We start from the raw sequence: 115,343 nt of genomic DNA, 5'->3' as shown, positions 1-115,343 counted from the left end.
TCAGAGACGATTTTAAACCCTTATTTCGGCGAATTCGGCGGAATGTATGTGCCGGAAATTCTCGTACCGGTGCTTCAACAACTTGAAAAAGCATTCGTGGAAGCCAAAGACGATCCGGAATTTCAACGTGAATTCCAAGATTTGTTAAAAAATTATGCCGGCAGACCGACCGCACTTACCCTTTGCCGTAACTTAACCAAAGGCACAAAAGCCAAAATCTACTTAAAACGCGAAGATTTATTACACGGCGGAGCCCATAAAACGAACCAAGTATTAGGTCAAATTTTATTGGCAAAACGCATGGGCAAAACGCGCATTATCGCGGAAACCGGTGCTGGGCAACACGGCGTGGCGACAGCCCTTGCCTGCGCGATGTTGGATATGCCTTGTCGCGTTTACATGGGCGCAAAAGACGTAGAACGTCAATCACCCAATGTCTTCCGTATGCGTTTAATGGGGGCGGAAGTCATTCCGGTGCAAAAGGGATCTTGCTCACTTAAAGATGCCTGTTGCGAAGCGATGCGTGATTGGTCAGCAAACTATGAAACCACGCACTATTTGCTTGGTACAGCAGCAGGCCCACATCCTTTCCCAACAATTGTGCGCGAATTCCAAAAAATGATTGGCATCGAGACCAAACGCCAAATGCTTGAACGCGAAGGTAGATTGCCTGATGCGGTAATTGCTGCTGTAGGCGGTGGCTCAAATGCGATTGGTATGTTTACGGATTTTATTGATGAACCAAACGTGTGTTTAATCGGTGTTGAGCCTGCCGGTAAAGGCATTGAAACCGGTGAACACGGCGCGCCGTTGGGGCATGCTAAAGTCGGCATTTATTTCGGTATGAAATCACCATTAATGCAAACGGAAGATGGTCAAGTGGAAGAATCCTACTCTATTTCCGCCGGTCTTGACTTCCCTTCCGTCGGCCCGCAACACGCTTATTTGCAAAGTATCGGACGCGCAGAATACCCGAGCATTACCGATGACGAAGCCCTAAATGCGTTCCAAGAACTGGCAAAACATGAAGGTATTATTCCTGCGCTGGAAAGCTCCCACGCCCTTGCGCAAGCATTGAAAATGATCCGTCAAGAACCGAACAAAGAACAAATTTTAGTGGTGAATTTATCCGGTCGTGGTGACAAAGACATTTTCACCGTCGATAAAATTTTAAATGAAAAAGGAATGCAATCATGAGCCGTTTTGAAACTACCTTTGCCCAATTAAGCGCGAAAAATGAAGGCGCATTCGTTCCTTTTGTGACCTTATGCGACCCGACTTTCGAGCGTTCTTTTGACATCATCAGCACCCTCGTGGATAACGGCGCGGACGCCTTGGAGCTCGGTTTCCCGTTTTCCGATCCGTTATTGGACGGTCCGGTCATTCAAGCCGCCAATAATCGCGCGTTAAATGCAGGACACAGCACGGAAGACAGCTTCAAATTGCTGGAAAAAGTGCGGTCGAAATATCCGGAGATTCCTATCAGCTTGTTACTTTGCGCCAATTTAATTTTTGCCAAAGGCTTGGATGAATTTTATGCCCGTTGCGCAAACGTGGGCGTGGATGCGGTGTTGGTCGCCGATATTCCGTTGTTGGCAAAAGACGATTACGTTGCCGCCGCCAAAAGACATGGCATTCAGCCCGTCTTTATTTGTCCGCCGAATGCGGATGAAAAAATCGTTCAAGGCGTGGCGCAAAGCAGCGAAGGTTATACTTATCTGGTTTCCCGCGCAGGCGTGACCAGTGCGGAAAACCAAAGCCATGCGGCAAATCTGGATAGCTTAGTGGAACAACTCAAAGCCAACAATGCCCCGCCTATTCTGCAAGGTTTCGGCATCGCTCAACCTGCGCAGGTGAAAGAAGCGTTACACCTTGGCGCAGCAGGCGCGATTTCCGGTTCGGCAACGGTGAAAATCATTGCGCGTAATTTGGATAATCACGCCCAATGTTTGAATGAACTGGGCGAATTCGTACGCAATATGAAAGCGGCGACGAAATAGCGCCAAAAACGACCGCGCTTTTGAAAATGTCACGAAAGTGCGGTCAAAATCCTGCCTGTTTTTCTTTAAATTCACATTTCACACAAACCCTGTCACTGGTCTGCTCTCTTGATCACCACTTCCGATATTTAGCGATAAAAAATACCACAAACACTAGATATTGTGGTTTCCTTTATTATCCCTCACTATTCGAAAGGAATAAAAATCCGGATTTTCATCACAATTAAATCCTGATACCATAAATGAGATTAATTCTTATTCATTTACAAGGTTATTATGTCTCACACCCAATTTCTTCCGATTACCGATCCTAACCGACCGGATTTTGCTTGGCTCAATGAAGACAGCAAATTATTTTTACAACGTGGTTATTTGTTAGAAGGCACTTCCGCCTTGGAACGCATCCGTTTTATCGCCGATTACGCCGAAAAAAAATTAGGCATTGAAGGCTATGCGGACAAATTCTATCACTACATGGCTCGTGGCTATTATTCTCTCTCCTCGCCCATTTGGTCGAATTTCGGCTTAAGTCGCGGCTTGAGCATCAGTTGTTTCGGCTCTTACATCGGCGATTCCATCAACAGCATTATGTCCACGGTGGCGGAAATCGGCGTGATGAGCAAACTGGGCGGCGGTACTTCCGGCTATTTCGGTGATATTCGTCCGCGCGGTTCCAACATCACCAACAACGGCAAATCCAACGGTTCTTTTGCCTTTACCAAACTGTTTGAAGCCACCATCGATACCATCAGCCAAGGCACCAGCCGCAAAGGCATGTTCGCCGGTTACATCGACATCGACCACGGCGACATTGAAGAATGGTTGGACATTCACACCGAAGGCAACCCGATTCAGTTAATGTATTACGGCGTGTGCGTCAGCCACGAATGGCTGGAAGCCATGAAAGCCGGCGATCCGTACAAACGTCAAATTTGGGCGAAATTATTACAACGTAAAACAGAAACCGGTATTCCGTATTTATTCTTTAAAGACAACGCCAACGCCGGTCGTCCGGACGTGTATAAAGATCGCAACATGATGATCCACGCTTCCAATTTATGTAGCGAAATTGCACTGCCGTCCAGCGAAGACGAAAGTTTTGTGTGCTGTTTGTCCTCTATGAATCTGCTCTATTTTGATGAGTGGAAAGACACCGACGCGCCGGAAGTGTTGACCTATTTCCTGGATACGGTCATGAGCGAATTCATTGAACAAAGCGCAAACATTCAATACATGGAAAAAGCCAACAAATTCGCCCGACGCCATCGCGCATTGGGTTTAGGTGTGTTGGGCTGGCACAGTTATTTACAATCGAAAAACATCGCTTTCGACAGCTTTGAAGCCATGCAACACAATAATATGATTTTCAAATTGTTACAGGAAAAAACCTTAAAAGCGTCGAAAGAACTGGCACACCGTTTCGGCGAACCGGAAATTCTGAAAGGCTACGGTCGTCGCAATACCACTTTAATGAGCGTGGCGCCGACAAAATCCAGCAGCTTTATTTTAGGCAGCGTATCGCCGTCCATCGAGCCGTTTAAGTCCAATTATTACGTGAAAGATTTGTCCAAAATTAAAGTGGTGTACAAAAATCCGTTCTTGGAGGCGTTGCTTAAACAAAAAGGCTTGGATCGTGAAGATATTTGGGAAAGCATTTTGCTCAATGATGGTTCCGTACAGCATTTAGCCGAGCTTACCGAGCAGGAAAAAGAGGTATTCAAAACTTTTTCGGAAATCAGCCAACTTTCCGTGATTCAACAAGCGGCACAACGTCAAAAATACATCGACCAAGGGCAAAGCGTGAACATCATGGTACACCCGGCAACGCCGGCAAAAGATTTGAATCAGCTTTACCTCACCGCTGAAGAATTAGGACTAAAATCCATTTACTACCAATACAGCATGAGTGCCGCGCAAGTGTTTAACCGTAACCTACTCAATTGCAGCAGTTGCGAAGGTTAAAAACACTAAAAAATTTAACCGCACTTTTTAAAACAACAATGGCGCGCGTTTTCTAACGCGTGCCAAATTTTACGGCACAAGCTCGGCTCACAGCACACGCTAGGAAGCGTGCGCTATCCAATCTGAGCCTTATTACATAAATCACGAGGATCACACAATGAACGCCACTGCCAAACGTAGCCTATTTACCCCACGCTTTGAAATTAAACCTTACGAATATCCCGAACTGTTGGAATTTAAAGATGCCATTCGTCACTCCTATTGGCTTCATACGGAATTTAATTTCACCGGCGACATTCAGGATTTCCGCACCCACATCAGCGATGTAGAACGTTCCGTAATCACCAAAACCATGCTTGCCATTTCGCAAATTGAAGTGAGCGTGAAGCGCTTCTGGGGCAACCTTTACAATTATTTCCCGAAACCGGAAATTGAAGATGTAGGCGGCAGTTTTCTGGAATCGGAAATTCGTCACAAAGACGCCTATTCTTTCCTGTTGGAAAAACTCGGCTTAAACGAAATGTTTCGCAATGTACGTCAATACAAAGCCATTATGGCGCGCATTGAATACATGGAAGCTTTTATGCGCAAAAAAGACGTGAGCCAGCAGGATTTCGTACTGTCTTTGGTGATGTTTTCCCTGTTTGTGGAACACATTTCCCTGTTCAGCCAATTCGTGATCATGATGAGCTTTAATAAGCATAAAAATCTATTCAAAGGGATTTCCAACGCCGTGGAAGCCACTTCTAAAGAAGAAGAAATTCACGGGCGTTTCGGCATTACGCTTTACCATCTTTTACGTGAAGAACAACCGGAATTATTTACAGATGCATTCTATACGGAATTAAAAGAACTTGCCGAGCAAGCCTTCCTAGCGGAAAAAGCCATTTTGGACTGGATTTTTGAAGACGGCGAATTGGATTTTTTAAGCAAAGCCACCGTTGAAAACTATATCGCCAATCGCTACAACAATTCCTTAACCGCGTTGGGCTTAGACCCGATTTACAACATTAATCCGGAACAGCTGAAAGAAACGGAATGGTTTGACATTGAAATTCTCTCCACCAAAGAAACGGATTTCTTCAATAAACGCTCCACGGATTACAGCAAAAAAATGAAGCAAATCACGGCGGATGATTTGTTCTAATCTTAAAGTGCGGTGGAAAATTTAATTGTTTTTTCAACCGCACTTTTTTCATGATGAAACCTAAGCGATTATGCTTTAACGCTTTTATCAAAACGGCGAAAATTGCAACGGTTTTTTCCTAAAATGTGATCTCGATCTAATTTTATTTTCGGCGTATAATACCGCCCAGTTTTTTGTGGGTAATTGTCAAATCACCGCTCACAGTAAAAAGTTTACAATACAATCAATTATGGAGAACTCTTAATGTCCAGAAGACTAAGAAGAACGAAAATTGTATGTACCATGGGACCTTCAACAGACCGTGGTAACAATTTAGAAAAAATTATTGCTGCCGGTGCTAATGTCGTACGCATGAATTTCTCACACGGCTCTCCGGAAGATCATATCGGTCGTGCGGAACGCGTGCGCGAAATTGCTAAAAAATTAGGTAAAACCGTGGCAATTTTAGGTGACTTACAAGGTCCTAAAATTCGCGTGTCCACTTTCAAAGATGGCAAAATTTTCTTAAATGTCGGCGATAAATTCATCTTAGACGCCGAATTGCCAAAAGGAGAAGGCACACAAGAAGTGGTCGGTTTAGACTACAAAACTCTTCCGCAAGACGTCGTACCGGGCGATATTTTGTTATTAGACGACGGTCGCGTGCAATTAAAAGTATTATCCACCGAAGGCGCGAAAGTCTTCACTGAAGTGACTGTGGGCGGTCCGTTATCCAACAACAAAGGGATTAACAAATTAGGTGGCGGTTTATCTGCTGACGCATTAACCGAAAAAGACAAAGCGGACATTATCACCGCAGCACGTATTGGCGTTGACTACCTTGCCGTATCCTTCCCGCGCTCCAGCGCAGACTTAAATTATGCCCGTCAATTAGCCAAAGAAGCCGGCTTAAATGCAAAAATCGTTGCCAAAGTTGAACGTGCCGAAACCGTTGTTGATGACGCGGCAATGGACGACATTATTTTAGCTTCCGACGTCATCATGGTTGCCCGTGGTGACTTGGGTGTGGAAATCGGCGATCCGGAATTGGTCGGCGTACAGAAAAAATTAATCCGTCGTTCCCGTAAATTAAACCGCGTGGTGATTACCGCAACCCAAATGATGGAATCCATGATCAGCAACCCGATGCCAACCCGTGCGGAAGTCATGGACGTAGCGAATGCGGTGTTGGACGGTACTGATGCCGTAATGCTTTCCGCCGAAACCGCTGCGGGTCAATACCCTGCGGAAACCGTCGCTGCGATGGCGAAAGTGTGCTTGGGTGCGGAAAAAATGCCTAGCATCAACATTTCCCATCACCGTATGGATGTAGAATTTGATAGCGTTGAAGAAACTATTGCTATGTCCGCGATGTTCGCCGCAAACCACATGAAAGGTGTAAGCGCGATTATTGCTATGAGTAGCTCCGGTCGTACTCCGTTGTTAATGTCCCGCATTAGTTCCGGTTTACCGATCTTCGCCCTCTCCCGTAACCAAAACACATTAAATCTGTGCGCGTTATACCGTGGTGTCACACCGGTTTATTACGATGATGTCAGCCGTACCATCGAAGGCGCACAAAAAGCCATCAATCTTCTAAAAGAAAAAGGCTTCTTAATGTCAGGCGACACGGTGCTGTTAACCCAAGGCGCTGAAGTTGTCAACACCGGTGCCAACACCAACACCTGTCGTATTCTTACCGTTGAATAACCAATCCACGGCAAGCGAATAAATAAAAGGCTTAGAAGAAATTCTAAGCCTTTTTTCGTATAGGTAAAAAAACACTGAAAATTTCAACCGCACTTTTATGCATTATTCATCAATTAACAGTTTCCGGAAAAACCCATTCAAAGATTTTTTTGCTTCGATTACCGGTCATCAAGGGCTCCAACTCGGTAACGCAGCGATGATAATGTAGTGTTTTACGATGATCTTCCAAAGCAGCTTCGTTCACATACACTTCATAAGCGTAAAAACGGGTGCGAACTTCCGGATCACGCAATACGTCAAAACGCAAATTGCCCGGCTCCTGTCGCGTGCCAATATGGTTACGTTCAAAGACCTCCAAAAACTCCTGTTCTTTACCTTCCTTGATATTAATTTCTACCAACATTGCAAACATAACAAACTCCTTATTGCAAAAAATATCGGTTCAAATTATGCATTTTTTTCATGCAGATATAACTGATAGGCTTTTTCTGCATTTTCGCCGCCATGCACAATGGCATGTACCGCTTTCAACATGGCTATCGGCGCCTCGGATTGGAAAATATTACGCCCCATATCCACACCGGAAGCCCCCTGATCGATAGCTTTGTAACACATATCCAAAGCTTCCTGCTCCGGTAATTTTTTACCGCCTGCAATCACAATCGGCACAGGACAACCTGCGGTCACACGTTCAAAGCCTTTATCCACATAATAAGTTTTGACGATATGTGCCCCCATTTCCGCTGCGATACGGGTTGCCAGTGAGAAATAACGCTGATCCCGTGCCATATCCTTACCAACACCGGTCACCGCCATGGTCGGCATACCGTAACGGGTGCCTTGATCCACCAGTTGGATAATATTTTTAATAGATTGATGTTCATATTGCGAACCGATATACACCTGTGCCGCCATTGCCGACACATTTAAGCGTAATGCATCTTCCACGCATACCGCCACAGCTTCATTAGAGAGTTCGGTAAGAATGGAATTGGCACCGGAAGCACGTAATACGACCGGTTTACGGGTGGATGGCGGCACCACGCTACGCAAAATTCCACGGGTACACATCAGCACATCCGTATATTCAAATAACGGAGCAATATGTAGATCAATACGTTCCAACCCGGTAGTCGGCCCTTGGAAATAACCATGGTCGAACGCCAACATAATGGTTCTGCCGGTTTTCGGGTTAAATATATTCGCCAAGCGGGATTGCATGCCCCAATCCAATGCACCGGAGCCTTTTAAATAAAACGCCTGATTGGTTTGCGGTCGATCCAAACCGAAATCTTTGCCGTCTCTGATGTCATCTAAATCTGCCATTGAAATACTCCTCTCTTCATTAATCAGAAATTGTAGTTATCGATATTATCTTTGGTGAACACCACGCGTTCAGGCAATAAAATAATGCCGTTGCCGTCCGCTTCATATTCGTAGCCTTGTACTTTGTTCGGTGACACTTCGATAGTACCGATACCTTGTACGTTTAATTTATCGCCCACATTGAGTTTTTCACCTTTAAGCAAGGCATTGGCGGCTGCCACGGAAATCTTGCCTTGTTGCACCACATCCCATAAACCGAATTGTTTTACCGTGCCGCGTTTTACATAAGGACGCATTACATTCGGCGTACTAAAGCCGACGATAACCACGGAATTGACTTTCAGGTTTTCCGCCGCTTGGGCAGCTGCCGGTAAAGCGTTAGCATCCGGCGCTATAATCGCATCCAAATCCGGATAGGCTTTTAAAATACCTTCGGCGGTTTGCAGGGATTTAATCGCATCGTTATAACCGAATTGCGTTGTCACAATTTCCCATTCAGGATGATCTTTGGCAACTTTTGCTTTTGCTTCTTTCACCCATTGATTTTGGTCGGTTACTGTCGGGCTGGAATAGAAAAACGCCACTTTGGCTTTCGGTTTGCTGATTTGCCCAGCCGCCATCTCCACCAACATGGAACCCAACTGTTCCGGTGTGCCTTGGTCAATATAATGGCTACGACATTCCGGTTTAGTATCGGAATCCCAAGTCAACACTTTTACACCGCGTTTCATGGCACGTTGTAAAGTAGAACACAATCCGTCCGGTGATACTGCAGAGACCACAATGGCGTTGTAACCTTGGTTGACGAAGTTATTAATAAGCTGCACTTGATTGGAAACGCTTGGTTCAGTCGGTCCGTCGTAAGTCACATCAACCCCTAACGTTTTTCCCATTTCGGTAGCGCCTTGTCCGCCGCTGGTGAAAAAGCCAACCCCCACCAGTTTAGGAATAAAAGCGATGCGGTCGGCGGCTTGTGCCGTCGCCACAACAGATAGGCCAAGTAACACGGAAAGTGCGGTCATTTTTACACGCGTTTTCATATTCATTCTCCTTTGAGTTGGATTTTAATCTACTGCTGTCTGACGTTCGGTTCGCCGACGAACCCATTGCACAATAGCCCCATAATGCAAACTGACGGACTTGCCGATTAACACGATAATAAGTAATGCGCCGGATAACGCACTGGAAATTTCATTAGGAATACCGATCATTTGTAGCCCCTGTTGCAAATACCCGATAAGCATGGCGGCAATTGCCGTACCGATAATGGAACCAGCACCGCCGTAAATATTCGCACCGCCCAGCACGACGGCGGTTAATACCGGCATAAGTAACGAGCTGCCCAAATCGGAACGGGCGGAGCCGAAATAAGACACCAATAACACGGCGACAAAGGCGGCGATAATCCCGATGAAAGAATAAATCAACAACAATGTACGACGAATCGGCACGGCGCTGTAACGGGAGGTGCGTTCACTTTGTCCGATGAGGAATGTGCTTCTGCCGATAGTGGTTTTATGCATTAATAACCAGAAAATCAGCGTCATTAGCAGAAAATACAGAATCGGCGTCGGAATATCGAATAAGGTTTGATTGGCGAAGTCCAGCAATGTATCGGGAAATCCGCCGATGCCTTCATAGCCTGTCGCACCGGCGAAACCGGATAAAAGCAATGCACCACCACCGAACAAATACATGGTACCGAGCGTAATCACCAGAGGGTTTACTTTGGTATAAATAATCAAGCCCGCATTAATTAAGCCGCATAACACACCAACTACAAAGGTTAGTGGAATCGCCAACATCAAAGGCACATCTGCTTTAAACAATACACCCAGAGTAATGGCGCATAAACCAACGGTGGAACCAAAAGAAATATCCATTCCGCCACTGACGATAATCATGGTTAAGGGTAATGCAAGCATGCCGATATAAATAAAATCGCTAGTACTGTATAGTAAAACGTTCAAATCTAACATACGCGGGTTAAAAGCGCCGAAACCGAGAATTTCAACGATGACTAAACAAAATAACGTCAATTCCCAACCGTATTTTTTTAATGTCATAACAATTCTCCCTTTATTTCGACCGCACTTTTGTATCAATGCCGTTCACGTTTTCATCTTTCAGGAAACGGGCATAACGTTGTAATTTCAAATTATTGGCAATCATCACCCGAATCCGTCCGTCAAATACCAACACGGCAAGCAGCACAATCCCCGCAACAAAATTATTCCAATACGCCGGCACTTTAAGCAGCACCAAAATCGTATCAATTTGAATTAAGAAGTAGGCGCCGAGTACCGCGCCGATTAAATTCCCTGCACCGCCAAGCAAACTGATACCGCCCAGCACACAAGCGGCAATGGCTTTCATTTCCAAACCGTTACCGGTGGAATTCGGCACGAACCCAATTTGTGAGGCAAACACAATCCCGGCGATTGCCGCCATCATGCCGTTTATGGCAAAGGCAACGATTCTGACCTGATCAATTCGTACACCGAGTTGCATCGCCCCTTGCAGGTTGTCTCCCACCGCATAGAAATTGCGTCCGGCAGGTAATTTGGTTAAGAAATAAAAGGTGGCAAGAATCAGCAAAATCAGTAGCCAACCGATGGGTGAAATGTGTAAAAAAATGGGCTCGGACAAGTTTTTTAACTGTTGCGGCAAACCTTCAATCCATTTCCCACCGGTAATCAACAGCATGATGCCTTTGTATAGTCCGAGTGTTCCTAATGTGGCGACAATGGCAGGAATACGCAATGTGGTAACCAGCACACCGTTTAATAATCCCGCTGCCAAACCACAACATAAAGTCATCAGAAATGCGGAAGTCAAGCCATAACCGGCATTTAATAAACTACCGACAATCACCGCACAAAGCCCCATGGTGGAACCAACAGACACATCGATATTACGGGTCAAAATGACGAAAGTGGCACCGATCGCCAGTAAAATGACAATTTGTGCAGAATTAAAAATCATGCTTAAGGTTTGCAGATGAAAGCCGTTTCCCACAAATCCCAACAATAAAAATAATAAGCCGATGGCAATAAGAATGGTGAGTTCACGATTATCCTGAATTAGCTTCAACATTAATTTTCCCATAACCATTCTCCTTATGAATGTGCGCCGCCAAACGCCATTTGCATGATGTTATTGGTATTAATCGCCTCGCCCACCAATGAATCGCCGATTTGTCCGTCGTGCATAACCAGCACCCGATGAGACATTTGCTCAATTTCTTCCAAATCGGAAGAAATAAACAACACCGCTACATTCTGTTTGGCAATATTTTTAATCAGCTGATAGATATCCGCCCGCGCCCCCACGTCCACGCCGCGCGTCGGTTCGTCCACAATCAGCAACACCGGATCTGCTTCCAGACATTTGGCAATCAGTACCTTTTGTTGATTACCGCCGGATAGGGTTCTGACGGCTTGTTGTTCATCACTAAACTTAATCCCGATAGCACGATAATAGCGTTCCAAAATGGCACTTTCTTTTGCCGTATCCAGCCAAAATCCCATGTCGTTATAGGTCAGCCCGCACACATTCCAAGTCAACGGCGAATCCAGATACAATCCTGAAGCCTGACGATCTTCCGGCAAATAAACAATGCCTTGATGTAATCGGTCTTTAATATCACAAACGCTGATTTCCCGATTATCAAAGAAAATCTGACCGCACTTTTGTTTGCGTAGCCCGTACAGTGTTTCCGCCAATTCAGTTCGCCCTGCTCCAACAACGCCTGCCAATCCCAAAATTTCACCGGGATAAATGTCAAAAGACACATTTTTAAAGCCCTCACCGGTCAGATTATTTACCTGCAAAATCGGCTTATCAGTAGATTTCACTCGGTTATGTCCCGGTAGCTCCAACCATAATTTTTGACTTTCCGTCAATTGTGCATTCTTTGCTTTTGGCGTAATAGCGGTGATCACGTCATCCTTATTAAGTTCGGTTGTGTTGCCGGTTAAGGCAATATAACCGTCACGCATGACACTAATTCGATGAGAAATCTGCCATACTTCGGGCAATTTATGAGAAATGAACACAATACCGACACCTTTTTCTAATAAAGAATGAATTTTCTTAAACAGATTCTCCGTTTCTATCGGTGTCAATGAGGCGGTCGGTTCGTCCAAAATCAGAATGGAAGCATTACGCATCAGCCCACGCATAATCTCTACCAGCTGTTGATCGGCAACTTCCAATGAGCCTGCCAGCATATCCAGTTTTAAATGCGAGTTCAGTTCCTCTAAAAGTGCGGTCAGTTTTTCCGATGTTTTTTCGCTGCGAGCTAATCCGAATAAAATATTTTCTTTCACCGTCAAATTTGGAAATAACAACGGTTCTTGCGGTACTAAATAGATACCGAGCTGATGTGCTTTGTTTGGTGAAAGTTTGTTTTGTCGTACTCCATGGATTTCCAGTTCCCCGCTATCTTGCGGCTGAATCCCGGCGATAATTTTCATTAAGGTGGATTTACCGGCGCCATTACCGCCGAGCAAGGCATGCACTTCACCGGCATAGAGAGAAAAATCGATAGCTTTCAGCACTTCCACGCCGGAAAACGACTTACCGATGTTTCGGGCGGATATTAAGCATTTAGGCTCTGAAATTTGAGTTTGCATGTTTTACCTGCCACACTAGAGATGAACAAATGTATTTATCAAAAAACATTTTTTCAAAATACTAGATGGGAATTTATAAAAATTCTGCGAAGCAGATCACAAATCTTGACAACCACTATGAAAAACTCCCTTTTATTTTTAAAAAAGTGATCTCCATCATGCTTTTACAAAAAAAATGGAAGAACATTTGATAATAAATTAAAACAAATGAATAATACACCAAACTAATAGAAACAAATAAACAATATGAATGAGCTAATAACGGATAATCAGGAAACGGTACAAACTTTCGGCGAAGAAGAGTTGCTGGCGCGAATCGCTTGGTTTTATTATCACGATAACCTTACCCAAAGCGAAATCGGTGACAGATTAAAATTACCGCGTTTGAAAGTATCAAGATTGCTGGAAAAAGGGCGCCAATCGGGCATTATCAAAGTGCAAATTAATTCCCGCTTTACCGGTTGTCTGGAACTGGAAGAAGCGTTGCAACAACGTTTTCGGTTAAAACATATTCGTATCCTACCGATGCTGGAACAGCATGAAATCAATGAACGTTTAGGTATCGGCGCGGCACAAATGTTAATGTCCTTACTTAAACCCAATCAGATACTCGCTATAGGTTTCGGTGACACCATCATGAAAACGCTGAAGTATGCCAATGAGTTCATTACGCATAACGCCATTAAACTGATTACCTTATCAGGCGGTGTCGGACCTTATATGAAAGGAATCGGGCAATTAGACGGCTCCTGTTCAGTAAGTATCATTCCCGCCCCGTTGCGCGCCTCTTCCGTTGAGGCGGCCAAACTATTTAAACGGGAAGCCTGTGTACGTGACATTATGTTGGCGGCATGTAGTGCTAATGTCGCCATTGTCGGCATCGGCGCCACCCGTCAAAAAGGGCAGGCTACCCTGCTCCGTTCCGGCTACATCACCGAAGAAAAACAACAGATTATTCGTAATCAAGGGGCGGTGGGCGATATTCTCGGCTATTTCATGCGTAAAGACGGCAGCTTGCAACCGGATATGCCGTTGCATGAGGAATTGATCAGCGTGTCTTTAGAAAATCTGCAAAAAATACCGAATGTCATCGGTGTCGCCGGCGGTGAAGACAAAGTTGAGGCAATTTTAAGTGCATTACAGGGAAATCATATTAATTCATTGGTAACGGAAGAAAACACGGCTCGAATGATGTTGGCGCAGTTGGTTTAGCGATAGGTGTAGCGAGCTTATTTTCTTCCCATTCAGGAGGAGGAAATAATGAATAATCAAGCAACTTATCTGATGGCATTAGATGCCGGCACAGGAAGTATTCGGGCGGTCATTTTTGATTTGAAGGGCAATCAAGTAACCGCCGCTCAACGAGAATGGACACATTTATCCGATCCCAATATTCCCGGTTCAATGGAATTCGATTTAACCAATAACTGGCAATTGACCTGTAGCTGCATTCGCCAAGCATTGGATAAAGCGCAAATTCAGCCACAACAAATTGCGGCAATTTCCACCTGTTCCATGCGTGAAGGCATCGTGCTTTATGATGAACATAAAACACCAATTTGGGCGTGCGGCAACGTGGATGCTCGAGCCGTAGAGGAAGTTAGAGAACTTAAAACTCTGCACAATTATACTTTTGAACAACAGCTTTATTCCGTCTCCGGTCAAACCTTAGCCCTAAGCGCCGTTCCCCGTCTGTTATGGCTCGCCCACCATCGTCCCGACATTTATCGAAATACCAAAGCCATTTCTATGATTAGCGATTGGCTGGCATTTATGTTAAGCGGCGAACTGGCTGTGGAACCCTCTAATGCAGGTACTACCGGCATGTTGAGCCTAACGACACGTCAATGGTCGCCGGAATTACTGGATATGGCGGGGTTAAATGCGGATATTCTCACGCCGGTAAAAGAAACCGGCTCGCTTTTAGAAAATGTAACATCGGAGGTAGCAGAACAAACCGGTCTGGCGACAGGCACACCGGTGGTAGTCGGTGGTGGCGACGTTCAGTTAGGCTGTATCGGTTTAGGCGTAACAGAACCTGCACAGGCTGCAGTTATCGGCGGCACATTCTGGCAACAAGTCGTCAATTTGCCAAAAGCAGTCACTGATCCGGAAATGAATGTACGTATTAATCCTCACGTTATCGCACCGTTGGTACAAGCCGAATCCATTAGTTTTTTTACCGGTTTAACCATGCGTTGGTTCCGTGACGCTTTCTGTGAAGAAGAAAAAAGATTGGCAGAAAAATTAGGTACAGATGCTTATGCATTACTTGAACAAATGGCAGAACGCGTACCAGTAGGTGCCAATGATGTCATTCCGATTTTCTCCGATGCCATGCATTTTAAAGCCTGGTATCACGCTGCACCGTCTTTTATTAATTTGTCTATTGATCCCGAGAAATGCAACAAAGCCGTCTTATTCCGAGCTTTGGAAGAAAATGCGGCAATTGTGTCTTCCTGTAATTTGGATCAAGTCCAAAAATTCTCCGGTATAAAACTCACATCTATCGTATTTGCCGGTGGCGGTGCTAAGGGCAAATTATGGAGCCAAATCCTAGCCGATGTAACCGGATTAACCGTGAATATTCCTGTGGTAAAAGAAGCAACGGCTCTGGGTTGCGCCATTGCGGCGGGCGTTGGTGTCGGCATTTATCCTTCTTTAGCTGAGGCAGGCAAAAAGCTGGTGAAATTTGAACGGCAACATCAACCGAATTCGGATAACTATGCCCTCTATCAAGCCCACAAAAACCAGTGGGCGGATATTTATAAAAAGCAATTGCAACTGGTTGATAGCGGTTTAACCACGTCATTGTGGAAAGCGCCTGGATTGTAGTTTTTATGTTGCTAAAAAACACCGAAAAAACAAACCGCACTTTCATTGATGGGAAAGTGCGGTCGAAAATTTCTGTGTTTTTAAGAAAGCGAATTAGAAACTTGAGGTATCCTGGAACAAGCCCACTTTCAAATCCGTTGCGGTGTAGATAACGCGACCATCTACTTCCACTTCGCCGTCCGCCATGCCCATCACCAATTTACGATTGATGACGCGTTTCATGTTGATGCGATAAACCACTTTTTTCGCGGTCGGCAGAATTTGTCCGGTAAATTTTACTTCGCCGACGCCCAGCGCACGACCTTTGCCTTTGCCGCCGACCCAACCGAGAAAGAAGCCGACCAATTGCCACATGGCATCTAAGCCTAAACAGCCTGGCATCACAGGGTCGCCGATGAAGTGGCAGGCGAAAAACGGCAAATCAGGATGAATATCCAATTCGGCTTCAATGTAGCCTTTACCAAATGTACCGCCGTCTTCCGTCATTTTTACGATACGATCCATCATGAGCATGGTCGGCGCCGGCAATTGCGGGCCTTCTTTGCCAAACAATTCGCCACGACCTGAAGCCAATAAATCTTCGTAAGTGTAACTGTCTTTGATGTTTGGAGTACAAATGTTCATTATTAATCATCCTATAAAATATGTTTAAGCGATTCAAAATCGAATGCGGGTGGGATTCTAACAAAGCATCCCATTATTTAGAATAGCTAACACTTGTACGCCTAACTTGTCCGATCAGTTAATTTTCAATGGCAATTTGGATTTAACGATTTTTTCTGCCGAAGAGCAAATCCCAAAAACCGAACTTGTGGGATTGCTGTTCGGAATATTGTTCGATGCGCTGATGAATCAGGCGGGACAACGGCATTGTGTCGAAATCATAGGTTTTCTTTTCCTGTTCCACCAAATCGCGTTGCAATAAAATTTCACAGGCTTGATCCACGGTTTCAACAGGATAAATAAAAAATTCCTGATTTTTGACCGCACTTACCACCGCATCGGACAAACTTAGCTGATTCAGCACTGCACTTGGGATCATCACGCCCTGCTTGCCTGTTAAGCCACGGCGTTGACAAATAGTAAAGAAGCCTTCGATTTTGTCATTCACACCGCCCACGGAATGTACCAAACCGAATTGATCGATGGCCCCCGTAATAGCGATAGATTGCGGCAACGGCAAGGCGGACAAAGCACTCAGCAACACGCAGAAACCGGCAAGAGAAGCGCTGTCACCGTCAATTTCACCGTAAGATTGTTCAAACACCAAAGAGGCGGAAAACGGCAATTGTGACGGCAATTCAAGTACATTCGCCAAACAGGCTTCGGCAATCATAATGCCTTTGCTGTGAATATTGCCCGCCAGTTCGTTTTTGCGTTCCACATCCACAATTTCGCCATCGCCGAATTGCACGATACAGCTTATTCGGGAAGGTTCGCCAAAAGACAACGGCGTACCCGGGTATTCAATCACCGACAAGCCGTTAATTTGCCCCACCATTTCGCCTTCGGTCGCCACATAGATTTGCTCCTGCAAAATGCCGTCGTAGGTTTGCTCACGCAGGAAGCCGTATTGCGCGGTTTTATGTAAAAAATAACGCTCAAAATCCACCGCACTTAATGAATCGGATTGCGTTAAAAGTGCGGTCTCCGTGAGCATCATTTTTAATTTTAACGGCGACACATTAATCAAATGGCGATTTTCACTGTCGCGCACCAATAATTGATACAATTTATTGAAACCGCTTAAATCCGGCATTGGTAATTGATGTTGTTGCGCGACGAATTGCACATAATTCATCCATTGTTGCTGCTGTTCTGCGGTTTCTACGCTGCAATAGCTTTCAATTTCCGCATAATCCGCCAGATGATAAAGCCCCTCTTCCAACTCCTCTAAGGTTGCCAATTCCGTGCGATTACCCAACACAATGACTTTTAACTGCAAGGGATAACTTGGAATATCACAAGGCAAGGTTTTGAACGGATGGGCAGAATACCAATCAAACACGCCCGTGGTGAGAATTTGTTTCAGGCGTTGCCATAAATCAAATTGCGCCAACAACGCACCGACACTGACAATTAATACGCCTTTATTAAGCTGATGAACCAGCCCGGCGTGCAGTTGAATATCATGTGACGAGGCATGAATTTTAACGGAACCGAATAATTGAAATTGATCGAAATACAGTGCCGTTGCCACAGTTTTCTTCGCAGCAAAATTATCCTCAATGGATTGCGCCGGTTCCGTATAGACACGCGGAAAAGAAAAAGAATCCCCCTGCTCCACCACATATTGCACACCGCACACGTCAAGTTTCGGTTGGTGTTTTTCAATGAAACGTTCCAATAAAGGCGCGTATTCCGCTTGGTCATCGGCTTTGAGCACCAATAAAGTGCGGTGGGAATTTCGCATGAAATTGCGCACGGCTTCACCGGCACGGGGTTGCAAAGCGAAAAAGTCCTGAGGTTGTGAGGGAATGTCGGTCACGGCTAATTCCGGACGTAAGTCCTGCCAAGGCAATGTGTTATTGGATAAAGAAGATGAAGTCACGTTAATCTCTGCGTTATGTTTAATTTGCGCGCATTATCGCACATTTCTCCCCGGCTTTCTTCGCATCACATAAAAATTTGCTAGAAAATCCGTCACAAAAAGCGTATAGTGACACAGTTACCACGTCACTAAAATGGTTCGACAAAATGAAATATCAAAAGCTGGAAAATCAGGAAGCTCATTGGAAATGGGTTTATTTAACCAAGAAAGCCCGTGAAGGCGAGAATGTTACCCGTTACGAAGAAAAAAGTTTACAGGAAGACATCGTTAAGCAACTCATCGGTTGCCAAAATTATCCGCAAAAAATTGAAGAATGGATTAAAACCCATTTGGCGCCGGAATTGGTCATCAAACTCGACCAAGCCATTCGCGCCAGAAGAAAACGCTTTTTCAACGGTGAAAAGCAATCCACTAAGAAAAAATCCATTGATTTGGAATATGCCGTTTGGCTACGTTTATCCAAATATTCCCGCAAAATGAAAATGACCTTGTCGGAAACCATTTCCTACATGATCGATGAACGCGAGAAAAAAGCCCTATACGAAAATCAAATGTCGGCAATGAAAGCGGGCTTGAAGGATTTATTGAAATAAAAAAGACAAGTCCACAAAAGGGCTTGTCTTTGTCCATTGAATGACTAAATAGAGAATCTTGATTATTTATTCGACAACAGGAATGATTTTCGTCGCGTGAGAACCTTTGTCACCATGAATCACTTCAAACTGGACTTTCTGACCCGCTTTTAATGAACGATAACCTTCCATTTCAATGACTGAATAATGTGCAAAAATATCGGTATCACTGCCTTCAACAGAAATAAAGCCAAATCCTTTTGCATTATTAAACCATTTAACAACACCAACTTCCATAATTCAAACCTCTTATGGTTTTTAGTCCTTATAGAACTACGTTTACTTCAATAAGACAAAATGCCCTATCACCTTGATTTGCTGATGGTTATATTAAGTAAATTTGTCGGTTGCGCAATAAAAAAAGTTTCAAAATCAAACAGAGATCACAAAAATTCATAAAATTTCGCGGCAAAAACACTTCAGCTATTCATTTTCTTTTATTTTATTTGTGCGATTTTGTTCACGTAATTGTTTTGCTACCAAGGCGATGGCTTCCCCGCTTCCCATTCCCTGTGCCATTAATTCCTGAATTTTTTCCACGGCAAGTTGCTGCTGTTCATGGGTTAAATTTAATAAATCACTATCTAACATTTCTTTCCTCTTATTCTTTTCACGAAAAGTGCGGTTGTTTTTTTAGGTGTTTTTTACCACTGAAAAATCCGCATGACATTCCGCCATTGCTCATCTAAGCCAGCCTGAATCGTGATTGATTGTTGTGTCAACGGATGCACGAAACTTAATTTCTCCGCGTGCAACATTAAACGCGAACAACCGGTATGTGCCGTCAACGCACGATTTTGGTGTAAATCGCCATATTGCGTATCGCCCAAAATGGGATGAAAAATATGTTTCATATGACGGCGAAGTTGATGTTTTCGCCCGGTTTTCGGCGTTAAGCGAACCAAAGAATAACGCGAAGTGGCGTAACGCCCTACGCCATAAGGCATTTCTGCGGTTTTCAATCCGTCGTAAAAAGTGACCGCACTTTGCGGTGCTTTATCTTGTTGTGCAAATTTATCGGCAATTTTATCCAACTGCACTTTCAACGGATAATCAATTTCGCCCTGCCCTGTCACATAACCACGAACCACCGCCAAATACTGTTTTTCCGTTTGTTTTTGCTCAAATTGTTGACATAACAAATTCGCTGTTTCACTGCTTAACGCAAATAACAATACGCCTGATGTGGGTCTGTCCAGCCGATGTATGGGATAAACCAACTGCCCGATTTGATCACGCAGAGTTTGCATCACAAACTGGGTTTCATGGCGATCAAGCCAGCTACGATGTACCAACATTCCTGCCGGTTTATTCACCGCCACCAAATGGTCGTCTTGGTATAAAATCTCTAACGTCATTGTTGTTGCAGCAATTTTTCGATTTCAATGATCGGGAGCAATAATTCCGCCAAATAATCGTCCTCTTTCAAGGCTTCTTCCAAGTAAGGGCTAATGGCGATTTGGCTCGGCAACGGCGCCCGGCTTTCCAGCAAAGCATACATACGCGGAATAAAAATCCATTGCAGCCATTCCGTCGGGCTCATGGTGTCCAAGGCGAAAGGCTGTTCGCTTAAGAACGCCTCTTCCTGCGGCGGCATGGTTTGCCACAATGCCAAACGCTCCATAACCTGTTGCAAATTTTGCAAATGTAATCGGGTTTGTTGATACATAAAATACCTCATAAAAAACGGCTCATTGTAGAAGATTTCAGGTTTTTACGCCAGTAACGGGAAATTTGGTGTAAAATTCGCCCTTTCAAATTTAACGTGACCCACTATGTATTTAATCGAAGCCTTTTTCTCCTGCCGGAACGATGAATTTTCCTTGGAAAAACAAAGCCATTGCGTTAATCAAATTATTGAGCAATGGCGTTATAACGGGCAAATTATCGGTCGGGAAATCCCGCAATTTATTGCCGAACAGGAAAATCAACAAGGTTTGGCAGTGCGTGTGACCTGCCCCGAACAAACCTCGCTGTTGGCGGAATTTAACAATTCTCTAGTGAACGAAGCCGTTCAGACGGCAGAAAAGTGCGGTGTGTTTTTCGAGAGTTTTCAAATCGTGGCGGAAGATCTGAATTCGGAAATCACGGCAATGGAAACGCCTGCTTGGCAACTGCTCTACACCACGTATTTACAATCCTGCTCGCCCCTGCAAAGCGGCGATACCCTGCAACCGATTCCGTTATATAAACAGCTGAAAAACATACCGCACTTGGCGATGGACATCATTAAATGGCAGGAGAATTGGCAGGCGTGCGATCAATTGCAAATGAACGGTTCCGTGCTGGAGCAACAAGCCCTTGCACAAATTTCCGATACGCAAAGCACGCTGTTTAAACATGGGTATCATTTAGCGCAGGAAATCGAACGGCACAGCGCCATTCCAACTTACTATTATTTGTATCGTATCGGCGGCGAAAGCCGTGAATCGGAAGTGCAATCCTGCTGCCCGCTATGCAAGCGAAACTGGACGTTAAACCAACCGCTTTTTGACTTCCTCTATTTTAAATGTGATCATTGCCGCCTCGTTTCAAACCTCTCCTGGCATTGGCAATAAGGAAAACTATGCACTATCAAGATCCAAGCCTGAACGCCTTAAAACTCGGTCAGCAAACAAAATACGCGGAAAAATATGACCGCACTTTATTACAACCCGTACCACGCCGCCTCAATCGCGACACCTTGGGCATTACACAGGCCCAGCCTTTTTCCATCGGCGCCGATATTTGGACGGCATATGAAATCTCATGGCTCAATCCCAAAGGCGTGCCGCAAGTGGCGATCGCCGATATACAAATTGATTTTCATAGCGAAAATTTGATCGAATCGAAAAGTTTTAAACTCTATTTAAACAGCTTCAACCAAACCCAATTTGCCGATTTCGCCGAGGTTCAGCGCATTTTGCAGCAAGATTTACAAGATTGTGCGAAAGGTGAAGTGAAAGTGCGGTTAAATTCGTTGGCGGATTACACGGCACAGTCGATTGCCGCGCTGCAAGGCGAATGCATTGACGGGCTGGACATTGAAATTCGGGATTATGCTTTTGATGCCGACTTGCTGAAAAATTGCACGAACGACAACATTGTGGAAGAAACGCTGGTCAGCCATTTGCTCAAATCCAACTGCCTCATCACCCAACAACCGGATTGGGGTAGCCTGCAAATTCATTATGTGGGCAAGCAAATCAACCGCGAACAGTTGCTACGCTACATTATTTCTTTCCGTCAACACAACGAATTTCACGAACAATGCGTCGAGCGGATTTTCTGCGACCTGATGCACTACGCCAACCCGGAAAAACTCACCGTTTACGCACGCTACACCCGCCGCGGCGGTTTAGACATCAACCCTTACCGCTCAAACTTCGAGCCTTTACCACAGAATTTACGGTTAGCACGGCAGTAAAACAAAAAGTGCGGTTACAAAATCCAAAGGATTTTGAACGTTGGCTTTGCCAACGGCTCCAAAGGAACGAATAAATCACTTCGGTAATTTATGAGTAAAATTCGAAGAATTTTTTAACCGCACTTTTATGCTCACAATTTATAACTCTTTTTATCCAATCCATATTTTTTCATGCGTAAATACAATTTCTTTCTCGGAATATTAAGATAATTCACGACATCATTAATTTTTCCCTGGTAAAAAACTAACGCCTCTTCAATAACTTGTTTCTCGTATTGGTTTAATTTTTCATCTAAAGAATGTGTTTGTATATTATCAAATAGTGGAGAAGTTGCCGAAGGAATATGAGTAAGTAAACCGATAGCATACAATTCCGCAACGCTAATTAATTCTTTTACATTTCCACTCCATTCTTTATGCCGTAAACTTTGTAATAATTTTTTATCTGCTGTGATGATTTGTTTATTTAATCTGATACAGGATTTTTGTACATAATGATTAAAAATATCGGTTACATCAGTAATATGTTTTCGCAACGGAAGCATTTCAATTTGTGTATACGTAAATAAATAATAAAACGCTGAACTGATTTTTTGGTAACGTATTAATTCCATAAGAGAAATATCGCTCAATAAAATTAAGCGCATTTGGTTTCCTTCACTACTTATCTGATGAATTAAATATTGTTGTTCACTAACATTTAGATAATGAATATTTTTAATAATTAAAGTGCCCGATACTGATTTTTTGATTAATTCAACAATATTGGAAGGTTCATTTTCCACATACTCGTGAAAAATAGCAGGAAAATCTTTACGATCACTTAATTTATGTAAATAGGTTGCTGCCAAATGGCGTCCTGTACCGGTTTCTCCCCAAATAAAAACCGGTAAATTAGAATTTGCTAATTTTTGTAACTGTTTTCTTAATTCATTAATCCAATCACTACTACCAATAAAAACTTCACTAATTTTTTCTGCTTGCCATTGACGTTTTTCAATAATTTTTTTCCGTTGTTTTAAGGAATTATCTACCTGAGCAAGTAGCTTTTCGGGAGAAATCGGTTTTTCAAAGAAATTTGCTGCACCTTTTTGAACAGCCTCTACCGCCATAGGCACATCGCCATGCCCGGTCACCATGATTACCGGAATTTGACTATCGATTGCGATAATTTGTTCTAATACATCCAATCCGGAAATGTCGGGTAACAGCACATCACAAATGATGACACCACACCAATTTTCTGGGATATAACTGATAATTTTTTCGGGATTTGAAGTTGCAATTACAGAATATCCCTCTAGCTGTAATAAATCAGTATAGGATTCCAAAATATCTAAATCATCATCAATCAATAAAACATTATTTTGAGTATTAAACATTATTAATCACCTTGAATTTCAAAATAATAAGTGCGTTTTTTGCTAATGTAGAAGCAATAAGTAAATCGCCTTGACATTGTTGCATAATAGATAAACTTATTGATAATCCCAAGCCTAAGTTAATAGATTTACTGCTAGAAAAAGGTTGCAATAACTTATCCGTTAAAGGCCAGCCGGAACCATTATCAAAAATCCATAATTCCGTATTCAGTTCTGAGATATTTTGTATTTCTATTTTAATATCCGGTTTATCATCCTGAATTGCTTCCAGTGAATTAAGAAAGATATTAACAAATACTTGCTCTAATAAAATTTCGTCACCTAATACATGAGGCAAATTAGTTGGAATAAATAAATTTGGTTTCAAATGTTTATGTTTTGGCTCTAATAATTCCCAAGCATTATTAATACATTCAGATAAATTCACGGCTTGTAGTGTATTCGTCGTCTGGCGGGAAAAATGACGTAACCTTTTTACCACTAGTGCAGTACGATCAACTAAATATGCTATTTTTTCCAAATAACGATTTGCAGAAAAAACATCATTATTATTCACCGCTCTTTTTGCACTAAAAATATAAGCATTCATCGCATTCAACGGTTGAGTGATCTCATGATTAATTGAGGTCAAGGTTTGCCCTACCACGGCTAATTTTGCTGCTTGTATTAATTCCTGCTGCGTACTGATGAGTTTTTCCTGAATTTCTATACGTTCGCTAATTTCATTTAATAAAATTTGATTTCTGCTTTCTAACTCTTCACTTTTCATGTTGACTTCAAAGAGAAATAATCTTAACAATTTGGCAATACGCCCTAATTCATCATTACCACATACTGAAATCTTAACATTGTTTTCACCATTAATTAGTCTTTCAACAGATTGATTAAGGGACTGAAAACGCTGTATTAGTCTATGACGAATATAATAAAAATTGATACTCGCAATAAAGAGAAAAAGTAACAGCATGGCAGAAAAAATAATAAGACCATTTACCCTGGTATTTTTATTAATTAAAGAGTGAAATATTTTTAATTGCTTTTGATTGTCTCCTACCTGATCATTAATTTTCTGTCTTAAATTAAAAATAAGTGACTCGTATTTATTCATTAATTGCTGTTGGGTAATATCTATTTGCTTTCGCTCAATTAATAAAGAAGGTAGCGACTTAGAGTCCAATCCCATAGCCAGCAAAGCATCAATAATTTGTTTAATTGTATCATTTGAAGTATGTTTATCTAAAGATTCAAATTTTTGTTCAACTAAATTTTTTAAATAATTAAGAGCGTTTGTTAATGTGACTAATGAATAATCAGAATAATTACCGATATGCTGTTTTAATTCAATAACAATTTGCTCTTCATAAGTAAGAAAATCATAAAGCAATAATAATTCATGTTGAAGCCTTCTTAGTTGTTCAATTTTTTTTGAACCGCTTGAATTATCTGTAAGATGATTAGCTAATGTTGCTTGTTGCCAAACAATTTCTTGCAATAATGCGATAAATTCATCACGAAAATCATTATGCAACCAATCAATTTCCGAAAAGGTTTTATTGAATTTAGCACTCAATGCTAACTTATTATCGATATTTGATGAAATGTCTTGCAAAAGATTACTTTGTTCTATAACAATTTTAGGAATTTCACTATTTAAATCTTCATTTAATAATTCGGCGATCTCTTTTAGTTTATTAATTTCTTCTTGCGTACCATTAAACCATTTGATTTTATCTTCTGTATTTTTTATATCTTTTAAATTTAAAAATCTATTTTCCAATGAATTAATTTGCTCTTCTATACGAAAAGCCGATTGAAGTTTTGGAAAATTCTGATCAATAGCAAAATCAATTTCCACGCGCTGTTGTTGCCAAGTATATAAACCGACAATACCAATAAACAAACAAAACAATGCGCTGACAATAAGTGATAATTGCAAGCCTGTGCTGATGTCTAATTTTTTAAGCCACTTTCTCATAATTTTTCCACGGCATCGACAAATCGCATTTGCTGTGACATAAAAAACTGTTGCCAATGTAACAAGACTTCATTTGTATTAAATTTCTCCAAATAATTTTCATCATTGGCTTGCTCTTCCGTGATGGGAAGTGCGGTCAAAATTTCGCGTAATTTTGGCAATGTGTGCCCGACTTGTAGCTCCTTTTGATAAAGAATTTGCCAATTTTCCTGAATTTGCGTTAGCCGATGAATAATCTGGTGCTCAAACATTAATTTAACAATATCCTGACGCTTAAGCACGATTTGATAATCAAGGGGCGGTTGAGTAAATAAAAATTGCTGAGTTGTATATAACCGATGGGATTTTGCCAATGGAATGATCGGGTATTTCCCCATTTTGCTGTGGTATAACGTGCGTTGCCCCACATCACTTAATAAAAAGTAAATAAATGCCAATGCCTGTCGGCTGTTAGCGCTATTTGTCGTTACCGCAATAAAAGTCGGAGAGACGGGAAAATTAGGAAAGTATTTAAAGATTAAGGGTGAATGGGAATCCGCATTATAATGTGTGAGCAAATTTGCATAGTTATCAATCGTAATACCGGCCGCCCCCAAATTAGCCTGCACTTTATCAACCACACCAAAACTTCGGGAAGAAATCGTTCCGACATTTGCCATCATTTGGTGAATCAGCGCCCAACCTTGTTGCCATCCTTGTTTTTGCAATAAGGCTTCAATCATAATATGAGTCGTATCGGAACGACTCGGGCTACTCATAATAACCAACCCTTGCAAATTAGGAGAAATAAGCCCTTGCCAATCGCCGGGGATATCCACTTCTGCATTTTCCAACAGTGGTACGTTAGACAAAATACCATACCCGGACAAAGAAAATGCAACGGTGGTTTTTTGCAAAATATCCGGCACGAATTTTTTCCCCGCACTTAATTTATCCGGCAAAATCGCTAACTTTTGCTTTTTCTGCAAATGGTAAAACAATATAGGAGAGGAACTTAAAACAAGATCTATATTGTCATTTTTGTCATCATCAAAGAGTTTATTTAAGGAATGACTTGTTCTATTTATCATTCTTACCGGCATGGCATTCGGTTGTTTTTCCCATTCGGTAATCAAATAAGACAAAGACTCCGGCGAAAATGTCGTACCGATGACCAGTTCATTGCTATATGCCCGCCCAGCGCAAGCTAACGTAACCGTTAGAAATATCAGTAAAGTGCCGACATAACGTTCTTTTATCCTTAGCATGAGAATTACCTGTATAAACGATTAAATGCAATGATTCTAACCTTGAATTACGATGAATTTCTATAGAATAGAAATCCATTAATATTTTTTGTGATCCATTTCAAAGAATTAAAATTTTGTTGATTTCAACATTTTGAGTTATTTGTAGCCATTTACTTCGACTATGTTTCAGCCCGTTTCCATAAATGAGTCAAAACAGCCTAAATAAAACATCAGATTTGTGTCAAAATCACCCCATTTTCTCTCCAAAAGTCGGCTTTTCTTATTTCGCATTAGTGCTATCGTATTTTTGAATTTCACGCTCTGTTCAGTGAATCACTCGTCAAGCAGTACCATCCAAATACCCCATCTATAAAATAAGGAATTGATTATGAACAAAAAAATCATTTCAAGCCTAATTGCTCTCGGTTTAGGACTTTCCATCAGCAGTATGGCTGTAGCACAAGATAAACTCATCGTTTATACCTCTATGAAAGAATCCCTTATCGGCGCCTTAAAAGCCAAATTTAATGAAAAATATCCGGATATTGCCATGGACTATCAATCTGCCGGTGCAGGTAAATTAATGGCAAAAATTGCGACAGAAAAAGAATCTGGGCAGATTATGGCGGATGTTATCTGGACCAGTGAGGTACCTGATTTTTTCAATATGAAAGAAACCGGAATGCTGGAAACTTACATTTCTCCTGAAGTAGAGAATATCATTAATCCGATTCCTGATTTTGACGGTTCCTTTACGCCGATTCGGTTAGGAACATTAGGTATCGCCTATAACACCCGTTTTGTAAAAAAAGAGCCGCCTACACAATGGGCCGATGTGCTCACACCACAATTTAAGGGCGCATTTGGTATTGCTAATCCGGCGCTTTCCGGTACGTCGTATATGAGCGTGTCATTACTGAAATCCACTTTTGGTTGGGAATTTTTTGAGAAATTAAAAGAAAATAAAGCCAAGATTGGTAAAGGTGCCGGTCAGGTCGTGGATGACACCGCGTCAGGCGATTTGCTGGCATCACTCGCCGTAGACTACATCACCAACGATAAAATCAGAAAAGGCGCATCCTTAAAACTCGCTTATCCGAAAGAAATGCTGGTCATTCCAAGCCCTGCCGCCATCATCAAAGGCACAAAAAATCTTTCTGCCGCCCAAAAATTCATTGATTTCTTGCTTTCCGAAGATGCACAAAAAATTGTAGCTCACGAAGGCACATTACCGGTGAGAAAAGGTATTGAGCCAAATCCTGAATTCGGTTTACCTTCTGCCGAAGAAGCCATGAGTCGTGCGATTCCGATTGATTATAAGAGCGTCATCGCTACCAAAGAAGAAACCGTGAAAAAATTCACTCAAATTCTACAAGGTCGCAACTAACCCGCTTGAAGGATGTGCTTTATGGCAACAATTACATTTGAAAACATTTCTAAAGCGTTCGGTTCCCATCAAGTGTTAAAGAACTTGTCGTTAACGGTACAAGACGGTGAATGCTTTACCTTGCTGGGTCCTTCCGGTTGCGGAAAAACCGTCTTATTACGTCTGCTGGCAGGATTTGACGTGCCGGATACCGGACGTATTTTAATTGATGATACGGTTGTTAGCGATCCCGCTGAGCATATTGATATTCAGCCCGATCAGCGTGGTTTGGGCGTAGTTTTCCAGGACTACGCCGTATGGCCACACATGACGGTATTTGACAATATTGCCTATCCGTTGAAATTCAAAAACTTGGATAAAGAAACCATTCGGGCACAAGTCATGGATGTTGTAGAGTTAGTGAACTTAACCGGATTAGAGCAACGCCTCCCCTCCCAATTATCAGGCGGTCAACAACAACGGGTCGCCTTGGCGAGAGCATTAGTTGCCAAGCCGTCACTGATGTTATTGGATGAACCGTTGAACAATCTGGATGCCAATTTGCGTGAAGAAATGCGTTTCGAAATTAAAGAGTTACAGAAAAAACTCGGCATTACCATTATGTACGTTACCCATGATCAGGAAATTGCCTTGGCGATTTCCGATCGCCTGGCAATTATGGCAACCGACGGCACCATTGAACAAATCGGCACACCTTGGGAAATTTATGAAAAATCCGCCAACGAAACCGTATTTAAATTTATGGGTTTGGCGAATTTTATTCCGGTGCGTTATGAGCAAGGTCAACATCTTGTCGGACAAGGAAACCAAGTCATTCACTGGAATAACTTACCGCAAGAATCCGGCAAACTTGGCTGCCGCCCGTCGGATATTATACTCAGCAGACAAGGCGAAGGATTGCATGCCAAAGTGGTACGCGCCAGTTTTCTCGGTGCCGTCATGGATTATATGCTGGAAATCGACGGTGTCACACTACGTACAGAAGTGCCGACCAATAAAGCATTACAACAAGATTTAATGTTTACGGAGGGAGAAAACTGTTATGTGAATTTTCATGACTTGCTTTGGTTCCCGAATACAACGGATTCGGCAAGGGGGTAATTATGGCCGTAATAGCAAATAAAAGTCCGTTTAATATCGCCAATGTCATTCTTACGCTGTCCATTGGGATTTTAGTTATTGTAGTTGCCGTGCCGGTGTTGTTAATTTTCATCAACTCATTCTGGGTTGACGGACAATTTAACGTTACCGATGTAATAAAAATTCTGAAGCAACAGGAAACCTACGAGGCGTTACTGAACTCGCTGTTCATCGCTTCCGGCGTAACCATCATGAGTACTTGCGTGGGCACATTCTTCGCTTGGTTGGTCACCCGAACGGATCTGCCGTATAAAGGCTTTATGAAAGTTATGTTTTTGGTACCGTTCATGTTGCCGTCCTTTATCGGCGCACTTGCCTGGAAAATGTTACTTTCACCGCGTGCCGGTTATATAAACCAATTCTTCATGGATACATTGGGTTTTGAAGAACCGGTATTTAATATTTACAGCTACGCCGGCATTATGGCGGTGGAAACCATGTATTTGTTCCCGTTCGTATTTATTCAGGTATGCGGCGCATTGGAACGGATGGATCCAACCTTAGAAGAATCTGCCCGTATTTCCGGTGCCAGCCTATTTACCATCACCCGTAAAATCACGATCCCGTTGGTTATGCCGAGTATTGTTTCCGGTGCGTTATTGATTATGCTCTACTCCATGGCACACTTCGGTACAGTAGCCGTCCTAGGTATTGAGAACGGTATCTTTAATATCCCGACCTTAATTTACGAACGCATTCACCAAAGTGCAGGTAGTTTTGACGCCATTCGTACGGGCACGGTATTAGCAACCGTATTGGTATTCACCGCCGCCTTTATTATTTGGCTGCAAAATAAAGTGTTAAATCGAGGACGTTTCCAAATTATTGCCGGTAAAAGTTTCCGCCCGGTGGAAGTCAAACTCAGAGGCTTGCGCATGCCGTTATTGATTATCTGCCTGCTCTATATCGCTTTCACTATCGTTTTGCCGACTGCGACAATTTTCTTAGTCGGCGGATTAAAAACCTACGGCTTGCCGATCACCTGGGAAAATCTCACTATGGAAAACTACAAATTTATCCTATTTGAATGGCAACTCACTAAAGATGCCATTCGCAATAGTGTTTCCCTAGGTTTAGCCGCCGCTGTGATTACCATGTTCGCCGGGGTGATGATTTCTTATGTTATCGTCAAAATGCGCGTCAGAGGCAAAGCCATTTTGGAATTCCTCGGTATGCTACCGTTCTCCGTACCGGGTTCGGTTATCGCTTTAGGGGTAATTCTGGCATGGAGCGGCAAATTCGGTATTAACCTCTACAACACCGTCTGGATTATTCTCATCGCCTACATTGCCCGCTACATGGCGTTCTCGCTGAAGGCCAACTCTGCCGCTTTAGAACAAGTGCATGATTCCTTGGTAGAAGCGGCACGCGCTTGCGGAGCAAGTATGTGGCAATCGTTGAAAGACATTGTTATTCCGTTAGTCAGACCGGGGATGATTGCCGCCTTCTTCTTAATTTTCTTACCTGCACTGCGCGAATTAACGGTTTCCGTGATGTTATACGGACCTTCCACCCGCACCATCGGGGTTGCCATTTATACCTTAAATGAAGATGGTGAAACCGTTTATTCCGCTGCACTGGCAGGCATTGCGTTGATTATTATCGTGGTCGGTCAAACCGTGATTAAACGCTATGCCGAGAAAAAAACGCAGAAATAGCCGAATATTAAGGAGAATAAAATGAGTTATATTCAACTAAATAATGTAATGAAGAAATTCGGCGATGTGATAGCCATTCCGAACCTCAATCTATCCATCGAAAAAGGTGAATGCTTTTCCATGCTGGGCCCATCCGGTTGCGGAAAAACCACCACGTTACGTATGATTGCGGGTTTTGAAGATTTGGATGCCGGCGAAATTAAAGTAGGTGATAAAGTACTTTCTTCAAAAGCGACCAACTTCTATTTACCACCGGAAAAACGCCATTTCGGCATGGTATTCCAAGCCTTTGCTGTCTGGCCACACATGACGGTGTACGATAATGTGGCATTTCCGCTAACCTTAAAGAAATTATCCAAACAGGACATCGAAAAGCGCACCAATGACGCGTTACGTCATACCAATTTGCTAAATGTAGCGCAAAAAAGCCCCGATGATTTATCCGGTGGCGGTAAACAACGGGTGGCACTGGCTCGCGCCTTGGCGTTAAACCCCGATGTGATGTTGCTGGATGAGCCGTTATCCAGTTTGGACCCTCATTTAAGAGAAGAAATGCGTTTTGAAATCAAAGCATTACAGCGGAAATTTGGATTCAGCATTATCTATGTAACACACGACCAGTCGGAAGCCATGGCGTTATCCGATCGGATTATGGTGATGAAAAAAGGCGTGATCGAACAAATTGATACACCGCTTAATATTTACAACAATCCGATCAATAAATTTGTGTTTAATTTTATTGGGTTATCCAATCAGTTAAACGTCAATTTATCTGCTCAAGGCGTTAGTATTGATCATTGTGAAGGCATATTTGACATTCAACCTACACCGCCCGCCGAATTACTGGCGCAAGGCAAAGCCTTACTGGCAAGCCGCCCGTCAGAAATTGAATTCGTCAATCAAGGAGGCATTCCCGGCATAGTGAAACGTCGTTCTTATTTAGGAGAAGTGATTGATTACAGTATTCACATTGGAAATCAAGAACTGCGCGTACAAAAAGGTCGGCGTGATCCGTTGTTAAACGAAGGTGATCAGTGCCAAATTCAATTTACCAAACTACATTGGTATCCTGTTGAATAGTCCTTTAAAAAACGTCGATAAAAATGACCGCACTTTTCATCAAATAATGAAAAGTGCGGTAAATATTTCAGATGTTTTTTCATTACGTAAAGTGCGGTCAAAAATTTAAGCGTTTTTTTGACCGCACTTTTATCCTCATTCTAAATTCTCGTCACATCAAACTTCGTTAAATCAATGTGATCTTCCGTGCCGTAAAACTTAGCTAACGCTTTGCGCAAGGTTTCGGCGCGTTTTGGCAGACCTTTTTCAGCATAGGTTTTGACTTGTTCATAGACTGCCTGTTTGAACGGTTGGGTATCGCCCGGTTGTCCGTTGAGGTTGTCGGAACTGGCAAAATAACGAAAACCTGCCGCGGTTGCGAGAATCCATTCCAACGCTTGCGGTTTAACTTCCACTTTTTCAAATAAACGCTGTTGCTCTTCCGTGCGTCCATCCGGCTCGTACCAATAACCAAAATCTTCCAGTTTTCGACGCTCTTTGCCGGCGACTAACCAATGGGCGATTTCATGTAATCCGCTACTGTAAAATCCTCGGGCGAAATAAATGGCGTTATAAGGGCAATCGTCATTTGCCGGAACATATAGCGGTTCATCACCGCCTTTGACTAATTTTGTGTTGTATTCCTGTTCAAAACATTGATTAAAAATATGGATTAAATCTTCGATTTTGTGTTCCATTTTGACTCCTCAAAATAAAGGACCGAGTTTTACCTCGACGCTTTATCATTATGAAATTGAGTCCTCGCTAGACTTGACTAAAGGTTAAAAATTCGCCGACCGTATGAAAAGATCCAAACACCAGCAGAATGTCATTTTCATCAGAAATATCCACCGCACTTTTAATGCCTTCTGCGACGGAATCGGCATGCTCCCCTTTGACGGTTAAGTGATGTTGATTTACAACCTGTTGCAACGTCACAAATAAATCCTCACCGCGTTGACCGCGATAACCGCCTAATGTTACGCAGTACCATTCATCAATAAGCAGAAGCAATGGCGTTAATACGCCGACGGCATCTTTATCTTTCAAAATGCCACAAACGGCAATGAGTTTTCCCTGCGATTGCGCTTTAAGTGCGGTCAGTTTTTCCGCCAAATAACGCGCCGCATGCGGATTATGCCCCACATCAATAATCATACGCGGTAATGTTGCTACATCACGCTGAAGTTTTTGCGCTAAATGAATTAACTTTGTTGGGTTAATGGTTTGGAAGCGACCGGTGAGCTCCACCTCAAGCAAGGATTTTTTAACGGTTTCAAGAGAGATGTCAAAAGGCAGTTTTTGCACCGCCGCCAGCGCTGTCGCCGCATTGGCTAAAGGAATTTGGCAAAGAGGCAAATCCGCCAAAAAATTCCACCGCACTTTTTCATCGGTTCGCATGGTTTGCCACGTCCAGCTTTGCGCTTGTTGACTGAACGTCCAGTCCGCATTGCGGCAAAAACATTGGCTACCTAATTCTTTAGCGTGATCCAACATGGTTTGTGGAATGTTCGGTTCGCCGATAATGACCGGCTTATTGACTCGGAAAATGCCCGCTTTTTCAAAAGCGATTTGTTCGCGCGTAGCGCCAAGAAAATCCGTGTGGTCAATGTCGATACTGGTAATTACCGCCATGTTATTGTCCACGATATTGGTGGCATCCAAACGACCGCCCAGCCCTACTTCCAGAATCACGACGTCTAATTTTGCCTGTTTAAACAAATGTAACGCAGAAAGCGTGCTGAATTCAAAATAAGTTAAGGATTGCGTTTTGTTTTGCTCAATATACGCAAAAGACGCTGTGTGTTGGGCGTCGTCCAACTCCTGATTTTGAATGCGTACACGCTCGTTATAACGTAACAAATGCGGTGAAGAATACACGCCTACACGATAACCGGCGTTCAGTAAAATGGTTTCCAGCAAACGGCAGGTTGTGCCTTTGCCGTTGGTGCCGCCCACGGTAATGACGAAAGGCGCAGGTGTTAATAAATCCAACGCTTGTGCTACGGATTTAATCCGTTCCAGCCCTAAATCAATGGCTTTAAAATGGCTGTTTTCCAAATAAGAAAGCCACTCGTTGAGTGGCGAAGTGGCTTTTAATTCTGTTTGCATTATGAATGCCTTAAATGAGATTTTATGCGGCGGTTTCTTCGATAACCAATTCACTTTCCACAAAAGGTGAAGGTTTGTGCATCAATTTGCTGAGTAAACCTGCCAATGTATCGCGCATATCGGCACGTTTGACGATCATGTCTATTGCGCCTTTTTCCAATAAAAATTCACTGCGTTGGAAGCCTTCCGGCAATTTTTCGCGTACGGTTTGTTCAATGACACGCGGACCGGCGAAACCGATTAATGCTTTCGGCTCGGCAATATTAATGTCGCCTAACATAGCGAAACTGGCAGAGACGCCGCCCAACGTCGGATCCGTCAACACGGAAATGAACGGCACGCCTTTTTCACGCATTTTCGCCAAGACCGCGCTGGTTTTCGCCATTTGCATTAAGGAGAACAATGCTTCCTGCATACGCGCACCGCCACTGGCAGAAAAACACACAAACGGGCAATTTTCTTCCATGGCTTTTTCCGCCGCTTTCACGAACTTCGCACCGACCACAGACCCCATGGAACCGCCCATAAAGCTAAAGTTGGACGCCGCCGCCACAACCGGCATGTTGTACAACGTACCATAAAATGCAATTAACGCATCTTTTTCACCGGTGTCTTTTTGTGCCGCACTAATACGATCTTTATATTTTTTCAAGTCTTTGAATTTTAAGATATCTTTCGGCTCTAAATCCGCCGCTAATTCTTGCGTGCTGTCCTGATCGAGTAACGCCAACAAACGTTCGCGTGCATCAATACGCATGTGATGACCGCATTTTGGGCAGACTTCCAAATGGCGTTTTAATTCTTCACGATATAACACTTGTTCGCAGGAAGTACATTTTGTCCAAACGCCTTCCGGCACATTGGCTTTACGTGAGGAAGAAGATGTATTTTTACTAAAAATTCTATCAATCCAGCTCATATTTAACCTTTTCTCTTGATTAACAAAAAATTGTGGGCTATTAGACCATAATTTTCGGAATTTTTATAGCAATTTATACTGATCTGAGTAGTGATAAAGTGCGGTTATTTTTCCCGATGTTTTTAAGCCGTAAAAAACTTTAGAAAAACCCACCGCACTTTGTTACGCTAACGCGAAAAATTCACATGAGGACAACTATGAAACCGTTATTATTAGCCCTTTCCTGCGGCGTATTTTTCAATATTGCCGACGCCCATCAATCCGCTTCGGCAGGCGAATTAAAACCCGCCGTGCTGCCCGGTGCGCAGGAATATCAATTGCACAGCCAATTCACGAAGAAAGATTATCGCATTCAGGTGATGCCTGTCGGGCAGGCAAAAGAATTGGGCTATTCGGTGTTGTATGTGTTGGACGGCGACGCCCTTTTCCCGGCGGCTGCCGGCATGGCGCAAAACATGATGGCGCGCGCGCAGGAAACCAATGCGGTGCCGTTTTTAATTGTGGGCATTGGTTATCCGAATACACAACTGCTGAATCCTGCGGAACGTGCACAGGATTACACGCCACCGTCGGAAAGCTACGCCGATACGGGCGATAATGCCAATCGACAATTCGGCGGTGCGGAGCGTTTTTATCGTTTTATACAGGAAGAATTGGCGCCGGATTTACATCGTCGTTTCAACATTAATCACGCACAGCAAAACATTTTCGGTCATTCCTACGGCGGTTTATTCGGCTTATATAGTTTGCTCAATCACCCTGAAAGCTTCCGTAATTATCTTATTGCCAGTCCTTCCGTGTGGTGGAATCAACAACGCATCTTGCAGGATTTGCCTGCATTTGCCCAACAACGCCCGCAATATGCTAAAGAAAATATCGGCGTGCGTTTGACTGTGGGCGAATACGAGCAAAAACTTGCGCCTTACATGAAACAGGATTCGCAACGACAAAAGCTGTTGGAACAACGTGCTATGGTTAGTCAACTGCTTAATTTAGAAGAAAAATTCAAGACGATATCGAATGGTAATTTATCCGTTGTCAGCAAAATTTATCCCGAAGAAACTCACATGACCAGCGTTATGCCCGCGTTGTTAGACGGCTTAAAATGGCTCTTTGCCCGTTGTAAGGCGCAACAAAACTGCGAGCATTAACCAAAAGTGCGGTGCTTTTTTCTGGTGTTTTTTGCCCCGATTTTTGGCGGAAATACCGCAAATTCGCCCTAACAAATTCACTAAAAATCAAGTACAATACGGCAATTCTATTTTGCGCAAAAAAGGATAAAACGATGGCACGCAAGCCGGCTGAAAAACAAGAACCTGATTTTGAAAATACGCTCAAGCAACTGGAAGACATTGTTTCTCGATTGGAGAATAACGAGCTTTCTCTTGAAGACGCGTTAAACGATTTTGAGCAAGGCATTAAGCTCGCACAATTGGGTCAAGAACGTTTGCAACAGGCAGAACAACGCATTCAGATTTTGTTGCAAAAAAGCGAAAGCGCCAAACTCAGCGATTATCAACCGGAAGAATAACGGGTCGGCGATGTATCAGTTCTCACAAGATTTACAGCAGGCTCAACAACGGATTAATCAATTTTTAGCCGATCAATTTGCGCATATTGATAGCGCACCCGCGCCTTTGGCGGAAGCCATGAAATACGGTTTATTGTTAGGTGGAAAGCGCATTCGTCCGTTTTTGGTGTATGCCACTGGCAGAATGTTAGACGCCGAATTAACGCAACTGGATTATGCCGCTGCTGCCATTGAAGCCATTCATGCTTATTCTTTGATTCATGATGATTTACCCGCCATGGACGACGATGAATTACGTCGCGGACACAAAACCTGCCACATTGCGTTTGATGAAGCCACCGCCATTTTAGCCGGTGACGCGTTGCAGGCATTTGCCTTTGAAATTTTAACGGAGATTCCGCATTTGTCGGCGGAACAAAAACTGGCGTTGATCAAAACCTTAAGTGCTGCCGCCGGTGTAAAAGGCATGTGTTTGGGGCAAAGTTTGGATTTAATTTCGGAACAAAAAAGCATCAGCTTGCAAGAACTGGAACAGATCCATTTGAATAAAACCGGCGCGTTACTGACTGCCGCGTTAAAAATGGGGTTTATCTGCTCCCCGCATTTTGCCGACCAAGGCTTAGCGAAACAATTGGAACGCTACGCCACCGCAATCGGCTTAGCCTTTCAGGTGCAAGACGATATTTTAGACATCGAAGGTGACAGCGCGACGCTCGGCAAAACCGCAGGCTCTGATCTCACGGCGGACAAAAGCACTTATCCGAAATTATTGGGGCTTGATGGCGCCAAACAAAAAGCGCAGGAACTTTACGAAACGGCATTAGCCGAACTGAAAGATTTACCTTTTGATACCACCGCACTTTATGCATTGGCTGAATTCATCATTCATCGCAAAAGCTAAGTTTTTATGAAAAGTGCGGTTGAAATTAGACATGTTTTTTACTGTGTTGCTATATAAATTTTAACGTTGGAATTGACTCACTCTTATGCAAAATTATCCCCTTTTATCCCTCATTAATTCACCTGAAGATTTGCGTTTGCTGAACAAAGATCAGCTGCCTCAAGTGTGTCAAGAACTGCGCGAATATCTGTTGGAGTCGGTGAGTCAAAGTAGCGGGCATTTGGCTTCCGGCTTGGGCACGGTGGAACTGACCGTTGCATTGCATTATGTATTTAAAACGCCGTTCGATCAGCTGATTTGGGATGTGGGTCATCAGGCGTATCCTCATAAAATTCTAACCGGTCGCCGAGACCAAATGCCGACCATTCGTCAAAAAGGCGGGTTACATCCGTTTCCATGGCGCGGTGAAAGCGAGTTTGACGTGCTCAGTGTCGGGCACTCCTCGACTTCCATCAGCGCAGGCCTCGGCATTGCCATCGCGGCAGAACGGGAAAACGCCGGACGCAAAACCGTTTGTGTCATCGGCGACGGCGCGATTACTGCCGGCATGGCATTTGAAGCCCTTAATCATGCGGGATCATTGCATACGGATATGTTGGTGATTTTAAACGACAACGAAATGTCCATTTCGGAAAATGTGGGCGCGCTGAATAATCACTTGGCGCGTTTGCTGTCCGGTTCTTTTTATTCCAGCATTCGCGAAGGCGGAAAGAAAATTCTTTCCGGCGTACCGCCGATTAAAGAATTCGTGAAAAAAACCGAAGAGCACGTTAAAGGCTTTGTGTCGCCGGGCGGCACGATGTTTGAGGAACTGGGTTTTAACTACATCGGACCAATTGACGGACACAATGTAGAAGAGCTCATTAGCACTCTGCAAAATATGAGTTCACTGAAAGGGCCGCAGTTCCTGCATATCGTCACCAAAAAAGGTAAAGGTTACACCCCGGCGGAGAAAGATCCTATCGGCTTCCACGGCGTACCGAAATTTAACCATTTGAGCGGCGAATTACCGAAATCCAATGCTACACCGACCTACTCCAAAATTTTCGGCGACTGGCTGTGTGAAATGGCAGAACAGGATCCAAAGCTCATCGGTATTACCCCGGCAATGCGTGAAGGTTCCGGCATGGTGGAATTCTCCCAACGCTTCCCGCAACAATATTTTGACGTCGCCATTGCCGAACAACACGCCGTGACCTTTGCAGCAGGGTTAGCCATCGGCGGATACAAACCTGTAGTAGCAATTTACTCGACTTTCTTACAACGTGCCTACGACCAATTAATTCACGATGTCGCCATTCAAAATCTACCGGTTCTCTTTGCGATTGACCGCGCAGGTATTGTCGGCGCAGACGGACAAACCCACCAAGGTGCGTTCGACATCAGCTTCATGCGCTGCATTCCGAATTTCGTCATCATGACACCAAGTGACGAAAATGAATGTCGTCAAATGCTCTACACCGGCTATCATTGCGGTAAACCGGCAGCGGTACGTTATCCGCGCGGCAATGCGGTGGGCGTCACCTTAGAACCCTTGCAACAGTTAGAATTGGGTAAATCAAAACTCGCGCGTGAGGGCAAGAAAATCGCCATTTTGAATTTCGGCACACTCTTGCCTAACGCTTTGCTGGCGGCAGAAAAACTGAATGCCACCGTGGTTGATATGCGCTTTGTCAAACCATTGGACACTACCCGTATTAACGACATCGCCAAAACCCACGAATTGATCGTGACATTGGAAGAAAACGCTATTCAAGGCGGCGTAGGGAGTGCGGTAGCGGAGGTCTTGAATCAGCAACAACATCAAGTGAAATTATTGCAATTAGGCCTGCCGGACTACTTTATTCCGCAAGGCACGCAATTGGAAATCCTTGCCGAACTCAAACTGGATGCTGCCGGAATTGAACGGCAAATTCTGGATTTTTTGACTGCCGGCAATTAATTCTCTCTTTCCTTAATCATAAACCGCCCCGAATTTGAACCTGTTTAGGGGCGGTTGTTCTTTAAGAACCTCTATTCTAGAGAATCAAGTTTGGTAAAGCTTCATGCCATTAACCTGCAACCATACATAAAACTTACAAAACAAATTATTTCATTCAATTTAAAAAGTTTTGTCCTTATTTATTAAAATGTTACATTTTTTAACCAAATTTGAATGTAAACTTTTTGTAAATTGCAAGTTTTTTCTGCATTTTTACGAACTATTTTTTCTGTTTCCAGTCTTAGTAATTGCTAGTGCACTGCAAATGCAGTTGTCTTTAAAGTTTTCTTATATTTAAGACCTCCCCGCTATCCAGAAATTGGGTAGCGGTTTTTTCTTTTTGAGGATTTTACTTTAACAATTCATGCAATTTTTTAACAATCCCCTAATAACTTTCCGTTATGAAAACTAATAGCGATAATGTCCAACAATTTGATATTTAAATAAAATATCCTCTTCTTGCGTTCCGTTACCGATATTATGAATAATCAATGGAATTCCATCAGCGTTTTTCTTATCGGAAACGATACCGATATGCGGTAAATTGCGCGGAAGCCGCCAAGTCACAATGTCTCCTGCCTGAAAATCGGTAACATCGGTTAATGAAAGGGATTTTCCGTGGCGGCTGAAAAACGTTTCCAAATTCGGTACGCGACGGTGATCAATATTAGTATCCGTGGTTTTATTTCCCCAACGCTTAGGATAAGCGTTCCAGGCTTTTTTCATATCCTTATTCACCAACTGCTGCAAATCGATTTGCTGATGACGATATGCGCGCACAATCACATCAGTGCACACGCCCGTGTGTATCGGCACATCCCCCATGGGAAAAGTTAATTTTCGGTAAGCAGGATCATAACCTGTAGTGACATTAATTTGTTGTTTGGCGTCCTCTACCAATTGTTGTGGATTGATGGCAAAGAGAGGTGTTGAGGTAACGATTAGAAAGGAAAGAAGATATTTTTTCATGTTAATTTCCATGTATTAAGCGGTGCGTATTTTTAGCATATCAGCATGAAAATAGCGATAGGGAAATGAAGAATAGAGAAAAGTGCGGTGCTTTTTACGGGTGTTTTTAAAGGCACAAAAAAGGACGCTCAAGAGCGTCCTAATTTTTTATCTAAACTTTAAAAAAATTAAAGTGCAGATTTCGCTTTTTCCACCAATGCAGCAAATGCCACTTTGTCGAATACTGCGATATCGGCAAGGATCTTACGGTCGATTTCAACAGACGCTTTTTTCAAACCGTTGATGAATTTGCTATAAGATAAACCATTTTGACGAGCCGCCGCGTTGATACGTGCAATCCATAATTGACGGAATTGACGTTTACGTTGACGACGGTCACGATATGCGTATTGACCGGCTTTGATCACCGCTTGGAAAGCAACGCGATACACGCGAGAACGTGCACCATAATAACCTTTAGCAGCCTTAAGAACTTTCTTATGGCGTGCTCTTGCAATAACACCACGTTTTACACGAGCCATTATTTAATCTCCTATGTAATATTTTTAACTAAAATGAACTGACGTACGTTTGTGCTTATGCATATGGCAAGCACGCGACTACTAATACTAAGTCGGACTTAGCAACCATGGATTTATGGCGTAGATGACGTTTACGTTTTGTTGTTTTCTTAGTCAAAATATGACGTAAGTGAGATTGTTTACGCTTGAAACCGCCGGAAGCAGTTTTTTTGAAACGCTTAGCAGCACCGCGTACTGTTTTAATTTTAGGCATTGTTTAATAACTCCGCATTGTTTTTAACGTTAATCACGCCTTTATCTTTAAAGCGATTATTGCGTTAAACCGCTTTGCCGTGCAAATTGCACTGTCTTCAGCGGTTTGCCTTGTACTCACTTTAAATCTAAAAGGCTCTATCATAAATAATCAGGCGAATAAAAGTGCGGTTGAAAAAACACTTGGAATTTTCACCGCACTTTTGTTACTTGAAATGCACTGATTATTTCTTTTTCGGGGCGAGTACCATAACGGCTTGGCGACCTTCCAATTTACCCGGTGCAGATTCCACCACGGCAATTTCGGCTAAGTCATTTTTAACACGTTCCAACACGTCCAAACCGATATCTTGGTGAGCCATTTCACGTCCGCGGAATCGAACGGTCACTTTGGCTTTATCCCCGTCTTCCAAAAAGCGAATCAGGCTGCGTAGTTTTACCTGATAGTCGCCTTCGTCTGTGCCGGGACGGAATTTAATTTCCTTCACCTGCACAACTTTCTGCTTTTTCTTCTGCTCTTTGGCAGTTTTGCTTTTCTCGTAAAGGAATTTACCGTAGTTCATAATGCGACACACCGGAGGTTCCGCATTCGGACTGATTTCAACAAGATCTAAAGCAACGGCTTCCGCCATTTCTAATGCCTGCTGAATCGGAACAATCCCAACTTGTTCGCCGTCCTGGTCAATCAAGCGGACTTCTTTCACTCTAATTTCATCGTTAATACGATTAGGGCGATTTACTGCGGGTGCTTTTTTTACGGTTTTAATAATGACATTCCTCTATTAATTAAGTCAAAAAACTGCTGTTTTAATATATAAAGAACAGAAGTTAGATTCATTTTTTAATGCTCTGACAACGAGCAAAAAACGGGGTGCATTTTACAGAATTTTGTAGCGTTAAGCAATAGCCGAACAGCGTATAAAATGGCTTTTAAAGGCTTTTGTTATAAGAAAATATTTAAAGATAAACGCATGACATCCTTTTTGAATAGTATAAAATGTAGTCTATTCGGGCTTGCCCGTTTTTCGTTTTTTTATTTTAGGAAAATCAGGAGCTATTTATGAATCAAACAAAAAAAGACTCTTCATATACCGAACAACGTGTCCTTTGGGTTAAAAAACATACGCCCAAACTCCTCTCTTTCGGTATCACCCGCCCCGCCGATTTTGATTTTATCGCCGGACAATTTGCCAAACTAGGGTTTATGAACGGCGAGGAATATGTTTCCCGCGCTTATTCCATGATCTCTGCCGAAGATGCCGAACATCTTGATTTCTATGCCATTTTAATTGAAGGTGGTGTCATGTCCGCTCACTTTGCGCAAATGAAAGCCGGCGATACATTATTACTGGAGAAAAAAGCTGTAGGATTTTTCACCGTAAATCGCATTCCGCAAGGCAAAGATCTGATTCTGCTTGCCACAGGATCGGGCATTGCACCGTTTTTATCCATGCTGGAAAGCGAACAATTTTGGCATAAAGCCGATAAAATCATGCTGGTGCATTCCGTTTCCTACGCCGATGATTTGGTTTTTGAGCAATATTTGGCAAATTTGAAGGCCCATTCCGTCGTCGGGAAATATGCCGAAAAATTGGTTTATCAACCTGTGGTTACCCGTGAAAAAATGCCAGGCGCATTACATCGGCGAATCCCGCAATTATTGGCGAGCGGTGAACTGGAACAGGCATTGAATATCCAATTTAACAAAGCGGATACCCGTTTTTTAATTTGTGGTAATCCGGCGATGGTCAAAGAAAGTTACGATTATTTGAAAGCCCAAGGTTATGCCTTACATCGGATGCGTAAAGACGGTGAAATTATGATGGAAAATGCCTTTTAATCTAATAAAGTGCGGTCCGTTTTTAAAACGTTTTTTAAGCCGAATTGCCGGCGCGAATTTGCCGGCACATTTGCTGCATATCGGCGGCGGTTTGGTGGAAAAAATAACGATATGACGGGCATAGGTAATTGTGTTTCGCCGTCTCGCTCGGCAGGGAAACAAAGCGATGTTTAGGACAACCGCCCTGACAAAAATGCCGCACATTACATTGTTGACAAACAGAAGTAAGATACGTGAGCTTCTCCATACCGAATTGTTGCTGCTGTGGCGAAAGGACAAGCTGTTCAAGAGACTGCTCGTTTAAATTGCCGATGTTGTACTCAGGATAGACATAATGATCGCAGGAATAGACATCGCCGTTAGCTTCCACCACCAGCGATTTGCCACAAGTAGGCTGGTGCACGCAACTGCTTGAAGGATACCCCAACCACTGTCCCAGCAAATTATCAAACTCAAGCACAAAAATTCGTCCCACGTCTTCTTTTTTCCACTCTTGAAACACATCCACCAAAAAACGCCCAAAGCCATCAGGCGGCACGGAAAATCCCGTGGTTTCGGCGGATGCACGATCTTTGCGCTCCACGATGGGAATAAATTGCATAAAGGTGGATCCCAAGGCTTTCAAGGCTAAATAAGTCTCTTTGCCTCGATGCCAGTTTTGATCGTTCACCACAGTCAACGTATTAAAATCCAACTGATAGGCTTTCAACAATTCCAGCGCGTTGACCACTTTATCAAAGGTCGGATTGCCGTTACTTGAAATACGATAACGGTTGTGTACGGCACTCAATCCGTCGATAGATAAGCCGATGAGAAATTGATGCTGTTTAAAAAATTCCGCCCACTGACGATTTAGCGCCAGCCCGTTGGTTTGAAAGGCATTGGTGATGGTTTTACCGTTGGCAAATTCATCTTGAAAACTGACCGCACTTTTAAAGAAATCCAGCCCAAGCAAGGTCGGTTCGCCTCCCTGCCAAGCAAATTCCACCCGATTGCCGGCGTGGGATTCAATGTAATTTTTTACATAATTGCGCAAGGTGTCCAAAGACATAAAAGGCGCTTTCGCCCCGAATTCCTTTTCCTTCGACAAATAAAAGCAGTATTCGCATTGAATGTTGCAATGGAAGCTGCTTGGCTTTGCCATGAGATGAAAATAGGCTTGCGGGGAGAAAAACGACATAATCCGCCTCTATTTTCCTTTGTGGGAAGGCAATAAATCGACGAATAAACCGCTTTTTTTCAGCTCTTTCGCAATGCGAATCGCCGTTTCCGTTTCACAGCCGGCATATTCGGCGATTTCACGGTAAGTCCAATTATAATAAGGAAAGTTTTTCGTCAGGAAGCACAGACTGTCAATCACCCGATCAAGGGTATGCAAATAGGCGCTTTTCGCCAAACGTTGTTCCGCATCACGCAATTCATTGGCAATGGTTTGTAGAAGGATTTTACTCATCCGCAAATTATCGGTCAGAAAATGGTCGATATTTTCCGGTTTTATTCTGATGATTTCCGCCTCGATCAACACCTTGGCATTGCAATGATAACGACAATCGCCAAAGCCGAATAGCGTGCGATAACCAAAATAATCGCCTTGTTTATACAACCTTGTCAGACTTTCCTTACCGTTATCCAATGTGTGATACAGCCCGATTAAGCCTTGTTTGACGTAATAAAACTCTTGTGCTTTTTCGCCTTGGTTATAAACGGTCATGCCTTTGGCAAGTTGGTGTAAATAGGTTAATTGGCAGTCTTTGAGATCCGTAGGTAGAATTATGTTGTTTTCCGTCATCTTGATATTCATCCTTGAAAGTGCGGTCGGTTTTTAACGCGTTTTTTGTGTCGCTTATTATAAAAGAAGGCGAATCAATTCGCCCTCTTAATCTTAAATTAAATCAATCGTTAAATTTCATCAATGATGCGATAAACCCAGTTCTCCAGCGGGTCGCCGAGCCGTTGCATTTCTGCGCGCATTTCTTCCAGCATTTCTTTTTTCACTTCCCGATAAGCCGGATCGTAGAACAAATTGTGCATTTCACCCGGGTCGTTACGCACGTCATACAGCTCGCACACGTCGGAGGCATTAAAGACCAATTTATAATCTTTGCGGTGCCACATACGTTGTTCAAAATACACGAAATGACCGGCAAGTTGTGCCAACACGCCTTTGCGCGCGTTGTCTTTGTTATCCCGCACAATCGGCAAAATGCTCTCGCCTTCAAATTCCGGTGGCACAGGCTGATCGGCTAAGTCATACACAGTGGAAGTTAAATCGTGCAGATAGACCAAATTGTCGTCTTGCTGATTCACCCGATTGGAGCGCGGATCTTTGATGATCATCGGTATGTTGTAGGTGGTGTCAAACATGAACTCGCCTTTCTCGATCATGCGGTGCGCGCCCATGGCATCGCCATGATCGGCGGTCGCCACCATAAAAGTGCGGTCATAAATTCGATTGTTTTCCAAGAACGCAAACAGCTCGCCGATCGCGTCATCAATGAGCGTGATGTAACCCCAGAATTTGGTAATCACCTCTTTCCAATGATCTTCGCTGGCTTCCCACATGCCCCACATTTTGGAAATGGTGCGGTAATGCCCCGGCTTGCCTTCCAACGGCTTGAAGAAACTTTCGTCCAGCACCACGTCTTCTTTGCGGTACATGGAATAATAAGGCTCCGGCACAATACAAGGAGTGTGCGGACCCCAGAAGTTGATCCAGGCGAAGAACGGCTTGCCTTCATCAAGGGATTGTTGAATGTACTTTTTCGCTTCATCAATGATGAAATACGGAATGGTTTGTTCTTTGCCGCCGGAAAGCAAACCGCACAATTCCTGCACGCGCAAATGCGGGTTGTCGCCGAAATAGGCGCGACTGACTTCTGGAATGTCATAGCCTTTTTCTTCCAGCCATTCTTTATAACGGTTGGAATGGGTCGGCGGTTGGTTGAATACCAGATTTTTATACACACCGCTGCCCGGATAACCGTAGCCGTCGAAATTATGCCCTTGAATGCCGTAATCTTCCGGCACGGATTTGGTGCCGACGTGCCATTTACCCAACACATAGGTGTTGTATCCCTTCAGATTGCCGATGTTCGGCGCTTCTTGACTGATTTCACCGGTGCCGCCCTTTTCGCCGTTACGGATAATACCGTGGGAAGACGGCATTAAACCGGTAAATAACGATGTACGCGCCGGACCGCACACCGATGCCGGCGTGAAAGCATTATTGAAACGAATGCCGTCTTTCGCCAAACGATCCAAGTTCGGGGTTTTAACGATTTGGTGCCCGTAAGCGCCAATCATGTCTTTGCGGACTTGGTCTAAAAGAATATAGATAATGTTCATATTATCTCCGTAGGGTGGGCATGCTTGCCCACCATTGATTGTTTTATTTAATTCGGGGGGCAAGCATGCCCACCCTACGTTTAATTACGCTTTCGGTTTGCAAACAAACAACGTAATCACTTGCAACACCGCCCACACGCCTAACACCATTAACGGATTGCCGCTTTCTGATGCCATACCGATTGGTGAGAGGAAGGCGTAAAGGGCAAGCAAACCTAAGATTAAGGATACGCTGGTGACTTTCAAATATTTCCAGTCGGTTAAATCCACGTTGCCTAGGTTTTCTTTGTTTTCAACGTAAGGTTCGCGGCGTAAGAATAGCCCTAAAAACAGCATTAACACCACGTCAAACACGAACAAGCCGCCCATCACGTACACGAAGTTGATTTTAACCTTAAAGACCCACACGATGCAGAAATATAAGATAACGTGCGCAAGTAACGCAATGCGTGCCGCTGTGCCGGAAACGGTTTTATTAAACATCCCCACGGCAAATAACGCCACAATCGGAATATTCACGAAGCCGGCGAACCGTTTGGTGATTAAGAAAATACCGTCTGTACCGAACATCAATAACGGGGCAAAGATCATAGTGACAATCGCCATAATGGTGGACACTTTTTTCGCGTACACAATTAACTCTTGTTCCGACCGCACTTTTTTACTGATGGACGGTAATAAGTCTTTACAGTAAATGGTGGCGGCTGAATTTAAGAAAGAGTTGAACGTACTTAAAATCGCCCCGAATAGTGCCGCAATGAAGAAGCCTTGTAACCACGTCGGCAACACTTTGTTCACCAACAACGGATAAGACGCGTCAATCGGATCCACGCTATCACCCAAAATATGGAAGCTTAATAAGCCCGGTAAATTTAAGATGATCGGTAACGTTAATAAGAATAACGCGGCAATCAAAATCCCTTTTTGACCTGATTTTAAATCTTTCGCCCCCAAGCAGCGTTGTACGATAGCTTGGTTGGTTGTCCAGTAGAAAAAGTGCACCACCATAATCCCGGTGAAAATGGTCGGCCAAGGCGTGGCGTCGGTTTCACTACCGATGGCATTCCATTTTTCAATATGGGTCGTCGTGATGGTATTTAATCCGGCAGAAAAACTGCCGTCGCCTAAATACAATAATGCAAAGAACGGCACCAATAACGCACCGATAACCAAAATCACCGCATTAATGGTATCTGACACCGCCACCGCTTTTAAGCCGCCGAAAATCGCATAAATCGCCCCCACCACGCCGATGGCAATCACCGTATAAGTAATCGCCGCGCCGTAGCTCAAACCGAATGCCGTTTCTAAATTGAAGATTTTATTAAAGGCGATGGCACCGGTATAAAGTGCGGTCGGAATCACGATTAAAAGATAGAAGATTAAGAACAGCGTGGACATGATCAAACGGGTTTGACGGTCGAAACGGCTTTCAAAAAATTCCGGCACGGTGGTGTAACCGTTACGCAAATATTTCGGCAACATATAAAGCGCCAAGAAACAAAGTGGAATCACCGTCGGCACAGTCCACGCAATGATGGAAAAGTTACCTTTATAAGACACCGCGTTCACGCCGATTAATTGTTCCGTAGAAAGTGAGGTCAACACCATAGAACAACCGATAACCAAACCACCTAAACCGCGTCCTGCCAAGAAATAGCCTTTGGAGGTGCTTAGATCATCATTCTTTGTTTTTAACCACGAGATATACGCCACAAGCCCTGTGACCAGTAAGAAGGAAACGATCGTAACTAACATATTATTATCCCCTTTATTATTAGATACGCGGTTAGAGTAATACACGAAATTTTAAAAAACTATGATAGTTGTCATAGAGATAGCGTGAGGTAGATCACAGATTGAAAAAGAATTTTTAAAATTATGAGCACGATCATAATCCGACGACATTATGCCGATCATAATACGCAAAAAAATAAAGAGGGCTGAGTTATGGCTTTGGAACTTATTGTGATTTTGATCTTTTGTGGCATGTTGACGAATTTGATGTCGGCAATTTTCGGTATTGGCGGCGGGGTGTTGATGGTGCCCATTCTCTATACTCTTTTTCCCGAATTTCCCCTGCAAATGGTGGCGGCGACGTCGCTTACCATTGTGATCGGCTCATCACTGATTAATCTTTTTTATTTCTATAAACAGAAAATTCAGATTAATTACAAAGCCATGTTGTTGTGGTCGCTGGGCATGATTGTAGGCGTACAACTAGGATTTGAAGCCAGTTTTTATTTGCATGACACCGTGATTGTCGGTGTTTTTATCGTAACATTGACCCTCTTAGCCTTACGCACTTTTTTCTGTAAGCCGAAAGCGATGAATAACGATCTTGCTTCAAACGAAAATCTCAAAGGCATCGGATTATGTTTTTTCGGTGGCAGCATTGCCGGCATGACAGGCATCGGCGGCGGTTCCATTATGGCGCCGCTCATCGGGCAACTGCGCAGCGTCTCGGCGTATCAAATCGCCCCTTATACTAACTACATGATGGTCATCGGTGGGCTTGGCAGCCTGTACGGTTATTTATCCAAAACCGCGCCGTTTCACATTCAATACGGCTGGCAAATCGGTTACGTCAATTTCACGATTGTCATCATCGTAGTGTTAAGTTCCTTCGCCACCAGTTTTCTTTCCATGAAAATTCGCGGCATTTTACATCCTGATATCGCGCGAAAATTATTAGGTTTGATTTTGCTGGGGATCGCGGCGTATATGTTAGTGGCGCATTGGGTGAAATGAATCACGCCTATCAACATTAAGCTCACGGAGGAGATGGGTACAAAAAAGTGCGGTCATTTTTGACCGCACTTTTTGTTTTTTAGAAAAGGAAGAATTATTCTTCGCCCAACAATTTCAACTCGCGATTTCTCACTTGTTTTTTCAGGATGTCTAAGAATTCTTCCACGGTGAAGGTGCCGAGATCTTGACCTTTACGGGTACGCACCGCCACTTTGCCGGCTTCGATTTCTTTATCGCCGCAAACCAGCATATAAGGCACGCGACGTAAGGTATGTTCGCGGATTTTGAAGCCGACTTTTTCATTACGCAAATCGGTTTTCACGCGCAAACCTGCGTCGGAAAGCTGTTTCGCCACTTTTTGCACATACTCCGATTGAGAGTCGGTAATGTTCATGACGACGGCTTGGGTCGGTGCCAACCATGCTGGGAAGAAGCCTGCGTATTCTTCGGTGATGATGCCGATGAAACGTTCGATAGACCCCAAAATCGCGCGGTGAATCATGACCGGAATTTTGCGTTCGTTGTCTTCGCCCACATAGGATGCATTTAAACGCTCCGGCAAGAAGAAGTCCAACTGAATCGTGCCGCATTGCCATTCGCGATCTAAGCTATCGGTTAAGGCAAATTCCAATTTCGGTCCGTAGAACGCGCCCTCGCCTTCCTGAATTTCGTAAGACAAGCCGTTGTGTTCTAACGCCTTCGCCAAGTCCGCCTCCGCTTTATCCCACATATCGTCGGAGCCGATACGTTTTTCAGGGCGGGTGGACAGTTTCACTTTGATATTTTCAAAGCCGAAGGTGCTGTAAATGTCGTACACCATTTTGATACAAGAGGTTACTTCGCTTTCCACTTGATCCGGCGTACAGAAAATGTGCGCATCATCTTGGGTAAAGCCGCGTACGCGCATCAAGCCGTGCAGGGAACCGGACGGTTCGTTACGGTGGCAGGAGCCGAATTCCGCCATACGCAACGGTAAATCACGATAAGACTTCAAACCTTGGTTGAAGATTTGCACATGCCCCGGGCAGTTCATCGGTTTAATGGCGTATTCACGGTTTTCGGAGGACGTGGTGAACATTAAATCGCCGTAGTTTTGCCAGTGACCGGTTTTTTCCCACAACACGCGGTCCATCATGAATGGACCTTTCACTTCCTGATAATCGTATTGTTTTAATTTGGTGCGCACGAAGGTTTCCAACTCGCGGAAAATGGTCCAGCCGTCGTTATGCCAGAACACCATGCCCGGCGCTTCTTCCTGCATGTGGTATAAATCCAATGCTTTACCAATTTTACGGTGATCGCGTTTTGCAGCTTCTTCTAAACGTTGCAAATAGGCTTCGAGTTGTTTTTTATCCGCCCATGCGGTGCCGTAAATACGTTGCAGCATTTTATTTTTACTGTCGCCGCGCCAATACGCACCGGCAATTTTTTGCAGTTTGAAATGGTGGCAGAAACGCATATTCGGCACGTGCGGACCACGGCACATATCGATATATTCTTGGTGGTGATAAAGTGCTGGCGTAGCGGTGCGTTCGATGTTTTCATCTAAAATCGCCATTTTGTACGGCTCGCCGCGTTTTTCAAAAGTATCTCTTGCTTCTTGCCAGCTGACCGGCGTTTTGATCACGTCGTAATTGGTTTTTGCCAATTCCAACATACGTTTTTCGAGGGCGTCCAAATCTTCTTGGGTTAAAGAGCGGTCCAAATCCACGTCATAATAAAAACCGTTGTCGATGGTCGGACCGATCGCCATTTTGACATTCGGGAATAATTGTTTGATGGCATGACCGAGCAAGTGCGCCGTGGAGTGGCGGATAATTTCCAAACCGTCTTCGTCTTTAGCGGTAATAATTTCGAGGGAGCTATCTTCGGTAATCAGGTCGCAGGCATCTTTGCGTTCGCCATTAACACGACCGGCAATGGTCGCTTTGGCAAGTCCCGCGCCAATATTTTGAGCAACTTCTAATACGGTAACGGGTTTATCGAATTGACGTTGTGAACCGTCGGGTAAAGTAATAATCGGCATAATAAATCCTTCTACAGTGGTCACCCATACGCAAGGTGACTTGTTTCATTTAATTAAAAAACGTTTTAAAAAAACACCGCACTTTTATCATCCATACAAACGGATAACTCAAGTGCGGTGCGCAATTTTAGCATATATTGCAATGACAACCAAATGCCCAAATTTTGACTTGAGTCACAGTAATTTTTTCTCAATCTTTTACACTACAAACATGATTAACTGAAAGAAGGAACAGGGTATGTGGAAGTCGATTTCTCAAGTTTTAGCTGATCAGTTCGGGGCGTATTATTCCATCAAGAATAAAACCAAAATTCATACAGGCGAAATGCATGAATCTTGGATCATTGATGACGGCATTCAGCCCGTCTTTGTGAAAATGAATGAAAAGTCCTACCGTTCCATGTTCCGCGCCGAAGCGGATCAATTGATCCTCTTAGGCAAAACCAATACTGTACGCGTGCCGCAAGTGTATGGTGTAGGTTGCTCGCAAAATCATAGCTTTCTGTTACTGGAGGGGTTAGATATGCAACCGAATACGCCACAAAATATGGCGGAATTCGGTGAGCAACTTGCCCGTTTGCATCAATATCAAGGTTCGGAAAATTATGGTTTGTCTTTCGACACGTGGCTCGGCCCGCAATATCAACCGAACGAATGGAGCAATCATTGGGCGAAATTTTTCAGTGAACAACGTATCGGTTGGCAATTACAGCTTTGTGCGGAAAAACAACTGCATTTCGGCGATACGGAAAAAATCATCAAAGCCGTGGCGACGTTATTGGCAAAACATCAGCCGCAGCCGTCTTTATTGCATGGTAATTTGTGGATTGAAAACTGCGCCAATATTGACGGGCACACGGTGACTTATGACCCGGCGTGCTATTGGGGGGATCGGGAATGCGATTTGGCATTTACCGAATTGTTCGAGCCGTTCCCGCGTGAATTCTATGAAAATTATGACCGCACTTTTCCGTTAGATGAAGGCTATCAGGATCGGAAAATCGTTTATCAGCTTTATCACCTACTGAATTTCAGCAGTCGTTTCCACGGCAACTATATAGCACTTGCCAATAAGCGCGTGCATGATGTGTTACAACGTTACGAAAATTTATAAAGTGAGCATAAAAAAAGAAAGGGCGTAATGCCCTTTCTTTATGTTTGATATTCAATAATTAGTTTTGATACAACGGTGTCGGTCCGGTTTGACCGCCAACTTGTTTGGTTTCATCTTTTGGTGTAGTACCGGAAGAAGAAATTTCAACACGACGGTTCGGACGTAAGCAGCTGATTAACTGGCTGGCTTTGACATTGTGGCAGCCTTTAACTTGGTGAGCTTCACCGTAACCGACCGCATTAATTTGCACATCAACGCCTTGCTCGATTAAGCGGTTTTTAACACGATCTGCACGACGTTGGGAAAGATCCATATTGTAAGCTTCAGTGCCTAAACGATCGGTATAACCGGCAACTTTCACTTCTTGTGCTTTAGATTCTTTTAATTGCGCCGCCACTTTATCAACCACTTCGCGACCTTTCGCGGTTAATGTGTCTTTGTCGAAATCAAATAGGAAATCAGCCGTTAAAGAGTAAGAGGAGTTACCGTTACAGCCATTCGGATACCAATAGAAGTTTTGCGCATTCATGTTGGAATCAAATAAGATTTTGTATTGGCACACTTTGTGTTCGCCGTTTTCACGATAGTTAAACACGTAATCCCATTCGCGCACGCCAAATAAGCCCTCACCAAAGTGCGGACGACCGATTAGGTTATAAAGTTGGTCTTTGTTCATGCCTTTTTCGATCATGCGGACATTGTCCCAGTTTGGCCAAGAACCGTATTGGCTGCCGTCATGATTAAATTTAGATTTTTCAATTTGAGGCCACACTAATTCGGAGCCTTCAGCAGGAGTACCTTCTTTAGATACTTTACTTAAGTTACCACAAGCAACAAGGGTTGTTGCCGCGATTGCAGATAATAAAAAATGTGATAATTTCATCTGTTTTACCTTATTTTAGGTGAGTTAAATAATCCAAGTGAACCATAGATATAATAAAAAGTGCCATATGTTAGCAGCATCTTTCTTATCTACATAAAAAGAAGGCCTAAAAAGCAATAAAGCAACTTCAATTTCAGCTCCTTATGGTAATTGCAAAACGGATCAAAGTAAATCCGAGTTTTATATTTTTTAGTCAATTTATGTAAATAAATTGTACAAAAATAGACTTTACATCAACGTTCTCTCATTTTTCTTCAACCAACGTAAAGCAATATTATCTGCGCTTTCTTCCGCTTGTTTGCCGACTTTTTGTAATAACGATTTTTTAACGGCATATTTCACGCCGATAAGTTGTTTTTCTTTCATCGCTTGTAACAATAAATCATCACTGGTCATGATCTCATCCACCAAATTCAAATTTAATGCCTGCTGACCGAACCAATGTTCGCCGGTCGCCACCTTATCCACCTCTAAGTGCGGTCGGTTTTGCGCGACAAATTGTTTAAATAATTGATGGGTTTCTTCTAATTCCTGTTGGAATTTTTGTTTTCCTTTTTCGGTATTTTCACCCAACACCGTCATAGTGCGTTTATATTCACCCGCCGTCATAACATCGACATCCACATCATGTTTTTTCAACAAACGATGGACATTCGGAATCTGCGCCACAACACCAATGGAACCGATAATCGCAAAAGGTGCGGAAACAATTTTATCGGCAACACAAGCCATCATATAACCGCCGCTTGCCGCCACTTTATCCACGGCGACGGTCAGCTTGATATGATGTTGTTTCAAACGCATTAATTGCGACGCCGCCAAGCCATAACCATGCACCACGCCGCCGGGACTTTCCAAGCACAGCAACACTTCGTCATCCGGTTTGGCAACCTGAATAATCGCGCTGATTTCCTCCCGCAATGCCGCTGTTTCGGAAGCTGAAATATCACCTTTAAAATGCAACACATAAAGGCTTGGTTTACATTCATCTTCCGTTTTTTCGCCTTTTTTGCGCTGCGCTTTTAAGGCTTTCGCTTTGGCTTTTTCAGCCTTTTTCTCCGCCTTTTCCGCCTCTTTTAATTCCTCTTCACTGAGGTGAAAATCCCTTAATTTCTTACCATTTTCTTCAAACGCTTTAGATAAATCGGTAATTACCAATTCACCGTGCAAATGGGCTTTTTTCTGTTTCATGGCAATGATCATGGCAACCACGGCGGCAATCACCAACAATAAGGTAATCACCTCCAAAATAAAGACGCCATAACCCACAAAAATCTCCGACCACATAATTTTTCCTTAACGTTATAAATAAAAGCCCAAATTATAGGGAAACCTATTTTCAAAAGCTACGTTATCGCAAAAAATAAATGGGATTATTAACGTATTGTTAAGAGTGCTTTTCAAAACGCGAGCTTTATTTAAAAAAAACATTTGTTAAAATGACCGCACTTTTCACTTAACGCTTCAGGAAGGAAAAAAAATGAACAACATTCTTGTATTAAAATCCAGCATTCTGGCAGGCAACTCACAAACTAACCAATTATCCGATTATGTCATCGGCAAACTCGCGGACAAAAATAAAAATGTTATCGTGCGTGATCTTGCACTAAATCAACTCCCTCATTTTGATGCGACTGCCGCTACAGCGGTGCGTGGTCAACCGAGCACGGCAGAAGAAAATGCGCTATTAGCATTATCAGATGAATTAGTGGCGGAAATTAAAAACGCAGACACCGTGATTATTAACGCGCCGATGTATAACTTTAATATCCCGACACAGTTAAAAAGTTATTTTGACTTTATTGCCCGCCCGCGTGTGACGTTTCAATACACCGAAAAAGGCCCTGAAGGTTTATTAAAAGGAAAAAAAGCCATTGTGCTTGCCGCATTCGGCGGATTCCACCAAAACCAACCGTCCGATATTGTCACCGCCTACTTGAAAGCCATTTTAGGTTTTGTGGGTATTACCGACGTACAATTTATTTACGCAGAAGGTATCGGTTTCGGTCCGGAAGCGGTTGAAAAAGCCCAAGCGCAGGCAAAAGCGGAAATTGATAAAATTCTGACCGCACTTTAATCTCAACAGAGACAAAAAAAGCACCTTAAGGGTGCTTTTTTTCATGCCTAAAATACCGATAAAAGTGCGGTGCTTTTTCCCAACGTTTTATTAATGCAATTTTAACGACGGGCGCAGGTAACGATTCAAATGCCCGACCACAATAATTAAACCGGTTTTAAAGCAACCGTGTAATGCCGCTTGGTGCATGCGATAAAGGGAAACATACATCCATTGCGCAATTTTGCCTTCAATGGTCATAGATGATCCGCCGGTAATCTTGCCACCTAAGGCGCCGAAAGCAGTAAATTCCGATAAGGACACTAAGGAGCCTTTATCGTTATATTTAAAGTCTTTCAATGGCTTATTATCAAACAGCGCAATGATATTTTTCGCACACAGGCTTGCCATTTGGTGTGCCGCTTGTGCTTTCGGCGGTACAGGTTTGCCGTCATCCTGCATTAAGAAACAGCAATCGCCCATGGCAAAAATACTGTCGTCATTTGTGGTTTGTAGGGTTTTCTTCACCGTTAATTGATTGATTCGATTGATTTCCAAACCATCAAAACTTTTCGTAATACCCGAAGTCCGAATACCCGCCGACCATACGATTAAATCTGCCGGAATAGACTGACCGTCTTTTGTAACAAGCTGTTTTTTGTCCGCTTCAATAATCATGGTGTTGGTTTTCACATCCACGCCAAGTTTGCGAAGTTCTTCCGTGGCGTCATTGGAAATGCGCTCCGGCAATGCAGGTAAAATACGCGGACCGGCTTCTACCAAAGTGACTTTTAAACGGCTACTGTCAATTTGACCGTAACCGTAAGAGGATAAATGTTCCGCCGCATTATAAAGCTCGGCGGAAAGCTCCACGCCTGTCGCGCCGGCGCCGACGATAGCAATGTTAATATGTCCGTCTTCCACTAACTGCTGCTTGCTTTCCTCCTCACCGATGTCATCTAAAGCTTGGTTTTCGCGGAATTTTAGGAACAGCTCCAACATTTTATGTTGGAAACGCATGGCTTGCGACGGGTTATCTAAAAAGATACAGTTCTCCGCCACGCCTTTGGTATTAAAATCATTCGATTTGCTGCCGATGGCAATCACCAGATAATCATAAGGAATACGGCGGGAAACCACGATCATATCGCCGTCTTCACCATAAACCGGGGCAAGTTCCACATATTTATGTTGACGATTTAAGCCGACCATGGAACCTTGCTCAAAGCTGAAATGATGGTTATGGGCATGAGCACGATAACTCAGGGCTTCCACGCCGTCATCCAGCGCCCCCGTTGCCAATTCATGCAACAACGGCTTCCACAGATGGGTTTGGTTGCGGTCAATTAAAGTTACATTAGCGCGTTTTTTACGCCCAAGTTTGTTGCCTAAGTGGGTGGCAAGCTCCAGCCCGCCGGCTCCACCACCGACAATGACGATGTTTTTCATAACTACCTCTAAATTTAAATAATAAAAATTGCAAAATTTGTTTAACAATATTTTAACACTCATTTATTATTTTATTTAGCGTAGATTTGTAAAAAACGGAAAATACCTCATTACCGTTAGGCTAAAGCAAAAAAAGTGCGGTCGAAAATTTATGTATTTTTTCGACCGCACTTTATTAAAAAGAAAAAGCAACACGAAAGGTTGCCTTTTCATTTCAGGAGAGCCTGTGAATTAGTTTTGCGGGGCGTAATCCACCAACAAATAATGTTTGGCAATTTCTAAGAATTTTTCTGTTTGCTCTTTTTCCCATGGCGCATCTTTGCCTAATTCTTTTGCCATCACGTTTGCCACTTTCGCCGCGCTGTCAATGGCTGCTCGGGCGTCAAGGAACAACAAACGCACACGACGGGCAAGCACATCTTCCACGGATTGCGCCATTTCTTCACGTACCGCCCACACCACTTCGGCAACGGTATTCGGATGACGTGGATGGATTTTTTCCGCCATTGCCGGATTTTCCGCTTCTAAGGCTTTAATTGCCGGAATGTCGGCGCCATAAATGTATAAGTGATTTTTCAAATCCACCTGCTCCGCCGGGATTTTACCGTGAATCGCCAAATTGGTGGTGACACAGGCTTTTTTCACCAGTTGCGGATGGACTTTCAAAGCCTCATCCACAGTATCTTCGGACATTTGACGATAAGTCGTCCATTTACCGCCGGTGATAGTAACCAAACCGCTGTCGCTCACCACGACTTTATGGCTGCGAGACACCTCTTTGGTACTTTGCCCCTCTTTTTCAGGCGCTGCTAACGGACGAAGACCGGCGAAAATACTCAACACATCATCGCGCGTCGGTTTTTTCGTTAAGTATTGACCCGCCGTATCCAAAATAAATTGAATTTCCTGCTCTAACGCAACCGGTTCATAAGAAGGCTCTTTCACTAAAGTATCCGTTGTACCCACCACTAATCTGTCGTGCCACGGCACGGCAAATAACACGCGACCGTCGGATGTTTTTGGAATCATTAACGCATCGTCGCTTGGCAGGAAAGATTTATCCAACACCAAATGCACGCCTTGGCTTGGCACCACGAATTTTTTATCGGTGCCGTGATCCATAGATAGCACCTCATTCATGAACACACCGGTAGCATTAATCACGGCAGTGCCATGCACGCTGTATTGCTCGCTGCTTAATTCATCGGTAAATTTCACACCGTTGATTTTACCTTGCGCATCTTTCAACAATTCGGTGACTTTCGCATAATTGAGCACCGTACCGCCTTGTTCCACAACGGTTTGCGCAATATTCACCGCTAAGCGGGAATCATCAAACTGACCGTCTTTATACACCACGCCGTTTTTTAAATCCGCACCGTTTAAAGTCGGCAAACGTTGCATGGTGGTGTCTTTATTAATGGCAATAGTTTTACCCAAACTTAAATCACCGGATAAATAATCATACAATCCTAAACCGATTCGGTATTTCACGCTGTCGATAAAGTTGTAGTTAGGAATAATAAAGTTTTGATTTTTAAACAGGTGAGACGCATTTTTCGCCAAACGACCGCGTTCGCGCAATGCTTCTCTTACCAACGCCACATCGCCTGCCGCCAAATAACGCACACCGCCGTGCACTAATTTGGTACTACGGCTGGATGTCCCTTTTGCAAAGTCATACCCTTCCAATAACAATGTTTTATAGCCGCGCGATGCCGCATCTAAGGCAATACCCAAACCGCTGGCGCCGCCACCGATCACGATAAAATCCCATTGCTCCGTATTTTTCACTTTTTCAAGCTGTGTATTTCTTTGCATTTTCCACCTCGAAGATTGATGTAAATTTGGTTGTTTTTAAAACTAAATGTTCGTTTATGCGCATTTTAACACAGCAAACGAAAACAAAGGAAATAAAAGAACAAAAGATTTTTAAATATTGTGATCAAGATCACGCTTAATTTTCCATCATAAGCAAACGTTTGCTAAAACGATTAAATATTCTGTGATCCTATTCACAAATTCGAATATTTCCGTTTGCCCGGCGAAAATTTATTCATTAATTTGGCATTCCATTTTGTTATAAAACGAAATGTTTTATCCCACCTAATACTTTCGGTCCGAATCATTCGGGAGACAGAAAATATTTAAGGAAACAAACATGACTCAAGAATACATCATCGCCCTCGACCAAGGCACTACCAGTTCCCGTGCAGTGTTATTAGATAAAAACGCGAATATCGTGGAAGTGGCGCAACGTGAATTTACCCAAATTTATCCGCAAGCGGGCTGGGTTGAACATAATCCAATGGAAATCTGGGCGACCCAAAGCTCAACCTTAAATGAAGTGGTTGCCAAAGCAGGGATTACTTCCGACAAAATTGCCGCCATCGGTATCACCAACCAACGGGAAACCACCATCGTTTGGGAAAAAGACAGCGGTAAACCGATTTACAACGCCATTGTGTGGCAATGCCGCCGGACTGCGGATATTTGTCACCAACTCAAAGCTGACGGGCATGAAAGCTATATCCGTAAAACAACAGGGCTGGTGGTGGATCCCTATTTTTCCGGCACGAAAATCAAGTGGATTCTGGATCATGTAGAAGGTGCCAGAGCCCGTGCAGAAAAAGGCGAATTATTGTTCGGTACAGTAGATACCTGGCTGGTTTGGAAGCTCACCCAAGGACGCTCTCATGTCACCGACTACACCAACGCCTCCCGCACCATGTTGTTCAATATTCACACTAAACAATGGGATGACAAAATGCTTGAGCTATTGGATATTCCGAAAGCCATGTTGCCGAAAGTGTGTAATTCTTCCGAAGTGTACGGACAAACCAATATCGGCGGTAAAGGCGGCGTGCGGATTCCGGTGGCAGGCATCGCCGGCGACCAACAAGCGGCACTGTACGGGCATTTATGCGTAGAATCCGGTATGGCGAAAAACACTTACGGTACGGGTTGTTTCATGTTGATGAATACGGGCGAAAGTGCGGTCGAATCTAAGAACGGATTGATCACCACCATCGCCTGCAATGCGAAAGGCAAACCTTGCTATGCCTTGGAAGGATCCATTTTTATGGGCGGCGCGTCCATTCAATGGCTACGCGACGAATTACGCCTTATTCATGACAGCGCCGACTCCGAATATTTTGCCACCAAAGTCAAAGATACCAACGGCGTTTATGTGGTTCCCGCCTTCACCGGCTTGGGCGCACCCTATTGGGATCCGTACGCACGCGGTGCGATTGTCGGCTTATCCCGTGGCGCCAATCGCAACCATATCGTTCGCGCCACACTGGAGGCCATTGCCTACCAAACCCGTGAGGTGTTGGATGCGATGCAATCGGACAGCGGCGAAAAACTTGCCGCGCTACGCGTGGATGGCGGCGCGGTCGCCAATAATTTCTTAATGCAATTCCAGGCGGATATTTTAAATGTGAAAGTGGAACGCCCGAAAATTCGCGAAGTGACTGCGCTAGGCGCCGCCTATCTTGCCGGGCTTGCTGTGGGATTCTGGAAAGATTTGGAAGAACTGCGCGGCAAAGCCATGGTTGAACGCACATTTGAACCGCAAGAAACACCGGAAAAACGCACCGCACTTTATCAAGGCTGGAAAAAGGCGGTTCAGCGTGCCTTGGCGTGGGAGGAAGAATAACGATTTAATTTAGCCCAACGCGCCTCTTTACGAACTCCCCCTCTTTACAAAAGAGGGGAATTTCGTTCCACTATCAATATTCTCATGTTAAAAAACATCTTAGAAACCGACCGCTCTTTTAACTCAAAAATTCCAATCCGAACTGATACAACTGATTTTTCTTATAACCGTAAAGCTCCGCCACGATTGCTGCGGCTTTTTTTAACGGCAATTCGCGACCGATGAGTTCAAGGGCTTTGATGGCTTGCGGAGAAATTTCCTCGCTATTTTCTTCTTGCGATTTGCCTTCTACGATAAGCACCATTTCACCCTTAGTGCGATTTGGGTCTTCTTGTAGCCAAGCCAGTAAATCCGCCAAATGATCGCCATGAATGGTTTCCCAGGTTTTGGTGATTTCGCGTGCTAACACCACATAGCGCGCCTTTCCAAATACGGTTTGCATATCCACAAGGCTGTCTAGAATGCGGTGGGTAGATTCATAGAAGATTAAAGTGCGGTCTTCTTCGGCAACGTTTTTCAGTTTATCTAATCGCGCTTTGCTTTTTGCCGGTAAAAATCCCTCGAAACAAAAACGATCGGAAGCGATGCCGGATGCGCATAAGGCGGTAATCGCCGCACAAGCCCCGGGCAAGGGTACGACTTGAATACCCGCCTGACGGCATTGACGCACTAAATGAAAACCCGGATCGCTAATAAGCGGCGTGCCCGCGTCGGAAATTAAGGCGATATTGATGCCCTGCAATAACTTCTCCACCAAGGTGCCCGCTTTTTGTTGTTCGTTATGATCATGTAACGCAAAAAACGGCTTTTTAATGCCGTAATGGCTTAATAATAAGCCGCTGTGGCGGGTGTCTTCCGCTGCGATTAAATCGACTTTTTGAAAGGTGTCCAGAGCCCGTTGGGTGATGTCCTGCAAATTACCGATGGGGGTGGCGACGATATATAAAATTCCTTTTGAATTGCTCATTTAATGCTTCTTTTATTTGCTTTTAGTGGGTGAGATAAGTAAGATCGCTCCGATTGTTTAAACCAATGGAGTAATTATGTCTATTCTATTACAACGCATTAATTTAAAAAATCGATTAATGCCCTTTTTATTCACGCTTTTTTTAGCCGGCTGTACGACCAATTTCTTCGGCAGCAGCTTCACCGGCGAACTAAAAAAAGACGCCAACGCCAGCTCCGAATTTTACATGAACAAAATCGGACAAATGCAAGAGCTTGAAGATCAGCAAACTTATAAACTTTTAGCCGCGCGCGTTTTAGTTGCCGAAAATAAAGTGGCGCAAGCGCAGTCGTTATTAAATGAATTAACCGAATTAAATCCGGAACAATTATTGGATAAAACCTTGATTGACGCCAATATTGCAGCAGTGAAAGGTCAAAATAATGAAGCCGAAAATTTACTGAAACGCATTGATTTAACTCAATTAAGTTCATCCCAAGTCGGTCGTTATTATGCGGTAAAAGCACGTGTGGCAGAAAATCAAAATGCCATTATTGATGCGGTGAAAGCACGTATTGAAATGGATCAGGTGATGACCGACGTGCAAAGAAAACAAGAAAATAATGACCGCACTTGGGCGTTATTGCGTCGTGCCAATCGCGGTTTAATCAGCAATACCTCCGACGAAGGCAATTTGGCATTAGCCGGTTGGCTGGCATTATCCCGCGCCTATAACGATAACCTAAATCAACCGACCCAGTTAAGCCAAGCGTTACAAAGCTGGAAAGCCTCTTATCCGAACCACTCCGCCGCGTATTTATTCCCAACCGAGTTACAGGGTTTGTTTAATTTCCAACAAACCGCCCTTTCGCAAATCGGTTTACTTTTACCATTGAGCGGTAACGGTCAGGTGTTGGGTAATACCATTAAATCCGGTTTTGATGCGGCAAAAGGCGAAGACACCACCATTCAAGTGCAGGTGTACGACACTGTGGCAACGCCGATGAATGAAATCATTGAGCAAGCGAGACAAGCCGGTGTGCGCGCCCTGATCGGTCCGTTATTGAAACAAAACGTGGACATCATTTTAAACAATCCGTCCGCGATTCAGGGCTTAGATGTACTTGCCTTAAACTCCACCCCGAACGCCCGTGCTATCGGTCAGGTGTGTTACTACGGTTTATCGCCTGAAGACGAAGCGGAATCCGCTGCCAACAAAATGTGGCGTGACGGCATTCGTGAGCCGATGGTCGCCGTACCGCAAAACGATTTAGGACAACGTACCGCCACTGCGTTTAACGTACGTTGGCAGCAATTGTCAGGCACCGATGCGAATATCAAATACTACAACCAAGCGGGTGATGTGGGCGTAGCCTTGCAAGGACAAAGCACACAAGGGCTTTATATCGTGGCGAAAAGCGAAGAACTTTCCGATTTGAAAAGCGTCATCGATAACAGCGGCAGCAACATTAAATTGTACGCCAGCTCACGCAGCAACTCCTTCAATAACGGTCCTGAATATCGTTTATTAATGAACGGATTGCAATTCAGCGATATTCCGTTCTTTAAAGATACGGATTCCGCTCAATATCAAAAAGTGGCGACCGCAACCAACAACGATTATTCCCTCATGCGTTTATACGCCATGGGTGCCGACTCTTGGTTATTAATCAATCATTTCAATGAACTCCGTCAAGTACCGGGTTATAACATCGACGGTTTAACCGGTAAATTGAGCGCCGGTCCGAACTGTAATATCGAACGCGATATGACTTGGTTCCAGTACCAAAACGGCGGTATTCAGGTATTGAATTAACCGAACAATGTTTTCCCTAAAACGTCAACAAGGGGCGAGATTTGAACACAAAGCTCGCCTCTTTTTAGAATCTAAAGGCATGAAATTTCTTGCTGCCAACCAAAATTTCAAATGCGGTGAATTGGATCTGATTATGTTAGATCAGGAAACCATCGTGTTTGTGGAAGTGCGTCAACGGAAAAACGATCATTTCGGCTCGGCGGTGGAAAGCGTCGATTGGCAAAAACAGCAACGCTGGCTGAATGCGGCGACACTTTGGTTAGCACAACGGGAACAAAGCTTAGAAGACACGGATTGTCGCTTCGACTTGGTCGCTTTTGGAAAAACCGAACAAGATATTCAATGGCTCCCCAACTTTCTTGATTAATTTTCATTATGCAAAACAAACTCAATGATTTATATGAGGAAAATATCAAAACTCATATTTATTCCAAAAGCCTGCTCAGCACACAAATTCTCGACGCGACACAACATCTGATTGCCTGCCTGTTGCGCGGTAATAAAGTGATTGTCTGCGGCGACGGACGCTCTTACATTAACGCGCAATGCCTCGTGGCGAATTTGCTCAATCGTTATGAACTCAAACGCCCGAGCTTCCCTTCCGTGCTCTTAAGTTTGGATAGTGCGGTCGGTTCTACTTTCGTTTCCGACAATACTTTAGAGAAACTTTACCAGCACCAATTCAACGCCGTTGCACAACAAGGCGATATTTTGGTGGCGTTTGCCCCGTTGGGAAATGAAAATCATGTGTTGAATACGATTACACATGCCGTGAACAAAGAGATCAATGTTATTGTCTTAACGGGTAACAGTAACGATCATATTCAGGGGATTCTAACGGAAAAAGATTTACACATCGCCGTGCCGAGCGGCAAGGAAAGTCGCATACTGGAGAACCATCTGTTCATCATTAACAGTATGTGCGAACTCATTGATTTTCAATTATTTTCACATTCATAACTTGACAAAATCGGACGTTTCAAGCCACACTACGCCCGGTTGTTAAACATAAAGGAGATAACCATGTTAACAAGTCCATTAAAAAAACTGGTATTCGTTTTCGGTAGCGCTATGTTATTACAAGGTTGCGTTGCCGCCGCCATCGGAGGCGCAGCTGTTGCCGGTGCAACCAAAGTCGCAACCGACCCAAGAACCGTCGGCACGCAAATCGACGATGAAACCCTGGAAACCCGCGTGGCTTCCGCAATCAAAAAAGACCAACAAATTAAATCCGAAGCGCGTATCGGCGTCACTTCTTACAGCGGTCGTATCCTATTAACCGGTCAAGTACCAAACGAAAGTTTGCGCGAAGTCGCAAGCAATCTGGCAAAAGGCGTACAAAACGTAAACGACGTGTACAACGAAGTGCGCGTCGGACCGAAAGTGGATTTCACTCAAATCAGCAAAGACAGCTGGATCACCAGCCAAATCAAATCCAAAATGTTGATTGATTCCAAAGTGAAAACCAGTGACATCAAAGTGATCACCGAAAACAACGAAGTGTTCCTGATGGGCAACGTCACCCAAGATCAAGCCAATGCTGCTGCAGAAATCGCTCGTAATGTCGCCGGTGTAACGAAAGTGATTAAGGTATTTAATTACTTGAACTAACCCACGAAAAAGTGCGGTCGTTTTTAAGCATATTTTATCGTAAGGAGCGGATTTCATATCCGCCCTTTTTTATTAACCAATAGAATGGTTCTCATAAAATAATGCATGCTTATAGCCTAAGATAGCTTATTTCATCCCTCCTTACATCAATCTTAATTTTTAATAATCATTAAACATTCTCATAACATTTAAAAACATATCTAAAAATAATCGCACTTTATTAGAAATAATTTATTAAATTTCATATTTATTTAATTAAATAAATTAATTCAGGTTGATCTTTCGCCAAAATTTTGTTTATATCTACCCTATTCAAGGTATTTAAACATTCAACTTAGTGAGGTGATTATGATTCAGCAATACACTCAAATGCGGCAAAACATCAATATGTTAGGGCGCTTTCTCGGCGAAACCATCTGTGATGCGCAGGGCGATGATATTCTGGAACTCATTGAAAATATTCGCGTATTATCACGCAATTCACGCAGCGGTGACGATGAAGCCCGCAACCGGTTACTGAAAACCCTCGCCACCATTTCCGATGACAATATTATTCCCGTGGCGCGTGCTTTCAGCCAATTTCTAAACCTCACTAATATCGCGGAACAATATCAAACCATTTCCCGCCACCATAACGACGAAGTATCTTCTAATCGCTCTACCGAGGCTTTTTTCAAACGTTTGCAAGGCCAGAATATCAGTAAAGAAGACGCGATCAAAACCGTTGAAAAACTGCTTATTGAATTAGTGTTGACCGCTCACCCGACGGAAGTCACCCGCCGTTCATTGGTGCATAAAAACGTGGAAATCAACAAATGTTTAAGCAAGCTGGAACATTCCGATTTAATCGAAAAAGAACGCAAAACCATTGAACGCCGCTTGCTGCAACTCATTGCCGAAGCTTGGCACACCAATGAAATTCGCACCCAACGCCCGACGCCGTTTGAAGAAGCCAAATGGGGCTTTGCGGTAATCGAAAACAGTTTATGGCAAGCCGTACCGGAATTTTTACGTCAACTCAATGAAAGTGCGGTCAAATTTTTAGGTTTTTCTTTACCGGTAGAACTGGCGCCGATTCAATTTTCCTCCTGGATGGGCGGTGACCGTGACGGCAACCCGTTCGTGACCGCCAATGTCACCCGCCAAGTGCTGCAACTGGCACGCTGGAAAGCGGCGGATTTGTTCTTAAAAGACATTCAGATTTTGGTGGATGAACTTTCCGTTCGCCAATGCACCGAGGAATTCCGCGCCAAATACGGCGACTATCCGGAGCCGTATCGTATGGTGGCGAAACAACTGCGTAGCAAACTTTCCGCTACCCTCGCCTACTACGACGATTTACTGGCAAACCGTATTCCGCGTGCTTCGGAAGAAGACATCATCACCCGCAACGAACAGCTTTGGGAGCCGTTATACGATTGCTATCAATCCCTGATGGCATGCGGCATGCGCATTATCGCCAACGGCTTGTTGTTGGATTGCCTGCGCCGCATTCGTTGTTTCGGCGTCACCTTATCGCGGCTGGATATTCGTCAGGAAAGCACCCGCCATACGGATGCACTCGGTGAAATCACCCGTTACATCGGGTTGGGCGATTATGCCCAATGGACGGAAGCGGATAAACAGGCATTTTTAATCCGCGAACTCAGCTCCCGCCGCCCGTTAATTCCACGTGATTGGACGCCATCGGCGGAAACGCAAGAAATTCTGGACACCTGTAAAGTTATCGCCGAACAGCCGCAAGGCGTAATTTCCTGCTACATCATCTCCATGGCGCGCACCACTTCGGATGTACTTGCTGTGCATTTATTACTAAAAGAAGCGGGTGTTGCCTATCACCTGCCGGTGGTGCCGTTATTTGAAACCTTAGACGACTTGGACGCCAGCGAGCAAGTCATGCGCGAATTATTCGGCATCGGTTGGTATCGCGGCGTAATTAATAACAAGCAAATGGTGATGATCGGCTACTCCGATTCCGCCAAAGACGCGGGCATGATGGCGGCATCATGGGCGCAATATCGCGCGCAGGAAGCCCTCGTTAATTTATGTGAAGAACTGAATATCGAACTCACCTTATTCCACGGCAGAGGTGGCACCACAGGGCGCGGCGGCGCACCGGCTCATGCCGCATTGCTTTCCCAACCGCCGCGCTCATTAAAAAACGGATTGCGCGTGACCGAACAAGGCGAAATGATCCGCTTCAAACTCGGCTTGCCGGCAATTGCCGTCGAAAGTCTGGATTTATACGCCAGCGCCGTACTTGAAGCCAACCTGTTACCGCCGCCGGAACCGAAAGCGCAATGGCGCACGGTGATGGACGAACTTTCCGACGCCTCCTGTGATATTTATCGCGCGGTGGTGCGTGGTGACAAAGATTTCGTGCCGTACTTCCGCTCCGCCACGCCGGAACAGGAACTGGCAAAACTGCCTCTCGGCTCCCGCCCGGCAAAACGTAATCCGAACGGCGGCGTAGAAAGTTTGCGTGCGATTCCATGGATCTTCGCTTGGATGCAAAACCGCCTCATGTTGCCAAGCTGGCTTGGTGCAGGCGCGGCAGTGCGCCTTGCCATTGAAAACGGGCGGTACGAACTGATTGAGGAAATGTGCCAAACCTGGCCGTTCTTTTCCACTCGCATCGGAATGCTGGAAATGGTATTCAGTAAAACCGATATGTGGTTGTCGGAACATTATGATCGCAATTTGGTGAAACCGGAATTGTGGTATTTGGGGCAATCCCTGCGCGAACAATTACAGGAAGACATTCAAACCATTCTGTCGTTGTCGCACAAAGATCAGCTGATGTCCAACCTGCCTTGGATCGCCGAATCCATCGCCCTGCGTAACGTTTACACCGACCCGCTCAACCTGTTGCAGGTGGAACTGTTACGCCGCCTGCGCGCCCAGCCGGATAACCCGAATCCGGATGTGGAACAGGCGCTGATGATCACCATCACCGGTATCGCGGCAGGTATGCGTAATACGGGCTAGTTCTTTCTTTGCTCCCGCCCGTTTACGGGGGGAGCTGCCAAAGGCTGAGGGGGGCAAAGCGATTTCCGATTTAACCAATAACGTAGAAAAAACATCATTTTTTTCGACCGCACTTTTTATTGGCTTATGCTATGATGTGCCCCGAATTTAACTCAACGGAAACCCAAATGACAGAACTCACCAAACTTGATCCCGACAAAGCCATTGACATTGCCTACGACATTTTTCTGGAAATGGCACCGGAAAACCTCGACCCGGCAGATATTTTGCTGTTCAATCTGCAATTTGAAGAACGCGGCGCCGTGGAATTCGTCGAAACCGCCGATAACTGGGAAGAAGAAATCGGCGTGCTCATTGACCCGCAAGAATACGCGGAAGTCTGGATCGGGCTGGTCAACGAGCAGGACGAAATGGACGACATCTTCGCCAAATTCCTTATCTCCCACCGTGAAGAAGATCGGCAATATCATATTATTTGGAAGGAATAAACTAAAAAAGTGCGGTCGGTTTTCCTGCTGTTTTTTGGAAGTGAAAAACGTTGGGAAAATTGACCGCACTTTTTAGATTTAAAGGCGTATGGTAACTAAAACACACGCCGACGTTTCAGTAACATTTTCGACTCAATTAACGGGAAATGACCTCTTTTGTGAAAGATTCCATCTCGGCTTTACGCCACGGCGCAGAGAAGAAAATGGTGTCTTTTAAACCGGACTGGCTGTCCAGCGGACGAACGCCAAATTCTTCACTCAATTTTTGTTGCACGTCAGGCGACGTAATCCAGTGTACAAACACTAAAGATGCAGCAGGATTCGGGGCGTTTTTCGCGATAGTCATCACATTACCGCCGCCCGGCATACCGAATTTTGGAATATAGAATTTTAAACGGTCAGTGATTGCGCCTTGTTTTTGCAGACTGAATAAGTGATCCTGCCAAGCGGAGACAATCACCAATTCACCATCGTTTAAACGGGTTAAGCTGTCTGCATTGGAAGCAGTGCGAATAAGAGAATCCTTTTTGCTGCTGAACCAATCCCAAGTTTTCTTCCAATTGGCAATTTGCGCTTCATCAATTTTATCGGTGCGGTAATCATAGTCGCCGTTGATATACACTAAAGCACGCTGAATAAAGGCATTACCGGAGCTGCCACCGTTCGGGTCGGAATAGCCGAATTTTTTCGGGTTTTTATCGATATAATTTTCCATATCCTGCCAAGACTGCGGTAATTCCTCTTCTTTAATGCGCAACGGGTCATACGCCAAACCGGTTTGGTTTCCCCAATAACCCACCGCCACATCACCCAATTCCACGCCTTGCAAATGATGATTTAATTTATCGAAATTCGGCAACTGAGTCAGTTTGGTGAGCGTATCATTTTTTGCTACATTGCTCAGACGATCCGCATTGAGTACCACCACATCCATCTTGCCGGTTTCCAGGTTTTTCTCGGCGATCAATTTATTGATATTGCCGTCCATGGTGCCTTCCGGCACTTTCACTTTGATACCATACTGTGTTTCAAACGCTTTGACGAAGTTACGAAATTGGGGTTGCAAGTACCACACACTCACCGTGACTTTGCCTTCTTTTTTCGCCAGACTTTCAATTTCAGACCAAGATTTTCCGCTCAAATCCGTTGCGGCAACGGCAAAATTGGCAACGGCTAATGCAGCGGCGGTTAAGCCGATAGAAACAAATTTACGAATATTTTTTTGCATAAGATTCTCCTTATTAAAATTATGCTTTTCCTGTGGATTGAGAGAGATAATTACCTTTGAGCAATTTTTCGATAATCATCATTAAAATAATATTCGGCACCAATAAAATAATGGATACCACGGCGGCGTTCGGTCGGATGAAGGAATAGCCGAGGAAGGAATATAAAATGGTTGGCACGGTGATGAAATCCGGCGAACCGATCACGAATGAAATGGCAAATTCCTCGATACTTTTCACCAAGCAGAAAATAATGGATGCCAAAAAACTCGGTTTTAACATCGGCATATACACATCTTTAAACACGGTAAACTTCGACGCACCGAGATCCCGACTGGCTTCAATTAAATCCTGTGGCACGGAAGAAAAGCCAGCAGACAAAATCCGAATAGCATAAGGCAGTGTTAAAACCACGTGACCAATAACGATGCCGATAAACGGGTTATTAATATTCAAATCCAACAACATACGGCTGAAAAACAAGGCGATAATCATGCCCGGAATCACCAATGGAATCAGCGTCAGCAATTCCGCCAATTTTTTACCACGGAACTCCATGCGCCCGAAAGCGTAAGCCGTCGGCAATGAAAGCAGAATCGTAATCAGGGAAACCGTTGGTGCGATGGTATAACTATTGAACATCGCTTCTGAAAGCGATGTGGTTTCCCACACAATTTTCCAGCGCTCGAAGGATAAGGATTGCGGGAAAATATCCGGATAACTCCAAGGTTTTGCCGGATCAACCAACGACCATAACCCTGCCATTAAAAACGGCAAAAATAGCCAGATAAAATTAGCGAGAATAAAAAAGATAAGGGAAATACGGGCAATTAATCGACCGTTTTTGGTTGTAATTTGTGCACTGCTATTCATTTGACCTCTCCCCGTTTAACCGCCAACGGTTTAATAAGCAAAGACACCAAAATCGTGAAGAACGCGGAGGTTAACATAATAGTCAACGCCATGACCGCACTTTGATTCCATTCTTCAAATTCATAAGCGGACATTTGCATTAAACGCGCTAAAGAATAAGTGCTACGCGGACCGGCAATGCTGTAAAAAGCGAAGTCTCCCAGCGCACCAATAAAGATCAAAATAAAGGAAACCTGCACTGCGCCTAGTGTCAACGGGAAGATCACATAACGGAATCGTTGCCACGGCGTAGAACCCAAATTTGCTGCGGCATCCAATAAATCGGTTTTTAACGAATTGACAGCGCCGCCAATCAGAATGAGTGCAAAAGGGATATTCTTCCACGTTTGTAAAATCACCACGCCCCAACCGAATTCGTCATTTTGCAATGTTTTCGGCTCATCCCAGATGCCTAAATAAACAAAAACTTCATTTAAGATCCCATGATAAGAAATCATATTGACGAATAGGAATGCCGCCACTAATCCCGGCACTAACATCGGCGCACGCAAAATCGTGATAATGGTAACTTTTGCCGGTAATTTTTTGCGCAACCACATAGCAATGGGATAAGCCACGATAATGGAGAAAATCGCGCCGAGCAGTGACACTTTAACGGAATAAATATAGGATTTTTGGAAGACCGGACTAGCTAAGACGGCTTGCCAATATTCCAGACTAAATTGGCTTTCTTCGCCGCCCATGCTATATAAACCAAGGCTTTGTGATACCACAATGTAAAACGTGGATCCCATTAAAAACAGGATCGTACCCAAGCCGCTGCACAAAAGCAGCCAGGCCTTCAAATCATGTTTCAAATTTCTCATTTTACCGACTCCAAGAATTTAATGGCATTACGCGGAACCGTAAACGTGAGTTTATCGCTTAAATTCGGGCATTTGGTGAGTTGCAACCGCAATTTTTTCTCTTCGCCCTCTCTTTTCACCATACCTTGCACTTCGGTGATATTGCCCATGAATGCGGTGTTTGCAATATCAATAGTGATCTGATTTTCTGCCTGCTTGTGGGTATTTGGCAGCAATTCAATATCTTCAGGGCGGAAACAAATATAAATGTGCTCCGATTCAGGCGGTTTTGCCGAAAATACCGTGAAATCGCCAAAAATGGATTTGACGGAATAAAGATTCTCGCCAAGGGATTGAACCTGCGCCTCTGCAATATTGGCGATACCGATAAAATCCGCCACAAAACGATTTTTCGGCTGGTGATAAATTTCCTGCGGCGAACCGATTTGCTCAATAGCTCCTTTATTCAGAACGATAATTTTATCGGACATGGTCAAGGCTTCCGCTTGATCGTGCGTCACATAAATGCTGGTTAAATTGTATTGTTTGGAAAGTTGTTTAATTTCAAAACGTACGCTTTCACGTAATTTCGCATCTAAATTAGAAAGCGGCTCATCAAACAAAATCACATCAGGGCGTGTCACCATGGCACGGGCTAAAGCCACCCGTTGTTGCTGACCGCCGGAGAGTTCACTTGGCAGTTTTAATTTGTGAAACTCCAAATCCATTTGTTTTAAAGCAAGATTCAAACGCTGCTTTTGTTCTTCAATATTGATTTTGCGTTGTTTTAAACCGTAGCAAATATTATGGGAAACGTTGAGGTGGGGAAAAAGGGCGTAAGACTGGAAACACATGGCGGTATTGCGTTTTTCCGGCGGCACATCATTGACATTTTTACCGCCGATGAGAATCTCCCCTTCGTCCGCAATATGAAACCCTGCGATTAATTTTAATAACGAGGTTTTGCCGCAACCGCTCGGTCCCAGTAAGGTAACGAACTCCCCTTCTTCCGCGGTAAAAGTAATATTGTTCGCCGCATAAAAATCACCGAATTTTTTCGTGATATTTTTAACTTCCAGTTTTGCCATTTTTCACTTCCATCCATTAGGCTTATTGAATTTACTTAGGTATTAAATGCTTGCAGGAATTGGCTTGTCAATGAAATAGGCAGAAGAATCTTGGAATCGTGATAGGGATCACATTATGGATGTTTGAGGGAATAGGAAAAAGTGCTGTCGGTTTTCCTGCTGTTTTTCGGAAGTGAAAAACGTTGGGAAAACTGACCGCACTTTTACGCGTCCGTCGGCAATAAAAACCAGCCGATGGGGCGTAGTTGTACGAAATAGTGCGGTTGGTTCGGAATGTAATCGTTCGGGTTCAAGTGGATTAATAGCGGCTCGCCTTGCCATCGTGCATGGATTTCCCAATAATTCCCCATGAATACCGCCGATTGAATATGGCATTGTGCGGCAGGTTCACCTTGCAAACCGAGCAAGACGCCTTCCGGGCGAATGCCGAGCTGATAGTTGCCGTCTTCTCGCGGGGCTTGAACGGTCAATTCCAGCGGGTTGCCTGCCATAAATAATTTGCCATTTTTCAGTTGCACCGGGAAAAACGCAGCATCCCCCATGAAGGTCGCCGTGAAGCGGGAGGTTGGAGCTCGATAAAGTTCGCTTGGACTGCCGATTTGTTCCACCCTGCCCTGATTCATCACCACCACATCATCAGAAATGGCAAAGGCTTCGCTTTGATCGTGGGTGACATACAACGTCGTAATGTTCAATTGTTGCTGCAAATGGCGAATCATTTCCCGCATGGTACGACGCAAATTGGTGTCCAGATTACTTAAAGGCTCATCGAATAATAAAATCTGCGGTGCGATAACCAATGCGCGGGCAAGTGCCACCCGCTGTTGTTGACCGCCGGAAAGCTGTTCGATTCGGCGATGCTCAAAGCCGTCCAACTCCACCATTTTCAACGCATTTTTTACTTTGGCAGCAATATTCGTCGGGTTTTCCTCCTGCATTTTTAAACCGAAAGCGACGTTTTCCCCCACGGTTAAATGCGGAAACAAGGCGTAAGACTGAAACACGATACCCACGCCTCGTTGTTGTGGAGGAAGCAAACCAAGATCCCGTCTGTCACACAGGATCTGCCCTTGATCCAAGTCTTCCAAACCGGCAATCAGGCGCAAAATGGTGGTTTTTCCACAACCGGAAGCGCCAAGCAAGGTGGTGAATTTATGCTTTTGGAAAGCCAAATTAAAATCCTGTAACACTCGGGTTTGCCCGAAGGATTTATAGACGTGTTTTAATTCAATTTGTTCTGTCATGTTGTCTTCTCTGCAAATTGAGATCGCCGACCCAACGCCCGAACAAGCCGATAACTAGCATCATCACGACGATAAGCGTTGCGCCGTAAGCCACGGCAAGCCCGTAATCGCCGTCTTCCACGCGATTTAAAATATAGGATGTGGCGGCGCGGATACTTGGTGTGACCAAGAAAATAATGGCGCTGATGGTGGTCATGGCGCGTACAAAACTGGTCACCAACGCGGATAACAGCGCCGGTTTGAGTAACGGCAAAATGATAAAGCGCAACACTTGGAAACTATTGGCTTTCAATGTATAGCCTGCCTCATCTAAAGTGGGATCCAACTGTTTGAAGTTTACCAAGGCGGCGCGTAAGCCGATGGGCATATTGCGCGTAATCATGGAAAGCACAATGATCGCGCCGGTGCCGGTTAAATATAAAGGCACGTTATTAAATGCCAGAATATAAGAAATCCCCGCCACAGTTCCAGGTACGGCGAAACTTAATAAGGTGAAAAATTCCGCGTATTTTTTGCCGAAAAAATGCCGCCGTGCGAAAAAATAGGCAAGCAGAAAACCGCTGACGGCGGTAAAAGGTGCGGCGATGAGGGCGAATAAGACAGTTTGCACTAAGGAAGGAATCGCACCATTGTGCCAGCCTTGCCCAAATAAGCTGATGTAATTTTGCAAAGTGAATCGGTTGTCCACGCCCCAATTTTGCATGAAACTGCCGTAAAAAATGCTGCCGTATAATATGCCGTTAAAAACGACCCACAAGATAAAGATGACGATAACAAATGCCTGCAAGCCTTTCGCCAACGGCGTTACCCGTCCTTCAAACGCCCTGCCGGATACGGTGACATAGTTTTGGCTGCCGATAAAACGGTATTGCAACCAGAATATGCTCAAGGAAATGGCAAGCAAAATCACGCCCAGTGTGCTGGCGGCCAAATAATCGTTTTGTGCGCCGACAATATAAAAATAAATTTGCGTCGCCAGCACATCAAAATTACCGCCCAAAACGAACGGTGTGCTGAAATCCGCCAAGGATTGCACCATGACAATCAGAAAGGCATTGGCTAACGCCGGTTTGAGTAGCGGCAAAACGATAAAACGGAAACTTTGCCAACGATTCGCACCTAACATCACGCCGGCTTCTTCCAACTTCGGCGACAGTGCTTTTAACGCCCCTTCAATGAGCATAAACGCCATGGGCGTGAGCGCCAGCGTGTGAGAAATCAAAATGCCGTTGAAACCGTAAAGCCAATTTGCCGTGATGCCAAAATGCTGCATTAAAAAAGGCGTGACGGAACCATTGCGCCCGAACATGAGCATCACGCCGAGGCTGACCACAAAAGGCGGTGTGACCATAGGCAGAATGGAAAAGATCTTGCTGACAAATAAACTGCGTTTGGCAATGCGGGTGGTATAAAGAGCAAAAATTAAGCCGAACAGCACGGAGAAAAAACCGACGGAAGCGGACACCGCCAAAGAATTGCCCACCACCTGCCACAAGCCGGAATTTGCCATTAAAGCAGAGACTGCCTGCCAATCCCCTTGTTCCGCACCAAAAAAGACAGCAAATAATTTGCCGAGCGGATAAAAAATAAAACCGATAACTAAGCAGGCTAATCCTAGCGCCGCGCTTAATAAAAAGCGATCGCCCTGCATAACACGCAGGCGGGCTAAGGCATCCGCTAAAATTGCAGCCAATGCCAAAGCAAGGAAAATCACGGCATAACCAAAACGGAAGCGATATATTTCAGCAGAAAACCAAATAAACGCCGCAAGCACAATCACCGCCAAAACCGAGATTTTTGCCTGAATTATCGACGAAAAGCGGGAAAGAAAAGGAAAGAACATCAATGCCGCAAACCAAACCCAGCTGATATTCACCTGCGCCCAGCCCATAGCGGCGAGGTATTCGCTACGGGTAGCACCGAAAATGCCGTAATCCAAGGCACGTACGGGTAATACCGCAAATGCCAGGAAGGAAAGTAAAATCCAGGTGATATTGTGACGAAAAAGGTTTTTTAACATTAATAATCAGCGTGTTAGCCCGAGATAATGATCTGTCCGAGTTAAATATAATCATTCCTCAACGAGGAACCTGAAACAGCCACAAAGCAGCTGAATTATGCGTAACCCGGGGTAATTTATTACCCCGGGAAAAAGGAAAAGCTATTTCGCCAGCTTAATTTCCGCCAACCATTTATTAATCAGACGCTTGCCTTCTTCACTGGAACCGAATTTGGCAAAATCAAAATCCAATAATTGTAGTTTTTTCGGATCTACCGATTTCGGTGAAGCCTCGGCGTTGGCATTTGTCGGGATTTGGTATAAGCCAAACTCGCGCCACGGAATTTCTTCCACCTCTTTGGACAACACATAATCCATGAACAATTTGGCATTATCTAAATTACGTGCGCCTTTAATGATACTCGCCCCACCCAAGGCATAACCCGTTTTGCCTTGCGGAATCACGGTTTCCACCGGCGCGCCTTTTTCTTTTTCCGTTGCATAGGAATGGACGAAGCCGATACTAATTGCCGTTTCGCCACGGGATAAATTCGCCGTCACCAGATTACTTTTCACATATTGCGACACGTTTTCATTGAGTTTTTTCAGGTAATCAAAGGCTTTTTCTTCGCCCCAAAGCTGAATTAAGGTCGCCATGATCGTATAAGTAGTACCGGAAGCGCGCGGATCGGGCAGTTGGATTTCGCCTTTATATTCCGGCTTCAGTAAATCTTCCCAAGTTTGCGGCGTCGGCAAACCCAATTGTGCTAATTTTTGCGTATTCACGCCGAAACCGAGCACCAACATATATGCCACGGAAGTGAACTCGCCTTTTTGTTCCATTAGCGTCTTAAACTGCGGTAGGATTTCCACCTGTTTCGGCGAACGGTAAGCCTCCAATAAACCTAACTCCCCTGCCTGAAAATGCGGCTCGATCGTGCCGCCGTACCAAAAATCCGCCTGCGGATTATCTTTTTCCGCTTTAATTTTGCCGAAAATGGTTTCCGTACCGCCATGCACAAACTGCGTTTCTACATGATATTTCGCGCCGAAATCCTGCGTCACTTTTTCGCAAACTTTATTTTGCACCGTGCAATACACGGTGAGGCGACCTTCCGCCTGCACCTGCTGTGCAAAAAATAACGGTGAAAGACAAACCAAACCAAGACTGCGTTTAAACCATTTTTGCATATTAAATCCCTCTTAAATTAACGATCCTTATTGAATGCACGGGATTATATGTCATTGAATGAAAAATACTAAACGAATGGCGTTTAATTTTTATGCGGATAAAAAACAGGTACAACCAATAATTAATTAAAAACACTAAAAAATATGACCGCACTTCACGTGCAAATTTGCATTTATCCCTTGATTTTCTTTATAATTCGCCGCTTTAACATAACTCATCCCATTCTCAAGGAGGTTAAAACGCGTGAAATATACTTCATTTACACAAAACACCTTAACCGCATTTTTACAACAGCAGGCGGACGAAAATAACAGCTTTGCGTTGCTGCAAGGGCTCTGTTATTGGTTGCGCCACTGTCAGCCGCAGCAAGTCGTGCCCGCCCTACGTTTGTTTAAACACTGCTTAAAACAGGATAAAACCCTAGCGCGCAATATCAGTACCATGTTGTGCCGTTGGTTGTGCGGGATGCGTTTATATCCGTTATTTATTAGCAGCGGCATTTTGGCGCGGGAAGGTTTCGGACGTGAAATGAAGAACCGTTTATACGAACGTTTTAACCCTGAATTTAAAGACATTAACGACCTACGCGATGTGTTTTATTTGCTCTTCAGCGACAAAAACGATGCACGCTGGATCAACGCCGTGCCGCTCAAAGAATGGCGTGCTTTATTTAGCCTGTTAAGTCGCAACGCCGATAAAAACGACAAACAACGGGTACATGATCATTTTCAGGCGGAAGGGCTGTTCGCCATCGAAATGCTTTCTATTTGGATCGCGGCGGAAGACATGGAACCGGAACTGATGCGTATGGATCCCACTTTGCTTAACGCCGACTCGCCTTTTGTGGCGCTTCATCGGGAAGTGGTGGATTGGTTACAGGCGCGGCGCAATCAACAGGATTTTGATGACAGCCATCTGTATGTGATGTTTGAACAATGTCAGGCGCTGATCGAACGTCTGCAAAAACGGGGCACGGCGGTAGGCTCTTCGTTAAATGTGACCTATTTACTGGAACGCCTAAAACAAACCTTGGATCGTTTGGAAAACCTGATGGCGATTTTTGTCTCCAACCGCTACCTGCCGCGCCGCATTCTATTATTAACCGGCGCCCTTGCCTCGGCTTCAGCGGATCAACACAGTATTACCCGCCTGTGGAAACAAAGCTCGAAACTGGTTTCCCGCAGCATCACTCAAAACGCCGGCGATCACGGTGAACATTACATCACGCGCAATAAAAAAGAATATTTCGCCATGCTCTATTCCGCAGCCGGTGGGGGCATTCTCATCGCGTTGATGGCGTTATTTAAGGTGTATTTAGGCTCCGTTATTGACGACAAAGTGTGGAAAGGCATTGCGGAAGGGTTGAATTACGGCTTAGGTTTTACCCTCATATTCATGTTGCACTTCACCGTCGCCACCAAACAGCCCGCCATGACCGCCGCGCGTTTTGCCGAAGCGGTAGAACGCAACCCGCAAGGGCGCGCGCTCAATATGAAACTGGCACAATTATTGGTGGACGTATTTCGCTCACAAAGCGTCGCCGTGTTAGGCAACGTGGCGGTCGCCATCAGCCTGGCGGCGTTAATTTCGTTCCTGTTTGAACGCCAAACCGGCGCGCCGTTAATGAACCGCGAAATGATCGACTATCAATTACATAGCATTGATCCGCTGGCGGGCAGCTTGTGGTTTGCCGCCATCGCCGGCGTATGGCTGTTCTGTTCCGGCATTATTTCCGGGTTCTTTGATAATCGCAGTAATTACCTCAACTCACGCATGCGCTTACGCCAACACCCGTTACTCAAACGTTTACTTGGCACAAAATGCCGCACCAAATTCGCCGATTATATACACGACAATTACGGCTCCATCATGGGAAATCTGTGTTTCGGCATGTTGCTCGGCTTAACCGGCGTCGTGGGTTATTTAACGGGCTTGCCGTTGGACATCCGCCACGTCGCCTTCTCCTCCGCGAACGTGGGTTACATCGCCGTGAGCGGCAATTTCGGCATGGCATTATTGCTACAAAGTATCGCCTTTGTTTTGCTTATCGGCTTGGTCAACCTCATCGTGAGCTTCTCCCTCACCCTTCGCCTCGCCCTCCGCTCCCTTAACACCGAAGTGGACAGCTGGTGCGACATCTGGCGTTGCGTCTGGCAAATCCTCAAACAACGCCCGTTGAGTTTATTCCTGCCGGTGCAGTTGGAGAGATAAGTTCGGGAAAGTGCGGTCGAAAAAAATAACGTTTTTTGTGACCGCACTTTTCTCTTCTCAAAGATCCGCAAAATCACCACTTCGCACAAAATTTATCCCTTTACATAAATTTTAATAATGCGATTTTTGCCCTCCCTAAAATTCTTCTTAATTTATAAGCAGTTATTTGATGTCAATAATTCGAGTGAAAAATTTAGTGCTTGAATTTTCACTTTCAACACATTATCTTGTGCGAAATTTTTTACGACACAACTATATGTTGTGTTTTTTCATATCTTTTTAAGGAGTGGGAATCTTCCATGAACAAGGCATTAATGGTCACCAAACGTGACGGAAAACTGGAACCGATTAATCTTGATAAAATTCACCGCGTGATCACTTGGGCGGCGGAAGGATTGGACAATGTGTCCGTGTCGCAAGTGGAATTGCGCTCGCATATTCAGTTTTACGAAGGCATTCGCACCTCCGACATTCACGAAACCATTATTAAAGCGGCAGCGGATCTGATCAGCAAAGATTCGCCGGATTATCAATACCTTGCCGCGCGCCTTGCAGTGTTCCATTTGCGTAAAAAGGCTTATGGGCATTTCGATCCGCCTCGTTTATACGATCATGTGAAAAAACTGGTGCGCATGGGCAAATACGATCCGTCTTTGTTGGATGACTACACCCGCGAAGAATGGGACGAAATGGACGGTTTTATCGACCACTGGCGCGACATGACGTTCTCTTATGCGGCGGTGAAGCAATTAGAAGGCAAATATTTGGTGCAAAACCGCGTGACCGGTGAGATCTACGAATCTGCGCAATTCCTCTATTTATTGGTTGCGGCGAGCCTGTTCTCCAAATATCCGCAGGAAACCCGTTTGGATTATGTGCGCCGTTTTTACGATGCCACCTCCACCTTCAAAATTTCCCTGCCGACCCCGATCATGGCAGGCGTACGCACCCCGACCCGTCAATTCAGTTCTTGCGTCTTGATCGAATGCGGCGACAGTTTGGATTCCATTAACGCGACCGCGTCCGCCATCGTGAAATACGTTTCCCAACGCGCCGGTATCGGCATTAACGCCGGCGCCATTCGCGCCCTCGGCAGCCCGATTCGTGGCGGCGAAGCCTTCCATACCGGTTGTATTCCGTTCTACAAACATTTCCAAACCGCCGTAAAATCCTGCTCTCAAGGCGGTGTGCGCGGCGGTGCGGCAACGGTGTATTACCCGATTTGGCATTTGGAAGTGGAAAGCCTGTTGGTGTTAAAAAACAACCGTGGCGTGGAAGACAACCGAGTACGTCACATGGACTACGGCGTGCAGCTCAATAAACTCATGTATCAACGCTTAATCAAAGGCGGCGACATTACATTGTTCAGCCCGTCCGATGTGCCGGGACTGTATGAAGCCTTCTTTGCCGATCAAGACAAATTCGAGCAACTTTATGTGCAATATGAACAGGATCCGAATATCCGTAAACGTACCGTGAAAGCCGTGGAATTGTTCTCTTTATTAATGCAGGAGCGCGCCTCCACCGGTCGTATTTACATTCACAACGTGGACCACTGTAACACCCACTCGCCGTTCGATCCGAAAGTGGCACCGGTGCGTCAATCCAACCTGTGTTTGGAAATCGCTCTGCCGACCAAGCCGTTACAACATTTCCACGATGAAAACGGCGAAATCGCCCTTTGTACCCTTTCCGCCTTTAACTTAGGCAAATTGGAAAACTTGGATGAGTTAGACAATTTGGCGGATCTTGCCGTGCGCGCATTAGACGCTTTGTTGGATTACCAAGATTACCCGGTGATTGCGGCAAAACGCAGCTCCCTTGCCCGTCGTTCTTTAGGTATCGGCGTGATTAACTACGCGTACTATCTTGCAAAACACGGTGTGCGTTATTCCGACGGCAGCGCCAACGATTTAACCCACCGCACCTTTGAAGCTATTCAATATTACTTATTGAAAGCCTCCATGAATTTGGCGAAGGAACAAGGCGCGTGCGAATACTTCAACGAAACCACTTACGCGCAAGGCATTTTGCCGATCGATACCTACAAAAAAGACATCGACAGCTTAACTTCCGAGCCGTTGCATTACGACTGGGAAAGCCTGCGTCGCGACATCCAAGAATTCGGCTTGCGCAACTCCACCCTCACCGCCTTAATGCCGTCGGAAACATCTTCCCAGATTTCCAACGCCACCAACGGCATCGAACCGCCGCGCGGCCATGTGAGCGTCAAAGCCTCTAAAGACGGCATTTTGAAACAAGTAGTACCGGATTATGAAAACCTCGGCGAAAACTACGAATTACTCTGGGACATCCCAAGCAACGACGGCTACTTGCACTTGGTCGGCATCATGCAAAAATTCGTGGACCAAGCCATCTCCGCCAACACCAACTACGACCCGAAACGCTTTGAAGACGGCAAAGTGCCGATGAAAGTGCTGTTAAAAGATTTATTAACCGCTTACAAATACGGCTTAAAAACCCTCTACTACCAAAACACCCGTGACGGCGCCGAAGACAGCCAGGAAGATTTGGATGATGGTTGCGCTGGTGGGGCGTGTAAGATTTAATAAAATAAAAGTGCGGTAATATTCTTAAAAACTTCTTTAAATTTAACCGCACTTTTTTGTTAAGGAGAATTAATATGCCAGAACCAATCTCATCAATAAAAACTACGGCAGAAATAGTAAAAACAGCAACTGAAGTAGTAAAACCTGACACCGTTGCTGAAATACACGCACTACAGCATAGTGATGACCCCAGATTACAAAATGCAGGTAACTATGAAGCTGATACAAAGCAAAAAATAGCAGAAGCAAAAAATCTATTAGTTACATTGGTTCATGCAGGATTAGTGTTACCTATAAAAATGACTAAAGGAGCAATGGTGAAGATAGTTGAAAGTTTCTCTCTTCATTCTGAAAGTACCAAGCAAGCTATTAATCAGAAAATTGAAAGTTTAAAAAATCAAGGTTTTCTTTCTGGTGAAATTTCATCAATCCCCGCTTTTGCGGATATGGCTGAAAGATTAGTTTATTTAGATGAAGAACCTGATTTAAAACAAATGTTTGAAGATTTACTTATTAGCACAGTAGATTCTACTAAAACTAATATAAACCATCCTGCTTATGTGGAGATTCTTAAGCAAATAAATAACCAAGAAGCTAAAAAATTAAAAGTTCTTTTTGAGAAATCTGAAGAAGGAATTCCCATCTGTAATATAAACTTAATCACTAATGATCAAGGACACTATCAAATAATCCAAAAATACATAATTCCAAACCCCTATAGCGATATATCCCAAAAAGAATTAGAAAATTGGGAACGACTGAAACTAATTATAATCAACATGGAAATATATTGGACCAATGATCAACTGTATAGTTACGCACAAAATATTATCGATGAGGCTAATAAGACAGCAGTTTCCCCCCTAAAACTAGAATTAACAAAAGGACAATTAACATTCACTGAATTTGGAAAAAACTTTGCCAAAGCTGTTGGAATTATCAAATAGGAGATAAAAATGGCATACACCACTTTCTCACAAAACAAAAACGACCAGTTAAAAGAACCGATGTTCTTTGGTCAGAACGTTAACGTTGCACGTTACGATCAACAAAAATATGAGACTTTTGAAAAGCTCATCGAAAAACAACTTTCCTTCTTCTGGCGTCCGGAAGAGGTGGATGTGTCGCAAGACCGTATCGACTACGCAGCGTTGCCTGATCATGAAAAACATATTTTCATCAGCAACTTAAAATACCAAACCCTGTTGGATTCCATTCAAGGCAGAAGCCCGAACGTGGCGTTGTTGCCGTTGGTGTCCATTCCGGAATTGGAAACCTGGATCGAGACCTGGACATTCTCCGAAACCATCCATTCCCGTTCTTACACCCACATTATTCGCAACATAGTCAACGATCCGTCCATCGTGTTTGACGACATCGTAACCAACGAAGAAATCATCAAACGCGCACGCGACATTTCTTCTTACTACGACGATTTAATCCGCGACAGCCAGCTTTACAGCCTGTACGGCGAAGGCACTTACACCGTGGATGGCAAAGAATGTGTTGTTACTTTACGCAATCTTAAAAAACAACTTTACCTTTGCTTAATGAGCGTCAATGCCTTAGAAGCGATCCGTTTCTATGTGTCTTTCGCTTGTTCATTCGCTTTCGCAGAACGTCAATTAATGGAAGGTAACGCGAAGATCATTAAATTCATCGCTCGTGATGAAGCCTTGCACTTAACCGGCACACAACATATTTTAAATATTATGGCAGCCGGTCAAGACGATCCGGAAATGGCGGAAATTGCCGAAGAATGCAAACAGGAAGCCTACGATTTGTTCTTAGCCGCAGCGGAACAGGAAAAGGATTGGGCGGATTATTTGTTCAAAGACGGCTCCATGATCGGTTTGAACAAAGACATTTTGGTGCAATATGTGGAATACATCACCAATATCCGTATGCAGGCGGTGGGCTTGCCGTTGCCGTTCCAAGCGCGTTCTAACCCAATTCCTTGGATCAACGCTTGGTTGGTTTCCGACAACGTACAGGTGGCGCCGCAAGAAGTGGAAGTGAGTTCTTATCTTGTGGGTCAAATCGATTCCAAAGTGGACACCAAAGATTTCGATGATTTTGATTTGTAATCGTTGATTTTGCCAAAAAGTGCGGTGGATTTTCGCGGCGTTTTTAAAAACACCCGAAAAATTCACCGCACTTTTTTATTGCACACTTTCCTCACCCCCTCCTCCACAAAATATATTTGATAGCCGTCACAATTTTGTTAAAAATTTGTTTCAAAATAATTTAAAGAATGATAATTAATAGCACCTATGGAGGATGTCTATTATGCAAACTGAAGCAACATTTTTTTCTAAATACAAAAGCCTGATTATTCTCGTCTTAGATTTTATTTTGATGTTGGTGCTAATCAACACCCTGCCCTTCTCCCCACAAGAAAATCGAGGGTTAGCGTTGCTCGTTTTTATCGGGATTTTGTGGCTGACGGAAGCCTTTAATATTACCGTCACCTCGCTTATGGTGCCGATTCTCGCCATTGCCTTAGGACTCATTAATACGCAAAAAGCCCTCGCGCCTTTTGCCACACCGATTATCTATATGTTCTTCGGCGGCTTTGTGATCGCGGCAGTATTGCAAATTCAACAGTTAGACAAAATCATTGCCAACTACATCGTACGCCTTGCCAAAGGCAATCTGAAACTCTCCGTAGCCTATTTGTTCGGCGTCACCACCTTCTTATCCATGTGGATCAATAACACCGCCATCGCCGCCATGATGTTGCCGCTCACTATCGGGATGTTAAAAGGCTTAAATGCAGAAAAAAATTACCGCCTGTATGCTTTCACCTTACTGGGCATGGCATTCTGCGCCAGTATCGGTGGTATCGGCACCTTAGTGGGCAGCGCACCGAATGCAATTTTAGCCTCTCAAATTCAAGTGACGTTCACCGAATGGCTGGGCTACGGTTTTCCGGTCATGTTGCTTTTATTGCCATCCATGTTATTCGCCCTTTGGGTGATTTTACGCCCGGATTTTTCCGTGGACTTCACGCCGTCCATCGAAAAAGTCACCTTCACCAAAAAGAACATTATCACCTTAGCCATCTTCGCCGGCATGGCGGTGGTGCTACTCTTTAGCTCGCTGATTAACCCATGGCTCTCCGGCATGTTAGGTTTGGCGAAAAAAATCGATAGCTTCGACAGCGTGATCGCCTTAACCGTGGTAGTCATTATCGGCGTCACCGGCGTGGCGAAATGGAAAGAAATTCAACAACGCGTGGAATGGGGCGTGTTGATGTTATTCGGCGGCGGTTTAACCTTGAGTATCGTGATGAAAGATTCCGGCGCCAGTAAAATCATGGCAGATACCATCGTGCAATTCACCAATGAAAAACCATTGTGGGTACTTTGCTTCGTCATCAGCGCGTTCATCATTTTCCTCACCGAATTCACTTCCAATACCGCCAGCGCGGCGTTAATTATGCCGATTGTGATTTCCGTGGCGCAAACCTTGAGCTTACCGCCAATTGCCCTTGCCGCCATCATCGCTTGCGGGGCAAGCTGCGCCTTTATGTTGCCAATCGCCACGCCGCCGAATGCCATCGTTTTCGCCACCGGGCATGTAAAACAATTGGATATGGCAAAAGTCGGCTTCATTTTGAATCTTTTCTGTATCGGAATAATTGGCGGCATGGCCTATTTCGTGTGGATCTAATTTCAATTACAATACGTTCAACGCTATTTAGAGCAGTCTCCTAGCTGCTCTTTTTTTATTTTAACGATCATGAAAATCCATTTATTACACCACCGACAAACCATCGAACACGACAACCGCATCCCACTCCTCGACCGCTTGGAACAACACGGCATTCACCATGAATACCAATGCCGCAGCGGCTATTGCGGCTCCTGCCGGGTAAAAATAAAAAAAGGCAAAGTGTCCTACGCGGAAACACCTTTAGCCTTTTTACAGAAAGATGAAATTTTATTATGTTGTTGTCGGGTGGAAGAAGATTTGGAAATTGAATTGTAAAAACACTTAAAAAAACGACCGCACTTTAAATACGTATTTAAAGTGCGGTCACAAAAAACAATGTTTTTTGACTTACAAATTATTCAAATCCAACACGTCCGTCATATCAAACAAGCCGTTGTCTTTTCCTTCAAGCCATTTAGCCGCGCGGACGGCGCCATTGGCGAAGGTCATGCGGCTGGAGGCTTTGTGGGCGATTTCTACCCGTTCGCCGATGTCAGCAAACCAGACGCTGTGCTCACCTACTACGTCGGAAGCACGAATGGTGGAGAAACCGATTTCATCGCGTTTACGCTCGCCGATAATGCCGTCGCGGCAGAATACGCCGTGGGTTTTTAAATCTCTTCCGAGGGTTTTGGCAATGTGTTCGCCCATGGAAAGTGCCGTGCCGGATGGTGCGTCCACTTTATGGCGATGGTGCGCTTCGATGATTTCGATGTCACAATAATCGCCCATCACTTTGGCGGCTTTTTCCAATAATTTGAACACTAAATTCACGCCGACGCTAAAGTTAGACGCGAACACGATGCCGATTTTTTCACTTGCCGACTTAATCGCCGCTTTGCCGGTATCATCAAAACCGGTGGTGCCGATCACGATTTTTTTCTGATTGGCGACACAGAATGCCAAATGTTCTAATGTGCCTTCGGGACGGGTGAAGTCGATTAAGAGGTCGAATTGATCTTTGGCGGCATTTAAATCGTCACCGACTTTGATGCCTAGGTTGCCGATGCCCGCCAGTTCGCCGGCGTCTGCGCCCACCAATGAGGAGCCTTTGCGCTCAAATGCTGCGCCCAATTCCACGCCTTCGGCGTTGTGTACCGCTTGTATTAATTGGCGCCCCATGCGTCCGCCCGCGCCTACGACGGCAATTTTTAATGTCATATGATTTCTCCCGAAAGTAACTTAACCTAACATTTTCATCGCACCACTATAAATTAAGTAGATGCCGAATAAAATAAAGATCACACCCGATACATTGTCAATATAGCGGCTGTATTGGCTATAAAAACGTTTGGCAATGGGGCGTGAAAATAAAATGGAAATGACGTAAAAATAAACGAACGTCTCCACGGTGATAATCAAAAGTGCGGTCAAAATTTGCCGCGTTTCGGTGATGTTGACCAACACAAAGGACATCACGCTGCTGAAATAAATTACCACTTTGGCGTTGGATAAATTCACCAACAAGCCTTTGACAATTTCATTTTTGGAATTGCTTTTCTGGGTTTGGTCGGCATCATCAAACACCGCATTGGTTTTCACCCGTGCCATTTTTACGCCGAGGTAAAATAAATAGCTGCCGCCCAATGCCATCACTACGCCTTGCAATGCCGGCGTGGTTTTAAATACAATTGCTAGCCCTAACACAGCGGCAGTCGCCCAAATGAACACGCCGAGAGTAATCCCGATAACGCCATACACCGCCGTGCGCCGCGAGCTGATTGCCGCCACACGGCTCACATAAAAGAAATCCGGCCCCGGCGAAAGCAATCCCATTAAATGAACGAACATTAAATTTAACATGGCGTTTCCTAGATAAAATGCGCTAGTGCGAAGATGACGAGAATGCTGTACCCCGCCGCCAGAATGTCATCTGCCATAATGCCGAAGCCGTTGGTGAGCTTTTCGTCGAAATAGCGAATCGGGTAAGGTTTTAAAATATCAAACACGCGGAAAGTGACGAAAGCCACGGCGCACCAGAACCATGAAATTTGCGGCACAGCTAACAGTACCAAGAAAACCGCCACGATTTCATCCCATACGATGCTGCCGTGATCGTGCACGCCCATGTCGTGACTGGTGCGTTCGCATAACCAAACGCCGATGAAGAAGCAAAGTGCGGTCAAAATTAAAAATGTTTTTGCACCGAGCCAGGGCAACAACAATGCACCTAACACCACACCCGCCAAACTGCCCCACGTACCGGGCGCCGGGCGCAATAAACCGGAGCCGAAACCGAGCGCCAGAAAATGAATAGGATTACGCAAATTCACCCGCTCCAGGGGATTTTGTGGTGCAGTCATAAGTTAAAACCTATTTGAAATGATCGAAACCGCGCGGTAACTCAAGTTCTACCGGCTGTCCGTTTCGTTGGAATTGAATGCGTTTTTTGCCCGCATGACGAATTTGTCCGATACAGGTATAAGGCACGCCGAGATGCGCCAAGGCTTTTTCTAATTTGGTAATATTGCTGTCGGACACGGTAAAGCAAAGTTCATAATCTTCGCCGCCCGATAAGGCGAACTGCTCCGCTTGCGCTAAACCGAATTCGCTGACGATCTCGGCGGAAAGCGGCAGTTTGTCTAATTCAATCATTGCGCCGCACTGGCTGCGTTCCAAAATATGCCCTAAATCGGCGACCAAGCCGTCGGAAATGTCGATTGCCGCATTTGCCAAGCCGGATACGGAAAGCTCCAAACCGAGTAACACACGCGGCGTCGGGCGCAAATGGCGTCGGATTAAAAATTCTTGCGCAGAATTGACCGCACTTTTGTCTTGCAGAATAAAGGATAAGCCTGCCGCGCTGTCGCCCAACGTACCGGACACATAAATCCAATCCCCGACTTTTGCCTGATGACGGCACAAACCTTTATTTTTCGCAATAATGCCTTGCGCAGTGATGGTTAATCCTAGCGGACCTTTGGTGGTATCGCCGCCGATAAGATCCACGTTGTAATGATCAAGAATGGCAAAGAAACTTTCGCTGAATTCCGCCAGCCAATCATGATCGATTTTCGGCAAGGTTAGCGCCAAGGAAATCCACGCGGGTTCGGCGCCCATGGAAGCGAGATCGCTCAAATTGGTGGCGACTGCTTTATAGGCTAAATCGGCGGGACGAATGCTCGGCAGGAAATGGATGTTTTCCACCATGGTGTCGGTGGTAATGGCTAAATGTTGATTGGTGTTAAGCTCGGTAATCGCACAATCATCGCCCACCGAAAGCACCACGTCTTTACGCGGAGAGCGCTTGGAGGCAGTAAAATAACGCTGAATAATATCGAATTCACCTTCACACATACTGCCTCCCTGCGTGGTTTAAGCGCGCACCACAGGTGCGATTTTGTCTAATACGCCGTTGATATATTTATGGCTTTCGTCCGCGCCGAACACTTTCGCCACTTCAATGGCTTCATTGATGACCACTTTGTACGGCACGTCCGCTTCAAATTGAAGCTCATACACCGCCAAACGCAAAATGGCTTTTTCGATAGGATCCAATTCATCTAAACCTCGATCCAAATAGCCCTGCATGGTGCGCTCCACCGCATCCACGTTTTCTACAGTTTGACGAAATAATTTGCGGAAATAAGGCTTATCCACGCCTTTCATGTCCTGCTCGGTCATGAAATTGAGTTCCACGATTTCCGGTGAGTTTTGCGAAACCGCCCAAGAATACAACGCCTGAACGGCACACTCACGGGCGCGACGACGTGGAGAGATTTTTTTTGTTTGTTCAGCCATTGTGATTTACGCAGCCTGAATTTGATTTAAAAGATTGTACATTTCCAATGCGACTAACGCGGCTTCCGCGCCTTTATTACCGGCTTTGGTACCTGCGCGCTCAATGGCTTGTTCGATGTTTTCGGTGGTTAATACGCCGAATGCCACAGGAATTTCGGACTCCATCGCCACTTTGCCTAAACCGCTGCTGGCCTCGCCCGCCACATATTCAAAATGCGCTGTGCCACCACGAATGACCGTACCTAAGGCAACGATAGCATCGAATTTTTTGCTTTCCGCCAAACGACGTGCCACTAAAGGCAATTCATACGCACCCGGCACGCGTACTAAAGTGATGTTGTCATCTTTAACCTGACCGATGCGTTTTAACGCGTCAAGGGCGCCTTCAAGCAGGCTTTCGTTGATAAAACTGTTAAAACGGCTGATAACCACGGCGACTTTTGCTTTTGGTGCGGCGATATTACCTTCTAAAACTTTCATGTTCTTTCCTATTGTGATGTTAATGAAAAATAGCGCGCGAATTCTAGCATAAAATTCCTTTGCAGGCAGTAAGAAAAGCAAAAGTGCGGTCAAAATTCTCTGCGTTTTTTGACCGCACTTTATTGCCAATCAGACTGAATTAACGCCAGGCTTTGAATTGATTGATCAAGCCGTTGGTTGAGCTGTCGTGGCTTTCAATTTTATCGTTGTTCACCAATTCAGGCAGGATTCGGTTGGCAAGTTGTTTGCCTAATTCCACACCCCATTGGTCGAAACTGTAAATGTTGAACAACACGCCTTGCACGAAAATTTTGTGTTCATATATGGCAATCAACGCACCCAGGCTAAACGGGGTGATTTTTTGTAACAAAATGGAATTGGTCGGTTTGTTACCGGTGAACACTTTGAACGGCACGATGTCTTCCACTTCCGCCAAGGTTTTGCCTGCTTTCAGAAATTCCGCTTCCACTTGTTCTTTGGTTTTACCGAACGCTAAAGCTTCCGTTTGTGCAAAGAAGTTGGAAAGTAATTTGTTGTGATGATCGGACAACGGATTATGGGTTTGTGCCGGTGCAATGAAATCACAAGGAATTAATGTCGTACCTTGGTGAATTAATTGGTAGAAGGCGTGCTGACCGTTGGTGCCCGGCTCGCCCCAAATGATCGGGCCGGTTTGATAGTTGTCGATAACTTTGCCGTCACGTCCCACATATTTCCCGTTGGATTCCATGTTGCCTTGTTGGAAATAGGCGGCGAAACGATGTAAATATTGGTCGTACGGTAAAATGGCTTCCGTTTGTGCACCTAGGAAATTGGTGTTCCATAAACCCACTAAGGCAAGGGTAGTCGGGATATTTTGTTCTAACGGCGCATTGCGGAAGTGTTTATCCATTTCGTGCGCACCGCTCAATAAAGCCTCAAAGTTTTCAAAGCCGATGGAAAGGGCGATAGATAAACCGATAGCCGACCATAAGGAATAACGTCCGCCGACCCAATCCCAGAAGCCGAACATATTGTCGGTGTCGATGCCGAATTTTTCTACTTCTTTGGCGTTGGTGGAAAGCGCCGCAAAGTGTTTCGCCACATGTTTTTCATCTTTTGCCGTCGCTAAGAACCAATCACGCGCAGAATTGGCGTTGGTCATGGTTTCTTGCGTGGTGAAGGTTTTGGAAGCAACCAATACCAATGTCGTTTCCGGATTCACTTTTTTCAGGGTTTCCGCAATATGCGTGCCGTCCACGTTAGACACAAAGTGCATGGTTAAATGATTTTTATACGGGCGCAACGCTTCAGTCACCATGTAAGGCCCCAGATCGGAACCGCCGATACCGATATTGATCACATCGGTAATGGCTTTGCCGGTGTAACCTTTCCATTCACCGGAAATGACACGTTCGCAGAAGGATTTCATTTTAGCAAGCACAGCATTCACTTCCGGCATCACATCTTTGCCGTCCACCAACACAGGCGTATTGGCACGGTTACGAAGCGCGGTGTGTAATACGGCACGATTTTCCGTGCGGTTGATTTTTTCGCCGGTGAACATGGCTTCCTTCGCTTGAGCCAAACCGCATTCTTCGGTGAGCTGACGCAATAAGCCCAAGGTTTCTTGGGTCAGATTATTTTTGGAGAAATCTACTAGGATTTCATTGTTGAAGGTTAAGGAATAATGCGCAAAACGATCTTTTTCCTGCGCAAATAATTCCTGAATCGTAGCATTTTTACGTTGTGCATGATGTTGCGTTAATGCTTTCCATGCGTTGGTATGGGTTGGATTAATGTTTTGCATAAGCTCTCCTTAAACTTAATCGATGAAATTTAATCAATGTATTCGGTTAAAACACGCGGTGTTAATTTGGTGATTAATTCATAACTGATAATGCCGGTAATTGCTGCGATTTCTTCAATAGGCAATTCTTTGCCCCACAGAATCACTTCATCGCCGACTTTGTCCTGACTGTCTGCGCCCAGATCCACGGTAAGCATATCCATAGACACTTTACCTACGATCGGCACGCGACGGCCGTTAAGATACACCGGTGTGCCTTCCGGTACGTCACGCGGATAGCCGTCGCCGTAACCGATCGCCACCACGCCGATTTTGGTGTCTTTTTCACTCACCCAAACGCCGCCGTAGCCCACCGGTTCGTCTTTTTTATGGTCACGCACGGCAATTAAAGAAGAAGTCAGATTCATCACCGGAATTAAGCCGTATTCTTTGCCGGCGGTATTGTTCGGCGAAATGCCGTACATAATAATACCCGGACGGATCCAATCCAGATGGGCGTCCTGCCAGAATAAAATGCCTCCGGAGGCGGAAATACTACGTTCGCCGGATTTGCCTTCCGTCGCCTGTAAAAAGCGGGCTAATTGTTTTTCCGTGTAACCGCATTCCAGTTCGTCGGCTCGGCTGAAATGGCTGACGAAGCCGATGTTCGAATCCACACAAGGCAAGGATTTCAATTTTTGATAGAAGACATCTACTTCGTCCAAATGTACACCCAAACGGTGCATGCCGGTATCAATTTTTAGCCAGACTTTGATCGGATTCGGGGTTTTCGCTTTCTCCAGCGCGTCCAACTGTTCTTTGCTGTGCACCACGGTTTGAATATTGTTGACCGCCAGAATCGGCAAATCTTTTGAGGAGAAAAAACCTTCCAAAAGCAAAATCGGTTTGGTGATGCCGCTGGAGCGTAATTTTAACGCCTCTTCCAAACGCGCTACGCCGAAGCAGTCCACCAAGCTTTCTACGGCGGAGGACACAAACACCACGCCGTGACCGTAGGCATTGGCTTTCACCACCGCAATGATTTTACTTTCCGGGGCTTTTTGTTTAATGGTTTGAATATTGTGTTTTAAAGCAACAGAACTGATTTTGGCTGTTGCAGGTTTCATGTGCATTTTTTATCTCTTTACAATTTCTGTTATTTAATATTCGTCATCGTAATGATGATGTTCCGCCAAATTATCAAAACGGGAAAACTGCCCTTGGAACGCCAGCTTCACCCGCCCGATCGGACCGTTACGCTGTTTACCGATAATGATTTCCGCAATGCCCTTTTCTTCCGATTCGCGGTTATACACTTCGTCACGATAAATAAACATAATCAAATCCGCGTCTTGCTCAATGGATCCGGACTCCCGTAAATCCGAGTTTACCGGGCGTTTGTCCTGACGGTTTTCCAACGTACGGTTTAATTGTGACAGGGCGATCACCGGCACTTCCAGTTCTTTCGCCAAGGCTTTTAACGAGCGGGAAATTTCCGCGATTTCCAAGGTACGGTTATCGGAAAATGCCGGTGCGCGCATTAATTGAAGATAATCCACCATGATTAAACTTAACCCGTTATTTTCTCGGTAAACCCGTCTGGCGCGGGAGCGTAGCTCCGTCGGCGTTAAACCTGAGGAGTCATCAATAAACAAATTTGGTTTTTTGGCAAGCACGCCCATGGTGCTGGAAATTTTCGCCCAGTCGTTATCATCCAAGCCCTGACCGGTACGAATTTTGGTTTGATCTACGCGGGAAAGTGACGCAAGGCTACGCATCATGATTTGCTCCGCCGGCATCTCAAGGCTAAATACCAACACCGGTTTTTCACTGCCTAACGCCGCATTTTCACACAGGTTCATGGCAAAGGTGGTTTTCCCCATAGAAGGACGCGCCGCGACGATAATCAAATCGGATTTCTGCAAACCGGCGGTTTTCTTGTCTAAATCTTTAAATCCAGTGGAAACGCCTGTGACGCCGGAATGATCTTTGGTTTGGCTGAGTTGTTCGATTTTGCTAATGGTGTTTTCAAGAATGGCGATAATATTTTGCGGACCTTCATTGCCGGAGGTGCGTTTTTCGGCGATGGCGAAGACTTCGCGCTCCGCTTCGTCCAACAAATGTTTAACATCCTGTCCTTTCGGCGAATAGCTGTTTTGCGCAATTTTGTTCCCCACGGAAATCAATTCGCGCATGATCGCCTTTTCCCGCACTACATTGGCATACGCCACCACATTGGCGGCACTTGGCGTGTTATTGGAAAGCTCCGCCAAATAGGCAAAACCGCCCACCTGTTCAATCACCTCGCGACTTTTCAGCGCCTGTTCCAAAGTAATTAAATCCACCGGCGCCTGTTGCGCGATGAGTTTTTCCATTTCCTCAAAAATCAGGCGGTGTTCAAAACGGTAAAAATCCTCCTTCACCACATTTTCCGCCACATCATCCCAATAAGAATTATTCAATAAAATACTGCCCAACACCGCTTGTTCGGCTTCGATGGAATGAGGGGGAATGTTTAAATTGGTGGTGTTTTGTTCTTTTGCAGGAGGTGAATTCTTAGACGCCATCGTTACCTCGGTTAATGGAAAAAAGTCGTTATATGATATACCAAATCCGGGGGCGGTTTAACTTAAAAATACAAAAAAGTGCGGTGGAAATTCGCTGCGAAAATCCACCGCACTTTTTCTTTAACGGGAACCGATTAACAGAGAAATCAGCCGTTTAATTTGCGTCTTGCCGCCACCGCGTCGGACAATTCCTGCAAGACGTTTTCGCTGTCTTCCCAGCCGATACAGCTGTCGGTGATACTTTGCCCGTAAGTCAACTCTTTGCCTTCAACCAAATCCTGACGACCTTCGACCAAGTGGCTTTCAATCATCACGCCGAAAATTTTATCGGAACCGGAGGCGATTTGGCGTGCCACTTCATGGCTGACATCCAATTGTTTTTTGAATTGTTTGCTGCTGTTGGCATGGCTGAAATCCACCATCACATGCGGTGTATAGCCTGCTTTGTCAAGTTCCGCACAAACTTCGCTCACGTCTTTTTCACTGTAATTCGGACCGTTGTCGCCGCCGCGTAAAATAATGTGGCAGTCTTCGTTGCCTTTGGTGGAAACAATGGCGGAATGACCGAATTTTGTCACGGAGAGGAAATGGTGCGGTGCTTCAGCGGCGCCGATGGCGTCTAAAGCGATTTTTACGCCGCCGTTGGTCGCATTTTTAAAGCCCACGGCACAAGATAAACCGGAAGCCAATTCACGGTGCACTTGCGATTCGGTGGTTCTCGCCCCGATAGCGCCCCAGCTCATGAAATCCGCCAAATATTGCGGAGTAATCATATCCAAAAACTCACCGGCGGTCGGCACGGTTAAATCGTTAATGTCCGACAATAATTTACGCGCCATACGCAACCCGTCATTTAACGCATAGGTATTGTTTAAGTGCGGGTCATTAATTAAGCCTTTCCAACCCACGGTGGTACGCGGTTTTTCAAAATACACGCGCATGATGATTTGTAAGGTATCCTGATATTTGTCACGCATTAATTTAATACGTTGGGCGTATTCTAACGCCGCTTTCGGATCGTGAATGGAGCAAGGCCCGATAATCACAAGCAAACGATCATCGCCGCCATGAATAATTTTATGCGCCTCTTTACGGGCATTTTCTACGGTTTTCGCCGCAATTTTGCTTGCCGGGTATTTTTCTAACAACGCAATCGGTGGTAATACCTGTTCAATTTCGCCAATACGCGTGTCGTCATTTTCAATGGAAATATCGTTTTTTGTGTTCATTGTTCACTCTCTTAAATACAACAAATTTTAAACTTACCGAAAAAAGTGATATCACTCTACCACCATAATTTGTACTAGTAAACTAGTTTATTATATTTCTTCTTAATGGCTACTTAACACTTGTGCCGGTTGTAACTTCGCCGCACGATTTGCCGGATAAAGGCTGGCGCATAAGCTCAGTACTAATGCAGAAATCAACACCAACAAGACATCCTGCCAATGTAACTCCGTCGGCAGGAAGTCCACGAAATAAATGCCGTCAGACAATAATTTTCTGCCGATTAAACCTTCCAAGCCTTGAATAAGTGCGGTTAAATTTAACGCTAAAATGACGCCCAACACAATGCCGATCAAACAGCCTTTCATGCCTGCCTGTAAGCCGTACCAAATAAAAATACGTTTAATGAAAGCATTATTCGCGCCGAGGGTGCGCATGATGGCAATGTCACCGGCTTTGTCTTTTACCGCCATGATTAAAGTAGAAACGATGTTAAAACAGGCGACACCAATCACCAGCACCATGGCAATGTACATCACCGTGCGAATCAGCTGAATGTCGCGGTACATATAGCCGAATTTGCTGATCCAGTTTTGCAGATACAACATCTGCGGGTAATCCTGCAACATGGCATAATCCATGTTTTGCACACTAAAAGGATCGGCGGTTTTTAGCTCCACGCCACTCACTTGATCCGCCTGATAATTCATCAGTTGCTGCGCCTGCGCCAAGGGCATTAAGGCATAACTGTGATCAAGCTGACCGTCTAAACGCAAAATGCCGGTTACTTGAATGCGTTCACGCAAAGGCTGTGTGAGATTCTCCGAACCTTTTTGCTGAGAAATCAAGAGCGAAACCCAATCGCCTTCCTGCACGTCCAAATCCCGTGCAATGCCTGAACCAAGCACTAATCCGCCGTTTTGTGCAAAATTCTGCCAACCTTGATTTAACACGAAACGCCCTAGGGAGCTCACCTGATCCTGTAGCGCCGTTTCCACGCCTTTAATTTGTACCACTTTTAATTTTGAGCCGTTTTCCACCAAGGCGGTAAAACTCACAAAAGGCGAAATGCCGGTAATCTGTGGATTTTGTTTGAGTTTGGACGCCAGATTCTGCCAATGATTGATGGGCACATCGCCTTGTCCGGGTGCAGAAATAATTTCCGCGTGCGGCACCACCGCCAAAATGCGTTGATTCAGCTCGCGCTCAAAACCGTTCATGGCACTCAAGCCGATAATCAACACCGCCACGCCCAAGGCGATGCCCATGCTGGAAAAGAAGGCTATCAGCGACACCAGACGATTTTTATGCTTACTGCGCTGATAACGCCAGCTGATAAAAAATGGCGTATTCATCAGGCATTTTCCTCGCGTAGCACGCCGTCTTGCATGATTAAACGGCGATTCAATTTTTCCGCCAAACTTAAATCATGGGTCACCAATAAAAAGGCGATATGTTTTTCTTGATTGAGCTGTTGAATCAGCTCAAAAATGCTTTCTGTGGTTTTGTGATCCAAATTTCCCGTGGGTTCGTCCGCCAGCACCAACGCCGGATTATTCACCAAGGCGCGGGCAATCGCCACCCGTTGACGCTCCCCACCGGACAAGGCGGAAGGACGATGTGAAATTCTGTGCTGTAAACCGACCGCACTTAAGATCTGCTCGGCGCGCCCTTGCGCTTCTGTTTTGTTTTGTTGCCCGATGAGCATCGGCATCATCACGTTCTCAAGTGCGGTGAAATCCGCCATCAAATGATGAAACTGATATACGAAGCCTAAATATTGATTGCGCAATTTCGCCAAGGCATTCGGGTTCATTTGTTGCAACGATTGCCCTTTGATAAACACCTCACCGCTACTCGGTTGATCCAAACCGCCCAAGGTGTGCAACAGCGTGCTTTTGCCCGAACCGGAACTGCCCACGATAGCGACCAACTCGCCCGGCTGCATGGCAAAAGAAACCTGTTTCAACACTTCCGTTTGCTGTGTGCCTTCAAGGTAAGATTTACTGATATTTTGGCAGGATAATAATGCTGTATTCATGTTTTCATCTCTTGTTTATTCGTAGCGCAAGGCTTCCGCCGGCTCGACTTTCGCCGCCCGATAGGCAGGATAAATAGTGGATAATAACGACAATAATAAAGAAAAGGCGATAATCGTCAGAATTTGCCAAGGCTCAAGTGCGGTCGGTAAATACATATTTTGTGCCCCCAACAAATTCACAATGCTGCCTAAATTTAACGTAATCAACACGCCTAACACCGCGCCAAGCAAGGTTCCCATTAAGCCCACCAACAAACCTTGATAAATGAAGATGGAACGCACCTGCCCTTTGGTTAAGCCCTGAGTTTGCAAAATAGCGATTTCCCCCTGTTTGTCCACCACCATCAGACTTAAAGACGTAATGATATTGGACACCGCCACCACGATAATTAAGCTCACCAACAACCCCATCATGTTTTTTTCCATGCGCACCGCTTGGAAAAACTCACCCTTTTGCGTGCGCCAATCGCTGATTTGGTAGTCTGAAGGAAACGCCGTCGGCAATTCGGTAATTTGGAACGGATCCGTTAAAAATAAACGAAAACCCTGCGCTTCGCCCGGCTGAATGCGCATTAAACGCCCGATGTCCGTTAAATTGGCAAAGGCTTCGTAACCCGACACTTCCCCGCTATCAAAATAGATTTCGCTCACGGTAAATAAACGCTGCAACGGCACGCGTCCGAAAGGCGTGTATTGGCTGTTTTCCGTGATCATCAAACGCACTTTATCGCCGACATGAAGACTTAACTTTTGCGCCAGCTGATCGCCAATAATGATTTTAAACTCGCCGGCAGGCAGCATGTTGTCAAATTCCTGTTCGGGAAAATCAAACAAAATCGGGTCATCGGAAAACTGCCGAATGCCAATCACCTGCCCTGCGCTCACGCCGCCGGCGGTCTGGAAAATCACGTTCGTCATGTTAATCGGCACGGCTTTTTGTACGAAATTCGGCAGTTGCGGCTGCGCTTCATCAATCTTGGCAGTGCCATTCGGGCTGACAATGGCATGCGGAATAGAAGAAAGCACCTGTTGCTTTTGGTAGCTTTCCAAACCGTTCATGACGGAAAGCACGATGATCAACGCCATCACGCCGAGCACAATGCCGAAGCTGGCTAAATTCGTCACCAAACGCCCGAAACGATCGGCACTTTTCGCCCGCCAATAGCGCAACGCAATAAAAAGAGGGGTAGATAAGGTCATAACGGATTAAAACGAGTCAAAAATACGGAAAAAATTGCGCGCTAGTTTAGCATAGACAAAGATAAAAAGCAGAAAATCGGTAAAGAATTCTCTCATGCCGCACATGAAAAAACACTGCGAAAAACAACCGCACTTTTTTATGCAGATAACATTTGACAGCACAGGCGCATCTTCCTACTATTCACCCCATTTCTTTCACACCTAACAAATGGAAACCTTATTTTGAAAAACACCACCGAAATGCTAAAAAATACCCTCGCCCAACGTATCCTCATTTTAGACGGCGCCATGGGCACGATGATCCAAAAATATAAACTCACCGAAACTGATTTTAGGGGCGAGCGGTTTAAGGAAAGTGCGGTCGATTTGCGTGGGAATAATGACTTGCTCACGCTTACGCAGCCGTTGTTGATTTCGGCGATTCACGAGAAGTATTTGGCGGCGGGTGCGGATATTATCGAAACTAACACCTTCAGCTCCACCACCATTGCGCAGGCGGATTACGACTTGCAATCTATCGCCTATGAGCTGAATTTTGCAGGGGCGAAGTTGGCGCGTTTGGCGGCAGATAAATTCAGCACGCCTAAAAAACCGCGTTATGTGGCGGGGATTTTAGGCCCGACCAACCGCACGGCATCCATTTCGCCTGATGTGAATGACCCCGGTTTCCGTAACGTGACCTTTATGGAATTAGTCGAAGCCTATTCGGAAGCGACTCGCGGTTTGATCGAGGGCGGTGCGGATTTGATTATGATCGAAACCATCTTCGATACGCTCAACGCCAAAGCGGCGGTCTTCGCTATTGAAAACGTGTTTGAAGAAATGGGCGTAGAATTGCCGATTATGATTTCAGGCACGATTACCGATGCTTCGGGTCGTACCCTTTCGGGGCAAACCACGGAAGCCTTCTACAACTCCCTTCGCCACGCCAAACCGCTGACTTTTGGTTTGAACTGTGCGCTTGGCCCGAAAGAGCTTCGCCAATATGTGGAGCAACTTTCTAAAGTGAGCGAAACCTACGTTTCCGTTCACCCGAACGCGGGCTTGCCGAACGCTTTTGGTGGCTATGATTTAGGCGCGGAAGAGATGGCGGCGCACTTGAAAGAGTGGGCGGAAAGTGGTTTTGTGAACATCATTGGTGGCTGTTGTGGGACGACACCTGAACACATCAAAGCCTTCGCCAATGCGGTGGAAGGCATTGCACCACGCAAGTTACCCGAAATCAAAACGGCGATGCGTTTATCGGGCTTAGAACCGCTTAACATTGATGATGAAAGCCTGTTTGTGAACGTGGGCGAGCGCAATAACGTGACAGGTTCGGCGAAGTTCAAACGCTTAATTAAAGAAGAAAAATTTGCCGAAGCCATGGAAATCGCCATCGATCAAGTGGAAAACGGCGCGCAGGTGATCGACGTGAATATGGACGAAGCCTTGCTCGATGGCAAAAAATGTATGACCCGTTTCTTGAACATTATGGCGACGGAACCCGATGCGGCGAAAGTGCCGGTGATGGTGGACTCGTCAAAATGGGACGTGATCGAAGCAGGCTTGCAATCCATTCAAGGCAAGGGAATCGTGAACTCCATCTCGCTTAAAGAAGGCGAAGAAATCTTTATCGAACACGCTAAACTGGTGCGTAAATACGGTGCAGCAGTGGTGGTGATGGCGTTCGACGAAGTGGGGCAAGCGGACACCGAAGAGCGCAAAGTGGAAATCTGTACCCGTGCCTATCGCATTTTGGTGGATCAGCTCAACTTCCCACCTGAAGACATCATTTTCGACCCGAACATTTTCGCCATCGGCACGGGCATTGAAGAACACAACAACTACGGCGTGGATTTCATCAACGCCACGGGGCGCATTAAACGCTCGCTGCCACACGCCAAAATTTCGGGCGGCGTGTCGAACGTCTCCTTCTCCTTCCGCGGCAACAACGTGATGCGCGAAGCGATTCACGCCGTGTTCCTGTATCACGCCATCAAACAAGGGATGGATATGGGGATCGTGAACGCGGGGCAGCTCGCCATTTATGACGATCTCGATCCTGAATTGCGTAACGTGATCGAAGATGCGGTGTTAAACCGCACGCCGGACGGCACGGAACGTTTGCTCGACATTGCGGAAAAATATCGCAACCAAGGCGGCGATGAAAGTGCGGATAATGCTGTCGCCGAATGGCGGACGTGGAGCGTGACTGAACGCTTGAAACACGCGCTCGTGAAAGGCATCACCACCCACATTATCGAAGACACCGAAGAAGCCCGCCAGCAATTCGCTTCGCCGTTGGAAGTGATCGAAGGCCCGTTGATGGAAGGCATGGACGTGGTGGGCGATTTGTTCGGCGATGGTAAAATGTTCCTGCCGCAAGTGGTGAAATCGGCGCGTGTGATGAAGCAGTCGGTCGCCTATTTGGAGCCGTTCATCAACGCCACCAAACAGAAAGGCTCAAGCAACGGTAAAGTGGTGATCGCCACCGTGAAAGGCGACGTGCATGACATCGGCAAAAACATCGTGAGCGTGGTGATGCAATGTAATAACTTTGAAGTGATTGACTTGGGCGTAATGGTGCCGGCGGACAAAATCATTCAAACCGCCATCGACGAAAAAGCGGACATCATCGCTCTGAGTGGCTTGATTACGCCATCGCTGGACGAAATGGAATACTTCTTGGGCGAAATGACCCGCTTAGGCTTGAACTTGCCGGTGATGATCGGCGGGGCGACCACCTCGAAAGAACACACGGCGATTAAACTTTATCCAAAATACAAAGAACACGGCGTGTTTTACACCTCCAACGCTTCCCGCGCGGTGACGGTGTGTGCCACCTTGATGAACCCGGAAAGCCGTGCAGCGTTGTGGGAGCAGTTCAAAGCGGATTACGAGAAAATCCAAAAATCTTTCGCCAACCGCAAACCACTACGCAAGCAACTTAGCATTTCGGACGCAAGAAATAACCGCTTGCACGCTTTCGAAGGCGAATGGGCGGATTATGTGCCACCTGTGCCGAATCAGACAGGGATTGTGGAGTATAAAAACGTGCCGATTGCCGAGCTGCGTAAGTTTATCGACTGGTCGCCGTTCTTCCGCGTATGGGGCTTAATGGGCGGCTACCCTGATGCCTTCGATTACCCAGAAGGCGGCGAAGAAGCGCGCAAAGTGTGGAACGATGCGCAAGTGGTGCTGGACGAATTAGAGCAAAACCACAAGCTCAACCCAACGGGCATTATGGGGATTTTCCCGGCGGAACGCGTGGGCGATGACATCAAAATCTACAAAGATTCCGACCGCACTTTGGAAGGCGGCACGGCATATCACCTGCGCCAACAAACCGAACGCGGCAAAAACAGCAAAAGCGAATACAACCTTTGCTTGAGCGACTACATTGCCGATAAAGAAAGCGGCAGAAAAGACTGGCTCGGCATGTTCGCTGTATGCGCGGGCATTGAAGAACACGACTTGGTGGAAGGCTACAAAGCCGCAGGCGACGACTACAACGCGATTCTGCTCCAAGCCGTAGGCGACCGTTTAGCCGAAGCTATGGCGGAATACCTGCATTTTGAACTGCGCACCAAAGTATGGGGCTACTCCGACGAACAATTCGACAACGCCGGCTTAATCGCCGAAAACTACCAAGGCATCCGCCCCGCCCCCGGCTACCCAAGCTGCCCGGAACACACGGAAAAAGCCCTGATTTGGGATTTACTGGAAGTGGAACAACGCATCGGCATGCGCTTAACTGAAAGCTATGCCATGTACCCAGCGGCTTCAGTCTGTGGCTGGTACTTCACACACCCGGCAAGCAACTATTTCACCCTTGGACGAATTGATGAAGATCAGGCGGTGGATTACGCGAAGCGTAAAGGCTGGGATGAGAGAGACATGGTGAAGTGGTTGGGTGTGGCGATGAAGTAGGATTAATTATTAAGGAAACTATATGACTTTAAATGTATTTATTAGCTATGCAAAAGAAAATCAAACCATAGCAGAGAACTATTATAGTTGGTTAGAAAAAGAGGGATTTTCTCCTTGGTTAGATATAAAGAAACTAAAAGGAGGACAAAATTGGGAATTAGAAATAGATAGAGCATTACAAAAAGCTAATGTTGTAATACTGTTGATGTCTTCGACAAGTGTTAATAAGCGAGGATTTGTTCAAAGAGAAGTAAAGGATGCTTTAGATAATCTAAGATATAAAAGACCAGAAGATATTTATATTATTCCGATAAAGATAGAGCAATGTGATATTCCAGATTACATATCCCAAAAAATTCAATTTATTGACAATATTAATAATAAAAACTTCGAAAATATTAAAAGTTCATTATTGTTAGCCGCAGAGCAACAAGCAATATCCATAGATATTGGAACAAGATTTGGACCATATTTAATCCAAAATAAAGAAATTAAAGAATCTTGGGAAGATAATTTAGGATATGATATTGATATAAGCTATCCATCATTTAATGATGGTAAAAATAAAAAATTATTATCTGAATTGAATTCATTTTTTTCAGGTAGAGCAATCAAACAACTTATTGAGTTAAGACAAGAAAAACTTGAACAATATGATAATATTACTGAATGGAATAAAAGCTTAAAAAATGAGTATTCTGAAGGATTTGGAGTTGCCTTTGCCTCTAAGAATCTTTTATCTTTATCATTCGATGCATATTTATATTTTTCTGGTGCAGCACATGGCAACTTTGGATTCCAAACATTTAATTTTGATACAAGAGACTCATTAATAAAATTGAGATTAGAACACCTATTCAGATGTGATACAAATTATCTTGAAAGAATTAGTGATTTAACCATCAAAAAACTCTATCAAGAATATTGGGAAAGAACTGGAGAAAATGCAAGTGAAGAAGATATAAAATGGTTTAAAGACGGAGCATCTCCAGATGCCAATAATTTTGAAAATTTCTTGATAACAGAAAATGGAATCATATTTTTATTTCCGCCATACCAAGTAAGCTCTTATGCAATGGGGAAATGGTCTATTGAAATTTCCTATTTTGAGCTAAGAGATTTATTAAAAGATGGTATACCTAAAATGTACTTTGATTAAAAATCTTCCCCTATGGCGCACGCTTCCCAGCGTGTGCCTAACTTCAACAAAAACACTTCAAAAATCAACCGCACTTTATTTAGCTTCCAAGACACACATTAGGAAACGCGCGCCGGCATGGCACACCGCATAAAAATCTATTTATTATATTGAATACAGCGTTCCTTAAATTGGTTATCCAGTTCAGAAATAGCCATTAAGGTATCGGCTAACGCGATAAAGTCATCCTTTAAACAATCCAAATGGGCTTGTCCAAAAAGGAATGCAAGCTTTTCTTTCAATTCTGCTTTTTTCTGATCATGCTTTTGCAGAAATTGACTCATATAAATATTTCTTACGGAAGCCAATCGGAAAGAAAAAAATTGATGGAGTTGCTTTTGTTCTTGGTTTAAACCATAGTTTTTAATTGCTTTGGCATAATCTTCGATAACCTTGATTTCACTGTGCTCATAGCGTTTTTTCATAATAAGAGAGACATCATGATAAATCTCCTCAGCGCTTGGAATTTTCCTTCTTTTTATATTTCCCCACATCGAAAATACGCCTCTTTTATAGTCAATATTTTCTGCCAGCCAAGCTTTCAAGAATTCATGAATACTCATTTTCATACAAGGATACCCTGCCGGATCATGGAGATAGACGGCATCGTAATCCATGCCAAAAACGCAAACGAAGTGGTCAACCCCTTTCAAATACTCGTGATTCGGGTTGTAGGTTAGATAGCCCATATCCAGCGGTCCGACAATAACAGGACCGTTCTTTAGATAGGTTCCGAGTTGTTCTTGAGCCGCCTTGACATTGATTGATTCTGCACTGTCACAGAAAAACGCCTCATATTCAAATCCCAGAATCCGTAAAGTATGGCTGATCGACCTATCCGGCATACCGTTATCAAAGAAAACCAAAGGATGTTTAGCGTCGTTCTTAACAACACTCGCCCCATTTCCCATGACCATGATTGCTTCCAAGTATTCCGGACGAAAATCGTATCCATAAGAATGTAACGTCATCGCAACCGAATGCGAATAACATATAGGAATATCGCCAAAGTATAGATCCATATTCATACCTCTCTCGATAGTACAGGCTTCCAGCGTTTGCCTCATTTCAATAGAAAATACCTAAAAAATCAACCGCACTTTATTTAGCTTCCAAGACACGCGTTAGGAAACGAGCGCCAGCATACGAATCTATCACCTAAAAGTACGGTGAAAATTTTCAGTGTTTTTCATGTTATACAACAACGGTGGTGCTACCTTTTCTTTATTTGCACTCTTCCCCGTTTGCGCTATCATACCCACTGCTTTATTGTGGTTATACTTTACTCGGAAATGATATGAAAAAACTTAACGCGATGTTATTCATCGGCGCGTTGGCGAGCCTGTTTGCTTGTACGACGCAGCCGCCCAAGAAACCCGTCAAAACAAGATTCCTGAAAAACGACATTACCCAAGCGGAACTGAACAATGCAATGGATTACAAGCGATACCATTATCGCTGTAAGAATGCGGAAACAGGTTCAATGTCTTATTTGACCAGCTATTTCCCGCTCTCGGTGGAAAGCCGTAAGAAAGAGAATTTCGGCTTCTATTTTCAGTTGGACGGCGGCAAAGCCATTCCGTTTGATCATTTGGAAAATCGAGCGCTGAATGCACGCGGAAGCCGTTTTGAAGTGCGTTATCGCTCATACAACCCGATTCAGGGTAGCCATGTAGATTTAGTGGCGCATGAGCGGAGTTCGATTTATTACAAAAATAATTTAGGCACGCGAAAGGCTTGGTTGAATTGTAAGGGCGGGTAGAGATTGATTTTCTTGATGGCGCCGGCGTCCACGCTGGTGCCAATTCTTTAAAAGTGCGGTTAAAATTTTCAGTGTTTTTAAGGCTTGTCCAAAACCCTACCTTTGGATATTCCCTTCTAACTTCTCCACCCCGAAAATCTCCCGTTTCGTGCGATCTACTTCTACGCTCACGCTGAACGCTTTTGCCAGATCCTCTGCATTTAGCACCGACAGTGTTTCGCCGTAGGCAATAATTTCTTCTTGATTCAACAAAATCACTTCATCACAGAATTTATACGCGAGCGATAAATGATGAATTGCCACTACGACGGTGTGTTCAGGCGTGAGGGATTTTAGTTGCTCCATGATGTCGATTTGATAATAAGGATCGAGCGGTGCGATGGGTTCGTCGGCGAGCAATAACGGCGAATCTTTAATACAACAACGGGCGAGCTGCACGCGGGCTTTTTCGCCGCCTGAAAGTTGTCGGAACGGCTTTTCCAATAAATGAGAGACGGAAAACGTGCCTGAAATCGACCGCACTTTTTCCTGCTCTTTGGCGCGGTTAAGCGGATTCGGCAAGCCTAAGGCGATGACGTCATACACGGATAAATCCCAGTGGATTTCGGTGTTCTGTGCGAGATAGGCAAGTTGCCGACTTTTTTGTTCGGCGCTCATGGCGCTTAATTTGTCGTCGTTAAACCAAATTTCACCGCCGGCGATAGGCAAGATCCCCGCGATTGTTTTCAGCAACGTGGATTTCCCCGCGCCGTTGGCGCCCATGATGCCGATCAATTTCCCTTGCGGAATGTGACAGGTAATGTTTTTTAAGCCGTAAGGTTGGGTGAGGTTTTCAATTCGTATCATGGTTATTCTGCCAATTTCCGTTGTTCCGTTAACAAAATCCAAATCAAGCACGGCGCGCCGATGATTGCCGTGAGCGTGCCGATGTAAATGTGGGAGAAGAACGGGATGTATTGCACGCAAAGATCCGCGATTAATAGCAGTAATGCGCCGAATAAAGCGCTGGTTAAATAAAGCTGTGATGGGCGTTTTTTCAATACGATTCGGGCGAAGTGCGGTGCGATTAAACCGATAAAACCGATGGTGCCGGTTTGCGGAATGGTGGCGCCCACTAATAAGGCGGCGCCGAAGGTGGTGATAAAAAAGCTACGTTTCGGGTCGATGCCCATGGTGCCGGCGGTTTCTTCGCCGAAGGTGAGCAAATCCACATAACGACGTTGACGATACAAGCAAGCCATGCCAACGAAAGCAATCGGCAAGGAAATCAATAAGGTATCGAGTTTTGCCCACACTAACGAGCCTTGTAGCCAGCGATACAATTCCGCCAACGCCCACGGGCTTTCGGCATTAGATAACAACAATGCGATCGCCGCACCAAGCAACATATTTACCGCCAACCCGCTTAGGATCATCATGGTTGTGCCGTGATTTTTGGCGATGAGATACACCAGCAAAAAACTCGCCAACGCTCCCGCCACGCCACCGAATAGCAACAATGTAAAAGGCACAGAAAAATAATACAGAATCAACACGCTGGCGGCAGTCGCCCCTGCGCTACTCCCGAGCAATCCCGGGCTGGCAAGCGGATTTTGGAAAATACCTTGCATGGCATTGCCTGCCAGTGCAAGGCTTGCCCCGGTGAGGATCGCCAACCCGATACGAGGCAAGCGAATGTCGAACAGCACAAGTGAGCGCATATCCGTCAGCACGCCTTCGGCGTTTTTGAGATGCGCGAAATCGCCAAGTTGGTGGTAGAGGGCGATGCCTGCAACCAGCAGCAATAATGAAAAAAGTGCGGTGTTTAATTTTTGTGTTTTGTTCATTTTATTCTCTGTGCCGTGGGTAAGTTTACCCACGGTTAGGCATAAGCGTTCCCCTTTGGGGAACATTCAAATTATTTCTGTTGATGATAAACCCTCTCAGCGCCCATCCACACGCCGTGGTCAAAGCAATAGGTATATTTCATCGGGAGCGTAAAGTGCGGTCGGTTTTCAAAGTGTTTTTTTATCAGCGGATGAGCAAGTAGTTCCGCCTGTTCGTTGTAACTTTGCTGGTCAGTGATTTCAATCAGCCAATTAGGTTGTGCAAGTAGCACTTTTTCCAGTGAAAAATTTTGTGGAGTGAGTGGCTGTTTTAACGGTGTTAAGCCAAGCAATTCCAACAAAACGCGATATTGCGGAAAAATCGGTTCCACCACGCCCGTTTCCGACAACATCAGCGTATCGGTCAACAGCACATTGAGCTTGGTGTGTTGTGATTTTAATTTTTCCACCAGCTGCTCGGCATGAGCTTCGTTGCCCGTGAATTTGCCGAGTTGCAACATTAAGGCAAAAAGTTCGTCAGGTGTTTGTGGCGTGTCGTTAATCGGCACGATTTTCGCTCCGAGCTTTTTCAAATCCGCCACCAGTTGCGGATAGAAGGTTTCGTTGATCAGCAAGGTTTTATCCAAATAAGGCAGCAATGCCGTAAGTTGCGGTTCAAGGGTTGGCTTGTTCTGATTGATTTTATCCAACATCATGCGCGGATTTTTGGAATAAGGCGACATCGCCGCGATTTGCTCCGGACGGGCGATTTCCGCAAGCAGGCGATCGCTGCACAGGGTGAGCGACACAAATTGCTCGGCTTGCGCGGAAAAAGAAAGGAAAAGTGCGGTGAAAATTACGGGTGTTTTTTTCATTTTGGTAGGGTGGGCTTGCCAGCCCACCGTTATTGTGTCGGTGGGTTAGCAAACCCACCCCTACGATTAAAATGATCCTCTCAATCCGACATAAACATTACGTCCGTCTTGACCGTAGCCAAGATAGTTTTCATATTTTTTGTCAAATAGATTATTTAAGTTCGCATAAATCGTTAAGTTTGGAATCACTTGATAATTTACCCCTAAGTTTACCAAGGTGTAGGCAGGCATCTTAGTACGTAGCGGATAAGTCCCGATGCGTTTACCAACGTAAGAAAGGCTCACGTCCGTGCCCAATTTTTCGGTAACTTGATAGGCCAAGCCCGCATTTGCCGTGTGTTTAGGGCGGTATGCCACCTCAATGCCGTTATTGTTTTTGGCGCGCATATAGGTATAGTTGGCGTAAGCGGTTAATGTTTCGGTAAGTTTTCCGTTATATGCCACTTCTACGCCTTTGATCTTGGTGATTCCTTCCGCATTAATTGAACGAGAAACAGAGTTCGGCCATAAGCCGATAGTTTCTGTTGTGATTAAGCGGTCAACATTACGTCCAAAATAAGTCACATCAAGGCTATGCGCTTTGTCGTCGGTTTCAAGCAACAAGCCTACATCGCCACCGCGACTACGTTCAGGTTTTAATGCCGGGTTGCCGATAAAGCTACCGCTCCAGCCATAAAATTCGGTAATGGTTGGATTTTGAATGGCGGTACCTAAACTCGCGTGCGCTTTGAAGTTTGGAGATAAGCGATAAGCCCCGGAAATACGCCCTGTCCACGCATTCTCATACTGAGAACTGCTGTTATAACGTCCGCTCACCGCAAGACTGTGATCAGCTTCGGTGAACAGGCGATATTCTGCCGCAACACTTCTTTCCGTTAATTTTTTATTTTGGAAAACCGCATAAGAAGATCGACCGTCATAATGTGTATTTTGATATTCACCTAAGAAGCTCACACCTTGTTTTACTTCGCCTTCGCGGTCAAAGTTCACGTCTAATTGGTAGTTTGCGTCGAGTTTTTTACCGTCGTAATAGCTATTATTACCCGTTTCTGTCGTGTCGCTGTCAGTTTTAACATGGCTTATGCTCACTTTATTTTTAAACAACTCCTCATCGCTGCCTACATAACCGCTTAATTTGAATATAGTTTCACGGGTGCGGGTGTAGCTATCCGAATTCGGACTGATTTCGATTAAACGACCGCTTGTAAAAGCAGAATTATCATAATGCCCTGTTTGTGAAGAATGTGCCGCTAACAATTCCACGCCCTTGTCGCCCACATCGTAGCCTAAACGAACAGAAGCGTTATCACGATGGAATTTGTCCTTTTCTACTGCGCCACCTGTGCTGAACGGCGTGCCGTTTTCAGCGGTATAGTAGAAGGTGTCGGAGCTAATGGCTGAGATACCGCGTGTGCGATGGCTGTCACCATGAACAGAATAATAGAAGCCGTTATGCTGACCGGAAACCGTTACCGAGGCATCACGAGTGCGGTGCGAACCGATACCAAAATCAAAATCTACGTTGAATGGCTTATCTTTGTGTAAGCCGCTTTTCGTCGTGATGTAAATCACACCGCCCATGGCGTCACTGCCCCACAGTGCCGATTGTTCACCGCGTAGCACTTCAATACGTTCTATATTACTTAATGATAAACCGCCGAAGTCGTAGCCATAGCCTGTGGCAGGATTTACTTTTACGCCGTCAATAATCACAGCGGTGTGATTCGATTCAGAACCACGAACGGAGAAACTAGTTAATGCGCCACGTCCGCCGTAACTCATCATTGAAACACCCGGCACGGTTTTCAACACATCACTTACATACGTAGCATTGCGTGCAGCGAAATCTTTTTCGGTGAGGACGGTGACGGAGGAAGCGGTTTGGTCTTGGTTGACCGGGGTGGCATACGCAGAATAAACGTGGATCGGTTGTAATTCGGTTTTTGTTTGTTCTTCGGCAAAGGCGAAAGCCGGTAAACTCAATAAAATTGCAGTTGTAATCAGGTTTTTCTTCATTTTAAATTTTTCCAATGTGAACATAAAATCACCATAAAAATGGCGCCCTTTTCAGGCGCCACATAATAGCACAGGAAGCGGAAATTACTTACCGTTCGCCACAAAATCTTCAATATTTTGCGCCACTTTATTCACTAATGTCGTCACGGCGGAATCACTCGCCCACGCGATGTGCGGAGTAAGCAATAAATTCGGCAAACGTTTTGCCGCCTGAATCAGCGGATTGTCTATTTCCGGCGGTTCTTTCACGAGGACATCTAATGCCGCCCCGGCAATTTTGCCCGTTTCCAAGGCATCTAATAACGCGCTTTCATCCACCAACGGGCCGCGACCGGTGTTGATCAAATACGCCGTCGGTTTCATTAATGCCAAGGTGTCGGCGTTGATCAGATTTTTAGTGGTGTCGGTCAGCGGGCAATGCAGCGTAACAATATCCGCCTGTTTCAACACGGTTTCAAACGCTGTATAGCCGTCGCGAACTTGGGTTGCACCTTTGTGTTCCGCATACAACACATTCATGCCCAATAGTTGCGCCAAACGCCCGATTTCCGTGCCTATATTGCCTTTGCCGAACACGCCGAGGGTAGCACCGCGTACGTCGGTAATCGGGTAATCGGTGTAACAGAATTGTCCGCAGGTCGCCCAACGATCGGAGGTCACCTGATCGCGGTGATAGCTCATCAGGCTGTGTTTTAAGGCAAAGATCATGCCAAGAACGTGTTCCGGCACGGTGACGCTGGAATAGCCCGTCACATTTTTCACGGCAATACCCAAGTCCTTCGCCGCTTCCAAATCAATGTTATTGGTGCCGGTGGCGGTGATGGCGATGAGTTTTAATTTCGGCAGGCGGCTTAAAAGTACACGGTCAAACACCACTTTACTGGTCACCACGATGTCGGCATCTTTGGCGCGTTCAAAGGTTTCTTCCGGCAAGGTGCGGTCATATTCTGTCCAAGTGTGCGGAAAGCTCGGACGCGGGATGTCGTGAGTGGCGGGGATGCCGGTACGGTCTAGAAAAACAATCTTCATCAAAAACTCCTTTATGCGTTAAATCCAAATGCGGCTTATCACCTTAAAGAAGCGCTGAGGGAAAAACAAGGGAATGGCGGGATTTTTGTGATTTGTGTGATCGCGATCTAAAAAACGCCGTGAAAAACAACCGCACTTTTGCAGAACGATCTCAGGATACCTGCAACCAATTACGCAAAATCTGCTCGCCATATTCGGAAATATAGGATTCAGGATGAAATTGCACGCCGTAAATCGGCAACGTTTTGTGCTGCATTGCCATGATCACGCCGTCATCGCAACGGGCGGTAATTTGCAATTGTGCAGGGAAATCACGTTCGCTCACCGCCCAAGAATGATACAGCCCGATTTGAAAAGTTTGCGGCAGGTTTTTAAACAGAAGCGAATCCGCCATGCGTCGAAGTTGCTTTGCCTGTCCGTGGCGAGGCGATGGCAAATTGTATAATTCCGCGCCAAAAAATTCGCACAACATTTGATGGCCTAAACACACGCCAAGGATGGATTTGGTGTTCTGATAACGTGCCAATAACGCAAATAATTGCGGGTAAGCACGCGGCACATCGGGGCCCGGAGAAATCAGCACATGGGAAAAATGATCCACCGCGTCCAACGCTAAATCTTCTACGTTCACCACCTCAAACGGCACGGCTAAACGGCGAATAAGATCCACCAAATTGAAAGTAAACGAATCGTGATTGTTGATAATAAGTAGCGACATAAACTCTTTTCTCGGGCAGGCTAAGCAGACGGCGAAGTATATAATTTTATGCCGATTTAGGCTAAAATTTTCGCTGTTTTTTTACGAGATCATTTTATGTGGCAAGATTTTATTCAAAAAGCGAACCGATTCGGCGAAACAAAAACGCCTTTTTTCTTTTTAATCGATTTTGAACGGCAAAAACCGATTTTATGTCCGTTAAACCAAACGGCAGCGCAAGGCATTTATGTGCAATTTCCCAATTATGACAACGTAAATTGGCAGGACACATTGCCCGCAGAACCCTTTTATTTACGCAAACACCCCATGGATTTTGCCACATATCAGCAAGGTTTCGAGTTAGTACAACGGGAATTGCATTTCGGCAATTCGTATTTGCTTAACCTTGCTTATCCGACGCCCATCGACACTAATTATTCCCTGCGTCAGCTGTTTCAACAAAGTCAGGCGAAATATAAGTTGTTGTTTAAAGATCAATTTGTGTGCTTTTCGCCGGAGTGTTTTGTGAATATTCGGGATAACCGCATTTTCACTTACCCCATGAAAGGCACCATTGACGCTACCCTGCCCGACGCCCAAGCCGCATTGATTAACAATCAAAAAGAACAGCGGGAACATTACACCATCGTGGATTTAATGCGCAATGATTTGGCGACGGTAGCGGAAAATATTCAGGTGACACGTTTTCGTTATGTAGAAAAAATTCAAACGGAACGGGGCGCGATTTTGCAAACCAGTTCGGAGATTTGCGGCGAATTGGCGGAACATTGGCGGGGACAAATCGGTTCCATGCTTCTTGCCCGCTTATTGCCGGCAGGTTCCATCAGCGGTGCGCCGAAGCAAAAAACCGTGCAAATCATTCAACAGGCGGAGCAACAACCGCGCGGCTATTACACGGGCGTGTTCGGCATTTTCGACGGCGAATCGTTGCAAAGTGCGGTGGCAATTCGGTTTATTGAACAGAGGAAAACGGGCTTGTGCTTTCGCAGTGGCGGCGGCATTACCGTGCACAGTGAAGCGCAGGAAGAATATCACGAGCTGATTCAGAAAGTGTATGTGCCGTTAAAACGAGGTTAACCATGGAATTTCCTTTATTTGAAACCCTCGCCATTGAACAAGGCAAGGTGTGCAACATCGAACTACACCAACAACGTTACGAACGTAGCTTACGGGCTTTCTACGGCAACAAAAGTGCGGTCGTTTTGTCAAAGGTTTTTCAACTTGCCGAACACATCCAAGTGCCGCAGGAGTTAAATGCTGAACCGCTGATTCGCTGCCGCATTGATTACAACGCCGAACAAATCATTTGCCGCTATTTCCCTTACACCCGCAAAACCTACCGCACTTTTAAGCCCATTGTCTGCGATCACATTGACTACGATCTGAAATACGCCGATCGCACCTTGTTAAACGAGCTGTTGGCACAAAAAGGCGACTGCGACGAAATCATCATTATCAAAAACGGTTACGTCACTGACTGCTCCATCGGCAACCTCATTTTCCGCCGGGGCAATCAATGGTTCACCCCCGACACTCCACTACTTGAAGGCACTCAGCGGGCAAAACTACTCGCCCAAAGGCGCATAAAAGTGCGGTCAATTTTGGCGACGGATTTGGATTCATTTGAGGAGGTGAGATTGATTAATGCGTTGAATGGATTGGAGGATTGAGCATTTCCCCGAATGAGATAACAAAAAGCTCGGTATCGAAAAATACCGAGCTTTCAATTACACATTAGCCTTCAAGGTTGAATGTTAAAACATTACCATTGGTAGCCTACACTACCACCATAGGTCACATCACTGCGGGAGTTTAATCCCACACCTAACTTGATAGAAACCTTGTTATTATCGGCATTTTTTGCATAACCTACTGCAAGCGCAGATTCGCCACGATAGCCTGCCGCACCCACAGAAACCACACTCTTACCTGCTTCGTTCGGACGTTGTAAGAATGCCATTGCAGTGGCACCTGCAATCCCTGCACGTAAATCTTTATCAACTTTGTTAATTTGATTGTTTACGTTGTTAATCGCCCCTTTAAGCTGACCGTAATTCACGGCGTCGGTATTGTTGATTGCCGGTGCAACGTTCGTTATGCGTGAAGGTCCACCTTGTGCATTAGATACGCGGACATTGCCTTCAGCATCACTGCCAATTCGCGCCCCATTCGCCCCCAAGTTGACATGGGTAAAGCTCGGTGTTGCTGATGTTGCGATGTTTACGGATTGTCCATTACGTGTAATTTCAATGTTATTTCCTGCGTTGATCTGAAGGCTATCCCCGGCTTTCACTTTAGTTGGCTTAATTGGAGAATCTTCGATAACTTTACCTGTTGAACCTTCTACTTTTGCAGAATCTACGCGCCATCCCGCATTGTTAATTGCATTGGCAAGATCATTCGCGGTGACCATTCTTTGTGCGTTTGCTGCTGTCGGTGTTACGATTGCACCCTCATTAACAATACTACCATCCGGGTTGGTTGCTGAACCGTCAGACACGGTCAATGTGGTAGTATCAATGCTGTACGCAACATCTCCGCCATCAGTGATTTCCACTTTAGTGCCTGTACCGTTCACAAAATTGACATTACCGGTGTCTTTAGTTGCAGGTGCACCATTAACTTGTACATAGTTATAAAGCTGATCGCCGGTTACAGCCTCTTGACTGTTTGACGCAATATCACCATTTGCTACACCGGTAATTTTATTGCCGCCATTATTTAAACCGTTTGAGGTTAATAATACCGCTGCCTTATTCTGCTCCGCCGGAGTAATGACAACGCCGTTACCGTCAGTTACTGTGGTATTACCTGCATTGTCTTTAAACTCCGCAGATTCTAACTTAGTCAAATTAGGGTTTAATGAATAAGTAAATGTTTTGTCCTCTTGCTTAATCATTAAGTTATTACCGGCATTGAGTTTAACGGTTTCACCTGCTTTTACTCGTTCTTCAGATGCCGCTGTATTTTCAACGCGCTTACCGGAACCTTCAGTGCCCGAAGTAGCGGTCCAACTTGCATTATTAATGGCATACACCACATTCTCAACGGTTGCCACTTTGTTATTGATGTTATCAAGACCTTTTTGTGCATCTTGTACCGCTTTTTCAGCCGCAGCTTTAACAACACTCGGTGCAGTTGGTGATAAATTCGCAAGCGTTTCTTTCGCGTCTTTTAACGCTTTCTCCGCTGCGTCTTTTTCTGTCGCAGAGCTTCCTTGTGCCGTACCATTCTGGTTCATGGTAATGTTGCCTTTATCAAGGTTAAAGGTAACATCCATAATTGCGCCGTTTTCACGCACCGTTACATTAGCTTTTATGCCCTCACCATCCACAAAGTTTACTGTGTCGTACGCTTTCACGAAGTCTTTCGCACTACCATTTTCTTGTAAGTTCCAGCCTGCATTTAAGATGTCATTAACAGTTGCTGCATTGTTACCCATATTTTTTACGTCAGAAACTGAAGGTGCAGCCTGTGCGGTCGTAGTGATAACCGGGTTACCGTTTGTATCTTGAATTGGATTGCCGTTTTCATCTGTCACTTGATTATAAGTGCTCGGCAAGTTGCTTTTCACGTTTGTCACCGTTTGTGGCTCTGTTCCTTTTGCCCGAATAACCACTTCATTGACAATTGGTGTTACCGCCTGTGCGGTTGCCGGATCTCTTAACGTACCGTCCGAATTAACATCAGCGCTGTCGTAGTATTTCCCGTTAACAAAAACCTTGTTTTGTAGGGATTCCGGCTTATAAAACTGTCCATCCAGCCCTTTCTTCACGGCGTTGCCGTCTTTATCCAACGTGCCGTAAAACTCCGTCCTTCAGGGCGGAGATATAAGGCACAAACGGCGTAAGCCGTTTCAAACCT

General features: G+C 44.8%; 100 protein-coding genes (1 of these 100 running past the window's edge). 40 read left to right on the top strand and 60 right to left on the bottom strand.

Features of this window, described 5'->3' with window-relative positions; all coding sequences use genetic code 11:
• From trpB to pyk, 5 genes are all read left to right on the top strand, one after another.
• Positions 1-1,197: the 3' portion of a tryptophan synthase subunit beta gene (gene trpB, locus DK430_RS01905; RefSeq protein WP_109077435.1), read on the top strand. Its footprint begins 3 nt before the window's first position; only the last 1,197 of its 1,200 coding nucleotides appear in the window; its start codon lies off the left edge, out of view; it ends in the stop codon at positions 1,195-1,197.
• Positions 1,194-2,000 carry a tryptophan synthase subunit alpha gene (gene trpA / locus DK430_RS01900; protein ID WP_109077434.1) on the top strand — a complete coding sequence of 269 codons (807 nt, stop codon included), beginning with the start codon at positions 1,194-1,196 and terminating at the stop codon, positions 1,998-2,000. Before trpB ends, trpA begins: the two co-directional genes overlap by 4 nt.
• A 276-nt stretch (positions 2,001-2,276) precedes the next feature.
• The gene (locus tag DK430_RS01895; protein WP_109077433.1) at positions 2,277-3,962 is read left to right on the top strand and encodes a ribonucleoside-diphosphate reductase subunit alpha; all 1,686 of its coding nucleotides are present in this window, start codon (positions 2,277-2,279) and stop codon (positions 3,960-3,962) included.
• Positions 3,963-4,119: 157 nt separating this feature from the next.
• Positions 4,120-5,109, top strand: a complete 990-nt coding sequence (locus DK430_RS01890; protein ID WP_109077432.1) for a ribonucleotide-diphosphate reductase subunit beta — start codon at positions 4,120-4,122, stop codon at positions 5,107-5,109.
• Between the two features lie 243 nt (positions 5,110-5,352).
• Complete coding sequence (pyk, locus tag DK430_RS01885; RefSeq protein WP_109077431.1) at positions 5,353-6,798, top strand: pyruvate kinase; 1,446 nt, start codon at positions 5,353-5,355, stop codon at positions 6,796-6,798.
• Between the two features lie 109 nt (positions 6,799-6,907).
• Here pyk and lsrG read toward each other — a convergent pair whose 3' ends face one another.
• The 6 genes from lsrG to lsrA are packed head-to-tail and all read right to left on the bottom strand — an operon-like array spanning position 6,908 to position 12,761.
• Positions 6,908-7,210, bottom strand: coding sequence for a (4S)-4-hydroxy-5-phosphonooxypentane-2,3-dione isomerase (lsrG, locus tag DK430_RS01880; RefSeq protein WP_109077430.1), 303 nt, complete (start codon positions 7,208-7,210; stop codon positions 6,908-6,910).
• Positions 7,211-7,245: 35 nt separating this feature from the next.
• The gene (gene lsrF, locus DK430_RS01875) at positions 7,246-8,124 is read right to left on the bottom strand and encodes a 3-hydroxy-5-phosphonooxypentane-2,4-dione thiolase (RefSeq protein WP_109077429.1); all 879 of its coding nucleotides are present in this window, start codon (positions 8,122-8,124) and stop codon (positions 7,246-7,248) included.
• A 23-nt stretch (positions 8,125-8,147) separates the two neighbouring features.
• Entirely contained in the window at positions 8,148-9,164 is a 1,017-nt protein-coding gene (gene lsrB / locus DK430_RS01870) for an autoinducer 2 ABC transporter substrate-binding protein LsrB (RefSeq protein WP_109077428.1), read from the bottom strand.
• Positions 9,165-9,188: 24 nt separating this feature from the next.
• Positions 9,189-10,190 carry an autoinducer 2 ABC transporter permease LsrD gene (gene lsrD / locus DK430_RS01865; RefSeq protein ID WP_109077427.1) on the bottom strand — a complete coding sequence of 334 codons (1,002 nt, stop codon included), beginning with the start codon at positions 10,188-10,190 and terminating at the stop codon, positions 9,189-9,191.
• A 13-nt stretch (positions 10,191-10,203) separates the two neighbouring features.
• Positions 10,204-11,220, bottom strand: coding sequence for an autoinducer 2 ABC transporter permease LsrC (lsrC, locus tag DK430_RS01860; RefSeq protein ID WP_109077554.1), 1,017 nt, complete (start codon positions 11,218-11,220; stop codon positions 10,204-10,206).
• Positions 11,221-11,243: 23 nt separating this feature from the next.
• Complete coding sequence (gene lsrA / locus DK430_RS01855; protein ID WP_109077426.1) at positions 11,244-12,761, bottom strand: autoinducer 2 ABC transporter ATP-binding protein LsrA; 1,518 nt, start codon at positions 12,759-12,761, stop codon at positions 11,244-11,246.
• Positions 12,762-13,007: 246 nt separating this feature from the next.
• On the opposite strand from lsrA, the gene lsrR reads away from it, so the two are divergent.
• Complete coding sequence (gene lsrR / locus DK430_RS01850; RefSeq protein ID WP_109077425.1) at positions 13,008-13,973, top strand: transcriptional regulator LsrR; 966 nt, start codon at positions 13,008-13,010, stop codon at positions 13,971-13,973.
• Between the two features lie 48 nt (positions 13,974-14,021).
• Complete coding sequence (gene lsrK, locus DK430_RS01845) at positions 14,022-15,596, top strand: autoinducer-2 kinase (protein WP_109077424.1); 1,575 nt, start codon at positions 14,022-14,024, stop codon at positions 15,594-15,596.
• 93 nt (positions 15,597-15,689) lie between these two features.
• Here lsrK and fabA read toward each other — a convergent pair whose 3' ends face one another.
• Positions 15,690-16,220 carry a bifunctional 3-hydroxydecanoyl-ACP dehydratase/trans-2-decenoyl-ACP isomerase gene (fabA, locus tag DK430_RS01840; protein ID WP_109077423.1) on the bottom strand — a complete coding sequence of 177 codons (531 nt, stop codon included), beginning with the start codon at positions 16,218-16,220 and terminating at the stop codon, positions 15,690-15,692.
• Positions 16,221-16,362: 142 nt separating this feature from the next.
• Complete coding sequence (locus DK430_RS01835; protein WP_109077422.1) at positions 16,363-18,147, bottom strand: AAA family ATPase; 1,785 nt, start codon at positions 18,145-18,147, stop codon at positions 16,363-16,365.
• A gap of 146 nt (positions 18,148-18,293) precedes the next feature.
• Here DK430_RS01835 and matP point away from each other — a divergent pair, with 146 nt between their 5' ends.
• Entirely contained in the window at positions 18,294-18,740 is a 447-nt protein-coding gene (gene matP, locus DK430_RS01830; RefSeq protein ID WP_109077421.1) for a macrodomain Ter protein MatP, read from the top strand.
• Between the two features lie 66 nt (positions 18,741-18,806).
• Here the strand turns inward: matP and cspD are convergent, their stop codons facing one another.
• The 4 genes from cspD to DK430_RS01810 form a co-directional block, all read right to left on the bottom strand.
• A complete protein-coding gene (gene cspD, locus DK430_RS01825) occupies positions 18,807-19,016 on the bottom strand; it encodes a cold shock domain-containing protein CspD (RefSeq protein WP_005557099.1) in 210 nt (69 codons plus the stop codon).
• A gap of 186 nt (positions 19,017-19,202) precedes the next feature.
• The gene (locus tag DK430_RS01820; RefSeq protein ID WP_109077420.1) at positions 19,203-19,370 is read right to left on the bottom strand and encodes a YoaH family protein; all 168 of its coding nucleotides are present in this window, start codon (positions 19,368-19,370) and stop codon (positions 19,203-19,205) included.
• 53 nt (positions 19,371-19,423) lie between these two features.
• Entirely contained in the window at positions 19,424-20,137 is a 714-nt protein-coding gene (truC, locus tag DK430_RS01815; protein ID WP_109077419.1) for a tRNA pseudouridine(65) synthase TruC, read from the bottom strand.
• Positions 20,134-20,448 (bottom strand): YqcC family protein, encoded by a 315-nt coding sequence (locus DK430_RS01810; RefSeq protein ID WP_109077418.1) that lies wholly within the window; start codon positions 20,446-20,448, stop codon positions 20,134-20,136. Before DK430_RS01810 ends, truC begins: the two co-directional genes overlap by 4 nt.
• Before the next feature lie 106 nt (positions 20,449-20,554).
• On the opposite strand from DK430_RS01810, the gene DK430_RS01805 reads away from it, so the two are divergent.
• Both DK430_RS01805 and queF read left to right on the top strand, forming a co-directional pair.
• Positions 20,555-21,337, top strand: coding sequence for a Zn-ribbon-containing protein (locus DK430_RS01805; RefSeq protein WP_109077417.1), 783 nt, complete (start codon positions 20,555-20,557; stop codon positions 21,335-21,337).
• Between the two features lie 8 nt (positions 21,338-21,345).
• Positions 21,346-22,185 (top strand): NADPH-dependent 7-cyano-7-deazaguanine reductase QueF, encoded by an 840-nt coding sequence (gene queF, locus DK430_RS01800; protein WP_109077416.1) that lies wholly within the window; start codon positions 21,346-21,348, stop codon positions 22,183-22,185.
• Between the two features lie 131 nt (positions 22,186-22,316).
• On the opposite strand, the gene DK430_RS01795 is transcribed toward queF, so the two are convergent.
• From DK430_RS01795 to DK430_RS01785, 3 genes are read right to left on the bottom strand one after another with little or no spacing between them, the layout of a single operon-like run.
• Entirely contained in the window at positions 22,317-23,567 is a 1,251-nt protein-coding gene (locus DK430_RS01795) for a sigma-54-dependent transcriptional regulator (RefSeq protein WP_109077415.1), read from the bottom strand.
• Positions 23,560-25,542: a sensor histidine kinase gene (locus DK430_RS01790; RefSeq protein ID WP_109077414.1), complete on the bottom strand. Its 1,983-nt coding sequence runs from the start codon at positions 25,540-25,542 to the stop codon at positions 23,560-23,562. Before DK430_RS01790 ends, DK430_RS01795 begins: the two co-directional genes overlap by 8 nt.
• A complete protein-coding gene (locus DK430_RS01785; protein ID WP_109077413.1) occupies positions 25,539-26,789 on the bottom strand; it encodes an ABC transporter substrate-binding protein in 1,251 nt (416 codons plus the stop codon). The genes DK430_RS01790 and DK430_RS01785 overlap by 4 nt, the downstream gene beginning before the upstream one ends.
• A gap of 370 nt (positions 26,790-27,159) precedes the next feature.
• On the opposite strand from DK430_RS01785, the gene DK430_RS01780 reads away from it, so the two are divergent.
• From DK430_RS01780 to DK430_RS01765, 4 genes are read left to right on the top strand one after another with little or no spacing between them, the layout of a single operon-like run.
• Positions 27,160-28,158, top strand: a complete 999-nt coding sequence (locus DK430_RS01780) for an ABC transporter substrate-binding protein (RefSeq protein ID WP_109077412.1) — start codon at positions 27,160-27,162, stop codon at positions 28,156-28,158.
• Positions 28,159-28,179: 21 nt separating this feature from the next.
• A complete protein-coding gene (locus tag DK430_RS01775; protein ID WP_109077411.1) occupies positions 28,180-29,259 on the top strand; it encodes an ABC transporter ATP-binding protein in 1,080 nt (359 codons plus the stop codon).
• Between the two features lie 2 nt (positions 29,260-29,261).
• Positions 29,262-30,956: an ABC transporter permease gene (locus DK430_RS01770; protein ID WP_109077410.1), complete on the top strand. Its 1,695-nt coding sequence runs from the start codon at positions 29,262-29,264 to the stop codon at positions 30,954-30,956.
• Between the two features lie 21 nt (positions 30,957-30,977).
• Positions 30,978-32,036 (top strand): ABC transporter ATP-binding protein, encoded by a 1,059-nt coding sequence (locus tag DK430_RS01765; protein ID WP_109077409.1) that lies wholly within the window; start codon positions 30,978-30,980, stop codon positions 32,034-32,036.
• Positions 32,037-32,176: 140 nt separating this feature from the next.
• Here the strand turns inward: DK430_RS01765 and DK430_RS01760 are convergent, their stop codons facing one another.
• From DK430_RS01760 to accD, 3 genes are all read right to left on the bottom strand, one after another.
• Positions 32,177-32,713, bottom strand: a complete 537-nt coding sequence (locus tag DK430_RS01760; protein WP_109077408.1) for an elongation factor P hydroxylase — start codon at positions 32,711-32,713, stop codon at positions 32,177-32,179.
• A 67-nt stretch (positions 32,714-32,780) separates the two neighbouring features.
• Positions 32,781-34,127: a bifunctional tetrahydrofolate synthase/dihydrofolate synthase gene (gene folC, locus DK430_RS01755; protein WP_109077407.1), complete on the bottom strand. Its 1,347-nt coding sequence runs from the start codon at positions 34,125-34,127 to the stop codon at positions 32,781-32,783.
• A gap of 22 nt (positions 34,128-34,149) precedes the next feature.
• Positions 34,150-35,046: an acetyl-CoA carboxylase, carboxyltransferase subunit beta gene (gene accD / locus DK430_RS01750; protein ID WP_109077406.1), complete on the bottom strand. Its 897-nt coding sequence runs from the start codon at positions 35,044-35,046 to the stop codon at positions 34,150-34,152.
• Between the two features lie 185 nt (positions 35,047-35,231).
• Here accD and DK430_RS01745 point away from each other — a divergent pair, with 185 nt between their 5' ends.
• The 4 genes from DK430_RS01745 to dxs all read left to right on the top strand — a co-directional run bounded on the left by DK430_RS01745 (position 35,232) and on the right by dxs (position 39,420).
• Positions 35,232-36,197 carry an alpha/beta hydrolase gene (locus DK430_RS01745; RefSeq protein ID WP_239496773.1) on the top strand — a complete coding sequence of 322 codons (966 nt, stop codon included), beginning with the start codon at positions 35,232-35,234 and terminating at the stop codon, positions 36,195-36,197.
• A gap of 134 nt (positions 36,198-36,331) precedes the next feature.
• Complete coding sequence (gene xseB, locus DK430_RS01740) at positions 36,332-36,577, top strand: exodeoxyribonuclease VII small subunit (protein ID WP_109077404.1); 246 nt, start codon at positions 36,332-36,334, stop codon at positions 36,575-36,577.
• A 10-nt stretch (positions 36,578-36,587) separates the two neighbouring features.
• Entirely contained in the window at positions 36,588-37,478 is an 891-nt protein-coding gene (ispA, locus tag DK430_RS01735) for a (2E,6E)-farnesyl diphosphate synthase (RefSeq protein WP_109077403.1), read from the top strand.
• A gap of 85 nt (positions 37,479-37,563) precedes the next feature.
• Positions 37,564-39,420 (top strand): 1-deoxy-D-xylulose-5-phosphate synthase, encoded by a 1,857-nt coding sequence (gene dxs / locus DK430_RS01730; protein ID WP_109077402.1) that lies wholly within the window; start codon positions 37,564-37,566, stop codon positions 39,418-39,420.
• Between the two features lie 447 nt (positions 39,421-39,867).
• Here the strand turns inward: dxs and DK430_RS01725 are convergent, their stop codons facing one another.
• The 4 genes from DK430_RS01725 to infC form a co-directional block, all read right to left on the bottom strand.
• Positions 39,868-40,428: a DUF1287 domain-containing protein gene (locus DK430_RS01725; protein ID WP_109077401.1), complete on the bottom strand. Its 561-nt coding sequence runs from the start codon at positions 40,426-40,428 to the stop codon at positions 39,868-39,870.
• 167 nt (positions 40,429-40,595) lie between these two features.
• Positions 40,596-40,949, bottom strand: coding sequence for a 50S ribosomal protein L20 (gene rplT / locus DK430_RS01720; RefSeq protein ID WP_005596075.1), 354 nt, complete (start codon positions 40,947-40,949; stop codon positions 40,596-40,598).
• Between the two features lie 55 nt (positions 40,950-41,004).
• Positions 41,005-41,202, bottom strand: coding sequence for a 50S ribosomal protein L35 (rpmI, locus tag DK430_RS01715; RefSeq protein ID WP_005542274.1), 198 nt, complete (start codon positions 41,200-41,202; stop codon positions 41,005-41,007).
• A 223-nt stretch (positions 41,203-41,425) separates the two neighbouring features.
• Complete coding sequence (gene infC, locus DK430_RS01710) at positions 41,426-41,923, bottom strand: translation initiation factor IF-3 (RefSeq protein WP_429696967.1); 498 nt, start codon at positions 41,921-41,923, stop codon at positions 41,426-41,428.
• Between the two features lie 338 nt (positions 41,924-42,261).
• Here infC and DK430_RS01705 point away from each other — a divergent pair, with 338 nt between their 5' ends.
• Complete coding sequence (locus tag DK430_RS01705) at positions 42,262-43,041, top strand: ferredoxin--NADP reductase (RefSeq protein WP_109077399.1); 780 nt, start codon at positions 42,262-42,264, stop codon at positions 43,039-43,041.
• A 34-nt stretch (positions 43,042-43,075) separates the two neighbouring features.
• On the opposite strand, the gene DK430_RS01700 is transcribed toward DK430_RS01705, so the two are convergent.
• From DK430_RS01700 to DK430_RS01685, 4 genes are all read right to left on the bottom strand, one after another.
• Complete coding sequence (locus DK430_RS01700; protein WP_109077398.1) at positions 43,076-44,221, bottom strand: anaerobic sulfatase maturase; 1,146 nt, start codon at positions 44,219-44,221, stop codon at positions 43,076-43,078.
• Positions 44,222-44,230: 9 nt separating this feature from the next.
• Positions 44,231-44,830 (bottom strand): Crp/Fnr family transcriptional regulator, encoded by a 600-nt coding sequence (locus DK430_RS01695; protein WP_109077397.1) that lies wholly within the window; start codon positions 44,828-44,830, stop codon positions 44,231-44,233.
• Positions 44,831-44,940: 110 nt separating this feature from the next.
• On the bottom strand, positions 44,941-46,386 hold the full coding sequence (locus DK430_RS01690) for a sulfatase family protein (RefSeq protein WP_109077396.1): 1,446 nt from the start codon (positions 46,384-46,386) through the stop codon (positions 44,941-44,943).
• A gap of 84 nt (positions 46,387-46,470) precedes the next feature.
• Positions 46,471-48,144, bottom strand: coding sequence for a solute:sodium symporter family transporter (locus DK430_RS01685; RefSeq protein ID WP_109077395.1), 1,674 nt, complete (start codon positions 48,142-48,144; stop codon positions 46,471-46,473).
• Positions 48,145-48,336: 192 nt separating this feature from the next.
• Here DK430_RS01685 and DK430_RS01680 point away from each other — a divergent pair, with 192 nt between their 5' ends.
• Positions 48,337-49,137, top strand: coding sequence for a sulfite exporter TauE/SafE family protein (locus DK430_RS01680; protein WP_109077394.1), 801 nt, complete (start codon positions 48,337-48,339; stop codon positions 49,135-49,137).
• A 94-nt stretch (positions 49,138-49,231) separates the two neighbouring features.
• On the opposite strand, the gene thrS is transcribed toward DK430_RS01680, so the two are convergent.
• The gene (gene thrS / locus DK430_RS01675; protein ID WP_109077393.1) at positions 49,232-51,163 is read right to left on the bottom strand and encodes a threonine--tRNA ligase; all 1,932 of its coding nucleotides are present in this window, start codon (positions 51,161-51,163) and stop codon (positions 49,232-49,234) included.
• 238 nt (positions 51,164-51,401) lie between these two features.
• On the opposite strand from thrS, the gene DK430_RS01665 reads away from it, so the two are divergent.
• Positions 51,402-52,277, top strand: a complete 876-nt coding sequence (locus tag DK430_RS01665; protein WP_109077391.1) for a fructosamine kinase family protein — start codon at positions 51,402-51,404, stop codon at positions 52,275-52,277.
• Between the two features lie 58 nt (positions 52,278-52,335).
• On the opposite strand, the gene DK430_RS01660 is transcribed toward DK430_RS01665, so the two are convergent.
• Positions 52,336-53,160 (bottom strand): OmpA family protein, encoded by an 825-nt coding sequence (locus DK430_RS01660; protein WP_109077390.1) that lies wholly within the window; start codon positions 53,158-53,160, stop codon positions 52,336-52,338.
• 228 nt (positions 53,161-53,388) lie between these two features.
• Complete coding sequence (gene sohB / locus DK430_RS01655) at positions 53,389-54,447, bottom strand: protease SohB (RefSeq protein ID WP_109077389.1); 1,059 nt, start codon at positions 54,445-54,447, stop codon at positions 53,389-53,391.
• Between the two features lie 193 nt (positions 54,448-54,640).
• Here sohB and DK430_RS01650 point away from each other — a divergent pair, with 193 nt between their 5' ends.
• The gene (locus DK430_RS01650; protein WP_109077388.1) at positions 54,641-55,237 is read left to right on the top strand and encodes an FMN-dependent NADH-azoreductase; all 597 of its coding nucleotides are present in this window, start codon (positions 54,641-54,643) and stop codon (positions 55,235-55,237) included.
• Positions 55,238-55,327: 90 nt separating this feature from the next.
• On the opposite strand, the gene DK430_RS01645 is transcribed toward DK430_RS01650, so the two are convergent.
• Positions 55,328-56,665 (bottom strand): NAD(P)/FAD-dependent oxidoreductase, encoded by a 1,338-nt coding sequence (locus tag DK430_RS01645; RefSeq protein ID WP_109077553.1) that lies wholly within the window; start codon positions 56,663-56,665, stop codon positions 55,328-55,330.
• 231 nt (positions 56,666-56,896) lie between these two features.
• Positions 56,897-58,486, bottom strand: a complete 1,590-nt coding sequence (locus tag DK430_RS01640) for a glycerol-3-phosphate dehydrogenase/oxidase (RefSeq protein WP_109077387.1) — start codon at positions 58,484-58,486, stop codon at positions 56,897-56,899.
• Positions 58,487-58,826: 340 nt separating this feature from the next.
• On the opposite strand from DK430_RS01640, the gene glpK reads away from it, so the two are divergent.
• Positions 58,827-60,326 (top strand): glycerol kinase GlpK, encoded by a 1,500-nt coding sequence (gene glpK, locus DK430_RS01635; protein WP_109077386.1) that lies wholly within the window; start codon positions 58,827-58,829, stop codon positions 60,324-60,326.
• Between the two features lie 118 nt (positions 60,327-60,444).
• Here glpK and rsmI read toward each other — a convergent pair whose 3' ends face one another.
• Positions 60,445-61,293, bottom strand: coding sequence for a 16S rRNA (cytidine(1402)-2'-O)-methyltransferase (gene rsmI / locus DK430_RS01630; RefSeq protein WP_109077385.1), 849 nt, complete (start codon positions 61,291-61,293; stop codon positions 60,445-60,447).
• 76 nt (positions 61,294-61,369) lie between these two features.
• Here rsmI and DK430_RS01625 point away from each other — a divergent pair, with 76 nt between their 5' ends.
• From DK430_RS01625 to DK430_RS01600, 6 genes are all read left to right on the top strand, one after another.
• Entirely contained in the window at positions 61,370-63,088 is a 1,719-nt protein-coding gene (locus tag DK430_RS01625; protein WP_109077384.1) for a penicillin-binding protein activator, read from the top strand.
• Between the two features lie 7 nt (positions 63,089-63,095).
• Positions 63,096-63,455 (top strand): YraN family protein, encoded by a 360-nt coding sequence (locus DK430_RS01620; RefSeq protein WP_109077383.1) that lies wholly within the window; start codon positions 63,096-63,098, stop codon positions 63,453-63,455.
• A gap of 8 nt (positions 63,456-63,463) precedes the next feature.
• Positions 63,464-64,048: a D-sedoheptulose-7-phosphate isomerase gene (locus tag DK430_RS01615; protein WP_109077382.1), complete on the top strand. Its 585-nt coding sequence runs from the start codon at positions 63,464-63,466 to the stop codon at positions 64,046-64,048.
• Positions 64,049-64,111: 63 nt separating this feature from the next.
• The gene (gene dolP / locus DK430_RS01610) at positions 64,112-64,699 is read left to right on the top strand and encodes a division/outer membrane stress-associated lipid-binding lipoprotein (protein WP_109077381.1); all 588 of its coding nucleotides are present in this window, start codon (positions 64,112-64,114) and stop codon (positions 64,697-64,699) included.
• 348 nt (positions 64,700-65,047) lie between these two features.
• Positions 65,048-67,687, top strand: a complete 2,640-nt coding sequence (gene ppc, locus DK430_RS01605; protein ID WP_109077380.1) for a phosphoenolpyruvate carboxylase — start codon at positions 65,048-65,050, stop codon at positions 67,685-67,687.
• A gap of 167 nt (positions 67,688-67,854) precedes the next feature.
• Positions 67,855-68,175 (top strand): HI1450 family dsDNA-mimic protein, encoded by a 321-nt coding sequence (locus DK430_RS01600; RefSeq protein WP_109077379.1) that lies wholly within the window; start codon positions 67,855-67,857, stop codon positions 68,173-68,175.
• A 136-nt stretch (positions 68,176-68,311) separates the two neighbouring features.
• Here DK430_RS01600 and DK430_RS01595 read toward each other — a convergent pair whose 3' ends face one another.
• The 7 genes from DK430_RS01595 to DK430_RS01565 form a co-directional block, all read right to left on the bottom strand.
• The gene (locus DK430_RS01595) at positions 68,312-69,403 is read right to left on the bottom strand and encodes an extracellular solute-binding protein (RefSeq protein WP_109077378.1); all 1,092 of its coding nucleotides are present in this window, start codon (positions 69,401-69,403) and stop codon (positions 68,312-68,314) included.
• 19 nt (positions 69,404-69,422) lie between these two features.
• On the bottom strand, positions 69,423-70,274 hold the full coding sequence (locus DK430_RS01590) for an ABC transporter permease (protein WP_109077377.1): 852 nt from the start codon (positions 70,272-70,274) through the stop codon (positions 69,423-69,425).
• A complete protein-coding gene (locus DK430_RS01585) occupies positions 70,271-71,140 on the bottom strand; it encodes an ABC transporter permease (RefSeq protein WP_109077376.1) in 870 nt (289 codons plus the stop codon). Before DK430_RS01585 ends, DK430_RS01590 begins: the two co-directional genes overlap by 4 nt.
• Positions 71,137-72,207 carry an ABC transporter ATP-binding protein gene (locus DK430_RS01580; RefSeq protein ID WP_109077375.1) on the bottom strand — a complete coding sequence of 357 codons (1,071 nt, stop codon included), beginning with the start codon at positions 72,205-72,207 and terminating at the stop codon, positions 71,137-71,139. The genes DK430_RS01585 and DK430_RS01580 overlap by 4 nt, the downstream gene beginning before the upstream one ends.
• Before the next feature lie 203 nt (positions 72,208-72,410).
• Positions 72,411-73,451, bottom strand: coding sequence for an ATP-binding cassette domain-containing protein (locus DK430_RS01575; protein ID WP_109077374.1), 1,041 nt, complete (start codon positions 73,449-73,451; stop codon positions 72,411-72,413).
• Positions 73,435-75,471 (bottom strand): ABC transporter permease, encoded by a 2,037-nt coding sequence (locus DK430_RS01570; RefSeq protein WP_109077373.1) that lies wholly within the window; start codon positions 75,469-75,471, stop codon positions 73,435-73,437. Before DK430_RS01570 ends, DK430_RS01575 begins: the two co-directional genes overlap by 17 nt.
• A gap of 141 nt (positions 75,472-75,612) precedes the next feature.
• Positions 75,613-76,641: an ABC transporter substrate-binding protein gene (locus tag DK430_RS01565; RefSeq protein WP_109077372.1), complete on the bottom strand. Its 1,029-nt coding sequence runs from the start codon at positions 76,639-76,641 to the stop codon at positions 75,613-75,615.
• Between the two features lie 244 nt (positions 76,642-76,885).
• Here DK430_RS01565 and DK430_RS01560 point away from each other — a divergent pair, with 244 nt between their 5' ends.
• The 6 genes from DK430_RS01560 (at position 76,886) to yfaE (ending at position 85,416) form a co-directional block, all read left to right on the top strand.
• Positions 76,886-78,853, top strand: coding sequence for a site-specific recombinase (locus tag DK430_RS01560; RefSeq protein WP_109077371.1), 1,968 nt, complete (start codon positions 76,886-76,888; stop codon positions 78,851-78,853).
• Positions 78,854-79,152: 299 nt separating this feature from the next.
• A complete protein-coding gene (gene nrdA, locus DK430_RS01555; RefSeq protein WP_109077370.1) occupies positions 79,153-81,423 on the top strand; it encodes a class 1a ribonucleoside-diphosphate reductase subunit alpha in 2,271 nt (756 codons plus the stop codon).
• Between the two features lie 74 nt (positions 81,424-81,497).
• Positions 81,498-82,370, top strand: coding sequence for a DUF4393 domain-containing protein (locus DK430_RS01550; RefSeq protein WP_109077369.1), 873 nt, complete (start codon positions 81,498-81,500; stop codon positions 82,368-82,370).
• A 9-nt stretch (positions 82,371-82,379) separates the two neighbouring features.
• Complete coding sequence (gene nrdB / locus DK430_RS01545; RefSeq protein WP_109077368.1) at positions 82,380-83,510, top strand: class Ia ribonucleoside-diphosphate reductase subunit beta; 1,131 nt, start codon at positions 82,380-82,382, stop codon at positions 83,508-83,510.
• A 202-nt stretch (positions 83,511-83,712) separates the two neighbouring features.
• Complete coding sequence (locus DK430_RS01540) at positions 83,713-85,098, top strand: SLC13 family permease (RefSeq protein ID WP_109077367.1); 1,386 nt, start codon at positions 83,713-83,715, stop codon at positions 85,096-85,098.
• Positions 85,099-85,167: 69 nt separating this feature from the next.
• Positions 85,168-85,416, top strand: a complete 249-nt coding sequence (yfaE, locus tag DK430_RS01535; protein ID WP_109077366.1) for a class I ribonucleotide reductase maintenance protein YfaE — start codon at positions 85,168-85,170, stop codon at positions 85,414-85,416.
• Between the two features lie 72 nt (positions 85,417-85,488).
• Here yfaE and dapB read toward each other — a convergent pair whose 3' ends face one another.
• From dapB to DK430_RS01470, 13 genes are all read right to left on the bottom strand, one after another.
• Positions 85,489-86,301, bottom strand: coding sequence for a 4-hydroxy-tetrahydrodipicolinate reductase (dapB, locus tag DK430_RS01530; RefSeq protein WP_109077365.1), 813 nt, complete (start codon positions 86,299-86,301; stop codon positions 85,489-85,491).
• 21 nt (positions 86,302-86,322) lie between these two features.
• Complete coding sequence (locus DK430_RS01525; RefSeq protein ID WP_109077364.1) at positions 86,323-86,943, bottom strand: homoserine/threonine efflux transporter; 621 nt, start codon at positions 86,941-86,943, stop codon at positions 86,323-86,325.
• 8 nt (positions 86,944-86,951) lie between these two features.
• A complete protein-coding gene (locus DK430_RS01520; RefSeq protein ID WP_109077363.1) occupies positions 86,952-87,443 on the bottom strand; it encodes a phosphatidylglycerophosphatase A family protein in 492 nt (163 codons plus the stop codon).
• A 10-nt stretch (positions 87,444-87,453) separates the two neighbouring features.
• Complete coding sequence (gene thiL, locus DK430_RS01515; protein ID WP_109077362.1) at positions 87,454-88,437, bottom strand: thiamine-phosphate kinase; 984 nt, start codon at positions 88,435-88,437, stop codon at positions 87,454-87,456.
• Positions 88,438-88,455: 18 nt separating this feature from the next.
• The gene (gene nusB, locus DK430_RS01510; protein WP_109077361.1) at positions 88,456-88,881 is read right to left on the bottom strand and encodes a transcription antitermination factor NusB; all 426 of its coding nucleotides are present in this window, start codon (positions 88,879-88,881) and stop codon (positions 88,456-88,458) included.
• A 6-nt stretch (positions 88,882-88,887) separates the two neighbouring features.
• Positions 88,888-89,361: a 6,7-dimethyl-8-ribityllumazine synthase gene (gene ribH / locus DK430_RS01505; RefSeq protein ID WP_109077360.1), complete on the bottom strand. Its 474-nt coding sequence runs from the start codon at positions 89,359-89,361 to the stop codon at positions 88,888-88,890.
• A 139-nt stretch (positions 89,362-89,500) separates the two neighbouring features.
• On the bottom strand, positions 89,501-91,150 hold the full coding sequence (gene pgi / locus DK430_RS01500; RefSeq protein WP_109077359.1) for a glucose-6-phosphate isomerase: 1,650 nt from the start codon (positions 91,148-91,150) through the stop codon (positions 89,501-89,503).
• 29 nt (positions 91,151-91,179) lie between these two features.
• A complete protein-coding gene (gene alr, locus DK430_RS01495; protein WP_109077358.1) occupies positions 91,180-92,262 on the bottom strand; it encodes an alanine racemase in 1,083 nt (360 codons plus the stop codon).
• A gap of 27 nt (positions 92,263-92,289) precedes the next feature.
• Positions 92,290-93,696 carry a replicative DNA helicase gene (locus DK430_RS01490; RefSeq protein WP_109077357.1) on the bottom strand — a complete coding sequence of 469 codons (1,407 nt, stop codon included), beginning with the start codon at positions 93,694-93,696 and terminating at the stop codon, positions 92,290-92,292.
• 146 nt (positions 93,697-93,842) lie between these two features.
• Positions 93,843-94,925 (bottom strand): 3-deoxy-7-phosphoheptulonate synthase AroG, encoded by a 1,083-nt coding sequence (gene aroG / locus DK430_RS01485; RefSeq protein WP_109077356.1) that lies wholly within the window; start codon positions 94,923-94,925, stop codon positions 93,843-93,845.
• A 102-nt stretch (positions 94,926-95,027) separates the two neighbouring features.
• Positions 95,028-96,278: a lipoprotein-releasing ABC transporter permease subunit LolE gene (lolE, locus tag DK430_RS01480; RefSeq protein ID WP_109077355.1), complete on the bottom strand. Its 1,251-nt coding sequence runs from the start codon at positions 96,276-96,278 to the stop codon at positions 95,028-95,030.
• On the bottom strand, positions 96,278-96,964 hold the full coding sequence (gene lolD / locus DK430_RS01475; protein WP_109077354.1) for a lipoprotein-releasing ABC transporter ATP-binding protein LolD: 687 nt from the start codon (positions 96,962-96,964) through the stop codon (positions 96,278-96,280). The genes lolE and lolD overlap by 1 nt, the downstream gene beginning before the upstream one ends.
• Positions 96,965-96,979: 15 nt before the next feature.
• Positions 96,980-98,164 (bottom strand): lipoprotein-releasing ABC transporter permease subunit, encoded by a 1,185-nt coding sequence (locus tag DK430_RS01470; protein WP_109077353.1) that lies wholly within the window; start codon positions 98,162-98,164, stop codon positions 96,980-96,982.
• Between the two features lie 240 nt (positions 98,165-98,404).
• On the opposite strand from DK430_RS01470, the gene metH reads away from it, so the two are divergent.
• Together metH and DK430_RS01460 are read left to right on the top strand one after the other, a co-directional pair.
• Entirely contained in the window at positions 98,405-102,076 is a 3,672-nt protein-coding gene (gene metH, locus DK430_RS01465) for a methionine synthase (RefSeq protein ID WP_204352501.1), read from the top strand.
• Positions 102,077-102,098: 22 nt separating this feature from the next.
• Entirely contained in the window at positions 102,099-103,235 is a 1,137-nt protein-coding gene (locus DK430_RS01460; protein ID WP_109077351.1) for a TIR domain-containing protein, read from the top strand.
• Positions 103,236-103,372: 137 nt separating this feature from the next.
• Here DK430_RS01460 and DK430_RS01455 read toward each other — a convergent pair whose 3' ends face one another.
• The gene (locus DK430_RS01455; RefSeq protein ID WP_239496772.1) at positions 103,373-104,341 is read right to left on the bottom strand and encodes a YobF C-terminal domain-containing protein; all 969 of its coding nucleotides are present in this window, start codon (positions 104,339-104,341) and stop codon (positions 103,373-103,375) included.
• A gap of 230 nt (positions 104,342-104,571) precedes the next feature.
• Here DK430_RS01455 and DK430_RS01450 point away from each other — a divergent pair, with 230 nt between their 5' ends.
• Positions 104,572-105,036, top strand: coding sequence for a hypothetical protein (locus DK430_RS01450; RefSeq protein WP_109077349.1), 465 nt, complete (start codon positions 104,572-104,574; stop codon positions 105,034-105,036).
• A gap of 96 nt (positions 105,037-105,132) precedes the next feature.
• Here DK430_RS01450 and DK430_RS01445 read toward each other — a convergent pair whose 3' ends face one another.
• The 6 genes from DK430_RS01445 to DK430_RS01420 form a co-directional block, all read right to left on the bottom strand.
• On the bottom strand, positions 105,133-105,882 hold the full coding sequence (locus tag DK430_RS01445; protein WP_109077348.1) for an ABC transporter ATP-binding protein: 750 nt from the start codon (positions 105,880-105,882) through the stop codon (positions 105,133-105,135).
• A 2-nt stretch (positions 105,883-105,884) separates the two neighbouring features.
• Positions 105,885-106,862, bottom strand: coding sequence for a FecCD family ABC transporter permease (locus DK430_RS01440; protein ID WP_109077552.1), 978 nt, complete (start codon positions 106,860-106,862; stop codon positions 105,885-105,887).
• Between the two features lie 71 nt (positions 106,863-106,933).
• Entirely contained in the window at positions 106,934-107,716 is a 783-nt protein-coding gene (locus DK430_RS01435; RefSeq protein ID WP_109077347.1) for a substrate-binding domain-containing protein, read from the bottom strand.
• 66 nt (positions 107,717-107,782) lie between these two features.
• Entirely contained in the window at positions 107,783-109,732 is a 1,950-nt protein-coding gene (locus DK430_RS01430) for a TonB-dependent receptor plug domain-containing protein (protein WP_109077551.1), read from the bottom strand.
• 84 nt (positions 109,733-109,816) lie between these two features.
• Positions 109,817-110,761 carry a 2-hydroxyacid dehydrogenase gene (locus DK430_RS01425; protein WP_109077346.1) on the bottom strand — a complete coding sequence of 315 codons (945 nt, stop codon included), beginning with the start codon at positions 110,759-110,761 and terminating at the stop codon, positions 109,817-109,819.
• Between the two features lie 151 nt (positions 110,762-110,912).
• A complete protein-coding gene (locus tag DK430_RS01420; RefSeq protein ID WP_109077345.1) occupies positions 110,913-111,479 on the bottom strand; it encodes an anthranilate synthase component II in 567 nt (188 codons plus the stop codon).
• 96 nt (positions 111,480-111,575) lie between these two features.
• Between DK430_RS01420 and DK430_RS01415 the strand changes: the two genes are divergently transcribed.
• On the top strand, positions 111,576-112,556 hold the full coding sequence (locus DK430_RS01415; protein ID WP_109077344.1) for an aminodeoxychorismate synthase component I: 981 nt from the start codon (positions 111,576-111,578) through the stop codon (positions 112,554-112,556).
• A gap of 2 nt (positions 112,557-112,558) precedes the next feature.
• Positions 112,559-113,149 carry an aminotransferase class IV family protein gene (locus DK430_RS01410; RefSeq protein ID WP_109077343.1) on the top strand — a complete coding sequence of 197 codons (591 nt, stop codon included), beginning with the start codon at positions 112,559-112,561 and terminating at the stop codon, positions 113,147-113,149.
• Between the two features lie 92 nt (positions 113,150-113,241).
• Here the strand turns inward: DK430_RS01410 and DK430_RS01405 are convergent, their stop codons facing one another.
• Positions 113,242-115,275, bottom strand: a complete 2,034-nt coding sequence (locus DK430_RS01405) for a YadA family autotransporter adhesin (protein WP_109077342.1) — start codon at positions 115,273-115,275, stop codon at positions 113,242-113,244.
• Between the last annotated feature and the right edge of the window lie 68 nt (positions 115,276-115,343).

The organism is Aggregatibacter kilianii (assembly GCF_003129965.1).
Lineage (GTDB): Bacteria > Pseudomonadota > Gammaproteobacteria > Enterobacterales > Pasteurellaceae > Aggregatibacter > Aggregatibacter kilianii_A.
Note: the sequence above shows the minus strand (reverse complement) of the source record. Positions and strands in the feature narration are given on the sequence as shown.

Bases quoted from the DNA above. Each gene is read 5' to 3' on its own strand.
- DK430_RS01645 (WP_109077553.1), bottom strand. From the start codon at position 56,665: ATGAAAAACATCGTCATTGTCGGTGGTGGAGCCGGCGGGCTGGAGCTT.
- DK430_RS01810 (WP_109077418.1), bottom strand. From the start codon at position 20,448: ATGTATCAACAAACCCGATTACATTTGCAAAATTTGCAACAGGTTATG.
- dxs (WP_109077402.1), top strand. From the start codon at position 37,564: ATGCAAAATTATCCCCTTTTATCCCTCATTAATTCACCTGAAGATTTG.
- alr (WP_109077358.1), bottom strand. From the start codon at position 92,262: ATGCACATGAAACCTGCAACAGCCAAAATCAGTTCTGTTGCTTTAAAA.
- DK430_RS01650 (WP_109077388.1), top strand. From the start codon at position 54,641: ATGAACAACATTCTTGTATTAAAATCCAGCATTCTGGCAGGCAACTCA.
- truC (WP_109077419.1), bottom strand. From the start codon at position 20,137: ATGACGTTAGAGATTTTATACCAAGACGACCATTTGGTGGCGGTGAAT.
- DK430_RS01565 (WP_109077372.1), bottom strand. From the start codon at position 76,641: ATGCAAAAATGGTTTAAACGCAGTCTTGGTTTGGTTTGTCTTTCACCG.
- lolE (WP_109077355.1), bottom strand. From the start codon at position 96,278: ATGAATACGCCATTTTTTATCAGCTGGCGTTATCAGCGCAGTAAGCAT.
- DK430_RS01455 (WP_239496772.1), bottom strand. From the start codon at position 104,341: ATGAGGCAAACGCTGGAAGCCTGTACTATCGAGAGAGGTATGAATATG.
- trpA (WP_109077434.1), top strand. From the start codon at position 1,194: ATGAGCCGTTTTGAAACTACCTTTGCCCAATTAAGCGCGAAAAATGAA.
- DK430_RS01490 (WP_109077357.1), bottom strand. From the start codon at position 93,696: ATGGCGTCTAAGAATTCACCTCCTGCAAAAGAACAAAACACCACCAAT.
- folC (WP_109077407.1), bottom strand. From the start codon at position 34,127: ATGCAAACAGAATTAAAAGCCACTTCGCCACTCAACGAGTGGCTTTCT.
- DK430_RS01660 (WP_109077390.1), bottom strand. From the start codon at position 53,160: ATGAAATTATCACATTTTTTATTATCTGCAATCGCGGCAACAACCCTT.
- lsrR (WP_109077425.1), top strand. From the start codon at position 13,008: ATGAATGAGCTAATAACGGATAATCAGGAAACGGTACAAACTTTCGGC.
- lsrK (WP_109077424.1), top strand. From the start codon at position 14,022: ATGAATAATCAAGCAACTTATCTGATGGCATTAGATGCCGGCACAGGA.
- DK430_RS01525 (WP_109077364.1), bottom strand. From the start codon at position 86,943: ATGTTAAATTTAATGTTCGTTCATTTAATGGGATTGCTTTCGCCGGGG.
- nrdB (WP_109077368.1), top strand. From the start codon at position 82,380: ATGGCATACACCACTTTCTCACAAAACAAAAACGACCAGTTAAAAGAA.
- DK430_RS01425 (WP_109077346.1), bottom strand. From the start codon at position 110,761: ATGAAGATTGTTTTTCTAGACCGTACCGGCATCCCCGCCACTCACGAC.
- DK430_RS01445 (WP_109077348.1), bottom strand. From the start codon at position 105,882: ATGATACGAATTGAAAACCTCACCCAACCTTACGGCTTAAAAAACATT.
- aroG (WP_109077356.1), bottom strand. From the start codon at position 94,925: ATGAACACAAAAAACGATATTTCCATTGAAAATGACGACACGCGTATT.
- DK430_RS01770 (WP_109077410.1), top strand. From the start codon at position 29,262: ATGGCCGTAATAGCAAATAAAAGTCCGTTTAATATCGCCAATGTCATT.
- DK430_RS01805 (WP_109077417.1), top strand. From the start codon at position 20,555: ATGTATTTAATCGAAGCCTTTTTCTCCTGCCGGAACGATGAATTTTCC.
- DK430_RS01705 (WP_109077399.1), top strand. From the start codon at position 42,262: ATGAATCAAACAAAAAAAGACTCTTCATATACCGAACAACGTGTCCTT.
- DK430_RS01540 (WP_109077367.1), top strand. From the start codon at position 83,713: ATGCAAACTGAAGCAACATTTTTTTCTAAATACAAAAGCCTGATTATT.
- DK430_RS01685 (WP_109077395.1), bottom strand. From the start codon at position 48,144: ATGTTAGTTACGATCGTTTCCTTCTTACTGGTCACAGGGCTTGTGGCG.
- DK430_RS01895 (WP_109077433.1), top strand. From the start codon at position 2,277: ATGTCTCACACCCAATTTCTTCCGATTACCGATCCTAACCGACCGGAT.
- DK430_RS01435 (WP_109077347.1), bottom strand. From the start codon at position 107,716: ATGAAAAAAACACCCGTAATTTTCACCGCACTTTTCCTTTCTTTTTCC.
- pyk (WP_109077431.1), top strand. From the start codon at position 5,353: ATGTCCAGAAGACTAAGAAGAACGAAAATTGTATGTACCATGGGACCT.
- nusB (WP_109077361.1), bottom strand. From the start codon at position 88,881: ATGGCTGAACAAACAAAAAAAATCTCTCCACGTCGTCGCGCCCGTGAG.
- queF (WP_109077416.1), top strand. From the start codon at position 21,346: ATGCACTATCAAGATCCAAGCCTGAACGCCTTAAAACTCGGTCAGCAA.
- DK430_RS01625 (WP_109077384.1), top strand. From the start codon at position 61,370: ATGTCTATTCTATTACAACGCATTAATTTAAAAAATCGATTAATGCCC.
- cspD (WP_005557099.1), bottom strand. From the start codon at position 19,016: ATGGAAGTTGGTGTTGTTAAATGGTTTAATAATGCAAAAGGATTTGGC.
- DK430_RS01440 (WP_109077552.1), bottom strand. From the start codon at position 106,862: ATGAACAAAACACAAAAATTAAACACCGCACTTTTTTCATTATTGCTG.
- DK430_RS01600 (WP_109077379.1), top strand. From the start codon at position 67,855: ATGACAGAACTCACCAAACTTGATCCCGACAAAGCCATTGACATTGCC.
- rpmI (WP_005542274.1), bottom strand. From the start codon at position 41,202: ATGCCTAAAATTAAAACAGTACGCGGTGCTGCTAAGCGTTTCAAAAAA.
- DK430_RS01690 (WP_109077396.1), bottom strand. From the start codon at position 46,386: ATGAACATTATCTATATTCTTTTAGACCAAGTCCGCAAAGACATGATT.
- rplT (WP_005596075.1), bottom strand. From the start codon at position 40,949: ATGGCTCGTGTAAAACGTGGTGTTATTGCAAGAGCACGCCATAAGAAA.
- DK430_RS01640 (WP_109077387.1), bottom strand. From the start codon at position 58,486: ATGCAAAGAAATACACAGCTTGAAAAAGTGAAAAATACGGAGCAATGG.
- DK430_RS01700 (WP_109077398.1), bottom strand. From the start codon at position 44,221: ATGTCGTTTTTCTCCCCGCAAGCCTATTTTCATCTCATGGCAAAGCCA.
- DK430_RS01415 (WP_109077344.1), top strand. From the start codon at position 111,576: ATGTGGCAAGATTTTATTCAAAAAGCGAACCGATTCGGCGAAACAAAA.
- DK430_RS01745 (WP_239496773.1), top strand. From the start codon at position 35,232: ATGAGGACAACTATGAAACCGTTATTATTAGCCCTTTCCTGCGGCGTA.
- lolD (WP_109077354.1), bottom strand. From the start codon at position 96,964: ATGAATACAGCATTATTATCCTGCCAAAATATCAGTAAATCTTACCTT.
- DK430_RS01665 (WP_109077391.1), top strand. From the start codon at position 51,402: ATGTGGAAGTCGATTTCTCAAGTTTTAGCTGATCAGTTCGGGGCGTAT.
- lsrB (WP_109077428.1), bottom strand. From the start codon at position 9,164: ATGAAAACGCGTGTAAAAATGACCGCACTTTCCGTGTTACTTGGCCTA.
- DK430_RS01460 (WP_109077351.1), top strand. From the start codon at position 102,099: ATGACTTTAAATGTATTTATTAGCTATGCAAAAGAAAATCAAACCATA.
- DK430_RS01790 (WP_109077414.1), bottom strand. From the start codon at position 25,542: ATGAGAAAGTGGCTTAAAAAATTAGACATCAGCACAGGCTTGCAATTA.
- DK430_RS01410 (WP_109077343.1), top strand. From the start codon at position 112,559: ATGGAATTTCCTTTATTTGAAACCCTCGCCATTGAACAAGGCAAGGTG.
- DK430_RS01680 (WP_109077394.1), top strand. From the start codon at position 48,337: ATGGCTTTGGAACTTATTGTGATTTTGATCTTTTGTGGCATGTTGACG.
- DK430_RS01615 (WP_109077382.1), top strand. From the start codon at position 63,464: ATGCAAAACAAACTCAATGATTTATATGAGGAAAATATCAAAACTCAT.
- DK430_RS01575 (WP_109077374.1), bottom strand. From the start codon at position 73,451: ATGACAGAACAAATTGAATTAAAACACGTCTATAAATCCTTCGGGCAA.
- DK430_RS01765 (WP_109077409.1), top strand. From the start codon at position 30,978: ATGAGTTATATTCAACTAAATAATGTAATGAAGAAATTCGGCGATGTG.
- metH (WP_204352501.1), top strand. From the start codon at position 98,405: ATGCTAAAAAATACCCTCGCCCAACGTATCCTCATTTTAGACGGCGCC.
- lsrD (WP_109077427.1), bottom strand. From the start codon at position 10,190: ATGACATTAAAAAAATACGGTTGGGAATTGACGTTATTTTGTTTAGTC.
- lsrF (WP_109077429.1), bottom strand. From the start codon at position 8,124: ATGGCAGATTTAGATGACATCAGAGACGGCAAAGATTTCGGTTTGGAT.
- fabA (WP_109077423.1), bottom strand. From the start codon at position 16,220: ATGAACATTTGTACTCCAAACATCAAAGACAGTTACACTTACGAAGAT.
- matP (WP_109077421.1), top strand. From the start codon at position 18,294: ATGAAATATCAAAAGCTGGAAAATCAGGAAGCTCATTGGAAATGGGTT.
- DK430_RS01775 (WP_109077411.1), top strand. From the start codon at position 28,180: ATGGCAACAATTACATTTGAAAACATTTCTAAAGCGTTCGGTTCCCAT.
- DK430_RS01785 (WP_109077413.1), bottom strand. From the start codon at position 26,789: ATGCTAAGGATAAAAGAACGTTATGTCGGCACTTTACTGATATTTCTA.
- DK430_RS01430 (WP_109077551.1), bottom strand. From the start codon at position 109,732: ATGAAGAAAAACCTGATTACAACTGCAATTTTATTGAGTTTACCGGCT.
- DK430_RS01550 (WP_109077369.1), top strand. From the start codon at position 81,498: ATGCCAGAACCAATCTCATCAATAAAAACTACGGCAGAAATAGTAAAA.
- lsrG (WP_109077430.1), bottom strand. From the start codon at position 7,210: ATGTTTGCAATGTTGGTAGAAATTAATATCAAGGAAGGTAAAGAACAG.
- DK430_RS01890 (WP_109077432.1), top strand. From the start codon at position 4,120: ATGAACGCCACTGCCAAACGTAGCCTATTTACCCCACGCTTTGAAATT.
- thrS (WP_109077393.1), bottom strand. From the start codon at position 51,163: ATGCCGATTATTACTTTACCCGACGGTTCACAACGTCAATTCGATAAA.
- DK430_RS01590 (WP_109077377.1), bottom strand. From the start codon at position 70,274: ATGAATAGCAGTGCACAAATTACAACCAAAAACGGTCGATTAATTGCC.
- DK430_RS01420 (WP_109077345.1), bottom strand. From the start codon at position 111,479: ATGTCGCTACTTATTATCAACAATCACGATTCGTTTACTTTCAATTTG.
- DK430_RS01450 (WP_109077349.1), top strand. From the start codon at position 104,572: ATGAAAAAACTTAACGCGATGTTATTCATCGGCGCGTTGGCGAGCCTG.
- DK430_RS01585 (WP_109077376.1), bottom strand. From the start codon at position 71,140: ATGAGAAATTTGAAACATGATTTGAAGGCCTGGCTGCTTTTGTGCAGC.
- DK430_RS01780 (WP_109077412.1), top strand. From the start codon at position 27,160: ATGAACAAAAAAATCATTTCAAGCCTAATTGCTCTCGGTTTAGGACTT.
- DK430_RS01695 (WP_109077397.1), bottom strand. From the start codon at position 44,830: ATGACGGAAAACAACATAATTCTACCTACGGATCTCAAAGACTGCCAA.
- ppc (WP_109077380.1), top strand. From the start codon at position 65,048: ATGATTCAGCAATACACTCAAATGCGGCAAAACATCAATATGTTAGGG.
- ribH (WP_109077360.1), bottom strand. From the start codon at position 89,361: ATGAAAGTTTTAGAAGGTAATATCGCCGCACCAAAAGCAAAAGTCGCC.
- lsrA (WP_109077426.1), bottom strand. From the start codon at position 12,761: ATGCAAACTCAAATTTCAGAGCCTAAATGCTTAATATCCGCCCGAAAC.
- DK430_RS01595 (WP_109077378.1), bottom strand. From the start codon at position 69,403: ATGCAAAAAAATATTCGTAAATTTGTTTCTATCGGCTTAACCGCCGCT.
- lsrC (WP_109077554.1), bottom strand. From the start codon at position 11,220: ATGTTGAAGCTAATTCAGGATAATCGTGAACTCACCATTCTTATTGCC.
- xseB (WP_109077404.1), top strand. From the start codon at position 36,332: ATGGCACGCAAGCCGGCTGAAAAACAAGAACCTGATTTTGAAAATACG.
- glpK (WP_109077386.1), top strand. From the start codon at position 58,827: ATGACTCAAGAATACATCATCGCCCTCGACCAAGGCACTACCAGTTCC.
- sohB (WP_109077389.1), bottom strand. From the start codon at position 54,447: ATGTGGTCGGAGATTTTTGTGGGTTATGGCGTCTTTATTTTGGAGGTG.
- rsmI (WP_109077385.1), bottom strand. From the start codon at position 61,293: ATGAGCAATTCAAAAGGAATTTTATATATCGTCGCCACCCCCATCGGT.
- dapB (WP_109077365.1), bottom strand. From the start codon at position 86,301: ATGACATTAAAAATTGCCGTCGTAGGCGCGGGCGGACGCATGGGGCGC.
- yfaE (WP_109077366.1), top strand. From the start codon at position 85,168: ATGAAAATCCATTTATTACACCACCGACAAACCATCGAACACGACAAC.
- pgi (WP_109077359.1), bottom strand. From the start codon at position 91,150: ATGCAAAACATTAATCCAACCCATACCAACGCATGGAAAGCATTAACG.
- DK430_RS01725 (WP_109077401.1), bottom strand. From the start codon at position 40,428: ATGAAAAAATATCTTCTTTCCTTTCTAATCGTTACCTCAACACCTCTC.
- accD (WP_109077406.1), bottom strand. From the start codon at position 35,046: ATGAGCTGGATTGATAGAATTTTTAGTAAAAATACATCTTCTTCCTCA.
- ispA (WP_109077403.1), top strand. From the start codon at position 36,588: ATGTATCAGTTCTCACAAGATTTACAGCAGGCTCAACAACGGATTAAT.
- DK430_RS01570 (WP_109077373.1), bottom strand. From the start codon at position 75,471: ATGTTAAAAAACCTTTTTCGTCACAATATCACCTGGATTTTACTTTCC.
- DK430_RS01620 (WP_109077383.1), top strand. From the start codon at position 63,096: ATGTTTTCCCTAAAACGTCAACAAGGGGCGAGATTTGAACACAAAGCT.
- dolP (WP_109077381.1), top strand. From the start codon at position 64,112: ATGTTAACAAGTCCATTAAAAAAACTGGTATTCGTTTTCGGTAGCGCT.
- nrdA (WP_109077370.1), top strand. From the start codon at position 79,153: ATGAACAAGGCATTAATGGTCACCAAACGTGACGGAAAACTGGAACCG.
- DK430_RS01760 (WP_109077408.1), bottom strand. From the start codon at position 32,713: ATGGAACACAAAATCGAAGATTTAATCCATATTTTTAATCAATGTTTT.
- DK430_RS01520 (WP_109077363.1), bottom strand. From the start codon at position 87,443: ATGACTGCACCACAAAATCCCCTGGAGCGGGTGAATTTGCGTAATCCT.
- DK430_RS01820 (WP_109077420.1), bottom strand. From the start codon at position 19,370: ATGTTAGATAGTGATTTATTAAATTTAACCCATGAACAGCAGCAACTT.
- DK430_RS01580 (WP_109077375.1), bottom strand. From the start codon at position 72,207: ATGGCAAAACTGGAAGTTAAAAATATCACGAAAAAATTCGGTGATTTT.
- DK430_RS01795 (WP_109077415.1), bottom strand. From the start codon at position 23,567: ATGTTTAATACTCAAAATAATGTTTTATTGATTGATGATGATTTAGAT.
- thiL (WP_109077362.1), bottom strand. From the start codon at position 88,437: ATGTGTGAAGGTGAATTCGATATTATTCAGCGTTATTTTACTGCCTCC.
- DK430_RS01470 (WP_109077353.1), bottom strand. From the start codon at position 98,164: ATGACCTTATCTACCCCTCTTTTTATTGCGTTGCGCTATTGGCGGGCG.